The sequence below is a fragment of the Streptomyces radiopugnans genome (genome assembly GCF_900110735.1).
Lineage (GTDB): Bacteria > Actinomycetota > Actinomycetes > Streptomycetales > Streptomycetaceae > Streptomyces > Streptomyces radiopugnans.
The window spans coordinates 1-115343 of sequence record NZ_FOET01000001.1; the positions used below are offsets into that span (position 1 = coordinate 1).

Here is a 115343-nt window from a genome sequence, read left to right on the forward strand (position 1 = left end):
GGGGGACCGTGTGGGAGAGTAGGACGCCGCCGAACAATTATTCAGCCTCGGTCTTCGAGTTTCGACTCGGAGACCGAGGCTTTTTCGCGTTGTGGCGACACGTACCGTGCTGCCAGGATCAACGTATGGCGAACTACACGGTCAGAGCGGTGCGCGCTGACGATTGGCAGCGGCTGAAGGAGCTCCGGCTGAAAGCTCTTGCCGATCCTGTGGCAGCCGTGGCATTCCTGGAGCAGTACGAGGAGGCCGTCGCGTATCCGGACAGCATTTGGGAGCAGAGGGCTGCCGATGGGGAGGGATGCGGGGACAGGGTGACGCTCGTCGGGGAAACGGGCGACGGGTTGTTGTGCGGGAAGCTGACCGTCCTGGCCGAGGGCGACCGGACGCAGTTGGTCGGGGTCTACATGAGCCCTGGGCACCGGGGGACGGGGTTGGCGGCGCAGCTCCTCGAAGCGGCTGTCGAGTGGTCCTGGGCACGTCCGGCCGTCGAGAGGGTCCGGCTGTACGTGCACGAGGACAACCACCGGGCAGAGGCCTTCTACCGCCGTCAGGGCTTCCGACGCACCGGGAGGACCGACACCGACCCCCGGGCCTCGGCGTTCACCGCCTACGAGATGGAGTTGCCCAGGCCTCGTCGTTGAAGGCTCAGAGGCGGCCGGCGGCCTTGAGGGCGAGGTAGGCGTCGGCCAGGGCCGGGGCGATCTCGTCGGGGGTGGCGTCCACGACGGTGACACCGCGGCGGCGGAGCCGGGACGCGGTGTGGCGGCGTTCTGCCTGTGTCCGGGCTGCGGCCGCGGCTCCGTAGACGGCGTCGAGTGTGCCGCGTGCGGTGGCCATCTCCTCGATGCGGGGGTCGGCGACCGATGCGACCACGACGGTGTGGCGCTGGGTGAGGAGAGGGATTACGGGGAGCAGGCCCTCCTCCACGGGGGAGGGCTCGAGGCCGGTGAACAGGACGACGAGGGAGCGCTGAGGAGCGTTGCGGAGGATGGTCGAAGCCATGCCCCGGGCATCGGACTCGATCAGTGCCGGTTCGAGCGGCGCCATGGTCGTGACCAGTGCGGGCAGCAGATCGTGGGCGGTGCGGCCCTGGACCGCGGCGCGCACCTGGCGGTCGTAGGCGAGAAGGTCGAAGCGATCGCCCGCGCGGGCGGAGAGGGCGGCCAGCAGCAGGGCGGCGTCCATCGCGGCGTCGAGGCGCGGGATGTCGCCCACGCGGCCCGCCGAGGTGCGCCCGGTGTCCAGGACGGCCAGGATGCGGCGGTCGCGTTCGGGGCGCCAGGTGCGGACGGCGACGGTGCTCTGACGGGCGGTGGCACGCCAGTCGATGGACCGGGTGTCGTCGCCGGGGATGTACTCGCGAAGGCTGTCGAACTCGGTGCCCTCGCCGCGGGTGAGGACGCTGGTGCGCCCGTCGAGTTCACGGAGCCGGGAGAGCCGCGAGGGAAGGTGCTTGCGGCTGTTGAAGGCGGGCAGGACGCGCACCGTCCAGGGGACGGAGTGACTGCCCTGGCGGGCGGCGAGGCCGAGCGGGCCGTACGAGCGCACGGTGACGCGGGCGGCGTGGTGGTCGCCGCGCCGGGTCGGACGCAACTGTGTGGTGAGGCGGCGGCGTTCCCCGCCGGGTACGGTCAGCCGGTGCCGGGAGGCGGTGATCTCTGAGCCGGCCGTCCAGACACTGGGCGGCCAGGCGTCGCGTAGGTGCGCGCGGAGCGGGCGTCCGGTGGGATTGGTGACGGTGAGCCGGACTTCGGCGGGCTCACCGAGTCGAACTGATGTATCACCGGAACGGGTGAAGAGGAGCTTTCGGACTGGTGCCGCGCGTCCCAGGTCGTACAGAATTGCGAGCAGCAGGGTGAGTTCGACGGCGAGCAGGCCGGTCCAGCTCGGGAGCAGGAAGCCGACGAGAAGCGCGCCGAGGGCGGCGATGAGGGCTGTACGTCCGGTGAGAGCCATCGGTCGGTTCGCGTCGCCTCAGCGGGGCACGGGGACGTGGGCGAGCAGCGAGGAGATCACGCTGTCCGCGGTGACGCCCTCCATCTCGGCCTCGGGGCGCAGTTGGAGGCGGTGTCGCAGGGTGGGCAGGGCGAGTGCCTTCACATCGTCGGGGGTCACGTAGTCGCGTCCGGTGAGCCAGGCCCAGGCGCGTGCGGTGGACAGCAGTGCGGTGGCGCCGCGGGGTGAGGCGCCCAGGGAGAGCGAGGGGGATTCACGGGTGGCACGACAGATATCGACGACGTAGCCGGCGACTTCGGGGGAGACGGACGTCTTGGCGACCGAGGCCCGCGCCGCGTCGAGTTCTGCGGGGCCGGCCACGCGGCGTACGCCGGCGGCGGTGAGGTCGCGGGGGTCGAAGCCCTCGGCGTGCCGGGAGAGCACCTTGATCTCCTCCTCCCGGGAGGGCAGTGAGACCTGGAGCTTGAGCAGGAAGCGGTCGAGCTGGGCTTCGGGGAGGGGGTAGGTGCCCTCGTACTCGACGGGGTTCTGGGTGGCGGCCACGAGGAAGGGGTCGGGGAGCTTGCGTGCGGTGCCCTCGACGGTGACCTGCCGTTCCTCCATGGCCTCGAGCAGGGATGCCTGGGTCTTCGGCGGGGTGCGGTTGATCTCGTCCGCGAGGAGGAGGTTGGTGAACACCGGGCCGGGCTGGAAGGAGAACTCGGCCGTGCGGTTGTCGTAGATGAGCGACCCGGTGACATCGCTCGGCATCAGATCGGGGGTGAACTGGACACGCTTGGTGTCGAGTTCGAGCGTGGCGGCCAGGGCGCGGACGAGGAGGGTCTTGGCGACGCCCGGGACGCCCTCCAGCAGCACGTGTCCGCGGCAGAGCAGGGCGACGACGAGTCCGGTGACGGTGGCGTCCTGGCCGACCACGGCCTTGGAGATCTCGCTGCGCAGAGCCTCGAGGGCGGCGCGGGCGCTGTCTGCGGAGGGGGCGCTCACGGGGTGCGGTCCTTGTCTCTCGGAGATGGGGTGATGCGGCGTTCGAGGAGGTCGAGTCGGTCGGCGAGCCGGACGAGGGCTTCGTCGTCGGCGGGGGCCGGGCCGAACAGAAGGCCGTGGATCTGGATGCCGTCGTCTCCGGTGCGGGCGGCGACGGCCGGGCACAGGGCCTCGGAGCGGTGTGCCTGTGCGGTGGGTACGCCGGCGAGGGGGGCGATCCGGGCGCGGGCGGCCGAGCGCAGCGCTTCGGCGGCGCGTTCGCGCGCGTTCGCCTGGCGGTAGAGGCGGGCGCGGCCCTCGGTCGCCTCGGATGCCGGGACAGCCACGGGCAGCCGTTCGGGGACGAGAGGACCGAGGCGCCTGGCCCGCCAGAGGGCGGCGAGGACCGCGGCGATCGCGAGCTGGAGGGCGCCCCACCGCCAGCCGGAGGGGATGAGGTCGAAGAAGCTCTCGTCGCCGCCGTCGGTGGCGGTGGCGTCGTCCAGGGAGGGGAGATACCAGACCAGATGAGGACGGGAGCCGAGGAGTTGCAGGGCGAGCGAGGCGTTGCCGTGGTCGTCGAGACGGTGGTTGTACAGCAGGTCCGGAGCACCGAGCACCACGGTGTCGCCGTCGCCGGTCTCCGCGGGGAGCCTCAGCAGTGTGGGCAGGTCGCCGCTGGGGTAGCAGGCCTCGACCGAGGAGGCGGAGGTGGTGTAGGTGATGCCGCCGAGTTCGGCCGCGCCCGCGCGCCGGGCGTACGGGGCGTCGCAGCCGGGGCTGAGCACCTCGACGGAGGCGGGCTCCACGGCGCGTACGTCCGGGGCCAGGGTGTCCAGCGAGGCGGGGCCCGGGGCCAGCAGGACGGTGCGGCCTCCGCTGTCGAAGGCGGCGGCGCGCAGCGCGGACTGCTGGCGTGCGCTGAGCAGGTCGGGGTTGGCCACCAGCAGTGTGGTGTCGGGGCCCAGCGCCTGGGTGGCCTCGGCGACGGTGGTGGCGACGGTGGTGTCCACGCCGCGGTCGGCGAGGAGTTCGGCGGTGGCGCGGCTGCCGTAGCGGTCGGCGGAGCGGGGGTCGAGCAGTCCGTGCTGCTCCCCGGAGCGGAGGGCGGCGATGACCAGGCCGGCCAGCGCCAGGACGGCCGCTGCCAGCAGCAGACCGCGGGCGCGTCCCCACAGCTGGCGTGCGGTGGGCGACACCGGGGTGGCCGCGGCACCGGGCGGGGTGGGCGGTGCGGTCGTCATACGGTGCCTCCGCCGGGGGCCGCGGGGGTGGGACGGCCGCCTGTGAGCTGGGGCCTGCTGTGCCGGACGGCTTCATCGAGGTCCCGCAGCCGCAGGTACGCGGCCTGGTCGGCCGGACGTCCGGCGTATGTGACCTCGTCGAAGGCGAGGGCGGCGGCGTACAGGCCCGTGGTGTGGTCCGGGAGGACCCGGGCGGCTTCGGCGGCGGCCTCGTCGGCGGTGCGGCCGGGGCGCGGGTCGAGCAGGGCGCGTTCCTCCAGGGAGCGGACGAGGGCGCGCATCCTCTCCTGGAGGGCCTCGCTCCAGCGGGCGGCGGAGGCGTACCGCTCGGCCGCGGCGCGGTGCTCGTCGGCGCTGCGCGGGCGGTCGTCGAAGAGTTCGCCGCGTCCGGCGGATCCGGGTGTGCGGCGCAGTGCGCCCATGCGCAGTCGCAGGCCGACCAGGAGGAGTACGACGAGCAGGACGACGACCGTGAGGCCGACCCAGCCGCCGGGCGTGGCGCCGGCGGCGGCGTCGAGAAGATCGCCGATCCGCTCCCACACCCAGTCGAGGAGGCGCCGCAGCAGACTCGGGTCGTTCTCGTGGTACATGGGCTTGGACAGTTCGTCCTCGGCGGCCTCGCGCGCCGGGACGCGCGGGGTCGTCACCGGCACCCCGCCGTCGGAGTCGCCGGAGCGCACGGCGAACGGGGTCTCCCGTACCGCCGTGCGCATGCCCGCGGACCGCGTCACCACATCAGTTCCCCGGGGTGGTGCCGTCGGTGGGCCGTTCGTAGCCGGGAACTCCCGCGGCGCGGGCGAGTTCGAGGTCGAGGGCCTCGCGGCGGATGCGCTGATCCATGTAGAGGAGGGCGGTGACGCCCGCGCTGAGCGGGAGGGTGATGGTGGAGGCGAGTACCGCGCCGATGCCGACGACGATCAGGTACGTCCAGGTGATGTCGGCGACGCCGCCGGTCATGAAGCCGTCGATGCCGTCACCGCTCAGTACCGGGGCCAGCAGGGAGGCGGGAAGCTGGACGATCATGCTGATCATGAAGGCCAGCACGACCGTGAGGAGCTGGATGCCGAAGATACGCCACCAGGAGTTCCGCACAAGCTTGGCGGAGCGCCGGAGGGCGGCGAGGACGCCCTGCCGCTCCAGCATGAGGGCGGGAGCGGAGAGACAGTAGCGGACCCACAGCCAGACGGCCGCCACGGTGCCCGCGAGACCGCCGAGGAGGCCGATGCCTATGCCGGCCACTTCCGAGCCCGCCGCGCCGAGGAGGATGCCGGGCATGAGACCCAGGGTGATGGCACCGGTCACGATCAGTCCCACCAGCAGCGTCAGTCCGAGCAGGCGGGCGAGTTGCGGCCGGGAGTCGCGCCAGGCCTCTCCGGTGGACACCGGGCGTCCCAGAACGGCACGGCTGACCACCACGGTGAGCATCGCGGTGGCGATGACCGTGCCGACCAGGGAGGCCAGCAGTTCGACGCCCAGGGCGCTGAACGTACCGCTGAGGGCGTCCAGGACCTCGTCCGTGGTCGGTTCCGCCTTGGTCTCCAGCGCCTGCAGGCCGCTGTTGTCCCGCATCCAGACGCCGGTGGCCACGGTGGAGGCGAGCTGGATCATGATCGCGACCGCGAGCGAGATCCCCAGGACCGTCCGCCAGTGGGCCCGTGCGGTGGAGACCGCCCCGTCCAGGATCTCGCCCACGCCCAGGGGACGGAGCGGGATGACACCGGGTTTGGCCGCGGGCGGCTGGTTCCAGTTTCCCCAGCCGGGCCCGCCCGGCGGCGGGGGAGGAGGCGCGCCCCAGCCCTGCGGGGCGGCGGGCGGCTGCTGTGGCGACCAGTTCGTGGGCGGTTGCCCTGGTCCTGGTGGGGCCTTGTCGGTGGACACCTTGTCGGTGGGCTGCCCGGAAGCACCGCCACCGGATGCGCCCCCACCGGACGCGGGGGGAGGATCGGAAGGGGAGGATCCGGGCGAGACCCAGCCCGGAGAGTCACTCACAGCAGTTCACCTCGTGTTCTCGCGGCCTGTCCGTGGGGATGTATCGGCTGGTTGGCAGCCATCGTGCCATGGGCCGCCGCGGAACGGAGCGGACCCTGTGGCTCCCGGTTGCCTTCGACTGATGGTCGGGAGAAGGGGCAGACTGTCCGAATGGTTGACCAGACTGAGGAACGATCCACGGCTTCGGCGCCCGATGACGCATCGGTTCCCGTTCCCGCGCTGCGCTGGGAGGAACCTCCTGAGGGGCCGGTGGTGGTGCTGCTCGACCAGACCCGGCTGCCCGCCGAGGAAGTCGAACTCGTCTGCACCGATGTGCCCGCCCTGGTGGAGGCGATCCGCTCGCTCGCGGTGCGCGGGGCGCCGCTGCTGGGGCTGGTGGGTGCGTACGGCGTCGCCCTGGCCGCCGCCCGCGGCTACGACGTGACCGATGCGGCCGAGCAGCTCAGGCACGCGCGTCCGACCGCGGTCAACCTCGGGTACGGGGTGCGCCGGGCCGAGCGGGCCTTCCGGGCTGCGGCCGACAGCGGTGCGGGATACGAGCGGGCGGCCGCCGCGGCGCTCACCGAGGCCCGCGCACTGCACCGGGAGGACGCCGAGGCGAGCGGGCGGATGGCCGAGCACGGCCGGGCGCTGCTGGGCGAGCTGCTGCCGGGCGGCGGCTACCGAGTCCTCACCCACTGCAACACCGGGGCGCTGGTCTCCGGTGGTGGGGGCACCGCGTTCGGTGTGGTGCGGGCCGTGCACCGCGCCGGCGAGCTGCGCAGGCTGTGGGTGGACGAGACCAGGCCGCTGCTCCAGGGTGCGCGGCTGACGGCGTACGAGGCGGCCAGGGAGGGCATGGCCTACACGGTGCTCTCGGACAACGCGGCCGGTTCGCTGTTCGCGGCGGGCGAGGTGGACGCGGTGCTGGTCGGCGCGGACCGGATCGCGGCCGACGGCTCGGTGGCGAACAAGATCGGCAGCTATCCGCTGGCGGTGCTGGCCCGCTACCACCACGTGCCGTTCGTGGTGGTGGCGCCCGTGACCACGGTGGACCTGGAGACGGCCGACGGCGGGTCGATCGAGGTGGAGCAGCGTCCCGGCCACGAGGTGACGGAGTTCGCGCCGCCGACGGTGCCCGGGGCCGGTGCGGAGCCGGGCAGCGGCATCCCGGTGGCTCCGCTGGGCGCGCAGGCGTACAACCCGGCCTTCGACATCACTCCGGCGGAACTGGTGACGGCGATCGTCACCGAGCGGGGCGTGGTCTCACCGGTCACGGGGGACGCGCTGGCCGAGCTGTGCTCGCCCTCACCGTCACCCGGGGAAAAGTCACGATCGGGTAATGGGATGATGGACGCATGAAGGGACGCGTCCTGGTCGTCGACGACGACACCGCACTGGCAGAGATGCTCGGCATCGTGCTGCGCGGCGAAGGCTTCGAACCGTCGTTCGTGTCGGACGGAGACAAGGCCCTCGCCGCCTTCCGCGAGACCAAGCCCGATCTGGTGCTGCTCGACCTGATGCTGCCGGGCCGGGACGGCATCGAGGTGTGCCGGCTGATCCGCGCCGAGTCCGGGGTGCCGATCGTCATGCTCACGGCCAAGAGCGACACCGTCGACGTGGTGGTGGGCCTGGAGTCGGGTGCCGACGACTACATCGTCAAGCCGTTCAAGCCCAAGGAGCTGGTGGCCCGCATCCGGGCGCGGCTGCGGCGGTCGGAGGAGCCCGCGCCCGAGCAGCTCGCCATCGGAGACCTGGTCATCGACGTGGCGGGGCACTCGGTGAAGCGCGACGGGCAGTCCATCGCGCTGACCCCCCTGGAGTTCGACCTGCTGGTGGCCCTCGCCCGCAAGCCGTGGCAGGTCTTCACCCGCGAGGTGCTCCTGGAGCAGGTGTGGGGCTACCGCCACGCGGCGGACACCCGGCTGGTCAACGTCCATGTGCAGCGGCTGCGCTCCAAGGTCGAGAAGGACCCGGAGCGGCCCGAGATCGTGGTGACCGTACGCGGCGTGGGGTACAAGGCCGGACCAAGCTGACATGTGGCGTGGCGGTCGATTCCTCCCGGACGGGCTGCTGTCCGAAGGGGCGACGGGCAGCCGGGCGCATCCCCTGTTCCGGATGTTCGTCCGCTGGGTGCGGCGCCCGCTGCTGGCCGTGGCACGGCTGTGGCGGCGCAACATCCAGCTGCGGGTGGTGACCGCCACGCTGCTGATGTCCCTCGCGGTCGTCCTGCTGCTGGGCCTGGTCGTCATCGGCCAGGTCAGCAACGGGCTGCTGGACGCCAAGCAGCAGGCCGCGCGGAGCCAGGCCGCCGGTGGCTTCGCGGTGGCCGAGCAACTGGCCGACGACGCGGCCGACGACGTGGCCCAAGGCGGCACCGGCAACAGCCGCGACGGGCGCCAGGACACCGGCACCTGGCTGAACGACCTGGTGACGCAGCTCGCCAGCGGCGGCCAGGGCGTCTACTACCTGGTGGCGCTCAGCTCCGAGGAGGGGCCGGACACCTTCGGCACGGGGGAGGGCTCGGGCAGCCACGGGCCCCGCGCGTCCTTCGACCTCAAGCCCGAGGAGAGCGTGTCGCCGCAGCTCCGTGCGGCGCTGGACGACAGCCCCGACACCCACGAGCAGTACGGCACGATCGTGCTGGAGGGTGGCCGGACCGAGGCCGCGCTGGTGATAGGAAAACGCCTCAACGACCCCAACGGCGATCCGTACCAGCTGTACTACCTCTTCCCGTTCCAGCAGGAGGAGAAGTCCCTCAGCCTGGTCAAGGGCACCCTCGCCACCGCCGGGGTCTTCGTGGTGGTGCTGCTGGGAGCCATCGCCTGGCTCGTCGTGCGCCAGGTGGTCACCCCCGTCCGGATGGCCGCCAGGATCTCCGAGCGGCTCGCCGCCGGACGTCTCCAGGAGCGGATGAAGGTCAGCGGCGAGGACGACATCGCCCGGCTGGGCGAGGCCTTCAACAAGATGGCGAAGAACCTCCAGACGAAGATCCAGCAGCTGGAGGAGCTGTCCCGGATGCAGCGCCGCTTCGTCTCGGACGTCTCCCATGAGCTGCGCACCCCGCTCACCACGGTGCGGATGGCCGCCGACGTCATCCACGAGGCGCGCGACGAGTTCGACCCGGTGACGGCCCGCTCGGCCGAACTGCTGCTGGGGCAGCTGGACCGCTTCGAGTCGCTGCTGGCGGATCTGCTGGAGATCAGCCGCTTCGACGCCAAGGCGGCCGCGCTGGAGGCCGATCCGGTGGATCTGCGCGATGTGGTCAGGCGCGTTCTGGAGGGTGCGGAGCCGCTCGCCGAGCGCAAGGGCAGCCGCTTCCTGGTGTACGGCGACGAGCGGCCGGTGATGGCGGAGGCCGACGCCCGGCGTATCGAGCGCGTGCTGCGCAACCTGGTGGTCAACGCGGTCGAGCACGGTGAGGGCCGGGACATCGTGGTCCGGCTCGCCTCGGGCGACGGCGCGGTGGCCGTGGCGGTGCGCGACTACGGCGTGGGGCTCAAGCCGGGCGAGGCCAACCGGGTCTTCAACCGCTTCTGGCGTGCCGACCCGGCCCGTGCCCGAACCACCGGCGGCACAGGCCTGGGCCTGTCCATCGCGGTCGAGGACGCCAGGCTGCACGGCGGCTGGCTGCAGGCCTGGGGCGAGCCGGGGGGCGGTTCGCAGTTCCGGCTGACCATCCCGCGGACCGCGGGGCAGCCGCTGCGCGGTTCCCCCATCCCCCTGGAGCCGGCCGACTCCCGACGGCGCAGGGAGGAGGCCCGGGCCGCCTCCGGCGGGGCGCGCGCTTCCGTGCCGTCCCCGGCCCCGTCCCGGGGTCCCGCGCAGGAGCCGCACCGGTGGCCCGGCGGCGCGGTGGCGGCACCGCCGCGGGAGGCCGGTGGCGGTGGGGGCGCTGCGGGCGGCGGAGAGCCGGACATGCGGAGGCGGACGGCGCAGGGGCCTGAGGAGCCGATGGAGGAGCAGGGTGGACATGGTGAACGGCAGGGCGACTGAGCGCCCCCGGGAGGGCTTCCGCCCTTCCCGCTCCCCCCGTACGCGCCGCAGGTCCGCGGCGGCGCTCGGCGCCCTCGTCCTGCTGCTCGCCGGGTGCGCGTCCATGCCTTCCGAAGGCGAGGTCCGCAGGGTGGACCCCTCCTCCCGGGCCGACACCGACTCCCAGGCGCGGGTGTTCGGGGTGAGCCCGCGGAAGGGCGCGCAGCCCTGGCAGATCGTGCGCGGCTTCCTGGAGGCCACCACGAGCGACGAGCCGGGGTTCGCCACCGCCCGCGAGTACCTCACCGGCAGGGCCGCGCACAGCTGGGACCCCTTCGCCCGTACGACGGTGCTCGACGTCACCCCCACCGTGCTCGCCCCCGGCCGCTCCTCCACCGGCGAGGAGGAGGAGGGCACCACCCTGGAGGTGACCGGCCCCACCGTCGCGCTGGTGGACAGCGAGCACGCCCACCGGCCCAGCAACGGGACGTACCGGGAGACGTTCCACCTCGTCCGGGTCGGCGGCGAGTGGCGCATCGACCGGCTGCCGGACGGGCTGGTGGTGGCCGAGGCCGACTTCGAGCGCAACTACGAGTCGGTCAACACCTACCACTACGCCGACCTGGGCCCGGACACCGGCGCGGTGACGCGGGGCGAGGACGTCCTGGTCGCCGATCCGGTCTACGTGCGGGAGCGCATAGACCCGCTGACCGAGGCGGTCGAGGCGCTGCTGGACGGCCCGACCGGCTGGCTGGCCCCGGTGGTCGGCTCGGCCTTCCCCGAGGGCACACGGCTCGCCGGCGGCACGAAGCTCTCCCCGAACGACTCCGGCACGCTCACCGTTCCGCTGGTCGTACGCGACGGGAAGGGGCGTGAGCGTCCGCTCGGGGTGGGGAGCGCCCAGTGCGACCGGATGGCCGCCCAGGTGCTGCACACCGTGGACGGCCAGGTGTCGGCCAGGACCTCCCGGGTCCGGCTGACCCGGGGGGATGGCGGCGCGGAGCTGTGCTCCCTGACCCGTGACGAGGCCGAGGCGTACGCGCCGGGCAGGCTGGGCGGCGACGGCGGCGGCCAGTACTTCGTCGACGACCGTGACCGGCTGGCCGTGGTGCTGGGCGACGGCGACCGCACCGCGCCCGTCAGCGGCCCGTTCGGTGCGGGGCAGATCCGGATGGGCGCGGTCTCGGTGAGCCGGGACGAGAAGCGCGGTGCGGGGGTGTCGCTGGACGGCCGGTCGCTGTTCGTCGCCCCGCTCACCGCCGACACCGGGCTCGGCGCCCCCGTCGTGACCAGCGCTGCGCAGCGGGAGAGCGACGGGCTGACGACTCCGAGCTGGGACGGGCTCGGCGATCTGTGGGTGGCCGACCGCGATCCGGACAGGTCCCGGCTGCTGTGGCTGCGCGGAGGCCAGGAGGAGGCGAGGGAGGTCGAGGTGGTCGGCCTCGGCCGCGGCCGGATCGAGGCGCTGCGGGTCTCCTCGGACGGTGTGCGCATGGCACTGCTGATCAGCGAGGAGGGCCGGACGACCCTGCGGCTCGGACGCATCGAGCGGGAGGAGTCCGAGGACGGGAGCCCCGGGGCGACCGTGGAGGGCCTGCGGCCCATCGCTCCGCGGATGGAGGAGGTGCTGGACGCCTCCTGGGCGGGCGACAGCAGGCTGGTGGTCGTCGGCCGGGAGGCGAAGGGCGTGCAGCAGTTGCGCTACACGGCGACGGACGGCTCGTCGGCCGGCCCCTCCACGCTGCCCGGTCTCAACGGGGTGACCGGGGTGGCTGCCTCGGAGAACGGCGACAAGCCGCTGCTGGCCGACACCGGGGAGGGCATCGCCCGGCTCGAGCGCGCCGAGTGGGAACTTGTCACGGACAAGGGGTCGATGCCCGCCTACCCGGGGTAGTCGTCCCGGTGTGTTCGGTATGCGGGAGTGGTGGCGGGAACTGGCCGACCTGGTGCTGCCGGCCGACTGCGCCGGGTGCGGTCTGCCGCGCACCGGCCTGTGCGCGCGGTGCCGGGAACTGCTGAGCGGGTCCCGGCCGCGGCGGGTGCGGCCGGAACCACCGCCGGACGGCCTGCCGCCGGTCCACGCGTGCCTGGCGTACGCCGACGAGGTACGGGCGGTGCTCCTGGCGCACAAGGAGCGCGGCGCCCTGCGGCTGGCCGCACCGCTGGGGGCGGTACTGGCCGGTGCGGTACGGGCGGCGGCCGGGGAGGCGGGGCCGGGTGGGGCGGCACGGGGGAGTACGGGGCCGCTGCTGCTGGTGCCGGTGCCCTCCGCGCGGCGCTCGGTGGCGGCACGCGGCCACGACCCGGTGCGGAGGATGGCGCTGGCGGCGGCCGCAGAGCTCAGGCGCGGCGGGTGGAGCGCACGGGTCCTGCCCGTACTGCGGCAGCGGCGTGCCGTGGCGGATCAGGCAGGGCTGGACGCCCGGCGGCGCCTGGCCAATCTGGCCGGCGCGCTGGACACGGTGGCCGGTGCGGGGCGGCTGCTGGAGCAGGGCCCGGTGGTCGTGGTGGACGACCTGGTGACCACGGGCGCCTCGCTCGCGGAGGCGGCGCGGGCGCTGGGCCGGGCGGGCGGCAGGGTGGCCGGCGCGGCGGTGGTGGCGGCCTCGCGGCCCGGCGCCCGCTAGTGCCGCGCCCGCCGGGACGTCCGTGAGGTGTCGGTGAGGCGTCGGCGGGGCCCGCCCGCCTCTCGGCCGTCTCGCCGCTCGCCCCCGGGTCTCGCACCTGTGTGCGGACGCTCGCCCGGCAGGCGGTTCGCGGGGGCGTACCCCGGCCATGAGTGGGCAGTGTGGTCCGTACGGGTGGGGAACCGCCGGCGGGAGCGCCTCGTTCCCGGCGTGGAGGCGAAGCCGCCCGCGACCGGAGGTACGTGCCGACAGGGGGTGCCGAGTTTCCCCCGTCGGAGGTAGGTTCGGTTGTGAGGAATGGCGAGAGTCGTTCCGTACGGCGGGACATGTGCGCTGCATGGCGTTCGCCCGGCTTTGCTGTTCATTCTCCCGGAATCGGGAGGGTGGCGATCTTCCCGACTGGGGAGGAGGAGGTGAAAGTCGCAACCCGACGTAGGGCCGGACGGTGACGGGCAGGGGCCCGCATCTTCCGGACTCGGTGCACAAAGGGTGTGCTCCGCCGCTCAGGCCGCGGAGGCACCCGGGAACGGAGTTCTGCGTGGACATCGTCGTCAAGGGCCGTAAGACAGAGGTGCCGGAGCGGTTCCGCAAGCACGTGGTCGACAAGCTCAAGCTGGACAAGATCCAGAAGATCGACGCCAAGGCGATCCGCCTCGACGTCGAGGTGTCCAAGGAGCCAAACCCGCGTCAGGCCGACCGCTCCGACCGGGTTGAGATCACACTGCGCTCCCGCGGTCCGGTGATCCGCGCCGAGGCGGCGGCGGCCGACCCCTACGTGGCGCTGGACATGGCCACGGAGAAGCTGGAGTCGCGGCTGCGCAGGCAGCACGAGAAGCGGGTCTCCGCGCGGAAGGGGAACGGCCACCACCGGATTCCGGCGCGCGACGTGGCCGTGACCGTGCCGAACGCGGCGACCATCGGCGAGGACGGCCGGCTCGGACCGCAGCGCACGGCGGTCGAGGAGCAGCCCGTCACCACCAGGGTGGGACCGCTGGAGGTCCAGGGGGAGGGCCCTCTGGTCGTCCGGGAGAAGACCCACGCGGCGGCCCCGATGTCGTTGGACCAGGCCCTGTACGAGATGGAGCTGGTCGGGCATGACTTCTACCTGTTCGTCGACTCCGAGACCAAGCTGCCGAGCGTCGTCTACCGGCGGCACGGTTACGACTACGGCGTCATCCATCTGGAACCCGACCCGTTCGTGGAGGAGGCACCGCAGGGCGCCGGAGGCGCTCTGGGTGGCTGATAACAGTCGCTGACACCCCGAACCGGACCCGCCCCCGGCCGAACGAGGAATTCGGCCGGGGGCGGGGGCATGGAATCATGGCCATGTCCAACCGGTGCCCTGCATCGGCCGGTTGGCGCTGCGTAGCCTGGCTGCAGGGGGAGGAACGATGGCGGACAGCTTCGGGCCCGTGACGCCCGGCGCGCGGGACGGCGGCCGCGGTGCCGCCCCCGCGGACGCGGGCGCGGAGAGCCTGCGCAAGGAGCCCATCCGGGTCCTGGTCGTCGACGACCACGCCCTCTTCAGACGCGGGCTGGAGATCGTCCTCGCACAGGAGGAGGACATCGAGGTCGTCGGCGAGGCGGGGGACGGGGCCGAGGCCGTGGACAAGGCCGCGGACCTGCTGCCCGACATCGTGCTGATGGACGTGCGGATGCCCCGGCGCGGCGGTATCGAGGCATGCACCTCGATCAAGGAGGTGGCCCCCAGTGCGAAGATCATCATGCTGACGATCAGCGACGAGGAGGCCGACCTCTACGACGCGATCAAGGCCGGGGCCACCGGCTATCTGCTCAAGGAGATCTCCACCGACGAGGTCTCCACCGCGATCCGCGCGGTCGCCGACGGGCAGTCGCAGATCAGCCCGTCGATGGCGGCCAAGCTGCTCACCGAGTTCAAGTCGATGATCCAGCGCACCGACGAGAAGCGGCTGGTGCCCGCGCCGCGCCTGACCGACCGGGAGCTGGAGGTACTCAAGCTCGTCGCCACCGGCATGAACAACCGCGACATCGCCAAGGAACTCTTCATCAGCGAGAACACCGTCAAGAACCACGTCCGCAACATCCTGGAGAAGCTCCAGCTCCACTCCCGGATGGAGGCCGTGGTCTACGCGATGCGGGAGAAGATCCTGGAGATCAGGTGAGGCGGCCCGTCCCCGCGGCGGTGCCGGGCCGCGTCGGCGGTGCCGGGCACACCGGGCGCGGGCGCTCCGGAGGCGCCGGACGCCCCGGAGGTGGCGGGCACGTCAGCCGGGGGCCGCGGCGAGGGCGGTGGTGAGGGCCGAGGCCAGTGCCGGGTCGTCGCAGCGCTCGACACGGACAGCGTCGCAGCCCACCCAGTCCGCCGCCTCCCGCAGCGCCCGGGCCATCGGCTCCACCGCCCCGCCTCCCGCCATCGACACCTGCCGCGCCACCAGCGTCCTCCCCTCGCGGGCCGGATCGACCCGGCCCAGCAGCCGTCCCCCCGACAGCAGCGGCATCGCGAAGTAGCCGTGTATCCGCCGGGCCCTGGGCACGTACGCCTCCAGCCGGTGGGTGAAGCCGAAGATCCTCTCGGTGCGCCGGCGATCCCAGATCAGCGAGTCGAACGGCGACAGCAGCGTGGTGCGGTGCCGTCCCCGGCCCCCGGACGACTCGGCCTCCAGCGCCGCCGGGTCCGCCCAGGCGGGCTTTCCCCAGCCCGCCACCTCCACCGGGACCAGGCCCGTCTCCGCGACGACCGCGTCGACCTGCTCGCCCTTCAGCCGGTGGTAGTCGGCCAGATCCGCGCGGGTGGCCACGCCCATCGCCGCACCGGCCCGGGCGACCAGCCGGCGCAGGCACTCGTGGTCGGTCGGGTCGTCGTGGAGCAGCTCGCCGGGGACGGCGCGCTCGGCCAGGTCGTACACCCTCTTCCAGCCGCGCCGCTCGGTGCAGACCACCTCGCCGGTGTCCAGCAGCCACTCCACCGCGATCTTCGTCTCGGACCAGTCGTACCACTCGCCGCCGTTCTTCGCGCCGCCCAGCTCGGTGGCCGTCAGCGGGCCGTCGGCCTTCAGCCGGTCGCGTACGGCGGCGCAGGAGCGCTCGGAGTCCTCCATGCGGTGCCAGCGGTGCCCCCTGGCCCGGAACGCCCGGCGCCGGAAGGCGAAGTACGGCCACTCCTCGACCGGCAGGACGCAGGCGGCGTGCGACCAGTACTCGAAGGCGTGCCCTCCCGTCCAGTACGCCGCCTCCACCGTGTCGCGGCCGACCGCTCCCAGCCGTGCGTACGGCACCAGTTCGTGGGAGCGGGCCAGCACCGAGATGGTGTCCAGCTGCACGGCCCCCAGGCGGCGCAGCATTCCCCGCACGCCGGCCCGGCGGTCCGGCGCTCCCAGCAGTCCCTGCGCGCGCAGCGCGATCCGGCGGGCCTCGTCGGCGGAGAGTGAGAGTGAGACGGTGGTCATGCGCCGACGATAGAGCCTGCCACCGACAACAGGGCCCGGAAGCGGCCGGTGCCCACACGGCCTGCGGGCCCGCGCCGTAGCGTCCGCGACCCGCGGGGGCGCGGACGCTACGGCGCGGGCAGGTACGGAACGGCCGCCGTCCGCCCCCAGTCGGAGGGCAGCAGCGACGCCACCCACGCGTCCCGCCGGGTCCCGCGGAAGGTGATCCGCGCCCGCAGGGTGCCCTCCACCACGAAGCCCAGCCGCTCCGCCACGGCCCGCGACCCGGTGTTCCCGGCCTCGGCGAACCACTCCAGCCGCTCCACGCCCAGCTCGCCGAAGGCCCAGTCGGCCACCGCCCGCGCGGCCTCCACGGTGTATCCGCGCCCACGCCGCTCCCTGGCCGTCCAGTAACCCAGCTCCGCCAGGCGTCCCTCCGGGCCGGGCGGGGTGATGCGCACCAGCCCCATCGAACCGGTCAGCTCCCCGTCCCTGGTGAAGACGCCGAAGTTGTACGCGGTGTCCTCGCGCCAGCCGGCCGGGCCGATGTTGAGCACGAACTCCTGCGCGTGCCGCCGCTCGTACGGTTCGGGGAGGGTGGTCCAGCGCAGGATGTCCGGATCCTGGCAGGCGGCGTGGACGGCGGGAACGTCCTGCGGCTCGAAGGGACGCAGCACGAGGCGCTCGGTGCCGAGGGTGACGGGTCGCATGGAGAAGATTGTGCCGGTCATCCAATCGGGCGGAACCGGCACCTTCCGAGTCTCCGGCACGTTGGGGGGTACAGGGGCCGGTGCCCCTCGCATACGATGGCCGGTGCGGCTGGGCCCGACGCAAGGAAGAGGCCCGCCGTGCCAGAGCACCCAGACCGTGCCCGGCCCGACCGGCAAGGAGCCAGCCTACGTGTCCGTCTTCGGCAAGATCATGCGTGCAGGTGAAGGCAAGATCCTGCGCAAACTGCACCGCATCGCGGACCAGGTGTCGTCGATCGAAGAGGATTTCGTCAACCTCACCGACGCCGAGCTGCGGGCGCTCACGGACGAGTACAGGGAGCGCCTCGCCGACGGAGAGTCCCTCGACGACCTGCTGCCCGAGGCCTTCGCGACGGTCCGCGAGGCGGCCAAGCGCGTACTCGGCCAACGCCACTACGACGTGCAGATCATGGGCGGCGCCGCCCTGCACATGGGCTACGTCGCCGAGATGAAGACCGGTGAGGGCAAGACGCTGGTGGGCACCCTGCCCGCGTACCTCAACGGCCTGTCGGGCAAGGGCGTCCACCTCATCACGGTCAACGACTACCTGGCCCAGCGCGACTCCGAGCTGATGGGCCGGGTCCACAAGTTCCTGGGCCTGACGGTCGGATGCATCGTCGCCAACATGACCCCGTCGCAGCGCCGCGAGCAGTACGCCTGCGACATCACCTACGGCACCAACAACGAGTTCGGCTTCGACTACCTGCGCGACAACATGGCGTGGTCGAAGGACGAGCTGGTGCAGCGCGGCCACAACTTCGCGATCGTCGACGAGGTCGACTCGATCCTCGTCGACGAGGCCCGCACCCCGCTGATCATCTCGGGCCCGGCGGACCAGGCCACCAAGTGGTACGGCGACTTCGCCAAGCTGGTGAGGCGGCTGGAGCGCGGCGAGCCCGCCAACCCGATCAAGCAGCAGCCGGAGACGGGCGACTACGAGGTCGACGAGAAGAAGCGCACGGTCGCCATCCACGAGTCCGGTGTGGCCAAGGTCGAGGACTGGCTGGGGATCGACAACCTCTACGAGTCGGTCAACACCCCGCTGGTGGGCTACCTCAACAACGCGATCAAGGCCAAGGAGCTCTACAAGAAGGACAAGGACTACGTCGTCCTCGACGGCGAGGTCATGATCGTCGACGAGCACACCGGCCGCATCCTGGCCGGCCGCCGCTACAACGAGGGCATGCACCAGGCGATCGAGGCGAAGGAGGGGGTGGAGATCAAGGACGAGAACCAGACGCTCGCCACGATCACCCTCCAGAACTTCTTCCGCCTCTACGACAAGCTCTCGGGCATGACCGGTACGGCCATGACCGAGGCCGCCGAGTTCCAGCAGATCTACAAGCTCGGCGTGGTGCCGATCCCGACCCACCGGCCGATGATCCGCAAGGACCAGTCGGACCTGATCTACCGCACCGAGGTCGCCAAGTTCGACGCGGTGGTCGAGGACATCGTCGAGCGGCACGAGAAGGGCCAGCCGGTCCTGGTGGGCACCACCTCGGTGGAGAAGTCCGAGTACCTGTCGCAGCAGCTGAAGAAGCGCGGTGTGCCGCACGAGGTGCTCAACGCCAAGAACCACGAGCGTGAGGCCGCGATCGTCGCCCAGGCGGGCCGCAAGGGCGCCGTCACGGTCGCCACCAACATGGCCGGCCGCGGTACCGACATCAAGCTCGGCGGCAATCCGGACGACCTCGCCGAGACCGAGCTGCGCGCCAAGGGCCTGGACCCGCTGGAGAACGCCGAGGAGTGGGCGGCTGCCCTGCCCGGGGCCATGGAGCGCGCGGAGCAGGCCGTCGCGGCGGAGCACGAGGAGGTCACCGAGCTCGGCGGCCTGTACGTGCTGGGCACCGAGCGCCACGAGTCGCGCCGCATCGACAACCAGCTGCGCGGCCGCAGCGGCCGCCAGGGCGACCCGGGCGAGTCCCGCTTCTACCTCTCGCTCGGCGACGACCTGATGCGGCTGTTCAAGGCGCAGATGGTCGAGCGTGTGATGTCCATGGCCAACGTGCCCGACGACGTCCCGATCGAGAACAAGATGGTCACCCGCGCCATCGCCTCGGCGCAGTCGCAGGTCGAGCAGCAGAACTTCGAGATCCGCAAGAACGTCCTGAAGTACGACGAGGTCCTCAACCGGCAGCGCGAGGTCATCTACGGCGAGCGCCGCCGCGTCCTGGAGGGCGAGGACCTGCACGAGCAGATCATCCACTTCATGGACGACACCATCGACGCCTACGTCCAGGCCGAGACGGTCGAGGGCTTCGCCGAGGAGTGGGACCTGGACCGGCTGTGGGCCGCGTTCAAGCAGCTCTACCCGGTGACGGTCACCGTCGAGGACCTGGAGGAGGCCGCCGGGGGCCGCGACGGCATCACGGCCGACTTCATCGCCGACGCCATCAAGGACGACATCCACGAGCGGTACCAGGAGCGCGAGAAGCAGCTCGGCTCGGAGATCATGCGCGAGCTGGAGCGCCGCGTGGTCCTCTCCGTCCTCGACCGCAAGTGGCGCGAGCACCTGTACGAGATGGACTACCTCCAGGAGGGCATCGGCCTGCGCGCCATGGCGCAGCGCGACCCGCTGGTGGAGTACCAGCGCGAGGGCTACGACATGTTCGTCGCGATGATGGACGGCATCAAGGAGGAGTCCGTCGGTTACCTGTTCAACCTGGAGGTCCAGGTCGAGCAGCAGGTCGAGGAGGTGCCGGTCGAGGAGGCCGGGCCCACCCCCTCCCTGGAGAAGGCCCCGCAGGAGGAGGCCGTCGCGGCGGGCGGGCGCCCGGCGATCCGGGCCAAGGGCCTGGACGCCCCGCAACGTCCGGACCGGCTGCACTTCTCCGCGCCGACCGTGGACGGCGAGGGCGGTGTCGTCGAGGGCGACTTCGCCAGCGGTGAGGACGGCGGCCCGGTCCGCTCGCCCGCGGACGGCATGACCCGTGCCGAGCGCCGCAGGGCGCAGAAGGAGAAGGGCCGCCGCCGCAAGAAGTGACCCGGTGACCGCCACCGCACGGCGGCCGGCGGTCCGCTCCTGGGCCGGTTCGGGGCCGGGCGTCCGAGGAGGACGCCCGGCCCCGCGGCGTTTTCCGTACCGCACGGGCCCCCGCGTCCCGTGCGGCGTGGTCGGGGCACCGGTCGCACCGGTCGGGATGGTCTTACCGGTCCGGCCGCCCGGGACGGCCGGGGCGGTCAGGACACGGTGTCGAGTTCGACGGCGGAGCACAGCCAGCGCTGGTCGCGGGAGCGCTCCAGGCGGAAGGCCAGAGCGCGCAGCCGGTCGCCGGCGGCGATCCGGGCGAACGCCTCGACCGCGCCGGGACGGGGCTGCGACCAGCCGACCTCCCGGACCACCGGAGCCGGTCCGCCCGTCACCGCCGACCGCAGCGGGGTCAGCGGGGCGAGCCGGACCAGTTGCTCGTACGCCTCGTCGCGGGTGTGGCCGAGCAGCAGGTGGACCGGCCGCAGACCGCTGAGGACGAGCACCAGCCGGTGTGCGAACCAGTAGGGCGGCAGCCGGTCGCGTTCGCGCTGCCGGGCGGCGAGCAGGGCCGAGCGGGCCGGCCGCCGGGAGTCCCGGCGGCCGGGAGGGGCGGTACGGCTGGTGGGCGGCATGGTCTTCTCCCCGTGGTCTTGTGCGGTCTCCCGCACGCCGATCCGCTTACTGGGCGGTAACTTCCATCCCGGTTTCTACTGGGCGGCCCGCGGTGCGGCAACGACCGATGGACGGTGGCGGCGTGCTGTCTGTGTTTCACCTGTCCGGTGGAGAAGTCGCCGGGGCTTGACGGCCGAGGCCGCTGACCTGCGCCGTCCGCCCGGCACGGGCGGACGGGCCCGGGCGGGACCGGGGGCGTTCGGCGCGCGGAAGCCGCCGTATGCTGTCGGAGCACCCGGAGCGGCCTTACACGAAAGTGGTGGCGATGCGCGTCTATGTCCCCCTCACCCTGCCCGGCCTGGCGGCCGCGCACCGGGCGGGCGAGCTCGGCCCCGGCCCGCTGACCGCCTACGCGGTCACCCCCGGGCTGCGCGAGTGGTACGTCTCGGACGACATCGAGGAACTGGAGTACGCCGCGCTCGGCCGCGCCGCGCAGGCCTCGCTGCGGCTCCTGGCCGTCGCCCCGGACGTCCCGCGCCGCCGGGTCGTGGTGGCCGTCGACGTGCCCGACCGCGAGGCCGTGGCCGACCCGGACCGGGGCCTGGACCCGGCCGCGCTGGGCGAGGTGCGCATCGAGCGGGCCGTGCCGCTGGAGCGCGCCGCCGCCGTACACGTCGACGGGGACGACGCCGAGGCGGACGTCGCCGCGGCGGCGCAGGCGCTGGGCGCGGCCGACCAGGGCGACGACGACGCCCGCTTCACGGTGGACGGGGCGGACGACCACGAGCTGCTGTGGTACGCCACCCAGGAGATCGGCGACATCGTGGAGGAGCTGGGCTGAGCCCGCTCCCGGCCGGCGCCGCGGGCCCGGCCCGCCGGCCCGTCCCGCCGACCGCGTCTGTCGCTTGTCACACCCAGCCCTTACCGTCGTGGGTATGGACTCGGGCACGGGGAGAGCCCACATCGTGTGGGACTGGAACGGCACGCTGCTGCACGACATCGACGCGGTCATCGCGGCGACCAACGCCGCCTTCGCCGAGATAGGGCTGCCCGCCATCACGCTGGAGCGCTACCGGGAGCTGTACTGCGTACCGGTGCCGCGCTTCTACGAACGGCTGATGGGCCGGCTGCCCACCGACGAGGAGTGGGCCGGAATGGACGAGGTCTTCCACCGGCACTACTTCGCGCGCGTCGAGCAGGTGGGGCTCGCCGAGGGCGCGGCGGAACTGCTCGCCGCGCGGCGGGAGGCCGGGCTGACCCAGTCGCTGTGCTCCCTGGCCCCGCACGACCACCTGGTGCCGCTGGTGCGCCGGCACGGCATCGAGGAGCACTTCGTCCGGGTCGACGGGAACCTCGGCGGCGGCAGCGGGTCGAGCGTCGGCAAGGCCCGGCAGATGGCGGCGCACGTGGCGGCGCTCGACGGGTTCGATCCCCGCCGCACCGTGGTGGTCGGCGACGCGGTGGACGACGCGGTGGCGGCCGCCGCCGTGGGCGCGCGGGCCGTGCTGTACACCGGCGGCTCGCACAGCAGGAGCAGCCTGGAGGCGGCCGGGGTGCCGGTGGTGGACAGCCTCACCGAGGCGGTGGAGGTGGCCGAGCACGTGATCGCGGGGGACTGAGAGCGCCGTACGCCGTGCCGCCCGCGGCCCGGTGGATGCTGTCCACAACGTCCAACTCCGGCCCCCGGTTTTGTACACATACTGTCCATGACGGGGCCCGGTCGAGGAGGGGTAGCCTAGCCGCGTGATCAGCGAGACACCCGCGGGAGGCAGTGCCGCCTCCGATCCCGGGCACCCGTGCGACGCCGCCGGGACCGGGGATGCCGCAGGTCACATCCTCTCCGGGCATGACGCCCCGCTCCGGCGGACACTTGGTGTGCCGGCGCCAGACCCTCAGAACCCTCAACGCCTTGACGTCACGCAACGGCGCGCGACAGGAGCCAGACGACATGCAGACCAAGCTGGACGAAGCAAAGGCCGAGCTGCTCGAACGAGCCGCCCGGGTCGCCGATAGCGGTACCGCCGGCAGCCAACCCGTACCGGGGCTGGACGCCGGGGCCCTCGGCCCGTACCTCCAGCGCTACTACCTGCACACCGCTCCCGAGGACCTCGCCGACCGCGACCCGGTCGACGTCTACGGGGCCGCGGTCTCCCACTGCCGGCTGGCCCAGCAGCGCCCCCAGGGCACCGCCAACGTCCGCGTCCACACCCCGTCCGTCGAGGAGAACGGCTGGACGTGCACCCACAGCGTCGTGGAGGTCGTCACCGACGACATGCCCTTCCTGGTGGACTCGGTCACCAACGAGCTGACCAGGCAGGGACGCGGCATCCACCTGGTGGTCCACCCCCAGGTCGTCGTCCGCCGCGATGTCACCGGCAGGCTGCTCCAGGTACTGGACGCGGGCGCCCGGCCCCGGGGGGAGATGCCGGACGACGCGCTCACCGAGTCCTGGATCCACGTCGAGATCGACCGCGAGACCGACCGCGACGACCTGAAGCGGATCACCGCCGACCTGCGGCGCGTCCTGTCCGACGTGCGCGAGGCCGTCGAGGACTGGCAGAAGATGCGGAACGCCGCGCTGCGGATCGCCGACGGCCTGCCCGACGAGCCGCTCGCCGGCGACCTGCCCGAGCAGGAGGTCGAGGAGGCGCGTGAGCTGCTGCGCTGGCTCGCGGACGACCACTTCACCTTCCTGGGCTACCGCGAGTACGAGCTGACCTCCGAGGCCGCGGACGGGAACGAGGAGCTGCTGCTCACCGCCGTCCCGGGCACCGGCCTGGGCATCCTGCGCTCCGATCCGCACCACGACGACCGCGGCGACGGCGACCGGGGAGGAGACGAGGGCGGCGCACGCGGCGGTGACCACGACGGCGCGTCCCCCCGCCCCCACGCACCCGCCCACACCCACGCCCACCCGGTGTCGCCCTCCTTCAACCGCCTCCCGGCCGGTGTCCGCGCCAAGGCCCGCGAGCACAGGCTGCTGGTGCTCACCAAGGCCAACAGCCGGGCCACCGTCCACCGCCCCTCCTACCTCGACTACATCGGGGTGAAGAAGTTCGACGAGGCCGGCAACGTGGTGGGGGAGCGCCGTTTCCTCGGCCTGTTCTCGTCGGCCGCGTACACCGAGTCGGTGCGCCGGGTGCCCGTCATCCGCCGCAAGGTCGAGGAGGTGGTCGGCTCCACCGGCTTCGTCCCCGACAGCCACGACGGCCGCGACCTGCTCCAGATCCTGGAGACGTACCCGCGCGACGAGCTCTTCCAGATCCCGGCCGACGAGCTGCGCGAGATCGCCACCTCCGTGCTGTACCTCCAGGAGCGCCGCAAGCTCCGGCTCTACCTGCGGCAGGACGAGTACGGCCGCTACTACTCCGCGCTGGTCTACCTGCCGCGCGACCGCTACACCACCGCCGTGCGGCTGCGGATGACCGACATCCTCATGGAGGAGCTGGGCGGCAACAACGTCGACTTCACCGCCTGGAACACCGAGTCGGTCCTCGCCCGGCTGCACTTCGTCGTCCGCGTCCCGCAGGGCACGGAGCTGGCGGAGCTGACCCACGCCGACGCCGAGCGCATCGAGGCCCGGCTGGTGGAGGCCGCCCGGTCCTGGGCCGACGGCTTCTCCGAGGCGCTGGTCGCCGAGGTCGGCGAGGAGCGGGCGGCCCGGCTCGCCCACCGCTACGGCGGCGCCTTCCCCGAGGGCTACAAGGCCGACTTCCCGCCCCGTACCGCCGTCGCCGACCTCCAGTACATCCAGGGGCTGGAACGGGGAGAGGGCGTCAGCGACTTCGCGCTCAGCCTGTACGAGCCGGTCGGGGCCGGCCCCGGCGAGCGCCGCTTCAAGATCTACCGCACCGGCGAGCCCGTCTCGCTCTCCGCCGTGCTGCCGATCCTCCAGGCCATGGGCGTGGAGGTCGTCGACGAGCGTCCCTACGAGCTGCGCTGCGCCGACCGCTCCCCGGCGTGGATCTACGACTTCGGGCTCCGGCTGCCGGCGAACCACGCGCAGAACCTGGAGGGGGACGCCCGCGAGCGCTTCCAGGACGCCTTCGCCGCCGTCTGGAGCGGCGAGGCCGAGAGCGACGGCTTCAACGCGCTGGTGCTGTCGGCCGGACTGACCTGGCGGCAGGCGATGGTGCTGCGCGCCTACGCCAAGTACCTGCGGCAGGCCGGCTCGCCCTTCAGCCAGGACTACATGGAGGACACCCTCCGCCGCAACGTCCACACCACCCGGCTGCTGGTCAGCCTCTTCGAGGCCCGCCTCTCCCCGGACCGCGCCGCCGCCGGCCACGAACTGACCGACGGCCTGCTGGAGGAGCTGGACGGGGCGCTGGACCAGGTCGCCTCGCTGGACGAGGACCGCATCCTGCGCTCGTTCCTCACCCTCATCAAGGCCACCCTGCGCACGAACTACTTCCAGCCGCGCGACGAGGAGTCGGGCCGGCCGCACGCGTACGTGTCGATGAAGTTCGACCCGCAGGCCATCCCGGACCTGCCCGCGCCCCGCCCGGCGTACGAGATCTGGGTGTACTCCCCGCGCGTGGAGGGCGTGCACCTGCGGTTCGGCAAGGTCGCCCGCGGCGGCCTGCGCTGGTCCGACCGGCGCGAGGACTTCCGCACCGAGATCCTGGGCCTGGTCAAGGCGCAGGAGGTCAAGAACACGGTGATCGTGCCGGTGGGGGCCAAGGGCGGCTTCGTCGGCAAGCGGCTGCCCGACCCCTCGGTGGACCGCGACGCCTGGCTGGCCGAGGGCGTCGCCTGCTACAAGACCTTCATCTCCGGCATGCTCGACATCACCGACAACCTCGTGGGCGGCCAGGTCGTACCGCCCGAGCGCGTGGTGCGGCACGACGGGGACGACACCTACCTGGTCGTCGCGGCCGACAAGGGCACCGCCTCCTTCTCCGACACCGCCAACGAGGTCGCCACCGCCTACGGCTTCTGGCTCGGCGACGCCTTCGCCTCCGGCGGCTCGGCCGGCTACGACCACAAGGCCATGGGCATCACCGCCCGCGGCGCCTGGGAGTCGGTCAAGCGGCACTTCCGCGAACTCGGGCACGACACCCAGACCGAGGACTTCACGGTCGTCGGCATCGGCGACATGTCCGGGGACGTCTTCGGCAACGGCATGCTGCTCAGCGAGCACATCCGGCTGGTGGCCGCCTTCGACCACCGCCACATCTTCCTCGACCCGGACCCGGACGCGGCCACCTCCTACGCCGAACGCCGCCGGCTGTTCGAACTGCCGCGCTCCTCCTGGGCCGACTACGACACCTCGCTGCTGTCGCCCGGCGGCGGCGTCCACCCCCGCAGCGCCAAGTCCATCCCCGTCAGCGCGCAGGTGCGCCAGGCGCTGGGCATCGAGGGCGGCGTCACCAAGATGACGCCGGCCGAGCTGATGAGGGCCATCCTCAAGGCCCCGGTGGACCTGCTGTGGAACGGCGGCATCGGCACCTACGTCAAGGCGTCCACCGAGACCGACGCCGACGTCGGCGACAAGGCCAACGACGCGATCCGCGTCAACGGCCGGGACCTGCGCGTGCGGGTCGTCGGGGAGGGCGGGAACCTGGGCCTGACCCAGCTCGGCCGCATCGAGTTCGCGCACGAGGGCGGCCGGATCAACACCGACGCCATCGACAACAGCGCGGGCGTGGACTCCTCCGACCACGAGGTCAACATCAAGATCCTGCTCAACTCGGTCGTCGCCGAGGGCGACATGACCGTCAAGCAGCGCAACGCGCTGCTGGCGGAGATGACCGACGAGGTCGCCGAGCTGGTGCTGCGCAACAACTACGCGCAGAACGTGGCGCTGGCCAACGCGATGCGGCAGGCACCCGACCTGCTCCACGCCCAGCAGCGGCTCATGCGCAGCCTCTCCCGCCAGGGACGGCTGGACCGTCAGCTGGAGTTCCTGCCCGCCGACCGGCAGATCCGCGAGCGGCTGGCGCACGGCCGCGGGCTGACCCAGCCCGAGATGGCGGTGCTGCTGGCGTACGCCAAGATCACCGTCACCGAGGAACTGGCGGACACCGGTCTGGCGGACGACCCGTATCTGCAGCGGCTGGCGCACGCGTACTTCCCCAGCGCGCTGCGCGAACGCTTCCCCGAGCAGATCGAGCGCCACGCCCTGCGGCGCGAGATCGTCACGACCCTCCTGGTCAACGACACGGTCAACACCGGTGGTTCGACCCTGGTGCACCGGATGAAGGAGGAGTCGGGCGCCTCGGCGGAGGAGATCGTGCGGGCGCACACCGCCTCCCGGGAGATCTTCGGCCTGGCCCGCGTCTGGGACGAGGTCGAGGAGCTGGACAACACGGTGGCCGCCGACGTCCAGACCCGCATGCGGCTGCACGCCAGGCGGCTGGTCGAGCGGGGCACCCGCTGGCTGCTCAACAACCGGCCGCAGCCGCTGAAGCTCGCCGAGACCATCGAGGTCTTCCAGGAGCGGGTGGAGGTGGTCTGGTCCCAGCTGCCCAAGCTGCTCAGGGGCGCGGACCTGGACTGGCACCAGAGCGTCAACGACGAGCTGACCGGCGCCGGGGTCCCCGGTGACCTGGCGTTGCGGGTGGCGGGCTTCTCCTCCGTCTTCCCCGCCCTGGACGTGGTGGCCGTCGCCGACCGCACCGGCCGTGAACTGCTGGACGTCGCCGAGGTCTACTACGACCTGGCCGACCGGCTGGGCATCACCGAACTCCAGGACAGGGTGAGCGAGCTGCCGCGCTCCGACCGCTGGCAGTCGATGGCCCGCGCGGCGATCCGCGAGGACCTCTACGCCGCCCACCAGCTCCTCACGGCGGACGTGCTGGCCTCCGGGGACGGCAGTGCCACGCCCGAGCAGCGCTTCAAGGCCTGGGAGGAGAAGAGCGCCGCCGTCCTGGGGCGGGCCAGGGCCACGCTGGAGGAGATCCGCGAGTCGGACACCTTCGACCTGGCGAACCTGTCGGTGGCGATGCGCACGATGCGCACACTGCTGCGCAGCAACCGCTGACGCGCCGGAGCGCCGAGCGCCGGGGCACACCGGACCGGGGGAGCAGCGGGAGAGCACGGTGGGAGGGGGCGGCCGGACGGCCGCCCCCTCCCACCGTGTACGGCGCGGTACCGGCCCTACTTCACCGCGCCGGCCATCACGCCCGAGACGAACTGCCGCTGGAAGGCGAAGAACACCACCAGCGGGATCACCATCGACACGAACGCGCCCGAGGCCAGCACGTCGATGTTGTTGCCGAACTGGCGCACCTGCTGCTGCAGGGCGACCGTGATCGGCGGATCGCCCGCGTCGGCGAAGATCAGCGCGACCAGCATGTCGTTCCACACCCACAGGAACTGGAAGATGCCCAGCGAGGCGATCGCCGGGCCGCCCAGCGGCAGGACGACACGGGTGAACAGCCGTACCTCGCCGGCGCCGTCCAGCCGCGCCGCCTCCAGGAGTTCGCGCGGGATCTCGGCGAAGAAGTTGCGCAGCAGGAAGATCGCGAACGGCAGGCCGAAGGCCGTGTGGAAGACCACCACGCCGACGGTGGTCTCGAAGATCCCCAGGGTGTTGAAGAGCTTGGCCACCGGGATCAGCGCCACCTGCACCGGCACCACCAGCAGCCCGACGACGGCCAGGAACCACCAGTCCCGGCCGGGGAAGTCCAGCCAGGCGAAGGCGTATCCGGCCAGCGAGCCGATCACCACGACCAGCACCGTGGAGGGCACGGTGATGACCAGGGTGGTCAGCAGGGAGCCGGTGATGGCGTCGTTCTCCAGCAGGGAGCGGTAGTTGGAGGCCGTCAGCTGCGACCAGTCGCCCAGGGCCGTCCACCAGCCGGAGGAGGAGACGTCGGAACGCTCCCGGAAGGACGACAGCAGCAGCCCGGTCGTCGGCAGCAGCCACAGCAGGGCGACCACGACCAGGGTGAAGCGCACCGCCCAGTGCCCGGTGAGCGCGGCGATCCGCGCGCCGAGCGGCCGGCGCGTCCGGCCGTTCCGCCTCGGCCCCGTCGGTGCGGGCACGGGCGCGGGCGCCGGCTCGGGGCCCGGTGCCGTGTCGGAGAGAGTGCTCACCGTCGGTTCCCCCTCCTCGGCCGCCGGACGTCGCTGTGCCGGTCAGGGGGACAGCCCCCCGCCCCCCCGCCGGGGTGGTGTCGGCTGGTGCTCATCGCCTGCCCTCCCGCCTCAGCCGCCGGATGTTGAAGACCATCACCGGCACCACCAGCAGCAGCAACAGCACCGCGATGGCACTGCCCACGCCCTGGTCCGCGCCCGTGCCGAAGGACGACAGGTACAGCTGGAGCGCCAGCACGTTCGCGTCGGACTGGGTGGCGCCCGGGGCGATGATGTAGACGAGGTCGAAGATCTTCAGCACGTTGATCATCAGGGTGACGAGGACGACCGCGAGCACGGGTGCCAGCACCGGCACCGTGACCCTGCGGAAGACCTGCCACTCGTTCGCGCCGTCCACCCGTGCGGCCTCCAGCAGTTCGCGGGGCACCCCCGCCAGGCCCGCCGCGATCAGCACCATCGCGAAGCCCGCCCACATCCAGACGTAGGAGGCGATGATGGCCGGGGTGATCAGGGACGGGCCGAGCCAGTTGACCCCGTTGTAGGCCTCGGTGAAGTTGGAGGCGGGCAGCCGCAGATGGGCGCCGTCCGCCTCGGCGGGCAGGGTGAAGACGCCGTCCTCGCCGGTGGTGGCGGTGGCCACCACCCTGCCGTCCCGCACGGCCTCGACCACCACCCCGGCCAGGGCCTTCTCGCCCGGGTCGACGACGTTCGGCTCGCCTCCGCCGCCCTTGGCGAAGTCCACCCAGACTGTGCCGGTGATCCCGCCGTCGCCCGCGGGCCGCGCGGGCGACGCCTCGGCGGCGTCGGCCAGGTCCTGGGGAGGTACGCCCACCAGCGGCAGGTTCGCCGGGTCCGCGGCGTCCACCGCGGACCCGGTGGTGTACGCGCCGCCGCCGGTCTTCTCCAGGTCCCCGTTCGGCCGCGGCCGGGCGCCGGGCCAGGCGGAGGCCTCGTTGAAGGTGTCGTGGATTCCGACCCAGACGGCGTTCGCCACCCCGCGGTCCGGGTCCTGCTCGTACACCAGGCGGAAGATGATGCCCGCGGCGAGCATCGAGATGGCCATGGGCATGAAGACGATCAGCTTGAACGCGGTGCCCCAGCGAACCCGTTCGGTCAGCACCGCGAAGATCAGCCCGAGGGCGGTGCAGACGGTCGGGGCGACGATCACCCAGATCGTGTTGTTCCTGATCGCGGTCAGGGTGTCGTCGTCGGTGAACAGCTCGACGTAGTTGCCCAGGCCGACGAATCCGGTGCCGGATGCGTCGAAGAGGCTCCGGTAGACCGAGTAGACGATGGGATAGACGACCAGCGCGCCCAGCAGCACCAGGGCCGGCAGCAGGAAGCAGGCCGCCAGCCAGGGCCGGGTGCGGACGATGGAGGAGCGGCGGGTCCCGGGGGCGGGCGGACCCGGCGGGCCGGGGGCCGCCGGGCCGCCCGCTGTGGCGGTCGACATGGCAGTCGTGCCTCCGTCCCGGCCCGTCAGTCGCCGTACGCCTTGGCCGCGGCGGCCTCCAGCTCCCGCTGGGCGCCGGCCACGTCCCCGGGATCGGCCAGGAAGTCCTGGAGCGCCTTCCACTCGCCCTCGCCCTTGGTGCCGCCGAAGGCGGCCGGAGCCTGGTCGGACATGTCGAAGCGGAAGTCGTCGCCCGCGGCGATCAGCGCCTCGGCGATGTCGCGCTGCACGTCGTCGGGGTAGACGGAGGTGTCCAGCTCCTTGTTGGGCGAGACGAAGCCGCCCTGCTCCGCCCAGATCGCGGCGGCGTCGGTGGAGGCCAGGAAGGTGAGCAGGGCGTGGGCGCCCTCGCCGTCCTTCAGCGCCACCGCCGCGTCGCCCGCGCTGACCACCGGAGAGCTCTCGCCGACGGCCGGGAAGGGGAAGACCTTGGCGTCCTGGCCGATCTCCGCCTCGGTGTCGCCGATGTTGACGGCGACGAAGTCGCCCTCGTAGACCATCGCGGCCTGCGGCTCCTGGACGTCGGCGAAGACCTGGGTGACGGACTTGGGGAACTCCGTGCGCAGCGCGCCCTGGTTGCCGCCCGCCAGCAGTTCCTTCCTGCCGAACAGCTCGCCGAGGGTGGTCAGCGCCTCCTTGACGGAGGGGTCGGTCCACTTGATCTCGTGCTTGGCGAGCCGGTCGTACTTCTCGGGCCCGGCCTGGGAGAGGTAGACGTTCTCGAACCAGTCGGTGAGCGTCCAGCCGTCCGCGCCGCCGACCGAGACCGGCGGGACGCCGGAGTCGGAGATGGTCTGGGCGGTCTCCAGGAACTCGTCCCAGGTCTTCGGCTCGCTCACGCCCGCGTTCTCGAAGGCGGTGGTGTTGTACCAGACCAGGGACTTGTTGGCGGCCTTGAAGTAGACGCCGTACTGCTCGCCGTCGTGGGCGCCCAGATCCCGCCAGCCCTGGGAGAAGTTCTTCTCCAACTGCTCGCGCGCCTCGGCCTTGAGCGGCTTGATCCAGCCCTTCTCGGCGAACTGGTGGAGCACGCCGACCTGCGGCAGCATCGCCACGTCCGGCGGCGCGCCGCCCTCGATCTTGGAACCGACGAAGGTCGCCACGTTGTCGCCGGTCGGGACGAAACCGACCTCGGCGCCCGTGCGTTTCTCGAACTCGTCGAGGACCCTGCGGAAGTTCTTCTGCTCCGGGCCGGTCCACACGGCCGCCACCTGGAGCTTCTGCCCCTTCAGATCCGGTAGTTCGACGGTGGACTCCCGCTCGTCGCCCGCTCCGTTCCCGGAACCCCCGGACTTGTCGCCCCCGCCGTCACCTCCGCCGCAGGCGGCCGTCAGCGACAGTGCCAGCGCCGCGGCCAGCGCGATGCCCGCTCTGCGGGCCCGCGATCGAGTTGTACGGACAGAAGTGCGCATAGCTCACCGTCCCCACTGTGGACACGGCCGGTCGTCGAAAGGCCGCGCCGTACGTCCCGTTCGGTCAGTCCTACGCCTGAACACATTGCCCGGCAACAGTGCTTCACATGTCAACTCGCCGTTCGTGACCGGCTCGTGACCGTAAGGCCCGACCTCCCCTGCCGGACGGGCCCGCCGGTGTCACATCAGCGAGGGGGGCGCGGGGGCGCCGGCCTCGCGGGCGGCGCGCTCGACCGCGCTGGCGAGCAGCGCCAGATCGGTCGGCCCGTTGCCCAGCTCGCGTACGGGGCGGCGGGTGGGGGGATCCCCGGCGCGCGCCCAGTCCAGGGGGACCACCGTCGGCCGCAGAGTCGCCGTGCGGGGTATGCGGCCCGAGACCCGGCCCGCCTGGAAGGCGGTCACCGAGCCGTCCGGCCGGTGCAGCGACCCGCGCCCCGGCAGCGGCCCCTCCGCGGGGCCGCCCCGGCCGTCGGAAGCGCCCCGGCCGTCCGGCTCGTCGCGGGTGTCGGAGCCAAGGAAGGCCCGCAGGACCGCGCCCTGCCCGGTGGCCGTCCGCCCGGTGTGCTCCGGCCGCCCGGTGGCGGCTATCAGATGAACCCCCAGCCGCGCCCCGTCCCGTGCCACGGCCTCCAGCGCCCGGACCACCGAACCGGCCGCCGGCCGGCCGGGGTTGCCCAGGGCGGGGGCGACCAGCGTGTCGAAGTCGTCGACGAGGACCACCAGCCGGGGCAGCGTCTCCGGGGTGGCGGCCTCGGTGGGATCCGCCTCCCCGGGCGCACGGAGCTTGAGAGCGCCGGGCTCGGCGCCCGTGCCGGAGCCCGTGCCGGAGCCCGTGCCGACCCCCGTGCCGGAGCCCACGCCCGCCCGGGGAACGCCCGCGGCCCGGCGCTGGGCGACCACCCGGGCGGCCGGGCCGCCGTTGGGGCCGCCGGCGGCATGGTGCCGCGCACGCGACACCTCCGCCGCGTACGCCTCGTACGGGCGGTCGCCGAGCAGTTCCGCGCGGCGCTTCAGCTCACCGCCCAGGGCCTGGGCGAACTCCCGCATCCGCACCGGATCCCCCGCAGCCAGGTACGTCGTGGCGTGCGGCAGGTCGCCGCAGACCCGCAGCCCGTCGCCGTCCCCGTCCACCAGGACCAGGGCCAGCCTGTCCGGCCGCTCCCCGGCGGCCAGCGAGGCGGCCGCCGAGCGCAGCAGCTCGGTCTTGCCGGAACCGGCCGGACCCGAGATCAGGAAGGGGCCGTGGCCGGCCGCGAGGTCCGCGGTGACCGGGCCGTGCGGGCCCGCGCCCAGCACGGCCTCGGCCCGCGGACCGGCGGGTGCGCCGCGCTCGGCGGGGTCGTCGGCCCAGCGGGCCAGTAGCGCCGCGGGAGTGGCCCGGGCCAGGCCCAGCTCCTCCAGCAACCGGGAACTCGGCGGCAGCGGTACGGGACGGGCCGTGGACGGGCCCCTGGCCGCGTCCGCCTCGCGCAGTGGTGCCAGCGCCCGGGCGAACCGCTCGGCCCAGGCCGACGACACCCCGTCCACGGTCGCGACCGGGGCGTTCGCCGGATCCGTGCCGCGCGCCACCACCCGTATCGCCGTGGCGACGGCGCCGCTGAGCAGGCCGACCGCCCCGCAGGAGCGGAAGGCGGGGGAGACGGCGGCCGCCGCCTCCAGAGTCGCGGCGAGCGGGGAGGTGGGGGTGGCGGCCGCCGTCTCGGCCAGGCACAGCAGATGGACGCCGGCGGACGGCCCGTGCGCCGCCAGCCGGGCCACGGCGTCGCGCAGTTCGGCCGGACCCGGGTCGCCGTCGACCACGGCGACCGTCAGCGGACCGCAGCGCGCGCTCGCACCCGCGCCCGGCTCCGGCTCCTCCAGCCGCCGCAGCAGCTCCTCGGTGCGGGCGGCGGCCTGCTCGCGGTCGTACGCCAGCAGCAGGCGGCAGTCCTGGCCGTGGGCCGGGCGCAGGTGCGGCAGCCAGCCCAGCCAGGACCAGTCGGCGCCCTCCGCCGCGTCGTGCGCACCGCCGCGGGGCGCCCGGCCCGGGGCGATCAGCACGATCTCCAGGGCACCCGGCCCGTGCAGCGCGGTGAGCTGGGCGAGGACCGAGCGCACCAGCGGCAGCAGCCGGGCCCGTGGACCGGCCAGTCCCAGCGAACCCGTACGCCGCAGGTCCACCGTCACCGGCTCGACGGCACCGGCCGCGCCGCGGACGGAACCGAGCCGGACGGTCAGCGCGTCGGGGTGGCCGGCGCCGCGCTCCCACAGGCGGGGGCCGGGGCCCAGGGCGGTGAGCAGGATCTCCGACGGGTCGGGCCAGCGCTCCTCGCCCGCGGGTACGGCGGGCACTGCGCACGGGCCGGGCCGCGCCCGGCCCGTGCCGTGGGCGTCCGCGCCGTCATCCTCCGGCCGCCCTCCGGTGAGCCGCCGCGCCCAGGCGCCCAGGCCGCCGCGCCGGGGCCGCCCCGTGGCCGGGCCGCCGCCGGGAGGCGCGATCCCGGCCCCGTGGGTGCCGCCGCCGGAGGGGAAGGGGTGGTCGGCGCGGCCGTGCTCGATCTCCTCGGCCGCACCCGGACCGCCGGGGACGTACGGGGTGGCCGCCGCCCCGGGGCCGCCCGGACGGCCGTCCCCGGGTCCGTACGGAGGCAGCGCCGCCCGGCCCAGCCCGCTGACCGTCTCGGCGGTGGGGGCGGCGGTGGGTGTGGCGGTGCCCGCGGGACCGGCAGCGGGCGCGGAGCCCTGCTCCGGGAGCAGCCCGGCCGCACCGGCACCTCCCGCGGCGATCCGCAGATGCCCCTCCCCGTCCGGAAGGGCGGGAGGCCCGCCCGGCAGCTCCTCCGCCCCGGCCCGCAGCCGTACGGCGGACTCGCCCAGCCGCAGCGTCGCGCCAGGAGGCAGCGGCACCGGGCGGTCGTGGACCGCGGCGCCGTCGACCGTCGTGCCGTTGGTGGAGGCCAGGTCGGTGACCGTCACCACCCCCGACTCCGCCACGGTGACCATGCAGTGCAGCCGGGAGACGTCCGGATCGTGCAGCGGCACGTCCGCCTCGGCGGAGCGGCCGACGCGCACCTGCCCGCCCCGCAGCAGATGGACCCCGCCCGCGTCCGGTCCGGCGACCACGTGCAGCCGGGCGCGCGCACCGGCGGGAGCCGGGCCGTGGCCCCAGGGGGCCGTCGGTCCGTACAGGGACACCACCGCGCCGTCCACCAGCGGCGGCACTCCCAGCATCTGGCGCCCGGCGTCCAGCCGCTGCGCGCCGGAGAACACCGCCACCGCCTCCCCGGAGCCCGCGGCGGGCGCGGCGCCGGCGGAGGCGGCCGCCGCCGCGAGGGCGCCGGTCACCGCGGAGAGTGTCGTGCCCGCGGGGGCGGTCACCAGCACGTCGCAACCGCCGGTGCTCTGCTCCGCGTGACCGCCGCGCGGCCCGAGGACGGTCAGCCGGATCTGCATCGACATCGGCCCCTTCAGTCCCGTGATGCTGGATGCATCCTCGCACCGACCACTGTCATCGCACCCACGATCCTCCGTCGAATGATCTTGATTGGTCGGCTGTGCACGCAAATGTGGCCGGTAATTGCCCGTCCACAGCGCGTTTCGCTCCGATGCGAAAACCCGGACGACCGCCCGCCGCTCCTGGAGGGCCGTCCGCACGGGTCCGGGACCGGCCCACCGGCAACCGTCCGCCCGCGCGGCGCGTCCGACAGGGCGCGGGGACAGGGCGCGGGACGCCCGGACGGGCGCAAGCCCGACCGGGCGGAACGGCCCGGCCGGGCGCCCGCTCGCGCCTGTGCCCTGTCGCACACGGCACTACAGTGAGCCGCCGGAGCGCCGTACAGTGGCGGCTCCGGCAGTTCCGAACGAACCAGGGAGCGCATGACGTGCGGCCGGTAGGGAGCAAGTACCTGCTCGAGGAGCCGCTCGGACGCGGCGCCACGGGCACCGTCTGGCGCGCGCGCCAGAGGGAAGCGGCGGGCGCCGAGGCGGCCGTGGCCGGGCACCCCGGTGAGACCGTGGCCATCAAGGTCCTCAAGGAGGAGCTGGCGAGCGACCCGGACGTGGTGATGCGCTTCCTGCGCGAGCGCTCCGTCCTGCTCCGCCTGACCCACCCCAACATCGTCCGCACCCGCGACCTGGTGGTCGAGGGCGAACTCCTCGCCCTCGTCATGGACCTGATCGACGGCCCGGACCTGGACCGCTACCTGCGGCAGAACGGCCCCTTCTCGCCGGTCGCCGCCGCGCTGCTGACCGCGCAGATCGCCGACGCGCTGGCCGCCAGCCACGCCGACGACGTCGTCCACCGCGACCTCAAGCCCGCCAACGTGCTGCTCGCCGGTTCCGAGGACGACCCCGCGGGCCTGCGCCCGATGCTCACCGACTTCGGCATCGCGCGCCTGGCCGACTCCCCGGGACTGACCCGCACCCACGAGTTCGTCGGAACCCCGGCGTACGTCGCGCCCGAGTCCGCCGAGGGCCGGCCGCAGACCTCCGCCGTGGACGTCTACGGCGCGGGCATCCTGCTGTACGAGCTGGTCACCGGTCGTCCCCCCTTCGGCGGCGGCACCGCGCTGGAACTCCTCCAGCGCCATCTGACCGAGGAGCCGCAGCGCCCCGGCAACGTGCCCCTGCCGCTGTGGACGGTCATCGAGCGCTGTCTGCGCAAGAACCCCGGGGAGCGGCCCAGCGCCGAGAACCTGGCCCGCGCCCTGCGGACGGTCGCCGAGGGGATCGGGGTGCACGCCACGCCCGCGCAGGCCGAGGCCGCGATGGGCGTCGCCGCGCTGCTGGGTCCCGACCCCTCGCCGACCCCGGTGCCGGGGCAGGCCCCGGCCGGCGCCTCCGATCCGACCCAGGTCCTGCCGACCACGGGCCGGCCCGGCGACGGCGCGCCCGCGTACGACCCCGACGCCGCCACCAGCTTCCTGCCGCACGTCGGCGGCCCCGGTCCGGGAGGCCCCGGCCGGGGCGGTTCGGACGAGGGCGCCACCCAGGTCATGCCGTCCATGCCCCCGGGGACGCCCCCGGGCGGCGGTGACGGCCCCGGACCCGAGGAGCCGCACCCCTGGCAGACCCAGCTGCGCGCCGCCCGGGACCGCAACGAGCAGACCCAGATCCAGCCGCTGGACCCGGAGCAGGACCCGCTGCGCCGCCGCCCCCAGCGCCGCCCCGCCCCGCAGCAGCCCCCGCAGCAGCACCAGCCCCCGCCCCAGCCGCGGCAGCGCGCCCGGCAGCAGCAGCCGCAGCAGCCGTACGCCCCCGCGCCGCAGCACCGGCCGGAGCCGCAGCCGCAGCGGTACGAGCCCCCGCGCCCGCCCGCGCCCCGGCGTGAGCCCCGCCCGCCGCGGCAGCGCACCTCGAACCCCATGCGCATCCCCGGGCTCGGCTGCCTCAAGGGCTGCCTGTTCATGGTCCTCGTCTTCGTGCTGATCTGCGTCCTGGTGTGGAACTTCACCCCGCTGCCCGAGTGGTGGGACCAGGGCCGGCAGTTCTGGGAGGACACCAAGGACTGGGTGGGCGAGGCCTGGACGTGGATGACGGAGTTCGGCAACGCGGCCGAGGAACTGCCCACCGACCTCCCCTCGGAGCTCCCCGCGGGCAACTGACGGCGAGGGCGGCGGCCCCGGAGGCGGCGGACCGGTTGCTTTGTCGACTTTCGGGGCGGATTTCCGTCCCGGAGGTGTCGGTTGCCGCCATCCGGGGGGCGCGGCGCCCCCGTGGAAGCGTAGTTTTGTCGCCATGTCACGGAAGATCGGCAGTCGGTACACCGCCCATCGGATCCTGGGCCGGGGCAGCGCCGGCACGGTGTGGCTGGGCGTGGGGCCCAAGGGCAGCCCCGTCGCCGTCAAGCTGCTGCGCGAGGACCTGGCCTCGGACCAGGAACTGGTGGGCCGTTTCGTCCAGGAGCGCACCGCGCTGCTCGCCCTCGACCACCCGCGCGTCGTCAAGGTGCGCGACCTGGTGGTCGACGGCAACGACCTCGCCCTCGTCATGGACCTCGTGCGCGGCACCGACCTGCGCACCCGGCTGGAGCGCGAGCGCCGCCTCGCCCCCGAGGTGGCCGTCGCCGTCGCCGCCGACGTCGCCGACGCGCTGGCCGCCGCCCACGCGGCCGGGATCGTCCACCGCGACGTCAAGCCCGAGAACGTCCTGCTCGATGTCCACGGCCCGGCCGGGCCCGGCGGGGCCCCGCCCGCGCTGCTCACCGACTTCGGCGTCGCCAAGCTGATCGACGCGCCCAGCCGGGGCGGCGGCAGCAAGGTCGTCGGCACCCCCGACTACGTCGCCCCCGAGATCGTCGAGGGCCTGCCGCCGCGCGCCTCCGTCGACGTGTACGCCCTGGCCACGGTGCTGTACGAACTGCTGGCCGGTTTCACGCCCTTCGGCGGGGGCCACCCCGGGGCCGTGCTGCGCCGCCACGTCACCGAGCGCGTCGCCCCGCTGCCCGGCATCCCCGACGAACTGTGGCAACTGCTCAACCAGTGCCTGGCCAAGGCCCCCGCCTCCCGGCTGCGCGCCTCCGAGATGGCCGCGCGGCTGCGGGAGATGCTGCCGGCCCTGGCGGGGCTGCCGCCGCTCGACATCGACGAACCCGAGCCGGAGACCGACGCCTACGGCGGCGAGCGGCAGGGAGCGTACGGACACCACGACGGGCACCACGGCGGCTCCGCGTACGACGACGGCCGGTACGGGCCCGGTGCGGACGCCGACCCGTACGGCACACCCGCCCGCGGCGCGGTCCCGCTCGTCCACGGCGGGCCCGCCCCCGACTCCACCCGCGACACCCACACCAGCATGCGCGTCCCCGGCGCGGACGAACTGGCGGGCGGCGCCCACGGCACCGCCCGCGCGCCCCGCGCCCCGGGCAGCCCGCGCGCCGGATCCGCCCGTCACCGGGCGGCCGAGCGCCGCCGCAGGGTCAGGCAAGGCGTCACGGCCACGGCCGTCGCCGCCGCGCTCGGCATCGGCGGCTGGCTGGCCCTGTCCGGCGGCGGCGAGGAGGGCGGCGGGCCCGCGGTTCCGTCGCAGAGCGAGGAGGACCGCCCGGAGGCGCCCTGAGCGGGCGGCCTACCGGCGCACGGCGCGGCCCGGCCGCCGGGCCGCCGCCCCCCGCCCGACGGGGCGGCGGCAAAGCTCCTGGCAACCGTTAGTCTGGAGGGCGTGGCAGTCGTCGACGTATCCGAAGCACTGAAGTCCCTCACCTCGACCATGGAGTCGATCGAGGCCGTCCTGGACCTCGAGAAGCTGAGGGCCGAGATCGCCGTGCTCGAAGAGCAGGCGGCGGACCCGGCCCTGTGGAACGACACCGAGAACGCCCAGCGGGTGACCAGCAAGCTGTCCCTGCTCCAGGCGCAGGTCCGCAAGGTGGAGGAGCTGCACGGCCGGATCGACGACCTCGGGGTCCTGTTCGAGCTGGCCGAGGCCGAGGACGACGCCGACACGCGCGCCGAGGCCGAGAGCGAGCTCCAGGCCGTCCAGAAGGCCGTGGACGAGCTCGAGGTCCGCACCCTCCTGTCCGGCGAGTACGACCCCCGCGAGGCCATGGTCAGCGTCCGGGCGGAGGCCGGCGGCGTGGACGCCGCCGACTTCGCCGAGCAGCTCATGCGCATGTACCTGCGCTGGGCCGAGCGCAAGGGCTACCCGACCGAGGTCCTGGACACCTCGTACGCCGAGGAGGCGGGCATCAAGTCCGCCACCTTCTCCGTCAAGGCGCCCTACGCCTACGGCACCCTCTCCGTCGAGCAGGGCACCCACCGCATGGTGCGCATCTCGCCCTACGACAACCAGGGCCGCCGCCAGACGTCCTTCGCGGGCGTCGAGGTGATGCCGGTGGTGGAGCAGACCGACCACATTGAGATCCCCGAGAACGAGATCCGCGTCGACGTCTTCCGCTCCTCCGGCCCCGGCGGCCAGTCGGTCAACACCACCGACTCCGCGGTCCGGATGACGCACATCCCCACCGGCATCGTCGTCTCCTGCCAGAACGAGAAGTCCCAGATCCAGAACCGCGCCGCCGCCATGCGCGTCCTCCAGGCGCGACTCCTGGCGCACCGCCGGGCGGAGGAGCAGGCCAAGATGGACGCCCTCAAGGGCGACGGCGGCAACTCCTGGGGCAACCAGATGCGCTCGTACGTCCTCCAGCCGTACCAGATGGTCAAGGACCTGCGCACCGAGTACGAGGTCGGCAACCCCCAGGCCGTCCTCGACGGCGACATCGACGGCTTCCTGGAGGCCGGCATCCGCTGGCGCAAGCAGCAGGAGCAGCAGAACGCCGGCTGATCCCCCCCGGCCCGCGGCCGGCCCCGGGGCGGCCGGGGTCGGGCCGTTTTCCCGGAAGACCGCGCTCCTGTGTGTCGGTTCTGTCACAACCCGGTCCGCCGGGGCCCCAACTACCCGCCCACCGTGGACATTTCGGGTCGGTCCGGCTTGACGGCGGTGTCGGGGCTGGGAAAGCATTCTGGCCGGCACGCGCGTGTTCGGGGCGCGTAGGTACGGGGGTGGACAGAGCCCGACCGCTGATCGGTCGCCGGCTCGGCACGACGGACCCCGGCACGCAGGAAGCTCCGCACGGCTGCCCCACTGACGAAGACCACTACTGGGGGTAGTTGGCATATGACAAATTCCAGGACGCGGGTGCGCGTCGCGCGGGTCGCCGCGGGTGCGGTGTTCCTCGCAGGTGTGTCGCTGACCGCCGTCGGCACGGCGTCGGCGCTGGAGCTGACCGCCGCCGTCCAGACCAACGGCACCGACGAGGGCGGGGACAACGGAGGCGCAGCGGCTTCGATCTCCATTGGTGGCGCGTCTTCCGGTGAGACGGCCGGTCTGGACGAGGGCCAGACGACGACGGGCGGTCCGACGACCGGTGACCCGACGACGGGCGACCCGACGACGGGCGACCCGACGACGGGCGACCCGACGACGGGCGGTCCGACGACGGGCGGTCCGACGACGGGCGGTCCGACGACCGGTGACCCGACGACGGGCGACCCGACGACGGGCGACCCGACGACCGGCGACCCGACGACGGGCGACCCGACGACGGGCGACCCGACGACCGGCGGTCCGACGACGGGCGACCCGACGACCGGCGGCGACACCGAGGGCTCCACCAGCAACGGCGGCTCGACCGGCGGTTCCACCGGTGGTGACGGCGAGCAGCCGGCCAGCACCGGCGGCGGGAACGAGGACGCGAACACCTGCATCCTCGACGAGTCCACCGTGAACTGCGGCCCCGACACCGACTCCGTCGGCACCAGGCCGATCAGCCAGGAGAAGCCCAAGGAGGAGCTGGCCGAGACCGGCGCCGCCGAGACGACCTTCCTGCTGATCGGTGCGGCCACGATGATCGCCGGTGGTATCGGCTTCCGCCTGATGCCGCGCATGGTGAGCCGCAACACCGTCGCCTGAGCGATCGGCGCGGCCCCGCACACGCCTGACAGCGTGTGACGGCACACGGGAACAGCGCACACGAGGGGCCCGGGACGCATCCAGCGTCCCGGGCCCCTCGCTGTGTCCCACACGTCTCGTACGTCGCGGCACGCACACGCGCCGCACGGCGCCGCGAAGCGCGGCCTACACGGCGGCCTGGCGGGCCAGCAGGGCCACGGCGATCAGGGTCAGCAGCAGTGCCGTCAGCGCGGCGGGGGAAAGGGAGCCCAGGGAGAACGGCCCGTTCTCCTGGTGCAGCCGCTCACGGTGCGCGCGGCACACCGAGCAACGGCCCTCACTCACCGGCCCTGCGCAGTTGGCGCACACCAGTCGGTCGCACGTCATGCGATGTCCTCCTTATGCAACGCCAACGCCACCGGACGGCCTTCTGTTCCCGCTTCCGCCTCCGCAGGGTGGAAGCTCTGCTTCCACTGTGCCAGTACCGGGCCCGGAGCGCAGAAAGTCATGGCCAATGCCTGGTTTGTACCTGATGCGCCGCCGGACAAAACCCCCAACCGCGGACGCCGACTGCGGGCCCCGTGCGGATTCGCGTAGGGTCACCACACCGACGGGGATCCACTCCGCGGCTTCCGCTGCCCCTACCCAGGTCGACGTGGTGTAAATCCGTGATCCGATTCGACAACGTCTCGAAGTTCTACCCCAAGCAGAACCGCCCCGCCCTCCGCGACGTGTCGCTGGAGGTCGAGCGCGGCGAGTTCGTCTTCCTGGTGGGCTCCTCCGGCTCCGGCAAGTCCACCTTCCTGCGGCTGATCCTGAGGGAGGAGCGCGCCAGCCAGGGCCAGGTGCACGTCCTCGGCAAGGACCTCGCCCGCCTGTCCAACTGGAAGGTGCCGCACATGCGCCGCCAGATCGGCACGGTCTTCCAGGACTTCCGGCTGCTCCCCAACAAGACCGTCGGGGAGAACGTCGCCTTCGCACTGGAGGTGATCGGCCGGTCGCGCGGCGACATCCGCAAGTCCGTTCCCCAGGTGCTCGATCTGGTCGGCCTGGCGGGCAAGGAGGACCGGATGCCCGGCGAGCTGTCCGGCGGTGAGCAGCAGCGGGTGGCCATCGCCCGCGCGTTCGTCAACAAGCCGAAGCTGCTGATCGCCGACGAGCCCACCGGCAACCTCGACCCGCAGACCTCGGTCGGCATCATGAAGCTGCTGGACCGGATCAACCGCACCGGGGCGACCGTGGTCATGGCCACCCACGACCAGCAGATCGTCGACCAGATGCGCAAGCGCGTGATCGAACTAGAAAAGGGCCGTCTCGTGCGCGACCAGTCGCGCGGTGTCTACGGCTACCAGCACTGAAAGGACGCCATGCGCGCCCAGTTCGTACTGTCGGAGATCGGCGTCGGTCTCCGCCGCAACCTCACGATGACCTTCGCGGTGATCGTCTCCGTCGCCCTGTCGCTGGCTCTGCTCGGCGGTGCGCTGCTCGCCCGTGAACAGGTGAACAGCATGAAGGGGTTCTGGTACGACAAGGTCCAGGTGTCGATCTACCTCTGCAACGAGAACGACGCCGAGTCCGACCCCAACTGCGCCAGGGGAGCGGTCACCGCGCAGCAGAAGCGCCAGATCAAGGCGGACCTCGACAAGCTCGACATAGTCGAGACGGTCTACCACGAGTCCGCCGAGCAGGCGTACAAGCACTACCGGGAGCAGTTCAAGGACTCCCCGCTGGCCGACTCGCTGACCCCGGACCAGATGCAGGAGTCCTACCGGGTGAAGCTGAAGGACCCGACCAAGTTCGAGGTCATCAGCACCGCCTTCTCCGGCCGCGAGGGCGTCCAGGAGGTCCAGGACCAGCGGAACCTGCTGGAGAACCTCTTCCGGATGCTGGAGGGCATGAACTTCGCGGCGCTCGGGCTGATGGGCCTGATGCTGGTCGTCGCCCTGCTGCTGATCGTCAACACCGTGCGGGTGGCGGCGTTCAGCAGGCGCAGGGAGACCGGGATCATGCGGCTGGTGGGCGCCTCCAGCTTCTACATCCAGATGCCGTTCATCGCGGAGGCCGCGTTCGCGGGACTGCTGGGCGCGATCGGCGCCACGGTGCTGCTGGTGGTCGGCCGCTACTTCCTCATCGACGCCGGCCTGTCGCTGGCCGAGCAGATGCCGCTGATCGACTTCATCGGCTGGGACGCGCTGCTCAAGGTGCTCCCGCTGGTGTTCGTGGTCGGTGTGCTGATGCCCGCACTGGCCGCCTTCATCACGCTGCGTAAGTACCTGAAGGTGTGACGTGACCGCGATCCGGGGGCGTCCGGGGGCCGTTCGGACTCCCCCGGGCGCGCTCCGGATGTGACGAAGGACGCCGTGGCCGTCCGTGCAACCTCCCGTGCGACGCCTGCCCGTGTCCTAGACTCCGCAGCATGTCGGGTACGTCGAAGTTCGTTCCCCACGGTTCCGCCCGCGCCGAGGCCCGGGTCCTGGAAGGCGGGCGCCGGCCTCGCCGCATCCTCCGAGGGACGGGGCTGACCCTGGTCTTCGCGGTCGTACTGGCGGCCGGGGCCGTCACCGAATCGTGGGGCGACGTCACCGAGGGTGACGCGGCGCCCGTGAGCCCGAGACCGGCCGGCGCGGGAGTGCGGGAGAGCGCACCACCGCACCAGGACGCCGTGCACGACGCCGAGGAACTGGTCAGCCGCAGCGGGGACCGCTGGGCCGCCGCGTACACCGCCCGCGAGTACGCGGGGCTCCGGCAGTCCCTGGACGGCCGGTACGTCGGCGTGGGCGTCTCCGTGCGCCGTACGGGCGCCGACCGCGTCGAGATCGCCCGCGTCCAGCCCGGCAGCCCCGCCGCGAAGTCGGGCGTACGCGCCGGAGACCGGCTGGTCGCCGTCGACGGCACCGGGACCGAGGGCCGCCCCGTCACCGACGTGGTGGCCCTGCTGCGCGGCGGTGCGCCGGGGGAGGGGGCCCCGCCAGGCAGCCGGGTCGTCCTCGGACTCGCCCGTGGGAGCCTGCAGTGGGAGGAGCGGCTGGAGCGGGCCCGGCTCAGCGTCGAGACCGTCACCGTCACCCCCCTGGCCGCGGCCTCCCCCGGCGCGGCGGGACACTCCGCGGCCGGCGTCACCCGTGTCAGGGTCGACTCGTTCACCAGGGGTACGGGGGAGGAGCTGCGGCGCGCGGTGGAGGGCCTCCCCCCGGACGGGGGGATCCTGCTCGACCTGCGCGGCAACTCCGGCGGCCTGGTCGCCGAGGCCGCCGAGGCCGCCTCCGTCTTCCTCGACGGCGGTCTGGTGGCCACGTACGGGGACGGCGACACCGAGCGCGCGCTGTACGCCCGGCCCGGCGGGAACACCGCCTCCCCCCTGGTGGTGCTGGTCGACGGCGGCACGATGAGCGCCGCCGAACTCCTGGCCGGTGCCCTCCAGGACCGCGGCCGGGCGGTCGTCGTCGGCACCCGCACCTTCGGCAAGGGATCGGTCCAGGAGCCGAGGGAGCAGCCGGACGGCTCGGTCGCCGAGCTGACCGTCGGCCACTACACCACCCCCGGCGGGCGGACCTTCGAGGAAGGGGGGCTGCTCCCGGACCTGGAGGTGCGGCCGGGGCAGGACGCGCAGGAGGAGGCCCGCACGGTATTGAGTGGCCTCGCCACCCGGTCGTAGTGGAACAATGGCGGGGTTATGGCTAAAGAGACGGGGCGCAAACTCATCGCGCAGAACAAGAAGGCGCGGCACGACTACCTCATCCTCGACACCTACGAGTGCGGGCTGGTGCTGACCGGTACCGAGGTGAAGTCGCTGCGGCAGGGGCGGGCCTCGCTGGTGGACGGCTTCGCCCAGCTCGACGGCGGTGAGGCGTGGCTGCACAACGTGCACATCCCCGAGTACAGCCAGGGGACGTGGACCAACCACAGCGCGCGGCGCAAGCGGAAGCTGCTGATGCACCGCGCCGAGATCGACAAGCTGATCGGCAAGCTCCAGGAGTCGGGCCTGACGCTGGTCCCGCTCCAGCTGTACTTCAAGGACGGCCGCGCCAAGGTCGAGATCGCGCTGGCGCGCGGCAAGAAGGAGTACGACAAGCGGCACGCGCTGCGGGAGAAGCAGGACCGCCGCGAGGCCGAGCGCGCGGTCTCGGCGGCCCGCCGGCGGCAGCGCGCCTGACGGCCGGGCACGCCGCGGCGGACACCGCCCTCCGCCCCCCGCGCGTCCGAGGGCGGTGCGGTGCGCCCCGGCCGCGTACCGGCGGCCGTCCGCGCGCCCCGCGTCTTGCCGGAGCCGGTCGTTCGGCCCCGCCGGTTCCGGCCGCAGGGAGAGCGCCGGGTGCTCCGGGGGCCGGAGGCGGCCCGGGGAACAATCCCGGGCCGGGCGCTGTTGGACCGTGCGTACGAGGCCCGCGCGGGCCGGTCCGGCGTCTCCCCGCAGGAGGGGGAATACGTTGGCGGCCTCCCGCGTTGACCCGTACAATGGCACCAGCGCCGTCCGGCTCCGGCCGGGCGAGCTTGTCAAATCAACATGGGGATGATCGGTTTCGACAGCGGCTGTTGAAGCAGGGGAAGCGAGCCGAGGAACGCGGCAATGATCTCGTTAACCATCTGCCGCAAAAAAATAATCGCCAACACCAAGCGCGATTCCTTCGCCCTCGCTGCCTGAGCAGCGACCTGCGAAGTGTCAGCCCAGGGGCGTTCCCGCCCTGGATCCTGGCATCAGCTAGGGAACTTCACCGTTAACCCCGGTCACGGGGGCTGACGGGACATCAAACAGTGACTGGGCCTGTCGGCGGCTTGTCCGCGTGACCGCCGGGGCCGAGAAAATCACAGCGGACTGCGCTCGGAGAAGCCCTGGTTCTGCACCGTTGGACGCGGGTTCGATTCCCGCCATCTCCACTCATCCCATGTGGGCCGAAGGCCCCGCCGTCCACGGACGGCGGGGCCTTCGGCATGTTCCGGGCCGGCCCGGGATCCACCCCCCGGGCCGTGGCTCAGCGGACCGTGGCCCGGCGCCGCCTTCCGGACGTCCGGGCCCGCGGCCCCGGAGCCCCGGTCGCGGCCGCCGTGGTCAGAGCGACGGCGGCCGCGACGGCGGCCGCGAGGGCGGCCGCCACCGGCGGTACCGCGTACCCCCACGAGCCGCCCAGGTGCTCGGCCGCCCAGCCGCCCGCCGCCGAACCGGCGGCTATGCCGCCCAGCAGCGCCGTGACGGCCAGGGTCATGCCCTCGTTCAGCCGGCCGGGCGGGGTCAGCCGCTGGACCAGTGTCATACCGGTGACCATGGCGGGGGCCGTCGCCATCCCGGCGACCAGCAGCGCGGGGGCCAGCACCAGCAGGCTTCCGGCGGTCGAGGCGAGCAGCGGCAGCGTCATCAGGGCGGCCATCGCGCCCACGCAGACCGCGAAGCGCCGTCCCGCCGATCCCCCCGGGCGCAGGGCGCCGAAGGCGAGTCCGGCCGCGCCCGAGCCCAGGGCCTGGAGGGCGAGGACGGCGCCCGCCGCGCCCTTGTGGCCCAGCCCGTCGGCGTACGCCACGGTCACCACCTCCAGGGCGCCGAAGACGGCTCCGGTGGCGAGGAAGGCGGCCAGCAGCCGCGGCAGGCCCGGGGTGCGCAGCAGCGCGGTCGCGCGGGCGGGGCCGTCGTGCGGTGCGACGGGCGGCTCGGTGCGGCGCTGGGCGGCGAACAGCAGGGTGCCGCCCAGCAGCAGGACGGTGGCGGTCAGGGTGCCCGCCTCGGGGAAGAGCGAGACGCACAGGAAGGTGGCCAGCACCGGGCCGAGCATGAAGCACAGCTCGTCGAGGGCCTGTTCGAAGGAGTTGGCGGTGTGCCGCGCGGCCTCGGCCTCAGGCGAGGAGCCCCGGTACAGGTGCGCCCAGCGGGCCCGTGCCATGCCGCCGGTGTTGGGGGCGGTGGAGCCGGCCGCGTAGGCGGCGAACAGCGTCCAGTCGGGGGCGTCGTGACGCACGCACAGCAGCAGCGTCAGCGAGGCGGCCGCGGACAGGCACACCGCGGGGACGGCGATCCGGGCCTGCCCGTGGCGGTCCACCAGCCGTGCGACCAGCGGCGCCAGGAGGGCGGTGGCGACCAGCCCGGTGGCGGTGACGGCGCCGGCCAGGGCGTACGAGCCGCGGGTGGTGGCGATCATGATGACCGCGCTGATGCTCAGCATCCCCATCGGCAGCCGGGCGAGGAGGCCCGCGAGGGCGAACGCCCGCGTACCGGGCGGCGCGAACAGCCGCACGTAGGGCGTGAACCAGCGCGTGCGCGCGGCGCGGTCGCCCTGGTCGGCGGGCCGGCCGCGCGGCGCGGCGGCCGGCCCGCCGTACCCGGCCGCGGGTGGCGGGACAGGGGCGGGTCCGGTGGACGAGTTCGGCATGTACACACCCTGAGCCGGGCCTCTGTGAGGTGTCCAACACTTTGTGGCTGGCCATTGACGCGCTTCCGTTGTCACCATGGGGCGTGCCCCGAGACACCGACCCCCGGCTGCTGCGCGCCTTCGTCGCCGTCGCCGACGAACTGAACTTCACCCGTGCCGCCGCCAGGGTGTTCGTCGCCCAGCAGTCGCTGAGCCGCGACATAAGGCGGCTGGAGGAGCAACTCGGCACCGTGCTGTTCGTCCGTACGACCCGGCGCGTGTCCCTGACCCCCGAGGGGGAGCGGCTGCTGCCGTACGCCCAGCGCGTGCTGGCGGCGCACGACGAGCTGAACGCAGCGGCCGTACGCGAGGAGCGCCCCCTGATCGTCGATGTCGGCGCCCCGGCCGCCACCGGGCAGCGGGTGCTGGACGAGGCCCGGCTGCTGGCGCCCGACCTGGAGTTCGTCGCCCGCTACCACAGCGGCCTGATCGGCGCCGCCGCGGAGATCCGCGACGGGGTGCTGGACGTCTCCTTCGGCCGGGTCGCCGGACTGGAACCGGCCCTGCTGGGCGTGCTCGACCACCGTCTGATCCGCTACGAGAAGGTGGCCGTGCTGCTGCCGGAGGGGCACCGGCTGGCCCGGCTGCCGAGGGTGCCGCTGGACGCGCTGGCGGGGGAGACCCTGTACGCCGGGGCAGGCAACCCCGAGACCGCGGAGTGGACCGACTACGCCCGCCGCCTCTTCGCGGGCCGCGGGATAGGGCTCGCCGCGCCCTTCCCCAAGATCGAGGGGGAGGCGGAGTTCACCCGGGTCGTCCGCAGGCGCGGCTGGTCGGTGCTGGCCAGCGAGGCCTTCGCCGCGCTGCCGGGCATGGTGCTGCGCCCGCTGGTGGACCCCGTGCCGCTCTCGCCGGTCTCGATGGTCTGGCGGCGCGGCCTGCGCCACCCCGGGCTGGAGGTGCTCCGGGCGGCGGTGCGGCGGCTGGGGGAGGCGGGACGCTGGCGGGAGCGGCCCCACGGCTCGTGGCTGCCGGAGCCGGACGCGCGGGTGCTGGGGGTGGCCGCGCCGCCCGTGCGCTGACCCCCTCGCGCCCCGGCCGCGGTCCGGCGGCCGGGCCCGCACCCCCCTCCGGAGCCGGGCTCACACCCCCTCCGGACTCCGGGTGAGAGCAAGGTTGCGCGGAGGTCACCTGGCGGCACCGGGGTGAAACGCACCCTCCATAGCGTCGGGAGCCGACACCCGACGCTATGGAGGCGCCATGACCGCTCCGACGACCGCACCCGGCAGGGGCCGCTGGATCGAGCACTGGGATCCGGAGGACGAGGGCTTCTGGGAGAGGAAGGGCCGCCGCATCGCCCGCCGCAACCTCGCGCTGTCGGTGGTCTCCGAACACATCGGCTTCTCGGTGTGGAGCATGTTCTCGGTCCTCGCCCTGTTCATGGGCCCCGAGTACGGCATCGACCCGGCGGGGAAGTTCTTCCTGGTCGCCGTCGCCTCCCTGGTGGGCGCCGCGCTGCGGGTGCCCTACGGCTTCGCGGTCGCCCGCTTCGGCGGCCGCAACTGGACGGTGATCAGCGCCGCGATGCTGCTGGCGCCCACCACGGCCCTGCTGGTGGTCATGGAACCGGGCACCTCGTACACCACCTTCATGCTGGTGGCGGTCCTCACCGGTGTCGGCGGCGCCAACTTCGCCTCCTCCATGACCAACATCAACAGCTTCTACCCGCTGCGCCTGAAGGGCTGGGCCCTGGGGGTGAACGCGGGCGGGGGCAACATCGGCGTCGCCGTCGTCCAGCTCGCCGGCCTGCTGACCATCGCCGTCGCCGGGGCCGCGCAGCCCAGGCTGCTGCTCGCCGCCTACCTGCCGCTGATCGTGGCCGCCACGGTGCTCAGCGCGCGCCACATGGACAACCTCGGCCCCGTGCGCAACGACACGGGCGCGGCGAGGGAGGCGGCGCGCGACCGCCACACCTGGATCATGTCGTTCCTCTACATCGGCACCTTCGGCTCCTTCATCGGCTACAGCTTCGCCTTCGGCCTGGTGCTCCAGAACCAGTTCGGCCGCACTCCCCTGCAGGCCGCCTCGCTCACCTTCATCGGCCCGCTGCTGGGCTCGCTGATCCGCCCCGTCGGCGGCCGGCTCGCCGACCGGCTCGGCGGTGCCCGGGTCACCCTGTGGAACTTCGGGGCCATGACGGGGGCGGCCGGCATCGTCGTGGCCGCGTCGGTGCGGGAGTCTCTGGCGCTGTTCATCGCCGGCTTCATCGTCCTGTTCGTCCTCACCGGCCTGGGCAACGGCTCGACGTTCAAGATGATCCCGGGCATCTTCCAGGCCAAGGCCCATGCGATGGGCCTGACCGGGGAGGCGGCCGCCGTCCGCGCCCGGCGGCTGTCGGGCGCCTCCATGGCACTGATCGGGGCGGTCGGCGGCTTCGGCGGGGTGGGCATCAACATGGCCCTGCGCCAGTCCTTCCTCACCTCCGGCACCGGCACCGGGGCCTTCGCGGTCTTCCTCGGCTACTACGTGGTGTGCGCGGCGGTCACCTGGGCCGTATACCTGCGGCGCGGGGTGGGACGTGCCGGGGGCGGGGGCGGGGGCGCCGGCGGCGTCGGGGACGGTGGCGGGCGTGTCCGTGCCGCGGCGGCCGGGGAGGAGGAGTCGCGGGCCGCTTACGCGAGGGTGTGAGGGGCGGGTGCGCCTGTGGTGGGTGCGGGCCCGTGGTGACGTGGTCCGGGCGCGGGGCGGCGCGCGTAACACTGGGGAAACCACGGCGAACCGGGGGCGTCACGCGCGCTTGTCAGGCTCGGTTGCCCACGGCTGTGCGGGCGAGACCCGTACGAACGACTGCGGACGAGGACCCAATGCACCAGGTCGGACCACTGGAAGGCTTCACCGTCGGCGTCACCGCGGCCCGGCGCGCCGACGAACTGGGCGCCCTGCTGGAGCGGCGCGGCGCGGCGGTGGTGCACGCCCCGGCCCTGCGCATCGTGCCGCTGGCCGACGACGGCGAGCTGCTCGGCGCCACCAAGGCGCTGCTCGGCCACGCCCCCGACACGGTGGTGGCCACCACCGCCATCGGCTTCCGCGGCTGGGTGGAGGCCGCCGAGGGCTGGGGGCTGGGCGAGGAGCTGCGGGGTGTGCTGGACGGTGTGGAACTGCTCGCCCGCGGCCCCAAGGTGCGCGGCGCGGTACGGGCCGCCGGGCTGACCGAGGCCTGGTCGCCGCCGTCGGAGTCGCTGGCCGAGGTCCTGGACCGGCTGCTGGCCGAGGGCGTCGCCGGACGCCGGATCGCCGTCCAGCTCCACGGCGAGCCGCTGCCCGGTTTCGTCGAGGCGCTGCGCGAGGCGGGAGCGGAGGTCGTCGGCGTCCCCGTCTACCGCTGGCTGCCGCCGGAGGACGTCGCCCCGCTGGACCGGCTGATCGACGCCGTGCGGGCCCGCTCGGTGGACGCGGTCACCTTCACGTCCGCCCCCGCCGCCGCCTCGCTGCTGGAGCGTGCGGAGCGGCTCGGCGTGCGGGAGGGCTTGCTGGAGGCGCTGCGTGGGGACGTGCTGGCCGCGTGCGTGGGGCCGGTCACCGCGCTGCCGCTGGTCGCGCACGACGTGCCGGTGGTGCGGCCCGAGCGCTTCCGGATCGGGCCGCTGGTCCAGCTGCTGTGCCGGGAGCTGCCCGCCCGTGCGCCGGCCCTGCCCGTCGCCGGGCGGCGGCTGGAGATCCGCGGCCGTGCGGTGGTCGTGGACGGCGAGCTGCGGCCCGTACCGCCCGCCGGGATGGCGCTGCTGCGGGCCCTGGCCCGGCGGCCCGGCTGGGTGGTCCCCCGCGCCGACCTGCTGCGCGCCCTGCCCGGCGCGGGGCGCGACGAGCACGCCGTGGAGACCGCGGTGGCGCGGCTGCGTTCGGCGCTGGGCGGGCCCCGGATGATCCAGACGGTGGTCAAGCGCGGCTACCGGCTCGCCTTCGATCCGTCGGACGCGGGCTCCGGCCCGGGGTGACCTGGGCGCGGGGCGGCGTGCGCGCCGCGATCCCCTGGCGTACGGTGGACGGCTGCCCTGAGTACAGCAGAAGGGGGCCGTGCGTTGGGAGCGCAGGAGACAGTGCCGTCGGTGCCGAGGCCCGCCGCCGCCGTCGGCGACGGCGGCGGGCACGAGGTGCACGACGGCGTACGGGAACGGGAGATCCGCGGGGAGCAGGAGCACCTCGACCGGGTCTACCGGCGTCTTGAGGAGAAGATCCACGAGGCGGAGTTCCTCATGGCGGACGCCGCCAAGCGCGCCCAGGTCGGCACGCCGGGGGCGCTCGCCGAGCGGGACGCGCAGGTCTTCCGCGCCGGTGTGCACCTCAACCGGCTCAACAGCGAGTTCGAGGACTTCCTCTTCGGGCGGATCGACCTGCTGCGGGGCAAGGACGGCGAGCGCGGGCCCGACGGCGCGTACACCTCCGTCGAGCCCGCCGACGACGCCGTGCGCGCCGGCGGCGCCGGCACCGCCGCCGCGGACATCTCCGAGACCCTGCACATCGGCCGGCTCGGCGTGCTCGACGCCGACTACACCCCGCTGGTCATCGACTGGCGCGCCCCGGCCGCCGCGCCCTTCTACCGGGCCACCCCGGTGGCGCCGGGCCGGGTGGTGCGGCGGCGGGTGATCCGCAGCCGGGGCCGCCGCGTACTGGGCGTGGAGGACGACCTGCTGCGCCCGGAGCTGACGGCGTACCTGGACGGCGAGGAACTGGCCGTGGTCGGCGACGGCGCCCTGATGGCGGCGCTGGGCCGGTCCCGCGGCCACACCATGCGCGACATCGTCGCCTCCATCCAGGCCGAGCAGGACGAGGTGATCCGGGCCCCCGCCGTCTCCGTCACCGAGGTCGAGGGCGGTCCCGGCACGGGCAAAACGGCCGTCGCGCTGCACCGCGCCGCGTACCTGCTCTACCAGGACCGGAGGCGCTACGCGGGCGGCATCCTCATCGTGAGCCCCACCCCGCTGCTGGTGTCGTACACCGAGGGCGTGCTGCCGTCCCTGGGCGAGGAGGGCCAGGTCGCGATCCGCGCGCTGGGCTCGCTGGTGGAGGGGGCGGAGGCCGACGCCTACGACGAGCAGGCCGTCGCCCGCGTCAAGGGCTCCTCCCGCATGGTGCGGGTGCTGCGCAGGGCGGCGCGCGGCACGCTTGAACTCGGCGCGCCGCGGGCCGGCGGTGTGCCCGGCCGGCTGCGGGTGGTCGCCCTGGGCACGCGCCTGGAGCTGGACGCCGACGACCTGCGCCGGATCCGCGAGCAGGCGCTCGGCGGCACCGCGCCCGTCAACCTGCTTCGCCCGCGCGCCCGGCGGCTGCTGCTGGACGCGCTGTGGGAGCGCTCGGGGGCCGGCCGGCGGTACACCGACCCGGAGCTGGCGGCCGAGGCGCGCCGGGGGTTCGACGAGGACGTCTCCACCGAGACCGACTTCACCGGCTTCCTGGACGCCTGGTGGCCCGAGCTGACCCCGCGCCGCGTGCTGGCGGCCATGGCGGACGAGAAGAGGCTGTCGCGCTGGGCGCGCCGGGTGCTCCAGCCGCGCGAGGTGCGGCGGCTGGCGCGTTCGCTGGCCCGGCTGGACGCCGGCGGCTCCGGTCCGCTGTCCGTCCACGACGTCGCGCTCCTGGACGAGCTGCGGGTCCTGCTCGGCACTCCCGCCCGTCCCCGCAGGAGGGAGGTGGACCCGCTGGACCAGCTCACCGGCCTGGAGGAACTGAGCACCTACGCGGACCGCCTCGCCGCCCGTACCGCCCGCGCCGAGCGCCGGGAGGAGGAAGAGCGCACCGACTACGCGCACGTCATCGTCGACGAGGCGCAGGACCTCACGCCGATGCAGTGGCGGATGGTGGGCCGGCGCGGCCGCCAGGCGACGTGGACGGTGGTCGGGGACCCGGCGCAGAGTTCCTGGTCGGATCCGGAGGAGGCCGCCGCCGCCCGCGACGAGGCGCTGGGCGCCCGTCCGCGCCGCCGCTTCGAGCTGACGGTCAACTACCGCAACCCGGCCGAGATCGCCGAGCTGTCCGCCCGGGTGCTGGCCCTGGCCATGCCGGGGGTGCGTCCGCCCCGCGCGGTGCGCGCCACGGGTCTGGTGCCGCGCTTCGCCACGGTGGCGGACGGCTCGGACGGCTCGGACGGCTCGGTCGGTGCGGTCGGTGCGGTCGGCCGGGCGGTGCGCGCGGAGGCCGAGCGGCTGCTGGCGGAGGTGGAGGGCACCGTCGGCGTCGTGGTGGCGATGGGCCGCCGCGAGCAGGCCCGCACCTGGCTCGCCGGGCTCGGCGACCGGGTGGTGCCGCTGGGCAGCCTGGAGGCCAAGGGCCTGGAGTACGACGCGACGCTCGTGGTCTCTCCCGCGGAGATCGCCGACGAGTCCCCGGCGGGCCTGCGGGTGCTGTACGTGGCGCTGACCCGGGCCACGCAGCGGCTGACGGTCCTGTCGCGGGAGAAGGACCTGCCGGACGCCGAGGGGGTTCCCGACCTGCTGCGGGAGTGAGGCCCACGGGATTTTCCGATTGCCGGGGCCGAACGGAATCACCGTCGCCGATCGTTTGTTAGCCTGAACGTGGCACCGGCCCGATCCAAGCCCCCGGGCCCAACCTTCGTCGCTTCGAGCGACCACTTGCCGCGAGGCGAGCATGGCGGGTCGGTGTCGCAGACGTGGATCCGAGGGGTCCGCACCGCCCTCGGGCGGTGCGGACCCCTCGTCCGTGTGTCCCGGGCCCGGCGCCCGTGTGTGCCGGGCCCGGGACACGGCGGACCGCACCGCGCGTGCCATGGCGGAAAACACTTTCCGTCCCCCGGAACCGGTTACCTGCTACCGGCCGGTAGGTGCGACGATCGGGTGACGCGATCCGGCGAGGTGGCCGGATGCGCGGCACAGCACCACGGAAAGCAGAGGAACCCGGCCATGGCAACGGCGCCCAGCGTCTCGTACTCGATGACCATCCGCCTGGAGGTGCCCGCCGGAGGAGCGGCGGTCAGCCAGCTCACCACGGCCGTGGAGTCCTCCGGCGGCTCGGTCATCGGTCTCGACGTCACAGCCTCCGGCCACGAGCGGCTGCGCATCGACGTCACGATCGCCGCCTCATCCACCGCGCACGCCGACGAGATCGTCGCCAAGCTGCGCGAGGTCGAGGGCATCGCCATCGGCAAGGTCTCCGACCGGACCTTCCTGATGCACCTGGGCGGCAAGATCGAGATGGCGTCCAAGCACCCCATTCGCAACCGCGACGACCTGTCCATGATCTACACCCCGGGCGTGGCCCGGGTCTGCACCCAGATCGCGGCCAACCCCGAGGACGCCCGCCGGCTGACCATCAAGCGCAACTCCGTCGCCGTCGTCACCGACGGCTCGGCCGTGCTGGGTCTGGGCAACATCGGGCCGAAGGCCGCGCTGCCGGTCATGGAGGGCAAGGCGGCCCTCTTCAAGCGCTTCGCCGGCATCGACGCCTGGCCGCTGTGCCTGGACACCCAGGACACCGACGCCATCGTCGAGGTCGTCAAGGCCGTCGCCCCCGGCTTCGCGGGCATCAACCTGGAGGACATCTCCGCCCCCCGCTGCTTCGAGATCGAGGCGCGGCTGCGCGAGGCCCTGGACATCCCCGTCTTCCACGACGACCAGCACGGCACCGCCATCGTGGTGCTGGCCGCGCTGACCAACGCGCTGCGAGTGGTCGGCAAGGACATCGAGGACGTGCGGGTCGTGATGTCCGGCGCCGGGGCCGCCGGCACGGCCATCCTCAAACTGCTGCTGGCCGCCGGCGTCAAGCACGCGGTGGTCGCCGACATCCACGGAGTGGTGCACGCCGGGCGCGCGGACCTGGTGGGCGCCGCGCCCGACTCGCCGCTGTGCTGGATCGCCGACAACACCAACCCCGAGGGCGTCACCGGCACGCTGAAGGAGGCCGTCGTCGGCGCCGACGTCTTCATCGGCGTCTCCGCCCCGGACGTGCTCGGCGCCGAGGACGTGGCCGCGATGGCCGACGGCGCGATCGTGTTCGCGCTCGCCAACCCCGACCCGGAGGTGGACCCGGCGGTCGCCCGCCGGACCGCGGCGGTGGTGGCCACCGGCCGTTCGGACTTCCCCAACCAGATCAACAACGTGCTGGTCTTCCCCGGCGTCTTCCGGGGCCTGCTCGACGCCCACTCGCGCACGGTCAACGAGGAGATGATGCTGGCCGCGGCGCGGGCGCTGGCCGACGTGGTGCACGAGGACGAGCTGAACGCGAACTACATCATCCCGAGCGTCTTCAACGACAGGGTCGCGGGCGCGGTCGCCGGAGCGGTGCGGGAGGCCGCCATCGCGGCCGGGGAGTCTGTGACGACCGCCACGGCGCCCTGACCGCATGGGACCGGCGCGTCGGGGGCATCCCACCCGGATGGCCCCTTAGGGTGGCGAAAGCCGCACCGAGGGTGGCTACGGAGTGTCATCATCGCGTGTCACAGGCGTCCTCCGGGTGACGTCGCAGGGCCCCGGATTGGCATTACCACCGCAGGTGGGGGCAGGATGCTTTCCCGAGGGCCGCGTCCTGGGAGCGCCCCTGCGGACGCGGAAGGTCTGGCAGCAGACCCGGGTCCGGGGACTGTCCGAGGGCCCTGGCAGCATCGGCTTCGATCTCATGCCTCACAGGCAAGAAAAACCACGGGAGTACGAATTATGAACCGCAGTGAGCTGGTGGCAGCGCTGTCCGAGCGCGCCCAGGTGACCCGCAAGGACGCCGACGCTGTGCTGGCCGCGTTCGCCGAGACCGTCGGCGAGGTCGTCGCCAAGGGCGACGAGAAGGTCACCATCCCCGGCTTCCTGACCTTCGAGCGCACCCACCGTGCCGCTCGCACCGCTCGCAACCCGCAGACCGGCGACCCGATCGAGATCCCCGCCGGCTACAGCGTGAAGGTCTCCGCGGGCTCCAAGCTGAAGGAGGCCGCCAAGGGCAAGTGAGCCCTGGCGCGGCACCACAGGCGTACGCATGAGGGCGGTCACCCCGCAAGGGGGTGACCGCCCTCCGCGTCGCGTACGGCGGCCCGGCCGGGTCCGGTGGGGTCAGGCGGGCAGTTCCACCCGCGCCCCCAGCGCGGGCAGCTTCTCCATGAAGTTCTCGTAGCCCCGGTTGATCAGATCGATCCCGTGGACCCTGGAGGTCCCCTGGGCCGCCAGGGCGGCGATCAGGTACGAGAAGCCGCCGCGGAGGTCCGGGATGACCAGATCGGCCCCCTGGAGCTTCGTGGGGCCGGACACGACCGCCGAGTGGAGGAAGTTGCGCTGGCCGAAGCGGCACGGCATGCCGCCCAGGCACTCGCGGTAGAGCTGGATGTGCGCGCCCATCTGGTTGAGGGCGGAGGTGAAGCCCAGCCGCGACTCGTACACCGTCTCGTGGACGATCGACAGGCCCGACGCCTGGGTCAGGGCCACCACCAGCGGCTGCTGCCAGTCGGTCTGGAAGCCGGGGTGGACGTCCGTCTCCAGGGCGATGGCCTTGAGCGCGCCGCCCGGGTGCCAGAAGCGGATGCCGTCGTCGTCCACCTCGAACTCGCCGCCCACCTTGCGGTAGGTGTTGAGGAACGTCATCATCTCGCGCTGGCTGGCGCCGCGCACGTACACGCTGCCCTCGGTCGCCAGCGCCGCGCTCGCCCAGGAGGCGGCCTCCAGGCGGTCGGGCAGGGCGCGGTGGTTGTAGCCGCCGAGCTTGTCCACACCGGTGATGCGGATCGTCCGGTCGGTGTCCATGGAGATGATCGCGCCCATCTTCTGCAGTACGCAGATGAGGTCCTCGATCTCCGGCTCCACGGCGGCGTTGGAGAGTTCGGTCACGCCCTCGGCCAGCACGGCCGTCAGCAGGACCTGCTCGGTGGAGCCGACCGACGGGTACGGCAGCTTGATCTTGCAGCCGCGCAGCCGCTGCGGGGCCTCCAGGTACTGGCCGTCGGCGCGCTTCTCGATCACCGCGCCGAACTCGCGCAGCACGTCGAAGTGGAAGTTCACCGGGCGCCCGCCGATGTCGCAGCCGCCCAGGCCGGGTATGAAGGCGTGGCCCAGGCGGTGCAGCAGCGGGCCGCAGAAGAGGATCGGGATGCGGGAGGAGCCCGCGTGGGCGTCGATGTCGGCGACGTTGGCGCTCTCCACGTGGGAGGGGTCGAGCACCAGCTCGCCCGATTCCTCGCCCTTGCTCACGGTGACGCCGTGCAGTTCGAGCAGGCCGCGGACGACCCGCACGTCGCGGATCTCGGGGACGTTGCGCAGCCGGCTCGGTTCGCTGCCGAGCAGTGCGGCGACCATGGCCTTGGGCACGAGGTTCTTCGCGCCCCGGACTCTGATCTCGCCCTCCAGCGGTGTGCCGCCGTGGACAAGGAGTACGTCGTCAGTGCCGGTCATGGGCCTCGCGTTCCAGGATGAAGAAGAGCAGGGGCACAGGGAATGGTAATGGCCGTGCACCCGGGCCGTATCCGTTCGTCCGGGGCACGGACGGGTCCGGGGGACGGACGGGCGCGGCCCGCACCGGCGCCGGGCTGCGCCCGGTCGCGCAGCGTGTCCGGGCCGCTCCGCGGTGTCGTGCGCAATTCGGGCCCCCGCCCGGGCCCGGAGTGCGGGATCATTGGGGCATGACCGAGGTGACCTCGCTCACCGGGCGGCTGCTCGTCGCGACGCCGGCGCTGACCGACCCGAACTTCGACCGTGCGGTGGTGCTGCTCCTCGACCACGACGAGGAGGGCTCGCTCGGCATCGTCCTCAACCGGCCGACGCCCGTGGACGTCGGCGACGTACTGGAGCCCTGGGCCGCGCTGGCGGGGGAGCCGGGCGTGGTCTTCCAGGGCGGGCCCGTCTCGCTGGACGCGGCGCTCGGCGTGGCCGTCATCCCGGGGGGCGAGGGCCCGCTGGGGTGGCGGCGGGTGCACGGGGCCATCGGCCTGGTGGACCTGGAGGCGCCGCCCGAACTGCTGGCCGCGGAACTGGGCTCGCTGCGGATCTTCGCCGGGTACGCCGGGTGGGGGCCGGGCCAGTTGGAGAACGAACTGGAGGAGGGCGCCTGGTACGTGGTGGAGTCCGAGCCCGGCGACGTCTTCGCGCCCGACCCGGAGCGGCTGTGGCGGTCCGTGCTGCGCCGCCAGCGCAGCGAGCTGGCGATGGTGGCCACGTATCCCGACGACCCCTCGCTGAACTAGCGCCGTGACCGGCGGGGTTCGCCCGGCGACGGGGCGCCCCGCCCCGCCCCGGCGGGTGCCGGGTGCCGGGTGCCGCGACGGTGCGTCCCGCTCCGGCGGACCGCAGGCGCGGCCCGCCGCTTCGGGCGCGGCGGGTTCGGGTGTCCCCGGGGGCGGCCGCAGTACCCTTGGGGCCCATGAGCACTCCTGAGCCCGAGCGCGGGACGGGCACCGGCACCCTCGTCGAGCCCACCCCGCAGGTGTCCCACGGCGATGGCGACCACGAGCGCTTCGCCCACTACGTCCAGAAGGACAAGATCATGGCCAGCGCGCTCGACGGGACCCCCGTCGTCGCGCTCTGCGGCAAGGTCTGGGTCCCGGGGCGCGACCCCAAGAAGTACCCGGTCTGCCCCATGTGCAAGGAGATCTACGAGTCCATGGGAGCCGGCGGCGACAAGGGCAAGGACGGCGGCGGCAAGAAGTGACGCCGCCCCCCGGCGGCCCTTCCTCCCCCGTCTCGCCCTGACCCGCCCCGCACAGGGACCGTCACTCCTCCGGCGGCCCCCGGAACGCACCCCGGTGCGTTCCGGGGGCCGCCGTGCGTACGGGCGCGTGTCCGGGGCCGGCCGGGATGTCTTGTCGGCGGCGGCCGGTTCCCCTACCCTCCTGCGCAGTTGTGCAGAACGAAACGGGCGTTGCGCATGATGCAACGCTTCTTCTCCAGGGTCGCCCGGGAGCGGGACGCCGAGGACGAGGGCGCGCGCGCCGACGGTGTGCGCCGCCCGCGAAGCATGCGAGGAGAACCGGGCATGTACGAGCCCGATCTGGTCCCCCTGCCCCGCTCCGCCGAGGACGGCGGCGGACGGCTGGCGCTCGGCGCCCGGACGGTGCTCGACGCCGGCCCCGGCACCGAGCGGGCCGCCCACTGGCTGCGCACCGCCCTCGCCGCGGCCACCGGCCTGCCCCTGCCGCCCGCCGGCGCGTACGGCGAAGGCGGCCGGGGGAGTGACGCGGGCGGCGGCCGCGGCGCCGCCGTACGGCTGCGCGTGGACGAGGCGGTCGCCGCCGAACTCGGCCCCGAGGGCTACCGGTTGGACGTGACCGGCGACGGTGCCGAGATCCGCGGCGGTGCGGCCCCCGGCGTCTTCTGGGGCGCCCAGACGCTGCGGCAGCTCCTCGGCCCCGCCGCGTACCGCCGCGCGCCGCTGCCCGGCCGCGCCTGGTCGCTGCCGTACGTCCGCGTGGCCGACGCGCCCCGCTTCGCCTGGCGCGGCTTCATGCTGGACACGGCACGGCACTTCACGCCCAAGGACGGCGTGCTGCGCTGGATCGACCTGCTCGCCGCGCACAAACTCAACGTGCTGCACCTGCATCTGACCGACGACCAGGGATGGCGCCTGGAGATCGCGCGCTTCCCCCGGCTCACCGAGGTCGGCGCCTGGCGCCGGCGCACCAGGCTGGGGCACCGGGCCTCCCCGCTGTGGGACGTGCGTCCGCACGGCGGTTTCTACACCCACGACGACGTCCGCGAGATCGTCGCGTACGCCGCCGAGCGCCACGTCACCGTCGTCCCCGAGATCGACCTGCCCGGCCACTCGCAGGCCGCGATCGCCGCCCACCCGGAACTGGGCAACGCCGACGCGCGCGAGGGCGCCCCGGAGGTGTGGGACGACTGGGGCGTCAGCACCGACGTCCTGGCCCCCACCGAGGCCGTACTCCGCTTCTACGAGGGGGTGTTCGAGGAGGTGCTGGAGCTGTTCCCGGGCGAGTTCGTGCACATCGGCGGCGACGAGTGCCCCGGGGACCAGTGGCGGCGCTCCCCGGCCGCGCGGGCGCGGGCCGCGGAGCTCGGCCTGGACGGCGTGGACGCCCTCCACGGCTGGTTCGTACGGCACTTCGACCGCTGGCTGGCTGAACGCGGGCGCCGCCTCGTGGGATGGGACGAGATCCTGGGGGACGGTGCGGGAGGAACGGACGGAGCAGCCGGAACGGGCGCGGGCGTCGCGGGCGCCGGACTCGGCTCCGGCGCGGTGGTCTCCTCCTGGCGGGGCCGCGCGGGCGCGGTCGCCGCCGCACGGGCCGGGCACGACGTGGTGATGTGCCCCGAGCAGGAGGTCTACCTCGACCACCGGCAGGACGGCGGCGAGGACGAACCGGTGCCCATCGGGTACGTGCGCACCCTGCGCGACGTGTACGGCTTCGACCCCGTGCCGCCCGAACTCGCGGGCACCGCCGCGGCGGAGCGCGTCGTCGGCGCGCAGGCCAACCTGTGGACGGAGGTCGTGGAGGACCAGCGGCGCGCCGACTACCAGGCCTTCCCGCGGCTGGCCGCCTTCGCCGAGGTGGTGTGGTCGGGGCCGGGCGCCCGGGACGGCGAGGACGGCTTCGAGGGGCGGTTCCGGGACTTCGAGCGGCGGATGACCGCCGCGCACTACGCCCGCCTCGACGCGCTGGGCGTGGCCTACCGGCCGCCGTCGGGGCCGTACCCCTGGCAGCGCCGCCCCGGTATCGCGGGGCGCCCGTTCGAGGAGCCGCCGAAGGATTCCTGAGGCCGGTCCCGGACCCCTCCACCGGGAGGTGCCGGGAGCCTCGGGCCCGATGCCCCGGCGCACTCCGCGCGGTTTCCGCGCCGAGTCCCGAACCGCGCCGGAACGGCACCCGAAACGGCCTGTATAAAGTAGTACAAGGTCTCCCAGGAGTGGCAAGGCACCTGTGTCGGTGACAACCGCCGAAAGCGGGCCATCGGCCAGGTCAGGGACGGATGCTCCCTTCGCGGACCCCGGCTCCGGCGGCCCCCCGGAATGTGCCAGAGTTGCCACGTCCGGGTTCCCAGCACGTACGGTACGGCTGGGCAGCCGGGACGACCGGGGAAGGGGCGCTGGATTGAGCACGCACGCACCGCACGCACCACGGGCGGCGCAGCCGGTCATGCTGCCGGCCACGCTCGACGAGGCCGTGGCCGCTCTCGCCGCCACGCCTGCCGCCGTGCCCGTGGCGGGCGGCACCGACCTGATGTCCGGAGTGAACTCCGGACTGCTGCGGCCCGCCGCGCTGGTCGGCCTGGGCCGGATCAGCGAGATCCGCGGCTGGGAGTACCAGGACGGCCACGCGCTGCTCGGCGCCGGCCTCACCCACGCCCGTATGGGACGCCCCGACTTCGCGGCCCTCATCCCCGCCCTGGCCGCCGCCGCCCGCGCCGCCGGGCCGCCGCAGATCCGCAACGCCGGGACGCTCGGCGGCAACATCGTCACCGCCGCGCCCACCGGCGACTCCCTGCCCGTCCTCGCCGCGCTGGAGGCCACCGTGCTGGTCGCGGGGCCGGGCGGTGCGCTGCGCGAGGTCCCCGTCAGCCATCTGCTGGCCGGCATGGAGATGCTGCGGCCCGGCGAGATCGTCGGCTATGTGCGCGTGCCGCTGCTGCACGCCCCCCAGGCATTCCTCAAGGCCACCGGCCGCACCGGCCCCGGACGCGCGCTGGCCTCGGTCGCCGTCGTGCTCGACCCCGTCCGCCGCGGGGTGCGCTGCGCGGTCGGCGCCGTCGCGCCGATGCCGCTGCGCCCGGTGGAGGCCGAGCAGTGGGTGGCGTCGCTCATCGACTGGGACGGACGACGGGCTCTGGCCCCCGAGGTGCTGGCCGCGTTCGGCGACTACGTCGCCATGGCCTGCATCCCCGATCCCCCCGCCCCGGAGGGCGGGGGGGAGGCTCCCGTACTTCCGCCCGCGGCACTGCACGTACGGCGTACGGTGGCGACACTGGCCCGACGGGGGCTCGGGAGGGCACTCGCATGAGCAACGACCAGCAGGGGCCGTTCCGGCAGGACGGCCGGCCCGTGCCTCCCCCGGCGCCCGAGGGCGGCTGGGGAGGCGAGTACGACGGCGACTCCACCGCCTTCATACAGCTTCCCGAGAACCTGCCGGGCCCGTACCAGTACGGGTCCGCCGACGGGGCCGGCGGCATGCCCGATCCGCTCGCCGCGCCGGGCACCGGACACGGCTGGGAGCCGCCCGCCATCGACCCCGGCGCCCACCCGGCGCCGGGGACCCAGGCACCGGTGACCCCGGAGGCCACCACCGACCCGGCGGCCCCGGTGCAGTGGACCATGCCGTTCGCCGGAGGCCAGGCGGAGCCCGCGTCCGCCTCCACCGAACCCCAGCGGCCCGGGCAGGAGCAGGCCCCGCCGCCCGGCGCGGCCGCCGCCATGGGGCAGGGCGCCGCGGCGGCCCTGGCCGGCTCGCACGAGGCGCGCGTACGGCAGCAGCGCCGTCCGCAGGGCGACGGCGGCCAGGAGGCCCAGGAGCCGGCGGGCGGCTCCGGCGGCGACTGGAGCGCGGTGCCCGCGCCCGGCGCGACCGGACAGTGGTCGATCCCGTTCGCGGCGGCGGGCAGCCCCGACGACTCCGGCGAGTACCTGGCCGCCGCGGCGGCCGGGAGGGCCCCCGAGCCGCCGCCGGCCCGCGGACCGCGGGAGGCGCACGGCCCTGAGGAGCACGACCGGGAGACGGAGGCGGCCGGGCCGGCGGAGCCCGGCACGGAGACCGCACCGGACGCGGACGCCGGGGACGCGCCGGAGGAGCCGGGCGCACCGGACGCCGGGGAGACCGGGGGCACCCCGGAGCCGCCGCCCGCCGGGGAGGCGCCCGCCGATCCGTCCGCCGATCCGTCCGCGCCGCGGGCGGCCGAGGTCGACAGCGAGCACCCGCACGTCTCCTACGTCCTGCGCGTCAACGGGGCCGAGCGGCCCGTGACCGACGCCTGGATCGGCGAGTCCCTCCTCTATGTGCTGCGCGAGCGCCTCGGCCTGGCCGGAGCCAAGGACGGCTGCTCGCAGGGGGAGTGCGGAGCCTGCTCCGTCCAGGTCGACGGACGCCTGGTCGCCTCCTGCCTGGTGCCCGCCGCCACCACCGCCGGGTCCGAGATCCGCACCGTCGAGGGACTGGCCCAGGGCGGCATGCCCTGCGACGTGCAGCGGGCGCTCGCCGCCTGCGGCGCCGTGCAGTGCGGCTTCTGCGTGCCCGGCATGGCGATGACCCTGCACGACCTGCTCGAGGGCAACCACGACCCGACGGAGCTGGAGACCCGCCAGGCCGTCAGCGGCAACCTCTGCCGCTGCTCCGGCTACCGGGGTGTGCTCGACGCCGTCCGCACGGTCGTCGCCGAGCGCGAGGCCGCGGCCGCCACCCTCGCCGAGGCCCGGGAGGCCGAAGCCCGGGACGCCGAAGCCGGAGGCCGCCGCACCGGCGACGGCGGGGAGCGGGGCGACGGCTCCCGCATCCACATCCCGCACCAGGCCGGACCGGCCTCGGGCCGCACCCACCACGAACCGCCGCAGGACGGAGGCGCGCAGTGAGCAGTGACGCGGTGACCGCCACCCCGGCCGGAGGAGTGCCCCTCACCGGCGCCGCCGCGGGAGCGGAGGCCGAGCAGGCGCGGTACGGACTCGGCGCCTCGCTCCAGCCCGCCGACGCCCTCGCCAAGGTCCAGGGGACCTTCCCCTACGCCGCCGACCTGTGGGCCGAGGGGCTGCTGTGGGCCGCCGTGCTGCGCTCCCCGCACCCGCACGCCCGCATCGTCTCCATCGACACCGCGCCGGCCGCCGAGATGCCCGGGGTGCGGGCCGTCGTCACCCACGAGGACGTGCCCGGCGACGCCACCCACGGCCGACGTGTCGCGGACCGGCCCGCCTTCGCCCGCGACACGGTCCGCCACTACGGCGAGCCCATCGCCGCCGTCGCCGCCGACCACCCCGACACCGCACGGCTGGCCGCCGCCGCCATCGCGGTCGAGTACGAGGTCCTGGAGCCGGTCACCGACCCGGAGAAGGCGTTCGAGGCCGAGCCGATCCATCCCGACGGCAACCTGATCCGGCACATCCCCCTGCGCTACGGCGACGAGTCCGTCACCGGAGAGGTGGTCGTCGAGGGCCTGTACCGCATCGGCCGCCAGGACCCCGCCCCCATCGGCGCCGAGGCCGGACTCGCCGTGCCGCGCACCGACGGCGGAGTGGAGATCTACACCGCCTCCACCGACCCGCACACCGACCGCGATCTGGCCGCCGCCTGCTTCGGGCTCCGCCCCGAGCAGGTCAAGGTCGTCGTCACCGGTGTCCCCGGGGCCATGGCCGACCGCGAGGACCTGAGCGTGCAGCTCCCGCTCGGCCTGCTGGCGATGCGGACCGGCTGCCCGGTCAAGCTCGCCGCCACCCGCGAGGAGTCCTTCCTCGGCCACGCCCACCGCCACCCCACCCTGCTGCGCTACCGCCACCACGCCGACTCCGAGGGCCGGCTGGTCAAGGTCGAGGCGCAGATACTGCTGGACGCCGGCGCCTACGCCGACGACTCCGCCGACGCGCTGGCCGCCGCCGTCTCCTTCGCCGCCGGCCCGTACGTGGTGCCGCACGCCGCGATCGACGGCTGGGCCGTGCGCACCAACAACCCCCCGTCGGGCCACGTGCGCGGCGAGGGCGCGATGCAGGTGTGCGCCGCGTACGAGGGCCAGATGGACAAGCTCGCCGCCAGGCTGGGCATGGACCCGGTCGAGCTGCGGATGCGCAACGTCATGGCCACCGGCGACCTGCTGCCCACCGGCCAGACCGTCACCTGCCCCGCGCCCGTGGCCGAGCTGCTGCGCGCGGTGCGCGAGGCGCCGCTGCCGCCGCTGCCCGCCGACGGCGCGTCGGGCCCGGAGGAGTGGCTGCTGCCCGGCGGCCCCGAGGGCGCCGGCGACCCGGGCGCGGTGCGGCGCGGGATCGGCTTCGCGCTGGGCATGGTCCACATGCTGGGGGCGGAGGGCACCGACGAGGTGTCCACGGCCACGGTGAAGGTCGACGGGCCCGTCGCCACGGTGATGTGCGCGGCCGTGGAGACCGGCCAGGGCTTCTCCACCCTCGCCCGGCAGATCGTCCAGGAGGTCCTCGGCGTCGAGGAGGTGCACGTCGTCGCCGTCGACACCGACCAGCCCCCGGCCGGACCGGGCGCGCGCGGGCGCCACACCTGGGTCTCGGGCGGCGCGGTGGAACGGGCCGCCAAGATGGTCCGCACCCAGCTCCTCCAGCCGCTGGCCGCGAAGTTCGGGATGTCCACCGAACTGCTGACCATCGCCGACGGCAAGATCACCTCCTACGACGGGGTGCTCAGCACCACCGTCGCCGAGGCACTGGAGGGCAAGGAGCTGTGGGCCACCGCCCAGTGCCGCCCCCACCCGACCGAGCCGCTGGACGACACCGGCCAGGGCGACGCCTTCGTCAGCCTGGCCTTCGCCGCGATCCGGGCCGTGGTGGACGTGGACGTGGAACTGGGCACGGTCCGGGTGGTGGAGATGGCCGTGGCCCAGGACGTGGGCCGCGTACTCAACCCCCAGCAACTGCGCGCCCGGATCGAGGCGGGCGTCACCCAGGGCGTCGGCGCGGCCCTCACCGAGCACCTGCGGGTCTCGCGCGGCGTGGTGCGCCACCCCGATCTGACGGCCTATCCGCTGCCGACCGCGCTGGACGCCCCGGACATCCGGATCGTGAGGCTGGTCGAGGAGCGGGACGTGGTCGCTCCCTTCGGCGCGAAGTCGGTCAGCGCGGTACCGGTGGTGGTCTCCCCGGCGGCGGTGGCGGCGGCGGTGCGCGCCGCGACCGGGCGCCCGGTCAACCGGCTGCCGATCCGCCCGCAGGCCGCGGTGGCCAACCCCTGACCCTCCGCCGGTCTCCCGTCCGGGCGGGACGCCCGGTTCGGGTCCGGTCCAGGCCGGGCGTCACCCCTCGCCGTCCCGTGCCGCGCTCCCTGACGAGGCCTGTGAAGCGCCGCCCCGTGCCGAGGCCCGTGCCGTGCCCCGTGCCGAGGCCCGTGCCGTGCCCCGTGCCGTGCCCCGTGCCGAGGCCCGTGCCGTGCCCCGTGCCGAGGCCCGGGGACGCGGCGCGTGGGCGGCGACGGCGAGACCGGCCGCCACCAGCACCACGTTCTTGAGCACGTACTGCCCGGCCATGGTGGGGAAGGCGAGGCTCCCGTCCCACATCTCGGCGGGCAGGACGGCCAGGGCCGTGAACGTCCCGGCCATGTGGACGAAGAAGGCCAGCAGCGTCAGCCGCAGCAGCAGCCCGGTGACCAGGCCGGCCCCGATCAGCATCTCCGCCGTCGCCAGCAGCGGCCGGGACAGGTCCACCGGTAAGCGGCCGGAGGTCAGCTCGCTCATCACCCGGGTGGCCATGTCCTCGGCGGGGCTGGCGCCCGGCATGAGTTTGAGCGTCCCGAACCACAGGAACAGCAGCCCGACGGAGACCCTCAGCACCGTGAAGCTGTGCCGCTGGTAGAGAGCGGCCAGGGCGGCCGGGGAGACCAGGGCCCGCGGGCCGCGCGGGAGGCGGACGTCCGGGCGGCCGGGCCCGCCCACGGCAGCCGCCGGCGCCGCCCTCCCCGGTCCGGCGGGCCGGGGACTCTCGCGGTGGGTCTCCTCGTGCGCGGGGGGACGCAGGTCGGAACTCATGTGTGCCTCCGTGGGGGGAAGGGCGGCGACCGATTGTGGGAGCGCTCCCACGCACCGTTGCGCGGACTGTACGGTCGTGCTCGGACACCTGGCAAGACGCCCCGCGCGGCGGTTTTCGGCCTTTCGGCGGTGTTCTCCGCCCATCCACGGGGGCCGCCATCCACGGGGCCGCCGATCCACGGGCCCCGCCGGACCCGGGTTCCACCGGGACCGGGCCCCGGCGGCGCTCAGCCCCGGGGGCGGGGGAACAGGGCGGGGGAGGCCTGGGTGAGGCTGGCGCCGGTGTGCGCGTCCCGGCGCACCGGCTCGGGGCCGTACCAGTCCAGGCACATCACGGTCGCGTCGTCCTTCAGCTCGCCCCTGTTGGCGTCGAGAACCGCCATGGTCAGGATCTGGGTGGCCTCGCGCGGATGGAGCTCCTGGGTGTCCTTGAGCAGCGCGGACAGATCGACGAGCCGGGAGCGGCGGTCCAGCATCCCGTCGGTGAGGATGACCAGCCGGTCGCCCGGCCTGAGCTCCATCTCCTGCACCTCGTACAGGCGCTGCGGCTGGACCCCGAAGGGCAGGTTGACCCTCAGCCCGACCTCCTCCACCCTGCCGTCCCGCAGCCGCAGGGGCCAGGGGTGGCCCGCGTTGACGAGCGCGACCCGGCCGTCGCGCAGGCACACCCGCAGCAGCAGCCCCGTCGCCATGGCGCCGCCGCTGTGGTCGACCATGGCCTGATGGGCACGCCTCGCCTGCTCGGCCAGGTCGCAGCCCGCCCGGCGCGCGCCCCGCAGGGCGCCCACCAGCAGGGTGGCGAGCATGGCGGCGTTCACCTCGTGGCCCATGGCGTCGGTGACGGACAGGTGCAGGGTGTCGCGGTCCAGGGCGTAGTCGAAGGTGTCGCCGCCGACATTGCCCGCCGGCTCCAGGGCCCCGGCCACCGCGAACTGCGCGGCCTCGCACGACAGCGACGAGGGCAGCAGATTGTGCTGGATCTCGGCGGCCAGACTGAGCGGGGCCGTCCGCTGCCCCCACTGGTAGAGGTCGGTGAAGCGCTGGTTGGCGATGACGATGTAGGCCAGCGTGTGGGCGGCCCGGCTGATCTCCCGCAGTGTTCTGCGGTCCGGATCCGCCGGAACGCGCACCTCCAGCAGGCCGATGGAGTCCCCGCGGTTGGTGACCGGGGCGATCACCCGCTGCCCGCCGTCGCCGTCGACGGCCTCCGCCAGTCGCAGCCGCTGGGTGCGGATCACGTCGCCGTAGACGGTCCCGAACAGCGGGATGGTCTCCATGCTCTCGCCCGTCCCCACCTCGCCCGCCGTGCTCATCCGCACCACCGACTGCCGTGCCAGGTCGGTGATGAGGAACGACACCGAGGTCGCGCCGAAGCGCCGCTTGAGTTCCCGGGCCACCACGTCGACGGACTCCACCGGCGACGCGGCCTCCGCCGCCGCGAGGATCCCCGTGTGGGTGCCCCGCTCGGTGTCGTACTCGACCGTCATCGTCAACTCCCCTCGCCGGAACACGCTCGTTCCGGGCCGTCGTCGGCACGCTCCGGACCTCCACCCCGGATGCCGCGCCCCTCATGGTCCGCTGCCGTACCTCCTGTGGTCCGTATGCCCCGGCTTTCCGTTTCAGTGCGCGCGGCCGTGCCGGGCGGCGGTGCGGTGGCGCCGTACGAGCGCCGTACGGGCGCCGCCGGAGCGGCCGGAACCGCCCGGAAACGCGTTCCTCCGACCGGGGCGGGACCCCTCCTTCGGACCTGGTCCGGGAGAACGAGCCGATCACCGCCCTATGACAGGTGCCAGTGTCGGAGACGGGCCTTACTCTGAGGCGCATGACCGCACTCGACGACGAGCTCGACGGTTCCCTGGACGGGGACCTCGGCACAGTGGCCCCCATCACCCCCGTTCTCACCCCGGTGCCCACGCCGGAGGCGGACGGCGGAGTGCTCGGCCGCACCTACCGGGCGCTGACCCTGGGCATCGTCTCCGTCGTCCTCCTCATCGCCTTCGAGGCGACGGCCGTCGGCACGGCCATGCCCGTCGCCGCCGACCGGCTCGACGGGGTGTCGCTGTACGCCTTCGCCTTCTCCGCGTACTTCACCACCAGCCTGCTGGGCATGGTCGCCGCCGGCCAGTGGTGCGACCGCAGCGGGCCGCTGGCGTCGCTGGCCGCCGGCATCGGGGCCTTCGCCGTCGGGCTGCTGCTGTCGGGCACGGCGGTGCAGATGTGGGTCTTCGTCCTCGGCCGGGCGGTGCAGGGCATCGGCGGCGGGCTGGTGATCGTCGCGCTGTACGTCACCGTCAGCCGCGCCTACCCCGAGCGGCTGCGGCCCACGGTGATGGCCGCCTTCGCGGCCTCCTGGGTGATCCCGGCCGTCGTCGGGCCGCTGATCGCCGGCACGGTCACCGAGCAGCTCGGCTGGCGCTGGGTGTTCCTGGGCATTCCCGCCCTGGTCGTCCTGCCCATCGCGGTCATGCTCCCGCCCCTGCGGCGGGCCGCCTCCGGGCCGCCGCCCGGCGGGGCCAGGCCGCTGGACCGCCGGCTGATGCGGCTGGCGGTGGCGGTGTCGCTGGGGGCCGGGCTGCTCCAGTACGCCGGCCAGGACCTGCGCTGGGTCTCCCTGGTCCCGGCCGCGGCCGGCGCGGCCCTGATGGTCCCGGCCGCGCTCGGACTGCTGCCGCGCGGCACGTTCCGCGCCGCGCGCGGGCTGCCGACGGTGGTGCTGATGCGCGGCATCGCGGCGGGGTCGTTCATCGTCGCGGAGAGCTTCGTGCCGCTGATGCTGGTGAGCCAGCGCGGGCTGTCGGTGACGATGGCCGGCCTCTCCCTCGCGGCGGGCGGCGCGACCTGGGCGCTGGGGTCGTTCCTCCAGTCCCGGCCCTTCGCCGAGGCGCACCGGGAGCGGCTGGTGCGGTACTGCATGGTGCTGGTGACGGCGGGGATCGCGGCCACGCCGCTGGTGCTTCTGGAGTCCGTGCCGGTGTGGACGGCGGCGGTCGCGCAGGCGGTGGGCTGCTTCGGGATGGGCGTGGTGATCTCGTCCACGAGCGTGCTGCTGCTGAAGCTGTCCAAGCCGGAGGAGGCGGGCGCCAACTCCGCGGCCCTCCAGCTGAGCGACGGGCTGTCCAACATCGTGCTCCTCGCCGCCTGCGGCGCGCTCTTCGCGGGTCTGGGCGGCGGCGCGGTGTCGGTGGGGCACGGCGCGGGCGAGGCGGCGAGCGCCGCCTCGGCCTCCCACCCGCTGGCGTTCGTGGCGGTCTACCTCCCGGCGGCGGCGGTCGCCCTGGCGGGCGCCCTGGTGGCGGGGCGGATGCGGGTGGAGAAGTGAAACCGCGTGCGCACGGAGCCGGTCCGCCCATAGCGTTGGGCCATGGAGACGAACCGCGACACGGCAGGACGCCCCCGGCCCTCCGCCGGGCCTGACGAGCGCGCCTCCCGCGAGAAGGCGGTGCGCACTCCGGCATGTGACGTGGATCGCACCCCGTCCCGCCATCCGGGATGTCACCCGGATGGCGGGACGGGTGCCCCGGTAGTCTGACGCGGTTGCCGATCGCCGACCCAGTTCAGCGGAGACCGTGACTACCACGACCACGTCCCACCACCTCTCGCCCGCGTTCCCCGGCCGCGCCCCCTGGGGCACGGCGGGCAAGCTGCGAGCCTGGCAGCAGGCCGCGATGGACCTGTACATCGAGAAGCAGCCGCGGGACTTCCTCGCCGTCGCGACACCGGGCGCGGGAAAGACGACCTTCGCCCTCACCCTGGCCTCCTGGCTGCTGCACCACCACGTCGTGCAGCAGGTGACCGTCGTCGCGCCGACCGAGCACCTGAAGAAGCAGTGGGCCGAGGCGGCGGCGAGAGTGGGCATCAAGCTGGACCCGGAGTACAGCGCGGGTCCGCTGGGCCGCGAGTACCACGGTGTGGCGGTGACGTACGCCGGTGTCGGTGTGCGCCCGATGCTGCACCGCAACCGCTGCGAGCAGCGCAAGACGCTGGTCATCCTGGACGAGATCCACCACGCCGGCGACACCCGGTCCTGGGGCGAGGCGTGCTTCGAGGCGTTCGAGCCCGCCACCCGCCGCCTGGCCCTGACCGGTACGCCCTTCCGCTCGGACACCAACCCCATCCCGTTCGTCACCTACGCCGAGGACGGTGAGGGGATCCGCCGCTCGGTGGCCGACTACACCTACGGCTACGGCAAGGCGCTGGCCGACGGCGTCGTGCGCCCGGTGATCTTCTTGTCCTACAGCGGCAACATGCGCTGGCGCAGCAAGGCGGGCGACGAGCTGGAGGCCAGACTCGGCGAGCCGATGACCAAGGACGCCATCTCCCAGGCGTGGCGCACCGCGCTCGACCCGCGCGGCGACTGGATGCCCAGCGTGCTGCGCGCGGCAGACACCCGGCTGACGGAGGTCCGCAAGGCGATCCCGGACGCGGGCGGGCTGGTGATTGCCGCCGACCAGGACTCGGCGCGCGCCTACGCCAAGCTGATCCGCGAGATCACCGGCGGCGCCGCGACCGTCGTGCTCTCCGACGACGCCGGGGCGTCCAAGCGGATCGAGGAGTTCAGCCAGAGCGACGACCGCTGGATGGTGGCGGTGCGCATGGTGTCCGAAGGCGTGGACGTGCCGCGCCTGGCGGTCGGGGTGTACGCCACGACCATCTCCACGCCGCTGTTCTTCGCCCAGGCCGTCGGCCGTTTCGTGCGCTCCCGGCGGAGGGGCGAGACCGCCTCCGTCTTCCTGCCCACCATCCCCATGCTGCTGGGCTTCGCGCACGAGATGGAGGTCGAGCGCGACCACGTGCTGGACAAGCCCAAGAAGGGCGGGGAGGACGCAGACCCGTACGCGGAGGAGGCCGACCTCCTCAAGGAGGCCGAGAGGCAGCAGGACGAGGACACCGGCGAGCAGGACCAACTGCCCTTCGAGGCACTGGAGTCGGACGCGGTCTTCGACCGGGTGATGTACGACGGCGCAGAGTTCGGCATGCAGGCCCACCCCGGCAGCGAGGAGGAGCAGGACTACCTGGGCATCCCCGGGCTGCTGGAGCCGGACCAGGTGCAGCTGCTGCTCCAGAAGCGGCAGGCGCGGCAGATCGCGCACAGCCGCCGCAAGCCGGACGCCGAGGCCGATCTGCTGGAGACGCCCGCCGAGAGGCGTCCGGTGGTCACGCACAAGGAGATGCTGGAGATGCGCCGGCAGCTCAACTCGCTGGTCGGCGCGTACTCGCACCAGAGCGGCAAGCCGCACGGCGTGATCCACACCGAGCTGCGCCGGGTCTGCGGCGGTCCGCCCACCGCCGAGGCGACGGCCGGGCAGCTTCGGCAGCGGATCGCCAAGGTGCGCGAATGGGCCACCCGGATGCGGTGACGCGGGCGGAACACGCACGGAGACGGGGGCGGGGACAGGAGCGCGGAGGGCGCGGACCCGGCAGGGCCCGCGCCCTCCGCGCGCCCTCTACCGTCCGGTAGGCGCGATGAGCGCCATTGTGTGCATCTGTGCGCTCTGCGTACGGGTATGGGAGCGTATCCATGGCCCGAGCCGGACCGCTGTGACCTGCTGCTGTACGCAATGCGGATAAACCATGCCAGCGGCGCCCGGATTCTGGACAGAGTCTTCCGGACGGCGGGCGGGATCGCTAGGTTTCGCGTCACGCACACGCCCCGTGGCAGCGTCGCCTCGGAGCGCAGCCGGTGCGGCCCGCCAAGCGACCGGCGGCTCGCCGGGAACAGCACGCGCGTCCGCCGACGGGACCGGCGGCGCACCTCCCGGAGCGGAGTCGCCGGCACACAACGGAGGAGGGGGCGTCGTGACCGCGGAGACATCTCAGACGCTCGACCGGGGACTGCGCGTCCTCAAACTGCTCGCCGACACCGACCACGGCCTGACCGTCACCGAGCTGTCCAGCAAGCTCGGGGTCAACCGGACGGTCGTCTACCGACTGCTGGCCACGCTGGAGCAGCACTCCCTGGTGCGCCGGGACCTGGGCGGCCGGGCCCGTGTCGGGCTCGGGGTGCTGCGGCTGGGGCGGCAGGTCCATCCGCTGGTGCGCGAGGCGGCCCTTCCGGCGCTGCGGGCACTGGCCGAGGACGTGGGCGCCACCGCGCACCTGACGCTGGTCGACGGCAACGAGGCCCTGGCCGTCGCGGTCGTCGAGCCGACCTGGACGGACTACCACGTCGCGTACCGCACCGGCTTCCGCCACCCGCTCGACAAGGGCGCGGCGGGGCGCGCGATCCTCGCCGGGCGCCGCCCGGACCGGGACCTGGAGGACGGCTACGTCCTCACCCACGGCGAGCTGGAGGCCGGCGCCTGCGGCGCCGCCGCCCCGCTGCTGGGCGTCAACGGCATCGAGGGCAGCGTCGGCGTGGTGATGCTGTCGGAGTCGGTGCCGCAGAAGGTGGGCCCCCGTGTGGTGCAGGCGGCGCAGGAGGTCGCCGACTTCCTCCGCTAACGGAAGGACCGGGCGGGACCGGATCACCGGACCGGTCCCGGGGCGCCCGGCCCGGTCCGCCTCGGCCCCCCGGCCCGGACCCGCCCCGGTCCGACCCTGCCCGACCCGGTCCGGCTCCGCGCGCGGGGCGGCGGTGAACTAGATTCACCCCCATGCCGGCTCTGTCCTCCCGTACCCAGGCCCTCGCGATCTGCGGGACGCTCGTCGCGGCGCTGCTCGCGGTCGCCGCGCTCGCCCCGCTGCCGTTCTCGGTCGCCCAGCCCGGGGTCACCGCGGACGTCCTGGGCGAGTACCGGGGCAGGCAGGTCATCACCGTCGACGGGGCCGGCGACCCCGGTGGCGGCGACCCCGGGGCGGAGCCGTCGCGGGGGCGGCTGCTGGCGACCACCATCGCGGCGACGACGCCGGACACGACCGTCCGGCTGGTTGATGTGGTGGACGCCTGGTTCGACACCGAGCGCGCGGTGATGCCGCGCGACTCGGTCTACCCGGTCGGCGACGACCCCGAGGAGATCGAGGAGCACACCACCGCCCAGATGGAGGAGTCGCAGACGGAGGCGGTGACGGCCGCACTGCGCCGGCTGGGCATGTCCGGGGACGAGGTGGAGGTGGAGCTGCGGCTCGCGGACGTCGGCGGCCCCAGCGCCGGGCTGGTGTTCGCCCTCGGAATCGTCGACGAGATCGACGACGGGGACCTCACCGGCGGCCGTACGATCGCCGGCACCGGCACCATCACCGCACGCGGCGAGGTCGGGCCGGTCGGCGGCGTCCCGCTCAAGACACAGGCGGCGGCGCGCGACGGCGCCACCGTCTTCCTGGTGCCCGAGGCGGAGTGCGACGACGCGCGGGCCGAACTCCCCGAGGACCTGCGCCTGGTGCCCGTCACCACCCTGGAGGGCGCGCTGGCCGCGCTCAGGGCGCTGCGGGACGGCGGCCGCGTACCGAGCTGCTGAACCCGGGGCAGGCGGGCGGGACCCTTGCGCCCCGGCGGTGCGGAACCCCGCATTGGGCAGTGCTGACCTGCGGCGATACCGCCCGAACCGGGACGGGCGGCCCCGTGTGTGGGGGGCCGCGGTGACGGTGTGCGGAGCCGGCGTGGAGATTCCCCCGGCAATCTTGTCTTGTACTCGTCAGTAAGTGACCCTCCTCACGGCGGGAGCGCGGAGTACGACCCGCCGGTCTGCGGGTCCGCGCAGGCCTTTCCCGACGACGAGGAGGATCCGCGTGAAGGCAGCGAAGAGAACGGCCCGGAGCCGTACCGGGGTGGGCCTGGCCGCGGCCGTGGTCGCCGCGGCGCTCGGGCTCGGCTCCGCGGCGCCGGCGGGCGCGGCGCAGCCGTCCCAGCGGGAGGCCGGCTACATCGTCATACTCAAGGGCGCGCCGGGCGCCCTGACCACGACATCCGCGAAGGAGCGGAACGAGGACCTGACCGAGCGCTACGGAGCCGCGCTCGGCCGCACCTTCACCGCCGTGCTCAACGGGTTCTCGGCCCGTATGACCCCCGCCGAGGCCGCGCGCCTGGCGGACGATCCCTCCGTCGCCTCCGTGGCCCCGGACCGCAAGGTGACCATCTCCTCCACCCAGCCCGCCCCGCCCTCCTGGGGGCTGGACCGCATCGACCAGCCCGACCTGCCGCTGGACGACGTCTACGACCACCCGGACGCGGCCGGCCGCGGGGTGACCGCGTACGTCATCGACACCGGCGTCCGCATCAGCCACCAGGACTTCGGCGGGCGCGCCTCCCACGGCTACGACGCCGTCGACGGCGACACGACCGCGGACGACGGCCACGGACACGGCACCCATGTGGCGGGCACCCTCGCCGGATCCTCCTACGGTGTGGCCAAGGAGGCCGACATCGTCGCCGTCCGCGTCCTGGACGACAGCGGCGCCGGCACCACCTCCCAGGTCGTCGCGGGCATCGAGTGGGTGACGAAGAACGCGCGCAAGCCGGCGGTGGCGAACATGAGCCTCGGCGGTCTGATCGACCCCGCCATCGACACCGCCGTGCGCAACTCCATCGCGTCCGGCGTCACCTACGCCGTCGCGGCGGGCAACTCCAGCGCGCCGGTGTTCCTGCACTCGCCCGCCCGGGTCTCCGAGGCCATCACCGTCGGCGCCACCGACAGCGGCGACGCGATGGCGACCTACTCCAACTTCGGCCTGGGCGTGGACATCCTGGCCCCCGGCTCGTCGATCACCTCCGCCTGGAACACCGGCGACTCGGCGGCCAACACCATCTCCGGCACCTCGATGGCCACCCCGCACGTGGCCGGCGCCGCCGCCATCCACCTCGCCGGGAACCCCTCGGCCACCCCGGCCCAGGTCTCGGAAGCGCTGACCTCGGCCGCGGCCCGCGACAAGATCAGCGGCAACCTGCTCTCCCCCGACCGGCTCCTGCAGGTCACGGACTGACGGCGCGTCCGCCCCGCGGGGCCGGCCCGCACCCCTGGCGGGGGTGCGGGCCGGCCCCGCGGGGCGGGGGGCGGTTTGGCGGCCGGGGCGGGCGCTGCTTGGATACCGGCCTTGGCTTCCTTCCCCTCCCGGGCGGAGGGGACCCTTCGAAAGGACACCGATGAGCCACCCGGCGCCTCCGCCGCCCCACATACCGCAGCCCTCCGTACCGCCGCCCCACATGCCCCCGCCCGGGCCGCCCGGCCCCTCCGGGCCGTACGCCTACGCGCCCCCGCCGTACGCCTACGCGCCGCCCCCGCTGCCGGGCCCGCCGCCGGAACTGGTGGCCCCGCTGGGCAGGCGCTTCCTGGCGAAGCTGGTGGACGGGCTGGTGATGGCGGCGATCGTGGCCGGGATCACCGTGCCGTGCTCCATCCACCTGGACACCGACCCCGAGGGCGTGACGGAGGGACTGGCGATCACCGGCATCGTCTTCTCGCTCCTCTTCGCCTTCCTCCTCTACGACCCCGTCCTCACGTCCACCGGCGGCACCGTGGGGAAGCGGCTGTGCGGGCTGAAGGTGGCGCGCATCGAGACCGGCGGGCAGGTGGGCTTCGGGGCCGCGCTGGGGCGCCACCTGATGGCGGGACTCATCAACAACGCGATGTGCGTGCCGCTCGCCTATCTGTGGTGCACCTGGGACAAGCCCTTCCACCAGGGGCTGCACGACAAGATCGTGCGCACCGTGGTCGTCCGCACCAGGTGACGGCCCTCCCGGGACGGGCCTCCCGGCGGCGCGCCGCGCCGCGCCCGGAAACGGGCCGCGGCCCCGCCGTCAGGGAGGCGGGGCCGCGGGACGCGCGCTGCGCGCCGTGCACCGCGCGCGGGGAGCGGGAGCGGAGGCTCAGAGGTTGCCGCGCCGCTCCTGCTCGCGCTCGATGGCCTCGAACAGGGCCTTGAAGTTGCCCTTTCCGAAGCCCATGGAGCCGTGGCGCTCGATCATCTCGAAGAACACCGTCGGACGGTCCTGGACCGGCTTGGTGAAGATCTGCAGCAGGTAGCCGTCCTCGTCGCGGTCGGCGAGGATCTTCAGCTCGCGCAGCTCCTCGATCGGCACGCGGGTCTCGCCGACCCACTCGCCCAGGGTGTCGTAGTAGGAGTCGGGGGTGTCCAGGAACTCCACACCGGCGGCGCGCATGGCCCGCACGGTGGCGACGATGTCGTTGGTGGCGAGCGCGATGTGCTGCACGCCCGGGCCGCCGTAGAACTCCAGGTACTCGTCGATCTGCGACTTCTTCTTGGCGATCGCCGGCTCGTTGAGCGGGAACTTCACCTTGCGCCTGCCGTCGGCGACGACCTTCGACATCAGCGCGGAGTACTCGGTGGCGATGTCGTCGCCCACGAACTCCTTCATGTTGGTGAAGCCCATGACCTTGTTGTAGAAGGCCACCCACTCGTCCATCTTCCCGAGTTCGACGTTGCCGACGCAGTGGTCGATGGCCTGGAAGAACCGCTTCTCCTGCGGCGCGACGATCGGCTTGGCCGCGGTGAAGCCGGGCAGGTAGGGGCCGTCGTAGCCGGAGCGGTCCACCAGGGTGTGGCGGGTCTCGCCGTAGGTGGCGATGGCGGCCAGCACGACGGTGCCGTGCTCGTCCTTGATCTCGTAGGGCTCCTCCAGGCCGGTGGCGCCGTGCTCGATCGCGTAGGCGTACGCGGCCCGCGCGTCCGGCACCTCGATGGCCAGGTCCACCACGCCGTCGCCGTGCGCGGCGACGTGCTCGGCGAGGAAGCGGCCGCGCTCGGTGACCGGCTTGATGACTGACGTCAGGACGAAGCGGGCGGAGCCCGACTCCAGGACGTAGGAGGCGGTCTCGCGGCTGCCGTTCTCGGGGCCGGAGTAGGCCACGAGCTTCATGCCGAAGGCCGTGGAGTAGTAGTGCGCGGCCTGCTTGGCGTTGCCCACGGCGAAGACGACCGCGTCCATCCCCTTCACCGGGAAGGGATCGGCCTGCCGGGCGGTGCTGGGGGTGTTGTGCATGGTCTCAGTCATGGCCGCAGGCTCCCGCTGTTCCACAAGATGCGCAATAGTTCGTGTGAAGGCTGAGCAATCTGTACAGTGATAGGGCCAACGGTCCGGTCGATCTGTACAGGATGACCATCGGGAGGCGGGCCATGGGCATCGACGAACTGGACGGCCGGCTGCTGGAGCTGCTCGCCGCAGAGCCGCGCATCGGCGTACTGGAGGCGTCCCGCCGCCTGGGCGTGGCCCGGGGCACCGTGCAGGCGCGGCTGGACCGGCTGCAGGGCAGCGGGGTCATCCGCGGATTCGGCCCCGACGTCGATCCCGCGGCCATCGGCTACCCGGTCACCGCCTTCGCCACGCTGGAGATCCGGCAGGGACAGGGCCGCGACGTACGGGCGCACCTGGCGACCGTCCCGGAGGTGCTGGAGCTGCACACCATCACCGGCCGCGGCGACATGCTCTGCCGACTGGTGGCCCGCTCCAACGCCGACCTCCAGCGGGTGATCGACAAGGTGGTGGGGTTCGAGGGCATCGTGCGGGCCTCCACGGCCATCGTCATGGAGAACCCGGTGCCGCTGCGGATCGTCCCGCTGGTGCGCCAGGCGGCCCGGGACGCCGGCGGGCCCGCCTCCTGACACCCGGTCACGGGCCCGGACCGCGCGGGGAGGAGGGGCGGGACGCCGGCCGTGCGGCGTGAGGCGTTCCCCGCGCCGCGGCGACGGGCTCCGGTGTCGCTGGATGGGGGTGGGGTCGCCGATGGCCGGGGCGAGAGGCCTCCCGTCTCTGGTAGATGTGGAGCCAGCGCTCCCCGGTTGCGCCGCCGGACGGGGAGCGGCACACGCCACAGCGACGGCCGAGCAGATACGGGACCGGACACATGAGCGCCCCTCCGTCAGCATCCGCCAACGGCAGCCCGGGCCCGGGCTACTACCCCGACCCGTCCATTCCGGGATACATCCGCTACTGGAACGGCGCCGCGTGGGTGCCGGGAACGAGCCGCCCCGAACCGCGCGAGGGCGAGCCGATGCCCGCGGCGCCCCCCGGGGTGGTGGTGCAGGCCCCTCGTCCGCCCTCGCCCGCCCCTTCGCCCGCCGCCTCCCCGGTACCGCCCACGCCCTCCGTGCCGGGTGAGTCCCCGCAGGAGGAGACGGGCCCGGTCTTCCTTGACGAGGAGGGGACCGCCGGGGACCGGACCGCGGCCCCGGCGCCCGCTCCGGGCGACCTCCTGCCCCAGCCGCGCGGGCGCGGCGAGGTGGAGATCCGCCCGGGGGACCGGGTGACCACATGGGACGACCCCTCCCGGCTGCACGGTGTCCGGCCCGAACCCGCGTCCGCCTGGCAGGCCGACGCCGCCCGGCAGACGGGCTTCGACGGAGAGCGGGACGGCCGCGTCTCCTGGGGCGCGGGCGGTGCGGCCGGTGCGGGCGGTGCCGGTGAGGGGGCGGCCCCGGCCTCGCCACCGGCGCTGGGCGCGGGCCGTGCCCCGCAGGCGCTGGGACCGGGCCCGGACCCGCGCGGCGGCTCCGGCCGCGCCGAGGGCGCCGGGCCGGTGGACGGCGAGAGAACCGGGAACACGCAGCCGCGCGACGAGGGCACCGTGCGGATGCGGCCCGTACGTCCCGAGGGCACCGCTCCGGCGGCGGGCGGACGGCCCGTCAGGCGCGAGGACACCGTGGGGCTGCGCCGTACGGAGGCGCCCGCTGCGGGCGTCCCGGCCGCACCGGTGCCGGGCGCGCCCGCGGCGCCCGCGGCAGTGCCCGCGCCCGCCGAGCCGGCGGGCCCCGCCGCACCCGCCGCATCTGCCGCCCCCGCCCCCGCCGCACCCGCAGGTCCCGCCTCCGAGCAGCCCTCCTGGACGCGGCAGGTGCACGAACTGGCCCAGCGCGCCCCCGCGTCCGCCGCTCCGGTCTCCGCGCCCCACGCCCCCCTGCCGCACGCGTCCGCCCCCGCCGTACCGCAGCAGCAGTCGCCGGCCGGGCGGCCCGGCGGTCCCGAGCAGGTCGTGCCCTGGCGTCCTCCGGTCGACGACCCCTTCCTGCGGGCCGCCCAGCGGCAGGCCCGCCCCGCCGGGCTCGGACGCCGGCTGGGCGCCCGCCTGGTGGACGGCGTCCTCACCGCGGCGGTGGCCGCGGCGGTGGCCCTCCCGTTCGCCGGCCCCAGCGCCGAGCACTTCCGCGAGCAGGTGGAGGCGGCCGAACAGGCCGGTGAGACACGGCAGATCTGGCTGGTCGACGGCACCACCGGCGTCTACCTGGCGATCGTGCTCGGCGCCCTGTTCCTGTTCGGCCTCCTCTACGAGGTGCTGCCAACCGCCCGTTGGGGCCGCACGCTCGGCAAGAAGCTGTTCGGCGTCCAAGTGCTGGACATCGAGGAGCAGGACACCCCCTCCTTCGGTGCCGCGCTGCGCCGCTGGCTGGTGTACGGACTGCTGGCGCCGGTGGGCATCGGCGTGGTGAACGTCCTGTGGTGCCTGTTCGACCGGCCGTGGCGGCAGTGCTGGCACGACAAGGCGGCGCGCACCTTCGTGGCGCGCGGTACCGAGGAATCCGCTCCGGCCGGATGACGCTCCGGGGAGTCCCCCGGACGGCCCACTCCTGATGCGCGGTGCGCCGCGGCGCGGTCGACTCTGAGCATGAGAACGCGAAGGCCGTGCCGGATACGGAGGCCGCGCCGCCCCGAGGAGGGCGGCGCGGGCGGAGCGCCCGGCGCGGGAGAAGGCCGTACGGCCGGTGCGCGCGGCCCACCGGCCCGCGACCCGGCCGGGTCAGCGGCGCGAGGAGGTCTCCGCCAGACGCCGGCCGTCGTCGGCGCTCTGCGCGCGGCGCTGCGCGGGCACCGCGCCGGCCGCCGTACGCGAGGTCCCTGAGGAGCGCCGGAGGGGCACCCTGGCCGCGACGAGCAGTCCGAGCGCGAGCGCCGCACTCGCGATGACCGCGATCCCGGCTCCCGAACGCGCCTGCGACACCAGCAGCATCGCGAGAGCCGAGAGGATGACGGTGGCCGAGCCGTAGGCGAGCTGTGCGGGATTCGGACGCGGCATGACGGAATCCGTCCTCCGGGATCGGTGGTTGACCGGGGGCGAGGTCGCCGGACGGCGAACGTGGTCCGTCGAACGACTCTACGATGCCGGATGCCCGTACGCAGCCGCGGGTAAGCGCGACCTGACTCGCCGCCACCGACGCGCCGATGCACAGGGGGCGCACGGAGTCACGCCCCGGCCGCACCGTCGTCGGCCGTTACCGTCCGGTCTCCGGACTCCGCAACTGGGTAGCCGGACAACGTACTTGCGTGGCGTGTTCAAATCAAGGGCTGTTTTTTCGGCCGCCGCTCATGTCGAATGCCTCCACACGTGTGCACACACGTGCCATGGCCATGCATGGGGAGGGCAATACCTAGTGAAGAGCCAACGGAGGACGATCAGATCCGCCGCCCTGGCCACGACGGTCGCCGTCATAGGGGCGACCTTTCTGACCGCCGGCACCGCCTACGCCCACGAGGGCACCGCATCCGACGGCCGTGACCCGGCCGCCGCGGAACACGGCGACCACGCGAAGGGCGGGCACAAGCACGGCAAGGACAAGGACGGCAAGCACGTCGACCACGACCTGCCCGGCCCGCTCACCAAGAAGCAGCGCTCCCAGCGCCTCGCGGCCCTTGAGCGGCTCGCCTCCGGCCAGAAGCCCGTGACCAAGAACGGCTCCAAGGTCATGAAGCTCGGCGACGACAAGTACGTCGAGATGGAGCAGACCAAGACCGACAAGATCTTCACCATTCTCCTCGAGTTCGGTGACAAGATCGACCCCAGGTTCGGCGGCACCCCCGGTCCGCTGCACAACCAGATCGCCGAGCCCGACCGCGAGCAGGACAACACCACCCTGTGGAAGGAGGACTTCAGCCAGGAGCACTTCGAGGAGATCTACTTCGGGGAGGGCAAGGGCTCGCTCAAGACGTACTACGAGACCCAGTCCTCCGGTAAGTACTCCGTCGACGGCATGGTCTCCGACTGGGTCAAGGTCGACTACAACGAGGCTCGTTACGGCAACAACGCCTGTGGTCAGAGCACCTGCAACACCGTCTGGGACGCCGTCCGCGACGGTGTGAACCAGTGGGTCGCCGACCAGAAGGCCGCCGGCAGCACCACCGAGGAGATCAAGGCCCAGCTGGCCGAGTACGACCAGTGGGACCGCTACGACTTCGACGGTGACGGCGACTTCAACGAGTCCGACGGCTACCTCGACCACTTCCAGTTCGTCCACGCCGGCGAGGACGAGTCGGCCGGCGGCGGCGCGCAGGGCGAGGACGCCATCTGGGCCCACCGCTGGTACGCCTACGGCACCGACTACGGCAAGACCGGCCCCGAGTTCAACAAGGCCGGCGGCACCGAGATCGGCGACACCGGCATCTGGGTCGGCGACTACACCGTGCAGCCCGAGAACGGCGGCCTGGGCGTCTTCGCCCACGAGTACGGCCACGACCTCGGCCTGCCGGACCTGTACGACACCAACGGCGGCGAGAACTCCACCGCCTTCTGGACTCTGATGTCGTCCGGTTCCTGGCTGAACAACGGCAAGGACGCCATCGGCGACTGGGCCGGCGAGATGACGGCCTGGGACAAGCTGTCCCTGGGCTGGCTGGACTACGAGACGGCCAAGGCCGCCACCAAGTCGCGCCACAAGCTGGGTGTTTCGGCCCACCAGGGCAAGAACCCGCAGGCGCTGATCGTGGAACTCCCCGAGAAGGAGGTCACGACCACCGTCGTCGAGCCCGCGGCGGGCGAGAAGCAGTGGTGGAGCGGCAGCGGTGACGACCTGCGCAACTCCCTGACCCGTACCGTCGATCTGACCGGGGCCTCCTCCGCGTCGCTCGACCTCAAGGGCTGGTGGGAGATCGAGGCCGGTTACGACTACCTCTACACCCAGGTCTCCACCGACGGCGGCGCCACCTGGACCGCCCTGGACGGCACCCGCAACGGCGAGCCGCTCGGCAAGGACGCCTCCGGCGCCCCCGCCCTCGACGGCTTCTCCGGCGGCTGGGAGGACCTCTCCTTCCCGCTGGACGCCTACGCCGGCAAGAAGATCGACCTCCGCTTCCACTACCGCACCGACGGCGGTGTGGCGGAGAAGGGCTTCACCGCCGACGAGATCACCATCACCGCCGACGGCCAGGCGATCGTCACCGACGGCGCCGAGGGCGACGACAACGGGTGGACGGCGAGCGGCTTCTCCCGCATCGGGGGCTCGTTCTCCAACTCCTACCCGCAGTTCTACATCGCCGAGAACCGCCAGTACGTCTCGTACGACAAGACGCTGAAGACCGGCCCGTACAACTTCGGCTGGGCGAACACCCGTCCCGACTGGGTCGAGCGCTACGCCTACCAGAACGGTCTGCTGATCTGGCTGTGGGACACCTCGCAGCTCGACAACAACACCAGCGTCCACCCGGGTGAGGGCCTGGTCCTCCCGATCGACGCGCACCCCAAGGCCGAGAAGTGGGCCGACGGGACGACGATGCGCAACCGCATCCAGTCGTACGACTCCACCTTCAGCTGGTACCCGACGCGCGGCATGACCCTGCACAAGAACGGCGAGGCCGCCAAGATCGGTTGGAAGATGGGCAAGCCCTACTTCGACGACCGCAAGGGTACGTACTGGGACGAGTCCAACCCGACCGCGAGTGTGAAGGTGCCCGACACCAACACCCGCATCACGATCGTCAACCAGCCGCTCGACGGCAGGACGATGACCGTCCAGGTCGGACCCTCCACCAGGTGACACCCGAGTGAAACCCCGGTGACGCTGCGTTTTGGCAGGTCAGCTCGGTAAGGCAGTGAACGGTCGGCCGTCGCCCCCTAGCGGGCGGCGGCCGATCGTGCTGAGAATGCGCGTACCGCCCGAGGGCGGGTGGCCTTTGTTGACGTGGTGTATAACGGGGGAGTGGTGAAGATGGCAGGCGGTGGCTGGACCAGGCTGCCGGACGGCAGCGTGGTCGTGGCGCTCTCCGTGCCCCGGCCGGGGCACGGCGGGCAGCGTGCCCGCTTCCTGGTCCACGCGGCCAACCGCGCCCGCGCCCTGACCCGGCTGAGAAACCTCGGCCTGCGCGCGGTCTACCTGCGCGGCAACACCGACCCGCCCACCCCCGACGAGATCAGCGCGGTACTGCACCACCCCGACGGCCTGGTCTGGCGCCCGGCCCCGCAGCACGGCGCCGCCGGCGCACCGGCCGACGAGGGGACGCACGCGGAGGGCGGCTTCTGGCGGCCCATAGGCGCCCTGCGCCGCGCCGCGGCCGGCTAGGACCGCAGGGCCGGCGCCGCCGCGTTCAGGCGGCGCGGACCACCGGTTCGCCCGACAGCTCCACGCCCGCCCCGCGCATCTCCTCCAGCGCCAGCTCGGTGGTCCGCGCCGCCACCCCGGCCGTCATGCCGAGCAGCACCCGGGTGCGGAAGCCCTCGCGGGCCGCGTCCAGCGCGGTGGCGCGCACGCAGTGGTCGGTGGCGATGCCCACCACGTCCACCTCCGCCACATCACGGGAGCGCAGCCAGTCGGCGAGCGGGGTGCCGTTCTCGTCCTTCCCCTCGAAGCCGCTGTAGGCGGCGGCGTACGCGCCCTTGTCGAAGACCGCGTCGATCGAACCGGAGGCGACGGCCGGGGCGAAGTTCGGGTGGAAGCCCACGCCCTCGGTCCCTGCCACGCAGTGCGCGGGCCAGGAGTGGCGGAAGTCGGGGTGGTCGGAGAAGTGGTCGCCCGGGGAGACGTGGTGGTCGCGGGTGGCCACCACGTGGCGGTATCCGGGGGTGCTCTGCCCGACGAGGTCGGTGATGGCCGCGGCCACGTCGGCACCCCCCGCCACCGCGAGGCTGCCGCCCTCACAGAAGTCGTTCTGGACGTCTACGACGATCAGGGCCCGGTGCATGGTGCACACCTTTCGGCTGGAGTGGCTGTGGCTGGCTGTTGCCGCGGACGACTGTTGTGGCCGGCCGCCGCGGCCGCGGCCCGCGGCCGGTGCGGTCCGCGGGGGGACGGGGACGGGACGTGTCCGACCTTAGACACTCGGCGTCCGCCGCGGGAGTGCGAGGACACGCTGCGCTCACCCCCCGGTGTACTCGGTGGGCAGGACCGGTTCGCCGCGCGAGAGCTGCGTCGCCGACAGCGGCAGCCCGTCGCGGGCCCGCAGGTGCCGCTCGCGGGCAGCCTCCAGCCGCTCGCGCGCCACGATCTCGCCGCCGCGCACCAGGTCCACCGTCAGCAGGTGGTCCGCCAGCTCCGCGGGCACCTCGCCGGTGCCGACGACCTCGGCCTCGGCCACGCCGTCCGCGTCCGGCCGCCGGGCGGCCCACTTCACGCCCCCGACCGACAGCTTCCCGCCCATGGACTTCTTCGCCACCGGGCGCAGCGGCGCGCCGGGGTCGGAGGAGTCGGCGCGGGCCACGAGCTTGTAGACCATCGAGGCCGTGGGGTGCCCGCTGCCGGTGACCAGCTGGGTGCCCACGCCGTAGGCGTCCACCGGGGCGGCGGCCAGGGAGGCGATGGCGTACTCGTCCAGGTCGCTGGTCACGATGATCCTGGTGTCCCGCGCCCCCAGCTCGTCGAGCTGCTGCCGCACCCGGTGGGCGAGCAGCAGCAGGTCGCCGGAGTCGATGCGCACCGCGCCCAGGCCGGGGCCCGCAACCTCCACGGCGGTGCGGACGGCCTCGGCCACGTCGTAGGTGTCCACCAGGAGCGTGGTGCCGCTGCCCATGGACCCCACCTGCGCGGTGAAGGCGTCCCGTTCGGTGTCGTGCAGCAGGGTGAAGGCGTGGGCGCTGGTGCCGACGGTGGGGATGCCGTAGCGGAAGCCCGCGGCCAGGTCGGAGGTGGTGGAGAAGCCGCCCACGTACGCGGCCCGCGCCGCGGCCACCGCCGACAGCTCGTGGGTGCGGCGCGCGCCCATCTCGATCAGCGGGCGCCCCCGGGCCGCGACGGCCATCCGGGACGCGGCGGCGGCGACGGCCGAGTCGTGGTTGAGGATCGACAGGATCACCGTCTCCAGCAGCACGCACTCGGCGAAGGTGCCCTCCACCCGCATGACCGGCGAGCCGGGGAAGTAGACCTCGCCCTCCGGGTAGCCGCTGATGTCGCCGCGGAAGCGGTAGTCGGCCAGCCACTTCAGGGTCGGCTCGTCCACCACCTCCCGCTCGCGCAGGAACTCCAGGATCTCCGGCTCGAAGCGGAAGTTCGCCACCGCGTCCAGGACCCTTCCGGTGCCCGCCACCACGCCGTAGCGGCGGCCCTCGGGCAGACGGCGCGTGAAGACCTCGAAGACGGAGCGCCGGTCGGCGGTCCCGCCGCGCAACGCCGCCTGGACCATGGTGAGTTCGTAGTGGTCGGTGAAGAGGGCGGTGGACGGCACGGCGACCGGCAGGCCCAGGTCTGCGGTGTTCATGGGACGGATGCTACCCCCAATGTCGTCACTTTGACGATATCCGGTTCAGGGGAACCGCGCCACCGCCCGCCGGAACCCCGTTTGCACCACCGCCCGGTCAGGGTGGCAGCATGGGGACCGTGAGCGACGACACACACCGGACGACACCCCCGGCCGTCGCGGTCGCGCGGCCGCCCGCCGCGGACCGCGTACCCGGTCCGCACGGCGCCCATGTGGCGCGGCTGTCGGTCGCCCCCACCGAGATCACCCGCCCCGAGTCGGGCGAGGCCCCCCGGGTGGTGTCCGAGCCGGACGTCCCGTGGGTGACGGTCGTCCACAACGACCCGGTGAACCTGATGAGTTACGTGACCTACGTGTTCCAGACCTACTTCGGTTACCCGAAGGAGAAGGCCAGGAAGCTGATGATGGACGTCCACCACAAGGGCCGCGCGGTCGTCTCCAGCGGCACCCGCGAGGAGATGGAGCGCGACGTACAGGCCATGCACGGCTACGGCCTGTGGGCGACCCTCCAGCAGGACCGCTGATGGCCGGGCTCTTCCAGCCCGCGGCCGGCGTGCCCGGAGGCGCCGCCGTCGCGCTCGACGAGGTGGAGATCTCCATCCTGCGCAGCCTCGCCGTCCAGCTCCTGGAACTCATCGGGCCCGGCCCGGGCGCCGACGAGGCCGGCGGCGAGCAGGACCCGCTCGCCGCGCTGATGACCGACGGCCCCACCGAGCCGCCCTCCGACCCGGCGCTGGCCAGGCTCTTCCCCGACGCCTACGGCGGCCCCGGCGCCGGAGGGGACGAGAAGACGCGCGAGGCCGCCGCGGAGTTCCGGCGCTACACCGAGAACGACCTGCGCGCCCGCAAACGGGAGGACGGCCTCGCCGTCGTGCGCACCCTGGACTCCCTCGCCCCCGCCGGCGAGGGGGGAGCGGTGCTCACCCTGACCCCCGAGCAGTCGCGCCGGTGGCTCGGCGCGCTCAACGACCTGAGGCTGGCGATCGGCGCGCGCCTGGAGATCGCCGACGACGAGGACGGCGACGAGCTGTACGCGCTGCCGGACGGCGACCCGCGCAAGCCGATGGTGATGGCGTACCTGTGGCTGGGGGCGCTCCAGGAGTCGCTGGTGGAGACCCTCGCGCCCTGACGCGCCGGGCGGCCCGCGGCGCGGGCCGCGACGGTCCGGCCGCTGTTCCCGGTGGCGCCGGCGGGCCGCGCCGCATTCCGGCATCTGTTTGTGCCATACATTAAAAAGTCCCTGTGAGCCCGCCGCGTCGCGCAGAGTGATCGAAACTCTCCGTTAATCGGATACGACGCCTCTTTGGGCGGGATAGCTGCCCGATTTATCCCTCGATTCCCCTGTGTGACCCGACCGTAATATGAGCATGTGATCCAGGTCACACCGGTGCGGTAGCGCAGCGTGATAGGAACTCCCAACCCGATTTTTATCCGTGTCTTACAACTCGGAGAACTTCGGAGGAAACTGCGCTCGAAACCGGACGCCGAGGTCGGTCCTTCCGCCGCACCACAGGCAACCACCGTTGCACCCGCCCCCACACGTCCTCGCAGCCGCTACAGCCAGAGGGAACCCATGGCAAACGAATCCTGGACGACGCGGATCGACGAATCCATCACCGAATTCGTCGATCCGATCGCCTCGAAAATCAGCGACATCGTCTTCTACACCATCCCCCTCGGGGACACCGAGTTCCCCTGGATCGTCGGCTGGCTGGTGGTCGCGGGACTGGTGTTCACCGGATACTTCGGGTTCGCCCAGGTCCGCCACCTGCCCAAGGCCCTCAAGCTGGTCCGCGGCAAGTACGACCAGAAGGACGCCCCCGGTGAGGTGAACCACTTCCAGGCCCTCACCTCCGCCGTCTCCGGCACCGTCGGCCTCGGCAACATCGCCGGTGTGGCCATCGCGGTCACCATCGGCGGCCCCGGCGCCACCTTCTGGATGATCGTCTGCGGCCTCCTCGGCATGGCGACCAAGTTCGTCGAGTGCACCCTCGGTGTGAAGTACCGCGAGGTCCACGCCGACGGCACCGTCTCCGGCGGCCCGATGCACTACCTGCGCAAGGGCATGGCCGAGCGCGGCCTGGGCGGCCTGGGCAAGGTGCTCGCCATCGGCTCCGCCATCGCCCTGCTGTTCTTCACCTTCTTCGGCGGCAACCTCTTCCAGGTCAACCAGAGCCTGGAGCAGCTCCAGTCCGTCACCGGCGGCGAGGACAGCCTCTTCAGCAGCTCCGGCGGCGCCCTCTTCTTCGGCATCCTGATCGCCGCCCTGGTCGCCCTGGTCCTCATCGGCGGCATGCGCTCCATCGGTGCCGTCACCAGCCGGCTGGTCCCCGCGATGGCGATCATCTACGTCGTCGCCTGCCTCTTCGTCATCCTGACCAACGTCACCGCCGTGCCCGAAGCCATCTCGGACATCGTCGTGGGAGCCTTCGCCCCCGAGGGTGTGGCCGGCGGCCTCATCGGCGCCCTGATCGTCGGCTTCCAGCGCGCCGCCTTCTCCAACGAGGCGGGCATCGGCTCGGCCCCCATCGCCCACTCCGCGGTGAAGACCAAGCGCCCCGCCACCGAGGGCCTGGTCGCGATGATCGAGCCGTTCATCGACACCGTCGTCATCTGCACCATGACCGCGCTGACCATCGTCATCGCCCGCACCCCGAGCTGGGAGGCGGCCCGCGAGGCCAGCGCCAACGGCGACCCGATCGCCTCCGGCGTCTCGCTCACCTCGGACGCCTTCGAGACCGCGATCTCCTGGTTCCCGTACATCCTGGCCGTCGCGGTCCTGCTCTTCGCCTTCTCCACGATCATCACCTGGAGCTACTACGGCCTGAAGGCGTGGACCTACCTCTTCGGCCGCAGCAGGACCAGCGAGAACGTCTACAAGGTGCTCTTCAGCCTCATCGTCATCACCGGTGCGCTGATGTCGCTGTCCTCCCTGGTCTCCCTGGCCGACTCCTTCCTCTTCCTCGCGGCGGTGTTCAACATCATCGGCCTCTACCTGCTGGCGCCCGTCGTCAGGAGGGAGCTCAACCGCGTCCTCGACTACGTCCGCCGCCGCGACGCGGGCGAGACCGACGAGCAGATCGAGGCCGCCGAGGCCGCCGAGGCCGCCGGTCCCGGCGAGGCCACCACGCTCGCCAAGTGACACCCGCCCCCCGGGGGCACGGCACCGCGCGGGGCCCCGCCCGTACCGCACACCGGTACGGGCGGGGCCCCGCCCGCGCGCCCTGCCTATGCTGTCGCCCATGCTGACCATCACCCAGGAGCTGCACGACAAGATCGTGGCCCACGCCCGCCAGGACCACCCCGACGAGGCGTGCGGCATCATCGCGGGCCCGGCCGGCAGCGGACGCCCCGAGCGCTTCATCCCCATGCTCAACGCCGCCCGCTCGCCCACGTTCTACGAGTTCGACTCCGCGGACCTGCTGAAGCTCTACCGCGAGATGGACGACCGCGACGAGGAGCCGGTGGTCGTCTACCACTCCCACACCGCCACCGAGGCCTACCCCTCGCGCACCGACGTCGCCTACGCGGGCGAGCCCGGCGCCCACTACGTGCTGGTCTCCACCGCGGAGTGCGGCAACGACGAGGGGCCCTTCTCCTTCCGCTCCTTCCGCATCGTCGACGGCGAGATCACGGAGGAGGAGGTCAGGATCGTCCCCGCCTACGAGGACTGATCCACAAGCCTCCGACAACAGGTGAGACGGCAGGGTCCGCATCATGGAACAGGTATCCGGTTCCGGAGGCGGGAATCGTTACGATGAGCCCATGGTTAACCACGACGTGAGCGATACCCGCCGGGGTAAGTCCCCGGGCACGCTGCTCGTGGCGCGCCTGCACGTCGATCTGTGCCGCATCGCCAGCGCCATGGGGTCCCCCCGGTGCCGCGGTGCGGCATGCCGGTGCCGCGCGGCCGACCGCGTCTGACCCGGACGGCCATCCCCGCGCGGCCCGCCCGGCCGCACCCCGCGCACGCGCACGCGCCAGGCCCACACGCTTCCCGCCCTCTCCCACAGGAGTACACCCATGGCCATCGAGGTCCGCATCCCGACCATCCTCCGCACCTACACCGACGGGCAGAAGGCCGTCGAGGGCGACGGCGGCACCCTCGCCGAGCTCATCGAGGACCTGGAGACCCGCCACAGCGGCATCCGGGAGCGGCTGGTCGAGGGCGGCGAGCTGCGCCGCTTCGTCAACGTCTACCTCAACGACGAGGACGTCCGCTTCCTGGACGGGATCTCCACCAAGCTCAGCGACGGCGACAACGTGACGATCCTCCCCGCCGTGGCCGGGGGCATGCGCTGATGCGCTACGACTCGCCGACCGCCGCGGTGGGCAACACCCCTCTGGTGCGCCTGCCGCGGCTCTCGCCGTCCGAGGACGTCCGCATCTGGGCCAAGCTGGAGGACCGCAACCCCACCGGCTCGATCAAGGACCGCCCGGCCCTGTACATGATCGAGCAGGCCGAGAAGGACGGCCGGCTCACCCCCGGCTGCACCATCCTGGAACCCACCTCCGGCAACACCGGCATCTCGCTGGCCATGGCGGCCAGGCTCAAGGGCTACCGCATGGTCTGCGTCATGCCGGAGAACACCAGCGCCGAGCGCCGCCAGCTGCTGGCCATGTGGGGCGCCGAGATCATCTCCTCCCCGGCCGCCGGCGGCTCCAACACCGCCGTACGCGTCGCCAAGGAGATCGCCGCCGAGCACCCCGACTGGGTCATGCTCTACCAGTACGGCAACGCCGACAACGCCGGCGCCCACTACGCCGGCACCGGCCCCGAGATCTACGCCGACCTGCCCTCGATCACCCACTTCGTCGCGGGGCTCGGCACCACCGGCACCCTGATGGGCGCCGGCCGCTACCTGCGCGAGAAGGTCCCCGGCATCCAGATCGTCGCCGCCGAACCGCGCTACGACGACCTCGTCTACGGCCTGCGCAACCTCGACGAGGGCTTCGTCCCCGAGCTGTACGACGAGACCGTCCTCACCACCCGCTACTCGGTCGGCTCCGAGGACGCCGTCACCCGCACCCGCGAACTCCTCGCGCAGGAAGGCATCTTCGCCGGAGTCTCCACCGGCGCCGCCCTCCACGCCGCCATCGGGGTCGGCCGCAAGGCCGTACGCGCGGGCCAGAGCGCCGACATCGTCTTCGTCGTCGCCGACGGCGGCTGGAAGTACCTGTCCACCGGCATCTACACCGCGCCCACCACCGAGGCCGCGGTCGAGGCCCTCCAGGGACAGCTCTGGGCCTGAGCCCGGCCCGCACATCCGCGACGCCCGCCCGCCGCGCCCGCCGTACCCCGCCCCTTCGGCAGCCGGGAACGGCGGTGCGGCGGCCGCCGCCCGGGCCGCGCGCCCCCCGAGGCCGCGCGCCGCGCGATCCGCGCCCCGCACCACCCCCGCCCTGGTGATTCCGCCCACAACGGGGCACTGCGGAGGAGCCACCGGCCCCTGTGCGCCTTACGCTCAGGTAACCCCTCTTCCCGGGCCACGGAGGTTCCTTCCCCTATGAAGCTCACCGTCGTCGGCTGCTCGGGATCGTTCCCGTCCGCGGAATCGGCCTGCTCCAGCTACCTCGTCGAGGCCGACGGCTACCGGCTCCTGCTCGACATGGGCAACGGCGCCCTGGGCGAGCTGCAACGCCACTGCGGCCTCTACGACCTCGACGCCATCGTCCTCAGCCACCTCCACGCGGACCACTGCATCGACATGTGCGCGTACTTCGTGGCCCGGTACTACCGGCACGAGGGAGGACGCTGCGAGGCCATCCCGGTGTACGGCCCCAAGGGCACCGAGCAGCGGCTGACCACGGCCTACGCCGACACCCCGTCCGAGAGGTCCATGAGCGAGGTCTTCGACTTCCACGACCTCGCCCCCCGGAGCGCCTTCCGGCTCGGACCGCTGACCGTCACCGCCGACCGGGTGCGGCACCCGGTGGAGACCTACGGCTTCCGCGTCGAGCACGACGGCAGGGCCCTCGTCTACTCCGGCGACACCGGCCCCTGCGACGCCCTGTGCGACCTGGCCCGAGGCGCCGACCTCTTCCTGTGCGAGGCCTCCTTCACCGACGGCAAGGAGGACATCCCCGAACTCCACCTCAACGGGCGGCAGGCCGGGGAGTGCGCCCGGGACGCGGGCGCCGGACGACTGGTCCTCACCCACATCCCGCCGTGGACGGACCCCCAGCACAACCTGCGCGACGCACGGGCCGCCTTCGGCGGCCCCGTGGAGATGGCCCGCCCCGGCGCCGTCTACGAGATCTGACCGGCCGCCGGCCGGTCCGGCGGTCACGGGCCCGGCCGGCGCGGCACGGGCCGTACGGCGCCCCGGACACCGGGACCGGCACGAGGGCCCGGCACAGGATCCGGTACAGGGCCCGGCACAGGGCTATGCCCGGTACTGCGCCTTCTCCAGTTCGGCGATCTCCTCGTCCGACTCCCGGCCCGGCGTCGGCAGGTCGAACCGCGTGATCGCGAACCGGAAGACCGCGTAGTACACCACCGCGAAGCACAGCCCCAGCACCACCAGCAGCCACGGCCTGGTCGCGATCCCCAGGTTCAGCAGGAAGTCGATCGCCCCGGCGGAGAAACCGAAGCCGTCCCGCGCCCCCAGCGCCCAGCTCAGCGCCATCGACACCCCCGTCAGCACCGCGTGGACGGCGTACAGCGCCGGCGCGATGAAGATGAACGTGAACTCGATCGGCTCGGTGACCCCGGTGACGAAGGCGGTCAGCGCGATGGAGAACATCATCCCGCCCACCACCTTGCGGCGTTCGGGCCGCGCGCAGTGGTACATCGCCAGGCAGGCCGCGGGCAGGGCGAACATCATGATCGGGAAGAAGCCGGTCATGAACTGACCCGCCGTCGGATCCCCGTGCAGGAAGCGCGCGATGTCCCCCTCGTACCGCACCCCGCCGTCCTCGTAGGAACCCGCCTGGAACCACGGGAACGAGTTCAGCAGATGATGCATGCCCACCGGGATCAGCGCCCGGTTGGCCACCCCGAACACTCCCGCCCCCAGCGCCCCCGAACCCACCAGCCACTCGCCGAAACCGTGGATCCCGGCCCCCAGTACCGGCCAGGCGTATCCGAAGACCACCCCCAGGAACAGGCCCGCGAACGACGCCAGGATCGGCACCAGCCGGCGGCCGCCGAAGAAGCCCAGCCAGTCCGGCAGCTTCCTGCGGTGGTAGCGCTGGTAGAGCACGGCGGTGACCAGCCCCATCACCACACCGCCCAGCACACCGGCGTCCGCGGGCCGGGCGACGCCCTCCTCGGGAGGCAGGTTGGGATCGCTGAAGGTGGCCATCACCTGCTGGAAGACCAGATAGCCCACGACGGCCGCCAGCCCCGTCGAGCCGTCCGCCCGCCTGGCGAAGCCGATCGCGATGCCCACGGCGAACAGCAGTGGCAGATTGTCCAGCAGCGCCCCGCCGCCCGCCGCCAGGAACTCGGCGATCCGGTTGACGAAGTCCGGGAAGCCCTCCCGGCCCAGCATGTCCTCGTAGCCCAGCCGGACCATCAGGGCCGCCGCGGGCAGCACCGCGATCGGCAGCATCAGACTGCGGCCGACGCGCTGGGCCACCGCCATCGCGCCCGCGCCGCGCCTCTTTCCGCCTCCGTCCCTGCCGCCTCCGCCCTCGCCGCCTCCGCCCCCGTCGCCTCCGTCGTCGGATGTCCTGGCAGTGGCCGTGGTCATCGGCTTCCTCCCGTGGGGCCGTGCGGTCCGCGCCGCACACCGCATCGCAAGCATCACAAGGGCAACAGAGTGCTTAAGTCACCTTGTAACACGAACAAAGGCATCGAAAGCACCCAAGCGGGCAACGAGGCCGACGGAACGGGGACAGTGCCGGAATGCAGTACCCGGACCGCCCGCGGGTCCGCGCCCCCTTCCCCGCGGGGCCGGGAAGCGGTATGGAGCCGATGAGGCCCCTCTCGCGAAGTGTGCATAACGTGGGTTAATGTGCCAATCCAGTCCAGACGGGGCACGGACACAGGACGGGCCGAGACGGCCGGCGACAGCCGGCGGGAAGGCGGAGGACATGCCCGGCAAAGCGGAGAACATCGTCGCCGGACTCGGCGGCATCGACAACATCGTCGAGATCGAGGGCTGCATCACCCGCCTGCGCACCGAGGTCGAGGACCCCGCCCTCATCGACGAGGCCGCGCTCAAGGCCGCCGGCGCACACGGCGTAGTGAAGATGGGCTCCGCCATCCAGGTCGTCATCGGCACCGACGCCGACCCCATCGCCGCCGAGATCGAGGACATGATGTGACAGGCCCGCCCCGTCCCGCCCCCGGGCGGCCCCCGCGCACCGGGCCACCAGGCCGTTCACCCCAACGGCCGCCCCACCCGTGGCACTAGGCTCGCACCCATGTCACGCATCGACGGCCGCACAGCCGAACAACTCCGACCCGTCACCATCGAACGCGGCTGGAGCAAGCACGCCGAAGGGTCCGTCCTCATCTCCTTCGGCGACACCCGCGTCCTCTGCACCGCCAGCGTCACCGAAGGCGTACCCCGCTGGCGCAAGGGCAGCGGCGAGGGCTGGATCACCGCCGAGTACGCCATGCTCCCCCGATCCACCAACACCCGCGGCGACCGCGAGTCCGTCCGCGGCAAGATCGGCGGACGCACCCACGAGATCTCGCGCCTCATCGGTCGCTCCCTGCGCGCCGTGGTGGACCTCAAGGCCCTCGGCGAGAACACCGTCGTCCTCGACTGCGACGTCCTCCAGGCCGACGGCGGCACCCGCACCGCCGCCGTCACCGGCGCCTACGTCGCCCTCGCCGACGCCCTCACCTGGGCCCGCGGCAGGAAACTCCTCCGCGCCAAGGCCCAGCCGCTGACCGGCACCGTCTCCGCCGTCAGCGTCGGCATCGTCGACGGCACCCCCCTCCTCGACCTCTGCTACGAGGAGGACGTCCGAGCCGAGACCGACATGAACGTCGTCTGCACCGGCGACGGCCGCTTCGTCGAAGTCCAGGGCACCGCCGAGGGAGTCCCCTTCGCGCGCACCGAACTCGACGCCCTCCTCGACCTCGCCGTCGCGGGCTGCGCCCAACTCGACGGCGCCCAGCGGCACGCACTGGACACGGACGCACTGCCTCGGGCCTGACCTCCGGTCCGCCCCCGAACTCCGGCCCCGGCCCGGTCCCGGCCTCGTCCCCCGTCCCCGGCTACGGCCCCGGCCCCGCCGCGGCGCCGTCCGGGCCGCCTGGGCCGACCGGGTGACGCCCGGTGAGAACACGGACGTGGCGCGGAACTTTGCGAGTGCTTTACGCGTCCTACAGGACACGGGCCGTACGGGTCGAGCCGTGCGGCCCGTCCAGACATCAGGAGGACCACGACCCCATGCGCAGACGGACCACCCTCGCCGCCGCCCTCGCCCCCGTCGTCCTCGCCCTCCCCCTGGTGGGCTGCAGCACCGTCCAGAACGCACTGGACTGCGCCAACACCGCCGTCGTCGTCGTGGACAGCGCCAACGCCCTCCAGCAGGCCGTCGCCGACGGCGTCGAGAACCCCGCCGAGGTGGACCGGTCCCTGGACCGCATCAACGAGAACCTCGACAAGATCATCGAGAACACGGACAACGCCGACATCACCCGGGTCGCCGAGGACATGCAGAAGGCCGCCGACAACGTCCGCGAATCCGTCGAACAGGGCAGGACCCCGGACGTCGGCCCCCTCGCCGACGCGGCCGACGAACTGACCCAGGTCTGCACCCCCGGCTGACGGACACCGGGCCGGCGGAGCCCGGGTTCCGGTCCCCGACCCCGGGCGCCGGCACCGGCGTCCGGCCCGCCCGGTGATTCCGGCCGCCGCAACGGGATAATCGGTCCCCATGAGCCAGCGCCTGATCCTCGCCACCCGCAACGCCCACAAGGTCCGAGAACTCGAGGCCATCCTCTCCGCCGCCGGACTGGACCTCACCCTGGTCGGCGCCGACGCCTACCCCGAGGTCCCGGACGTCAAGGAGACCGGCCTCACCTTCGCCGAGAACGCACTCCTCAAGGCCCGCACCCTGGCCAAGGCCACCGGAGTGCCCGCCGTCGCCGACGACTCCGGCCTGTGCGTCGACGTCATGGGAGGAGCCCCCGGCATCTTCTCCGCACGCTGGGCCGGACGCCACGGCGACGACAGGGCCAACCTGGACCTGCTCCTCGCCCAGCTCTCCGACATCGACGACCCCCACCGCACCGCGTACTTCGCCTGCGCGGCGGCCCTGGCCCTGCCCGACGGCACCGAGCGCGTCGTCGAGGGCCGCCTGGCTGGCACCCTCCGCCGCGAACCCGCCGGCGCCGGCGGGTTCGGCTACGACCCGATCCTCCAGCCCGAGGGCGAGACCCGTACCTGCGCGGAGCTGAGCCCGGAGGAGAAGAACGCCATCAGCCACCGCGGCCAGGCGTTCCGCGCCCTGGCCCCCGTGGTCCGGGAACTGCTGGGCTGAGACCGCAGGACAACGGCCCGCGGGGCCGGTCCGCAGAGAACACCGAAGGCCCGGCTCAACGAGCCGGGCCTTCGAATCCAAGGTGCGTGCGGCCGGTGGGACTCGAACCCACACGGGGGAAACCCCCACTGGGACCTAAACCCAGCATGACTGCCAGTTCCATCACGGCCGCCGGTCGCCGCCCATCGTACCGGTTCGGTCGCTCTCGGAGCGTCGTCGGCTACGGTGCTCCTCGCCGGTTCCGGCCACACCATGTGTCTGTGATCGCGTGGCAGTTCGGGCACAGATAGCGCAGATTCCCGCGACGGTTGTCGTGCCAGTCCCCGTTGACGTGGTCGATGTGTAGGGTCATCACCGCCTCACGCCACTCGCCGGGGTTGCCGCAGCCGACGCATCGGTACGGGACGCCGATCTCGTCCAGAGCCCGGCGCAACCGCGCGTGGTTCACACGGGGTGCGCCTCTGGGAAGCACGCGCAGGACTTCGCCGGCGATCCGCTTCGGCGTCCTCGGGCGGGGTTCGCGTCTGCTTCGCCGCTTGAAGTGAGAGGTGTCCAAGCCCAGCCGTATCACCTGCCGGTGCACCCGCCGGTGGTTCGCGTCGTTGACCGGAAGCCCCAGGCGGCGCATCACATCGGCATAACTCGTGCTGCTCGGGACGGCGGCGCGGAGTGCCGTCTCGGGGACGGTGATGCGCGCGTGGGAGAAGTGCGAGACATCGACGCTCAGTTCGGCGAGCATGCGGCGCAGCGCGGCACGCGACCCGCTGTCGTCGGCGAGGCTCAGGGAACGCGCCAGGGAGCGGACGCTGGTGGCGGTGGCCGCTGCTTCCCTCACCTCTTCGGGCGCGACCGGGAGGTCGACCCGGGGGCGATTCAGCGCGGGGAGGTGGCCGGTGTCGATTCCGGCGGCGGCGATACGGCGCCGGATGTGGGAGAGCGTCCCCGTCGCGGGTGTCGCGCCGAGCTTGGTGACGACCTCGCGCAGCGTGCTCGAACCCGCGACGGCCTCGGCGATCGCCGTGTCGGTGTACTTCCGCCATGGACTCCGCCGCCTGAAGTGGCCCGTGTCGATGCCGTATTCGGCGACGAGCCGCTGGAGCGTACGGCGCTTCCCCCCACTGACCTCCGCACCCAGCTCGCGCATGAGGTGCGCCCATGTCGAGGAACGGGCGACGGCTTCGGAGAGCTCCTCCCGTGTGTACGCACGACCGGCGGCCATGGCCCCTCCCCCTGTGAACCGTCCGCGCGTGGTCGTTCGGTCTTCCGTCGCGGACTCGTACTGGTCAACGAACGGCGCGCGGGGTGGTTACGCCGGTCGGGGGAGGAGCCGGGGCGGGTCCCCGGAGGCCCGGCGGGCTCAGAGGGAGAGGTCCCGGATGAGCTTGGCGACATGGCCGGTGGCCTTGACGTTGTACAGCGCCCGCTCGACCTTCCCCTCCTCGTCGACGATCACCGTGGAGCGGATGACGCCGGTGACGGTCCTGCCGTAGAGCTTCTTCTCCCCGAAGGCGCCGTAGGCCTCGAGGACCTTCTTCTCCGGATCGCCGACGAGGGTGACCCGGAGGTTCTCCTTCTCGCGGAACTTCGCGAGCTTCTCCGGCTTGTCGGGGGAGACGCCGATCACCTCGTAGCCCGCGTCGGCGAGGAGGTCGAGGTTGTCGGTGAAGTCGCAGGCCTGCTTGGTGCAGCCGGGGGTGAGGGCGGCGGGGTAGAAGTAGACGATCACCTTGCGTCCGGCGCGGTCGGCGAGCGAGACGGGGTTGCCGTCGGCGTCGGGCAGGGTGAAGGCCGGGGCGGTGTCGCCGGGTTGCAGTCGCTCGCTCATCGGTACTCCTCTGGCGGGGCTCGCGGTCCCGTGGTCGGGGCCGTTATCGGTTCGAAAGCCTAGCCACGGGGTGTGACGGGGGTGGCGGGGGGCATCGGAGGTGAGGGAACTGCCAGACTGTCCGGTAGCCGGGATCCCGGTACACGGCGGCCCGGGTGGGGCGGATGAGACGGATGAGACGACGGAGGCAGTGCGGTGTCGGAAGCCAGGACCCCCGCGGAGATCGAGGCGGAGATCGTCCGCAGGCGGCAGGAGCTCGCCGAGACGCTGGACGAGCTGGCGGTGCGGGTGCACCCGAAGACGATCGCCGACGGTGTGAAGGCGCGGGCGGCGTCGGCCGTGGACCGCACCGCGGGCCGGGCGTACGTCGCGGTGAACCACGCGCTGTCGGATGTGCGGGACCGCTTCACGGACGAGGAGGGCCGCCCGAGGGCGGCGCGGATCGTGCCGGTGGCCCTGGTGGCGGTGGGGGTGGCCGGGCTGCTGGTGGTGTCGTCCCGGCGCCGCCGCCGCTGAGCGGCGTGGACGCGGGCTGAGATACGGTTCTGCCGTGAGCTCCAAGACGTCCCACCACGACAAGCTGCCCATCCGGATGCTGCACGACCGGGTGCTGGTGCGTACCGACATTCCCGAGGGCGAGCGCCGTTCCTCCGGTGGCATCGTCATCCCCGCGACGGCCGCGGTCGGCCGCAGGCTGAACTGGGCCGAGGTGGTCGCCGTCGGGCAGAACGTGCGCACGGTGGAGCCGGGCGACCGCGTGCTGTTCGACCCGGCCGACCGGGCCGAGGTGGAGGTGCGCGGGGTCGCGTACGTGCTGATGCGCGAGCGTGACCTGCACGCGGTGGCGGCCGAGCGGCTGCAGGGTTCGGAGGACTCCACCGGGCTGTATCTGTAGAGCCATCTGTAAGCCGCGCCCGGGGCCGGGCGACGGTCGTACGGGCGGGCCCCGCGGAAGCGCCGCGGGGCCCGTCGCGCTGTCCGCTCCGGCCGTCCGTCGCGGACGCCCGGTCCGCGGCCGGTTCTACGGCCGGGGGGCGGCGGTGGCGTCGGGGGACTTCTCCGGCAGGGTGCCGGGGGAGGCGCCGGCCGCCGGGGCCGGTGAGGTCCTGGCGGGGTTCTTGCCGTCCTGTGCTCCCGGGGAGGGCTTCGCCGGTTTCCTCGCCGGCTCGTCCGCCTTCTTCTCACGGGCTTCCCCGGGCTTTTCGTCCCTGCCGGGTTTCTCGGCGTTCTTCCCGGGGGCGGGTTCGCCGCCCGCGCCGTCGTCCCCGGTGTCCCGGCCGTCCCCGGTGTTCTCGGCGTCCTCCCGGCCGGAGTCGGTGCCGGAGGCGTCCGGGGTCTCCTCGGAGTCGCCGACCGGGGTGGGTTCCTCGCCGGGGGAGCCGGAGGGGTCAGGGCTGCCGGAGGGGTCGGGGGAGGCCTTGGGGAGGCGGTTCTTGCCGGGCTTGAGCTTGAAGTCCTCGACGGGGGTGCCGCGCAGCGCCTCGGCGGTGTAGGCGGTCCAGATGCGGGTGGGGAAGTCGGAGCCGTTGAGGCGGGGCATTCCGGCGGCGCCGTACAGCGACTTGTGGACGCCGGTCTCGGGGTGCTGGCCCATGAGGGCGACGACGGTGGCCAGGCCGGGGGTGTAGCCGGCGAACCAGGCGGCCTCGTTCTCCTCCGCCGTGCCGGTCTTGCCGGCGGCGGGGCGGCCCAGGGCCCTGGCGCGACTGCCCGTGCCGGTCTTGACGACCTCGCGCAGTACCGCGGTGGTGGAGTCGGCGGCCTGGCGGGAGACGGCCTGTTCGGTGTCCGGTTCGGGGACGGTGATGTCCTCGCCGTTGCGGGTGATCTTCTTGACGAGGGTGTGGTCGACGCGTTTGCCGTGGTTGGCGAGGGTCGCGTAGGCCTGGGCCATGTCGAGGGTGCTGGGGGTGGCGGTGCCCAGGGAGATGGAGGCGTTGGATTCGGCCATGTTGGGGGTTTCGGGGGAGAGGCCGAGGGCGACGGCGGTCTCCTTGATCCTCTCGGGGCCGACGTCGGCGCCCATCTGCGCGAAGACGGCGTTGACGGACTTGTTCATGGCGGTGGTGACGGGGATCGAGCCGTAGCTGACGTTGTCCTGGTTGTGCGGGGCCCACTTGGTGGGGCCGCCGGCGCCGATGACCGTGCGTCCGCTGGAGCCGTCGTAGGTGGTGTTGGGCCCGATGAGTTCTCCGCCGCGGGTCCTGGCGCGGTGGTGGACGGCGGAGGCGTAGACGATGGGCTTGAAGGTGGAGCCGGCCTGGTAGTCGCGGCGGGTGGCGTTGTTGACGTACTGCTGGATGTAGTCGACGCCGCCGTACATCGCGACGACCTCGCCGGTGCGGGGTTCGATGGAGGTGGCGCCCGCGCGGACGTAGGAGTCCTCTTCGCGTTCGTCGCCGAGTTTGGAGAGGAGTTCCTTCTCGACGGCCTTGACCAGGGCGTCCTGTTTCCTGCGGTCGATGGTGGTGGTGATCCGCAGGCCGCCCTTGGCCAGTTCCTGCTCGTCGAGGACACCGCTCTCGGTGAGGTAGGTGTTGACGGCTTCGACGAGGTAGCCGCGCTGGCCGGCCAGGGCCGAGGGACGCTTGGGATCGCGGGGTTCGGGGAAGGCCATGGCGTCGCGTTCTCGGGGCTTGAGCCAGCCTTCCTCGACCATGCCGTTCAGGACGTACTTCCAGCGGGCGACGGCGCGTTCCCTGTTCTCGGGGTGGGCGGCGACGTCGTAGAGGTTGGGGGAGTTGAGGAGGGCCGCGAGGTAGGCGCCTTCGGCGGTGGTGAGGTCGGAGGCGTGCTTGTCGTAGTAGGCCTGGGCGGCGGCCTGGATGCCGTAGGAGTTGCGGCCGAAGTAGCTGGTGTTGAGGTAGCCGGTCAGGATCTCGTCCTTGCTCACCCGGTTGTCGAGTTTGAGGGCGATGAAGAGTTCCTTGGCCTTGCGGGTGAGGGTCTGTTCCTGGTCGAGGTAGTAGTTCTTGACGTACTGCTGGGTGATGGTGGATCCGGACTGCTTGCCCTCGCCCCGGAGCATGTTCCAGCCCGCGCGGATCATGGCGGTGACGTCGATGGCCGACTGGTGGTAGAAGTCCCGGTCCTCGGCGGCGAGTACGGCGTGCCGGGTGGATTCGGGGACGTCGCCGAGCCGGATGTTCTGGCGGTTGACGTCGCCGTCGCGGGCGAACTGGGTGCCGTCGGAGTAGAGGTAGACGTTGTTCTGGGCGGCCGCCGCGGAGTTGGGGGTGGGGATGTCCACGAGCAGGTAGCCGGTGATCAGTCCGCCTGACGCCACCACGGCGACCAGGGCACCGGCGCCCAGGATCCTCCGCTTGGCGGGCGACAGGCGCGAGTCGGCGGCCGACTGCTGCTCCCCGTTGCTGTTGGGCTCCTCGGGTTCCTCGCTCATGACCGCAGTCTCCTTGTCGGTATGGCTTGCCCGTTCCGTTTTACGGCGAAATGACCCGTGGAACACTCTGGCACCGTCCGCTCCGGTGAGCGAGGGCAGATCACACCCGCGGCGGTGCGCGGAGTACCGGCGGGGTGCCTACGGGCGTGCCCGGTGGGCCTTGGGCCCGGGCTCTAGGGGGCGCATGGTGTGCACCCCCTCACGCTCCGCCATCACCCGGGAGGGTGCCGGACGTCCGCCGCCCGGAGGCAGGGCCGGGGAGCCGGGATCTTGACTCGGGCCGGGGGCCGGGGTCAGAGCCTGGCGGGCGAGGCGCCCTTGAGGAGGTTCAGGTCCAGGGCCCCGGCCATCGCGCGGAAGCCGCTGTCGCTGGGGTGCAGACGGTCGCCCGAGTCGTAGACGGGGAGCAGCCGCTGCGGGTTGGCCGGGTCGCGCAGGGCCGCGTCGAAGTCGACGACCGCGTCGAACACGCCGCCGCGGCGGATCTGCTCGTTGACCTGCTGCCGTACGGCCTCCAGGCGCGCGTTGTGCTTGCGGTGCCCGCCGAACGGCGTCAGCGTCGCCCCGACCACCCGCAGTCCGTGCCGGTGGGCGCGCTGGGTGATCCGCTCCAGGCCGTCCACGATCCTGCGGGGGTCGGTCTGGTGGGGCGTCTTGAGGATGTCGTTGATGCCGAGCTGGACGACCAGGACCTTGGCGCCGGTGCCGGAGAGCACGTCCCGCTCCAGCCGGTTCAGGGCGCTGGGCCCGTTCCTGGGGTCGGCCGGGGAGGCGTCGAGGAGGATCCGGTTTCCGCTGATGCCCTGGTTGAGGACGCTGTAGCGGGGGGCTCCGCGCTCGGTGCGCAGCCGGTCGGCGAGGAAGTCGGTCCAGCGGTGGTTGGCGCCGATGCTGGAGGTGACGCCGTCGGTGATGGAGTCGCCGAAGGCCACGACGGCGGCCTCGGTCTCGTTCGTCCACACGTCCACGGCCGTCACGTGCCGCCAGTAGGTGGTCTGCTCGGTGTAGGGGGCGCCGGTGGTGTCGGCGGCCCGGTCGCCGCGGGCCAGGTAGCTGGTCTGGCGCGCGTGGGGGTGGTGGGTGACGGCGCCGGAGCCGGTGGGGGAGTAGAGGGTGACGAGCAGGTCGGCGGCGGCGGGCACGTTCAGCCGCACCGCGTCGCTGGTGACGGCGGAACCGACCGGGATGGTCACCTCGTTCCGGTCGCCGAAGGTCAGCCTGCGCATGCTGCCGGGCGTGGCGGCGGGGCTGCTGGGCTCGGCGGCCAGGGCGAGGGTGGCGTGGGTGATGGTCAGCGGGCGGGTGCCGAAGAGGTTGGAGAACCGGACGCGGGCGGCGCTGCCGCCGACCGAGGTGTGCACCACGTTCCGCAGGGAGGCGTCCGGGTGGCCGTCCGGGGCGTTCGGCTCCGCGGAGGCGGGGGAGGCGGACCAGGTGCCCACCCAGGTCCCGGAGGAGGCCGGCGCGGCGTTCTCCCCGCCCCGCGGGACGGTGGTGTCCGGGGCCGCGCCCCTGAAGCCGGCGCCGACGAACACGGCGCTGGAGACCAGGACCACGACGGCCGCGAGCCCTGCCAGCAGGGCGTATCCCATGTTCTTGCTCACGGGCGGCAGCCTCGCTCGTACACGGAAGAGTCCCCCCTCGGGCGGTGCGGGCCCAGGTGTGCGAAGTGATCGGCGGTTTCCCCATGATCCCACGGCGGTCGGCGTGGCCCCGCCGGGTGGCCCCGCCTGTTACGTGATCGATGAAAGGACGTGAGGCGGCCGGTTGCCGCCGGCCGCCTTGTTCGCGGTGCGGGACGCGGGCGGCGCGTTCGGCGTCCACCGCCGGCCCCTTGCGACAATTGCGGTCGGGGACGGCGCGGACGGGTGGAGACGATGGAGCGGACGACGACGGACGGGAAGAACGCCGAGGGCTCCGGCAACGCCGGGAGCGCAGGCGGCAGCGGCGGAGAAGGGCGGCCGGCGGGCTCCGGGGCGCCGGCCGGGGCGGTGTTCGACCCGGTGGCCTTCACCGCGGCCGACGAGGAGAAGCGGCGCGGGGTGCGCCGGATGAAGGCCATCGCGACGGGTGCGCTGCTGCTGGCGGCACTGGTGTTCGCGCTGGCCACCTGGGCGGAGCGGTCGGGCGCGGGCGCCTGGGCCGGTTATGTGGCCGCGGCGGCGGAGGCCGGCATGGTGGGCGCGCTGGCCGACTGGTTCGCGGTGACCGCGCTGTTCAAGCGGCCGATGGGGCTGCCGATCCCGCACACCGCGATCATCCCGAACAAGAAGGACCAACTGGGGCGCAGCCTCGGCGACTTCGTCGGCGACAACTTCCTGGCCGAGGAGGTGGTGCGGCGGAGGCTGCGCTCGGTGGGCATCGGCGGCAGGCTGGGCGCCTGGCTGGCCCGGCCGGCCAATGCCGACCGGGTGACGGCGGAGCTGTCCGCCGCGCTGCGCGGGGCGCTGGCCGTGCTGCGGGACAACGACGTGCAGGCGGTGGTGGGCGAGGCGATCACCCGGCGCGCCCACGCCCAGGAGATCGCGCCGGGCCTGGGCCGGATGCTGGCCCGGATCGTCGCCGACGGCGGCCACGCCCGGGTCGTGGACCTGGTGGTCTCACGGGCCCACGACTGGCTGGTGTGGCACAGCGACTCGGTGATGGACGCGGTGGCCGGCGGGGCGCCGGGGTGGACGCCGCGCTTCGTGGACCGCAAGGTCGGCGAGCGCGTCTACCGGGAACTGCTGCGCTTCGTCTCGGAGATGCGGGACATGCCCGACCACCCGGCGCGCGAGGCGCTGGACCGCTTCCTGCGCGACTTCGCCGCCGACCTGCAGTCCGACGAGGAGACCCGGGCGCGGGTGGAGCGGCTGAAGTCGGAGATCCTGGACCGCGACGAGGTGCAGGAGCTGATCGCCTCGGCCTGGTCGGCGGTGCGGGCCATGGTCGTGGCGGCGGCCGAGGACGAGCGCAGCCAGCTGCGGCTGCGGGCGCGCGCCTCGCTGCTGTCGCTGGGCGCGCGGCTGTCGGAGGACGGCGGGCTGCGGGGCAAGGTCGACGGCTGGATCGAGGGGGCGGCGGGGCACGTCGTCACCACCTACCGGCACGAGATCACGTCCCTGATCACCGAGACGGTCGAGAGCTGGGACGCCGAGCACACCTCCCGCAAGATCGAGGCGCACATCGGCCGCGATCTGCAGTTCATCCGGATCAACGGCACGGTGGTGGGCGCGCTGGCGGGTCTGGCGATCCACACCGTCGCCCACGCGCTGGGCGGCTGAGACCGGGCCCGCCACCGTGCCGTGCCCCGCGTCCCGTCAGCGGCCGATCCCGTCCAGTTCGGCGACATCCCCGGTCTTCCGCTCGCCCGCTGGGCCCGCCGCGGCACCTACCCGCCCGGCCCGGGCCCCGAGATCCACGACCAGACGCAGCTGGCCCAGCTGATCGCCCTCGGACGCACCGTGGCCGTCTTCCCCGAATCGGCCCGTGCCTGGCTGTGGGCGGAGCACGCCGCCGTCCCCCTGGCCGACGCGCCCCCCGTCGTCACCCACATCGCCTGGCCCGCGCACAGCCGCTCCCTCGCCCTCGCCGGGCTGGTCCGCACGGCCACCGGGCTGTGACCCGGCGGCCGCGGGTCCCGCCGCGCGGACCCGGGCCGGAGCGCTCCCGGGCACGCGGGAGGCGCGGCGCCGGTCGCCGTCCCGGTGCTCCTCAGTCCCCGAGCCGCACGGTGCGGCCCTCGGCCGCCGAGGCGCGGGCCGCCTCCAGCACCCGCAGCGCCTCGGCCGCCTCCCGCGCGGTGACCGGGGGCTCGCCGCCCTCGCGCAGGGCCGCGGCGACGGCGGCGTAGTAGGCGGGGTAGTCGCCGGCGCGGGACGGCACGGGCCGTACGTCGTCCGCCGCGCCCAGGGTGCCCCAGGCGGACTCCGGCTCCGCCCCCCAGGGCTCGCCCGGCGCGGGGCGGGCGCCGGCGCGCAGGGCGTCCTCCTGCGGGTCGAGGCCGTACTTGACGTAGGCGGCCCGGCTGCCCAGCACCCGGAAGCGGGGGCCGAGGGCGGCGGCGGTGGAGCTGACCCACAGGTGGGAGCGGGTGCCCGAGGCGTGGTGGAGGGCGATGAAGGTGTCGTCGTCGGCCTCGGCGCCGGGGCGGCGCACATCGGACTCGGCGTAGACGGAGGTCACCGGACCGAAGAGGGTGAGCGCCTGGTCCACCACATGGCTGCCCAGGTCGTACAGCAGGCCGCCGAGTTCGGCGGGGTCGCCGGACTCGCGCCAGCCGCCCTTGAGGTTCGGGCGCCACCGCTCGAAGCGGGACTCGAAGCGCCACACCTCGCCCAGCGCGCCCTCGGCCAGCAGGTCGCGCAGGGTGAGGAAGTCGCCGTCCCAGCGGCGGTTCTGGAACACCGACAGCAGCAGTCCGCGGCGTTCGGCGAGGTCGGCCAGCGTCTCGGCCTCGGCGGCGCCGGCCGCCAGCGGTTTGTCGACGACGACGGCCAGTCCGGCCTCGAGGGCCCGGGTGGCCAGCTCGACGTGGGTGCGGTTGGGGGAGGCGACGACCACGAGGTCGAGCTCGTCGGCGCGCGCGAACAGCTCGTCGGCGCCGGCGGCGGTGCGCAGCTCCTCGCCGTGCTCGGCACGGGCCTGCCGCTGCCGTTCGGGGGAGGAGGTGACGACGGTGTCCAGTACGAGGCCGTCGGTGGCGGCGATCATCGGTGCGTGGAAGACGGAGCCGGCCAGGCCGTAGCCGATCAGTCCGACGCGCAGAGGGTGGGGGACCGGGGAGGCGGGGGAGGCGGCGTTCATGGCGCCCACTTTGGCAACAGCGTTGCGGAAGTGCAAGCGGGCGCGAGAATGGAACCGTGACCCCTGTCTCCCCCGGCTCGGTCCCCGCCGTCCCCGCCGCCCCCGCGGTCGCCGTCTCTCCGGCCGCCGCGAACCTGCCGACCCTGCGCGGCCACAACGCCGCGCTCGTCCTGGACCTGCTGCGCGCGGCGGGCGAGGCGGGCGCGAGCAGGTCCGAACTGGCCGAGGGCACGGGGCTGACGCCGCAGGCCGTCAGCAAGATCACCGCCCGGCTGCGGGACGCGGGCCTGGTGGCGCAGGCGGGGCACCGCCCCTCCACCGGAGGCAAACCGCGCACCCTGTGGCGCCTGGTGCGCGACGCGCGCCACGCGGTGGGCCTGCACCTGGACCGCGACGAGGTCACCGCCGTCCTGGTGGATCTGCTGGGCGGTGTGGTCGCGGCCCACCGGGCCCCCTTCGATCTGGGCGCGCCCTGCCGGGCGGTTGTGGACGCGGCGGCCGGCGCGGTGCGCGCACTGCCGGCCGGTCCCGGCCGCGGCGGCCGTCCGCTGGGCGTCGGGGTGGCGTGCCCGGGCCCGCTGGACCACCGCACGGGAGTGCTGCGGCGGGTGACCGGCTTCCCCCACTGGGACGGCCATCCGCTGCGGGACTCGCTGTCCCGGCGGCTGGGGCTGCCCGTCGTGCTGGACAAGGACACCAACGCGGCGGCCCTCGGCCTCGCCCTGCGCGGCGGGGAGGGGGGCGGGGACGCGTCGTTCGCGTATCTGCACCTGGGTACCGGGCTGGGCGCCGGGCTCGTGCTGGACGGGGTGCTGTACCGGGGCAGGCGCACCGGGGCCGGGGAGTTCGGCCACCAGGTGGTGCAACTCGACGGACCGGAGTGCGGCTGCGGCGACCGCGGCTGCCTGGAGGCGCTGTGCCTGGCGGCCGTCGCCCGGGGCGACGCCGCCGGGGCCGCCCGCGTCCTGGGCACCGGGGCGGCGGGGCTGGCCGGGCTGCTGGACGTCGACCGCGTGGTGCTCGGCGGCCGGACGGTGCTGGCCGACCCGGAGCCGTACCGCGCGGGCGTGGAGCGGGAGCTGGCGGCCCGGGCCGCGCGCACCGACGGCCGGGCCGTACCGGTGTCCGTCGCCCCCGGCGGCACGCGGCTGGTCGCCCGCGGCGCGGCGCATCTGGTCCTCGCTCCGCTCTTCGGCCGGCTCGAACCGGGAACGAGACCGGAGGACCTCGGTTGAGACCGGGGACCGGAACGGTGCCGGACCGCGCAGGGCGGTGCCGGGGAGTGCGGGGCGGTGCCGGACCCGACCCCGGAAAGACGGGGCCGGGTCCGGCGGACAGTGACTACCCTGAGGGCGTCGGCGCAGCACAGCGCGGTGCCGCCGCCACGCCCCGATGTGCGTACGACAGGCAGGAGTGACGAATGGCGGAGCGCAAGCCGATCGAGTCATGGCTGACGGACATGGACGGCGTCCTCGTCCACGAGGGCGTGCCGATCCCGGGGGCCGACGCCTTCCTCAAGCGGCTGAGGGAGTCGGGCAAGCCGTTCCTGGTGCTGACCAACAACTCGATCTACACGCCCCGCGACCTGCACGCCCGGCTGAAGCGGATGGGCCTGGACGTCCCGGTGGAGAACATCTGGACCTCCGCCCTGGCCACCGCCAAGTTCCTGGAGGACCAGCGGCCGGAGGGCACCGCGTACGTCATCGGCGAGGCGGGGCTGACCACCGCCCTGCACGACATCGGCTACATCCTCACCGACACCGACCCCGACTACGTGGTGCTCGGCGAGACGCGCACCTACAGCTTCGAGGCGCTCACCAAGGCGATCCGGCTGATCAACGACGGTGCGCGGTTCATCGCCACCAACCCCGACGAGACCGGCCCCTCCGCCGAGGGCGCGCTGCCGGCCACCGGGTCGGTCGCGGCGCTGATCACCAAGGCGACCGGGCGCGAGCCGTACTTCGTCGGCAAGCCCAACCCCCTGATGATGCGGGCCGGGCTCAACGTCATAGGCGCCCACTCCGAGTCCAGCGCGATGATCGGCGACCGGATGGACACCGATGTGCTGGCCGGACTGGAGGCCGGGATGGAGACCTTCCTCGTCCTCACCGGGCTGACGCGGCCGGCCGACGTGGACCGCTTCCCCTTCCGGCCCTCGACGGTCGCCGACTCGATCGCGGATCTCGTCGAACGGATCTGAGTCCAGCCGCGTCCGCACCGGTCCCGCCCCGCGTCCGCATCGCATCCCGGCACCGCCCCGCCCGCGCTCGAACGGAGCAGCGCGGGGCGGCGCCGGGATGCGGGGCGGCGCGGGGCGGCGGATCTTCGGGAGTACCGACCCGGAGGTTCGACATGGGCATCTTCCGCACCGTACGACCCGCTCCGAGCGTCCTCGCCGCGGCGCTCGCCGTCTGCGCCGCGGCGGCCCCTCCCGCCGGTCTCGCCGCTCTCACGGCCCTCGCCGTCCCCGCGGCTGCCGCCGAGAGCCCCGGCGCCGAATCCTCCCTCCCGCCCAGCGCCGAATCCTCCCTCCCGCCCAGCCCTGCGACCTCCCGTCCGCCCGGCCCGGGCACGGCGGAGTCCGGCTCGCCGCAGGTGTCGGTGCGGGTGACGCCCGCGAAGGTCCGGCCCGGCACCGAGATCGAACTGTGGGCCGTGTCCTGCGAGGGCACCGTCGCCACCGCCCGCTCCGAGGCGTTCGTCGCCGACGCGCTGCTGGCCCCCGGCGCCGACCGCGGCGGGCTGCGCGGCGAGGCGGTCATCCGCTCGGACGCCGAGCCCCGGGATTACCGGATCACGGTGGAGTGCATGGGCGTGAAGGTCGCCGGCCGGGTGACCGTGCACGACCCCGGGACCGGAACCGCCTCGGGAGGCCCCTCGCACCACGCCACCGACCCGGCCGTGAGCCCGGTCGCCCCCGTGCCGGCCGGAGGCGGCGGCACCGCGAAGGCGGCCGGCGACGAGGGCGGGGAAGCCGGACCGAGCGCCCTCCACACCGCCCTGGGCGCCGGGCTGGCGGGCACCGCCACCCTGGTCGTCCTCTGGCGGGCCGCGGCGCTGCGCCGCCGGTCCCGCTCCGAATCCGACCGCTGAGCCGGCCGGCGGCGACGGCCGTGTACGACGACATCCCGGGCGGGGAGCCGCGCACGGGCTGCGCCTCCCGGCTGGCGGCGGGAGCGGTGTGGGCGGTGCTGCTGCTCGGACTGTGGCTGTGGGGGAGGGAGCTGACCGACCTCGCCGCCCCGCCGCCGGATCCGGCGCGGGCGGGGGCCCCGGCGTCCGACCGGGCGCGGGGCGGCGGATCCGGCCACGCGCCGCTGCCCGGCGCCGAACCCCGGCGCATCGACATCGACACCGCCGGCGTCCACGCGCGGATCATCGAGCGGGGGCTCGACCGCGAGGGTGCCGTGGAGCCTCCGCCGATGGACGCCCCCGACACCGTCGGCTGGTACGCCGACGGCCCGGCGCCCGGCGCGGAGGGGGTGGCGCTGCTGGTGGGCCATCTGGACACCGACACCGGCCGGGCGGTCTTCCACCGCCTGCCCTCGGTGCGCCCCGGGGACCGGATACGCGTCGCGCGCGCCGACGGCAGGACCGCGGAGTTCACCGTCGAGGACGTCGCGACCGCCGAGCGGGCCGACTTCGACCCGCACGAGGTCTACGGCGCCCGCCGCCCCGGACGCGCCGAACTCCGGCTGATCACCTGCACCGGCGCCTTCGACCGGGCCAGCGGCTCCTACACGGCCAACCTGGTGGTCTCGGCGTACCTGACCGGTGTCCGCACCGGAACCGGGACGGACACCGGCCGGGCGGAGGGCGCGGGCCGGGCGGGCTGAGCGGGCCGGTCCGGACGGCGGTCCCGTGCGCAACCGCCGTCCGGCCCGGTCGTTGTCGTCACCGGGGTGAACCTCCGGCCGAAACCGGTTGTGTTCACCGTCCGCCCGGGATTGAGGAGAGAGGAGACGCGGTACTCGGGCACCGAGATCCCCCAGGAAACGGAAGGCTGCCGCCCCGCCATGTATGACACAGCTGAACCGGAAGCCGACGACCCGCCCGCCGCGACGCGGGCCCTCGACGAGCTGACGATCTCACCGCCCCCGCTGCTGCGCCTCGCCGGGGACGGCGACGACGACGAGTGCGAGCCGCACATCTGCCGGGGCATCGACTGAGGAGCGGGTGCGGAAGGGGCCGGGCGGACGGGCGCGGCTCCCCGGGAACGCGCCGGGAAAAGCGTCCGGGCCCCACCGCGGAGAGCGGTGGGGCCCGGATCGAGGGGTGCGCCGCCAGGGACTCGAACCCCGGACCCGCTGATTAAGAGTCAGCTGCTCTAACCAACTGAGCTAGCGGCGCCCGCAGGGGCGGTGGTCCGCACGGAGTGCGCCGACCGGTGCCGAACTGCGGAAACCAGCATACCCGACACCGCGGGGTGCTCCGTCCAGGCCGTCGCCGGGCCCTGCCGTGCCGCCTGCCGTGCCCGGGCGGCGCGGCAGGCGGCACGGCAGGGCCCCGCGACGGGTGCGGTCTCCCGCGCGGGGGCGCGGGGCGGCTAGGTTCCCGGTCATGCGAACCGGTGAGCTGATGGACCTGGCATGGCGGCTGACGGCCCGCGCGGAGGGGAGGCGGGCCGTGCTCGGCCTGGCGGGGTCGCCCGGCGCGGGCAAGTCCACCCTGGCCGAGGCCCTGGTGGAGGGGTTGCGGGAGCGGTACGGGGCGGACGCGGCGGCGTACGTCCCGCTGGACGGCTTCCACCTCTCCAACGCCCAGCTGGACCGGCTGGGCCTGGCCGCCCGCAAGGGCTCGCCCCCCACCTTCGACGTCCACGGGTACGCCGCCCTGCTGCGGCGCCTGGTCCTCGAGCCGGACCACGACGTCTACGTGCCCGACTTCGACCGGACCCTGGACGAGCCGGTCGCGGCCCGCCATGTGGTGCGCCCCGGGGTCCGGCTGGTGGTGACGGAGGGGAACTACCTGGCCTGCGACCTGCCCGGCTGGCCGGACGCGCGGGAGTCGATCGACGAGCTGTGGTACGTGGAGGCCGACCGGGAGGAGCGCCGCCGCAGGCTGGTGGAGCGCCGGCTGGCGGGAGGCCGCACCGCCGGGGAGGCCCGGGAGTGGGTCCGCTCCAACGACATGCCCAACGCGGAGATCGTGGAGGCGTCGAGGGCGTCGGAGTGCGTGAAGCTGTCGTTCCACTGGTCGGGACGCGAATGACGCGGGGCCCCTCGCATCGCGCGAGGGGCCCCGCGTCTTCGGTACGCCGCCAGGGACTCGAACCCCGGACCCGCTGATTAAGAGTCAGCTGCTCTAACCAACTGAGCTAGCGGCGCCTGCGGGCAGCGACTCCGGAGAACTCATGGAGGGGGCCTCGTGGAGCGCGCTGTCGTGGACAATACTACCCGCTCCCCGAGGTGCTCCCGACCACGCGCCCGACGTGGCCGGCCGGGTGCCCGGTGACCTGCCCGCCGGCCTGTCCCTCGACCTGCCCCTCGGCCTGCCCGGGGCGGGCTCACAGGGACAGCGGGAGCAGCACCCCGGCGGCCTGCTCGCTCAGCGCCTCGGCGGCCCTCCGCAGCCGGTGGGTCTCCTCGACCGGCAGGCACACCCCCAGGGAGCCGACGGCCGATCCCGCGGTCACCGGCACGGCCGCGCAGACCGAGCCGACCTCGTACTCCTGCAGGTCCAGGACCGGTACGGTCGGCGGCTGCCGTTCCAGGAGGCTCAGCAGCACCCGCTCGTCGGTGATCGTGCGCGGAGTCAGCCGGACGGCCCGGTGCCGGGAGAGGTGGTCCCGGCGCGCGTCGTGGTCGAGCTGGCCGAGCAGGCACTTGCCCAGCGCGGTGGCGTGCCCGGCGGAGCGGAAGTCCGGACGCTCGGGCGGAGCGGGGTGGCGCGGGCCGTCCGCGTATCCGACGATCTCCACCTCGCCGTCGCGGTAGCGGCCGAGGTAGACCGCCGCGCCGATGGAGTCCCGCAGCCGGGCCAGCGTCCGCCACAGCCGCTCGCGCAGGGCCCGCTCCCGGCCGCCCGCGCCCGTGCCGCCGAGCAGGACCATTGCCTCGCCCGCCACGTACGAGCCGTCGCCCAGCCGCTCGACGTACCCCTCGCGCAGCAGTGTCCGCAGCAGACCGGCCAGCCGCGCGGGCGGCAGCCCCGTCCGGGCGGCCAGCCGCACCTCGTCCACGCCGTCGTGGTCTCCCGCGACCGCCTCCAGGACGCGCAGGGCGTGCCGCACCGAGGGAGGGCGTACGGAGCCGGGCGCGGACCGTACGGGCTGTGCGGGCGGGTGGTGCTCCGGGGCCGGGAGACGCTTCGGGAACGGCTCGGGGCAGGGATCCCCGGGTGAGTGCAGCAGTGTCACGGTGCCCCCTCGGGCGGGTGACCGCTCGCGGTGCGACACCCGCCCGAGGGTCACCGGGTCTTCGGGTGCGGGGCGGCCGGCGGCCGTACGCCGTCCCCGCACAGAACACTGGCCCTCCGCCCGCTTCCCGAAACATGTTCGAAGGCGGACGGGCGGGAGGGCCGGGCGCGGTGCCGCGCCGTCAGAGGATCGCGCTCAGGAACTCCCTGGTGCGCTCGTGGTCGGGGTCGTTGAAGATCTTCTCCGGCGGGCCGGACTCGATCACCTTGCCCTCGTTGAACATCAGCACATCGTCGGAGATGTCGCGGGCGAAGTTCATCTCGTGGGTGACCACCAGCATGGTGATGTCGGTGGTGTGCGCGATGTCCCGCAGGACGTCCAGCACCCCGGCGACCAGCTCCGGGTCGAGCGCGGAGGTGACCTCGTCCAGCAGCAGCACCTTGGGCCGCATGGCCAGCGCGCGGGCGATGGCCACGCGCTGCTGCTGGCCGCCGGAGAGCTGGGTGGGGTACTTGTCGACGTGCTCGGTCAGCCCCACCATCTCCAGCAGCTCGCGCGCCCGCTGCTCGGCCTCGTCCTTGCCCATGCCCAGTACGTGGACGGGCGCCTCGGTGACGTTGCGCAGCACCTTCATGTTGGGGAAGAGGTTGAACTGCTGGAAGACCATGCCGATCTTCTTGCGCACCTCGCGGACGTGCTTCTCCCCGGCGGGGACGAGCCTGCCGCCCTTCTCCTGGTGGGTGAGGTAGTCGCCGTCGACGGTGATGGTGCCCTCGTCGGGCCTGAGCAGGGTCATCAGCAGCCGCAGGATCGTGGTCTTGCCCGATCCGGAGGGGCCGATGAGGGTGACGTGCTTTCCGGCGGAGACGCTGAACTCCAGCTGGTCCAGGACGACGTGGTCGCCGAAGCGCTTGGTCACCTTGTCGAAGCGGATCAGTTCGCGGCCGTCCGCGGCAGTGCTCGTGGTGGCGTTCTCACGCGGGGTGTCAGCGGACAAGACGACGCTCCAGGGCTCGGATGAGGAGGGAAGCCGGGTAGGCGATGACGATGAAGGCGATGCCGACGACGGTGATCGGCTCCAGGAACCGGAAGGTCTCGGAACCGTAGGCGCGCGCCTCGCCGAGCATCTCGAAGGCCCCGATGATCGCGATCAGCGGCGAGTCCTTCAGCATGGCGATGACGTAGTTGCCCAGCGCGGGCACCACGCGGCGGATCGCCTGCGGCAGGATCACGGCCGTCCAGGTGCGCACCGGCGGCAGGCTGAGCGCGGTGGCCGCCTCCCACTGCCCCTTGGGCACACCGTCGATGCCGGCCCGGTAGACCTCGGCGGTGTAGGTCGAGTAGTGCAGGCCGAGGCCGATCACGCCCGTCATCAGCGGGGACATGGCCGGCCCCCACTCGGGCACCACGTAGAAGAGGAAGAACAGCTGTACCAGCAGCGGGGTGTTGCGGATGAACTCGGTGACCGCGGTCACCGGCGTCCGGATCCACGCCCTGGGGGAGCGCTGTGCGACGGCCCACACCAGACCGAGGGTGAAGGCCAGCAGGGACCCCAGCACCAGCGCCTGGAGGGTGACGAGCACCCCGTCCCAGAAGCGCGGCATGAAGTCCGCGACGATGTCCCAGTTCCAGTTCACTGCTTACCCCCCGGGGTGCCCGCGGTGGCCGTCCCGGTGACGGGGTCGGCGGTCTTCGTCCGGCGGCGCAGACCGCCCAGCAGCCCGGTGCCCGGCGGCGGCGCCTGCCCGATGCCCGCCTTGGCCTTCCGCTCCACCAGCCGCATGGCGCGGGTGATGAGGAAGGCGAGCACGAAGTACATCACCAGCAGGAGCGTGTAGATCGGCGCGCTCTCGTTGGTGGTGAAGCGGATCAGGTTCGCCGCGAAGGTCATGTCGGCCACGCTGATGACCGAGACCAGCGCGGTGCCCTTCAGCAGCTCGATGGCGAGGTTGTTGAAGGGCGGGACCATCTCCGGCCACGCCTGGGGCAGTTCGATGCGCCGCAGCCGCTGCATACGGGTGAAGCTCAGCGCGATGCCCGCCTCGCGCTGGGCCGGGGAGACCGCGGCCAGCGCGCCGCGTACGACCTCCGAGCCGTACGCGCCGTAGGTCAGGCCCAGCGCCAGCACGCCCGCCCACATCGGGACGAGCTGCCAGCCGAAGGCGATCGGCAGCGCGAAGAACAGCCAGAACATGAACACCAGCGCCGAGGCTCCGCGGAAGATCTCGAAGTAGGCGCCGGACAGGAAGCGGACGATCCACAGCGGGGAGGTCCGCAGGACTCCGATGACGAAGGAGACGGCCGCGGCCAGCGCGGCGCTGTACACCGTCACCTGGATGGTGATCCAGATGCCGGGCAGCATGTAGGACTCCCACAGGCCCCAGGTCATGACGCGCACAGCTCCTTCGCGGTCAGGTCGGTCATCTCGTCCTCGGTGAAACCGAAGGGCCGCATGATCTCCAGCAGCTCACCGCTCTCCTTGAGCCGGCGCAGCTCCCGGTTGAACGCGTCCCGCAGCACCGTGGAACTCGGCCTGAAGGCGAAGCCGCCCGCGCCGAT

Annotated in this window: 95 protein-coding genes, 3 tRNA genes, 1 other RNA gene and 1 pseudogene (1 of these 100 running past the window's edge); 65 read left to right on the plus strand and 35 right to left on the minus strand. The window is 73.4% G+C overall.

Going from position 1 to position 115343, the window contains the following annotated elements:
• Positions 1–125: 125 nt before the first annotated feature.
• Entirely contained in the window at positions 126–641 is a 516-nt protein-coding gene (locus BMY40_RS00005) for a GNAT family N-acetyltransferase (RefSeq protein ID WP_093654044.1), read from the plus strand.
• Between the two features lie 4 nt (positions 642–645).
• Here BMY40_RS00005 and BMY40_RS00010 read toward each other — a convergent pair whose 3' ends face one another.
• Genes BMY40_RS00010 through BMY40_RS00030 form a run of 5 tightly spaced genes read right to left on the minus strand, consistent with a single transcriptional unit; the run spans position 646 to position 5855 of the window.
• A complete protein-coding gene (locus BMY40_RS00010) occupies positions 646–1956 on the minus strand; it encodes a DUF58 domain-containing protein (RefSeq protein ID WP_093654046.1) in 1311 nt (436 codons plus the stop codon).
• Positions 1957–1974: 18 nt separating this feature from the next.
• Positions 1975–2940, minus strand: coding sequence for an AAA family ATPase (locus BMY40_RS00015; protein WP_245769761.1), 966 nt, complete (start codon positions 2938–2940; stop codon positions 1975–1977).
• Positions 2937–4163 (minus strand): DUF4350 domain-containing protein, encoded by a 1227-nt coding sequence (locus tag BMY40_RS00020; RefSeq protein WP_093654048.1) that lies wholly within the window; start codon positions 4161–4163, stop codon positions 2937–2939. Before BMY40_RS00020 ends, BMY40_RS00015 begins: the two co-directional genes overlap by 4 nt.
• Positions 4160–4876, minus strand: a complete 717-nt coding sequence (locus BMY40_RS00025) for a DUF4129 domain-containing protein (protein WP_093655586.1) — start codon at positions 4874–4876, stop codon at positions 4160–4162. The genes BMY40_RS00020 and BMY40_RS00025 overlap by 4 nt, the downstream gene beginning before the upstream one ends.
• A 22-nt stretch (positions 4877–4898) precedes the next feature.
• Positions 4899–5855 (minus strand): DUF7847 domain-containing protein, encoded by a 957-nt coding sequence (locus BMY40_RS00030; protein WP_342745049.1) that lies wholly within the window; start codon positions 5853–5855, stop codon positions 4899–4901.
• Positions 5856–6302: 447 nt separating this feature from the next.
• Here BMY40_RS00030 and mtnA point away from each other — a divergent pair, with 447 nt between their 5' ends.
• The 7 genes from mtnA (at position 6303) to BMY40_RS00065 (ending at position 14877) form a co-directional block, all read left to right on the plus strand.
• Positions 6303–7493, plus strand: coding sequence for an S-methyl-5-thioribose-1-phosphate isomerase (gene mtnA, locus BMY40_RS00035; protein WP_093654052.1), 1191 nt, complete (start codon positions 6303–6305; stop codon positions 7491–7493).
• The gene (gene mtrA / locus BMY40_RS00040; protein ID WP_014061181.1) at positions 7490–8167 is read left to right on the plus strand and encodes a two-component system response regulator MtrA; all 678 of its coding nucleotides are present in this window, start codon (positions 7490–7492) and stop codon (positions 8165–8167) included. The genes mtnA and mtrA overlap by 4 nt, the downstream gene beginning before the upstream one ends.
• Before the next feature lies 1 nt (position 8168).
• Positions 8169–10127 carry an MtrAB system histidine kinase MtrB gene (gene mtrB, locus BMY40_RS00045; protein ID WP_093654054.1) on the plus strand — a complete coding sequence of 653 codons (1959 nt, stop codon included), beginning with the start codon at positions 8169–8171 and terminating at the stop codon, positions 10125–10127.
• The gene (locus tag BMY40_RS00050; RefSeq protein ID WP_093654056.1) at positions 10105–12000 is read left to right on the plus strand and encodes an LpqB family beta-propeller domain-containing protein; all 1896 of its coding nucleotides are present in this window, start codon (positions 10105–10107) and stop codon (positions 11998–12000) included. Before mtrB ends, BMY40_RS00050 begins: the two co-directional genes overlap by 23 nt.
• A 19-nt stretch (positions 12001–12019) precedes the next feature.
• Positions 12020–12733 (plus strand): ComF family protein, encoded by a 714-nt coding sequence (locus tag BMY40_RS00055; protein WP_093654058.1) that lies wholly within the window; start codon positions 12020–12022, stop codon positions 12731–12733.
• A 538-nt stretch (positions 12734–13271) separates the two neighbouring features.
• Entirely contained in the window at positions 13272–13976 is a 705-nt protein-coding gene (gene hpf, locus BMY40_RS00060; RefSeq protein ID WP_093654060.1) for a ribosome hibernation-promoting factor, HPF/YfiA family, read from the plus strand.
• A gap of 148 nt (positions 13977–14124) precedes the next feature.
• Complete coding sequence (locus BMY40_RS00065) at positions 14125–14877, plus strand: response regulator (protein WP_093654062.1); 753 nt, start codon at positions 14125–14127, stop codon at positions 14875–14877.
• A gap of 102 nt (positions 14878–14979) precedes the next feature.
• Here the strand turns inward: BMY40_RS00065 and BMY40_RS00070 are convergent, their stop codons facing one another.
• Both BMY40_RS00070 and BMY40_RS00075 read right to left on the minus strand, forming a co-directional pair.
• Positions 14980–16161 carry a winged helix-turn-helix domain-containing protein gene (locus BMY40_RS00070; RefSeq protein ID WP_093654064.1) on the minus strand — a complete coding sequence of 394 codons (1182 nt, stop codon included), beginning with the start codon at positions 16159–16161 and terminating at the stop codon, positions 14980–14982.
• Between the two features lie 107 nt (positions 16162–16268).
• Positions 16269–16850, minus strand: coding sequence for a GNAT family N-acetyltransferase (locus tag BMY40_RS00075; protein ID WP_093655588.1), 582 nt, complete (start codon positions 16848–16850; stop codon positions 16269–16271).
• Positions 16851–17040: 190 nt separating this feature from the next.
• Between BMY40_RS00075 and secA the strand changes: the two genes are divergently transcribed.
• A complete protein-coding gene (gene secA, locus BMY40_RS00080) occupies positions 17041–19872 on the plus strand; it encodes a preprotein translocase subunit SecA (protein WP_093655590.1) in 2832 nt (943 codons plus the stop codon).
• Positions 19873–20069: 197 nt separating this feature from the next.
• Here the strand turns inward: secA and BMY40_RS00085 are convergent, their stop codons facing one another.
• Complete coding sequence (locus tag BMY40_RS00085) at positions 20070–20528, minus strand: Rv3235 family protein (RefSeq protein WP_245769762.1); 459 nt, start codon at positions 20526–20528, stop codon at positions 20070–20072.
• Between the two features lie 269 nt (positions 20529–20797).
• On the opposite strand from BMY40_RS00085, the gene BMY40_RS00090 reads away from it, so the two are divergent.
• The 3 genes from BMY40_RS00090 (at position 20798) to BMY40_RS00100 (ending at position 27457) form a co-directional block, all read left to right on the plus strand.
• Positions 20798–21313: a DUF6912 family protein gene (locus BMY40_RS00090; RefSeq protein ID WP_093655592.1), complete on the plus strand. Its 516-nt coding sequence runs from the start codon at positions 20798–20800 to the stop codon at positions 21311–21313.
• A 94-nt stretch (positions 21314–21407) separates the two neighbouring features.
• Positions 21408–22091, plus strand: a complete 684-nt coding sequence (locus tag BMY40_RS00095; RefSeq protein ID WP_093654068.1) for an HAD family hydrolase — start codon at positions 21408–21410, stop codon at positions 22089–22091.
• A gap of 329 nt (positions 22092–22420) precedes the next feature.
• Positions 22421–27457, plus strand: coding sequence for an NAD-glutamate dehydrogenase (locus BMY40_RS00100; protein WP_093654070.1), 5037 nt, complete (start codon positions 22421–22423; stop codon positions 27455–27457).
• A gap of 116 nt (positions 27458–27573) precedes the next feature.
• On the opposite strand, the gene BMY40_RS00105 is transcribed toward BMY40_RS00100, so the two are convergent.
• The 4 genes from BMY40_RS00105 to BMY40_RS00120 all read right to left on the minus strand — a co-directional run bounded on the left by BMY40_RS00105 (position 27574) and on the right by BMY40_RS00120 (position 34812).
• The gene (locus BMY40_RS00105; protein WP_093655594.1) at positions 27574–28464 is read right to left on the minus strand and encodes a carbohydrate ABC transporter permease; all 891 of its coding nucleotides are present in this window, start codon (positions 28462–28464) and stop codon (positions 27574–27576) included.
• A gap of 142 nt (positions 28465–28606) precedes the next feature.
• On the minus strand, positions 28607–29968 hold the full coding sequence (locus BMY40_RS00110; protein WP_093654072.1) for a carbohydrate ABC transporter permease: 1362 nt from the start codon (positions 29966–29968) through the stop codon (positions 28607–28609).
• Positions 29969–29994: 26 nt separating this feature from the next.
• Complete coding sequence (locus BMY40_RS00115) at positions 29995–31380, minus strand: ABC transporter substrate-binding protein (RefSeq protein WP_093654074.1); 1386 nt, start codon at positions 31378–31380, stop codon at positions 29995–29997.
• A gap of 180 nt (positions 31381–31560) precedes the next feature.
• Positions 31561–34812: an FHA domain-containing protein gene (locus tag BMY40_RS00120; RefSeq protein WP_093655596.1), complete on the minus strand. Its 3252-nt coding sequence runs from the start codon at positions 34810–34812 to the stop codon at positions 31561–31563.
• A 428-nt stretch (positions 34813–35240) separates the two neighbouring features.
• On the opposite strand from BMY40_RS00120, the gene BMY40_RS00125 reads away from it, so the two are divergent.
• The 4 genes from BMY40_RS00125 to BMY40_RS27815 all read left to right on the plus strand — a co-directional run bounded on the left by BMY40_RS00125 (position 35241) and on the right by BMY40_RS27815 (position 40764).
• Positions 35241–36962, plus strand: a complete 1722-nt coding sequence (locus tag BMY40_RS00125) for a serine/threonine-protein kinase (protein ID WP_093654076.1) — start codon at positions 35241–35243, stop codon at positions 36960–36962.
• Between the two features lie 133 nt (positions 36963–37095).
• The gene (locus tag BMY40_RS00130) at positions 37096–38415 is read left to right on the plus strand and encodes a serine/threonine-protein kinase (protein ID WP_093654078.1); all 1320 of its coding nucleotides are present in this window, start codon (positions 37096–37098) and stop codon (positions 38413–38415) included.
• A 102-nt stretch (positions 38416–38517) separates the two neighbouring features.
• Positions 38518–39636: a peptide chain release factor 2 gene (gene prfB / locus BMY40_RS00135; protein ID WP_093654080.1), complete on the plus strand. Its 1119-nt coding sequence runs from the start codon at positions 38518–38520 to the stop codon at positions 39634–39636.
• A gap of 333 nt (positions 39637–39969) precedes the next feature.
• Positions 39970–40764, plus strand: a complete 795-nt coding sequence (locus BMY40_RS27815; RefSeq protein ID WP_177213810.1) for a hypothetical protein — start codon at positions 39970–39972, stop codon at positions 40762–40764.
• Positions 40765–40929: 165 nt separating this feature from the next.
• On the opposite strand, the gene BMY40_RS00145 is transcribed toward BMY40_RS27815, so the two are convergent.
• Positions 40930–41130, minus strand: a complete 201-nt coding sequence (locus BMY40_RS00145; protein ID WP_093654084.1) for a hypothetical protein — start codon at positions 41128–41130, stop codon at positions 40930–40932.
• Positions 41131–41411: 281 nt separating this feature from the next.
• Here BMY40_RS00145 and ftsE point away from each other — a divergent pair, with 281 nt between their 5' ends.
• The 5 genes from ftsE (at position 41412) to ssrA (ending at position 45621) form a co-directional block, all read left to right on the plus strand.
• Positions 41412–42101, plus strand: coding sequence for a cell division ATP-binding protein FtsE (gene ftsE, locus BMY40_RS00150; RefSeq protein WP_093654086.1), 690 nt, complete (start codon positions 41412–41414; stop codon positions 42099–42101).
• A gap of 9 nt (positions 42102–42110) precedes the next feature.
• The gene (gene ftsX, locus BMY40_RS00155) at positions 42111–43028 is read left to right on the plus strand and encodes a permease-like cell division protein FtsX (protein WP_093654088.1); all 918 of its coding nucleotides are present in this window, start codon (positions 42111–42113) and stop codon (positions 43026–43028) included.
• A 131-nt stretch (positions 43029–43159) separates the two neighbouring features.
• Positions 43160–44398, plus strand: coding sequence for a S41 family peptidase (locus BMY40_RS00160; RefSeq protein ID WP_093654090.1), 1239 nt, complete (start codon positions 43160–43162; stop codon positions 44396–44398).
• A gap of 18 nt (positions 44399–44416) precedes the next feature.
• Entirely contained in the window at positions 44417–44896 is a 480-nt protein-coding gene (gene smpB, locus BMY40_RS00165; protein ID WP_093654092.1) for an SsrA-binding protein SmpB, read from the plus strand.
• A gap of 353 nt (positions 44897–45249) precedes the next feature.
• Positions 45250–45621: a transfer-messenger RNA gene (ssrA, locus tag BMY40_RS00170) on the plus strand.
• 92 nt (positions 45622–45713) lie between these two features.
• Here the strand turns inward: ssrA and BMY40_RS00175 are convergent.
• On the minus strand, positions 45714–47099 hold the full coding sequence (locus tag BMY40_RS00175) for an MFS transporter (RefSeq protein WP_093654094.1): 1386 nt from the start codon (positions 47097–47099) through the stop codon (positions 45714–45716).
• Positions 47100–47182: 83 nt separating this feature from the next.
• Here BMY40_RS00175 and BMY40_RS00180 point away from each other — a divergent pair, with 83 nt between their 5' ends.
• The 6 genes from BMY40_RS00180 to BMY40_RS00210 all read left to right on the plus strand — a co-directional run bounded on the left by BMY40_RS00180 (position 47183) and on the right by BMY40_RS00210 (position 56023).
• Positions 47183–48160, plus strand: a complete 978-nt coding sequence (locus BMY40_RS00180) for a LysR family transcriptional regulator (protein ID WP_093654096.1) — start codon at positions 47183–47185, stop codon at positions 48158–48160.
• 178 nt (positions 48161–48338) lie between these two features.
• On the plus strand, positions 48339–49766 hold the full coding sequence (locus BMY40_RS00185; protein WP_093654098.1) for an MFS transporter: 1428 nt from the start codon (positions 48339–48341) through the stop codon (positions 49764–49766).
• 176 nt (positions 49767–49942) lie between these two features.
• Positions 49943–51073 (plus strand): uroporphyrinogen-III synthase, encoded by a 1131-nt coding sequence (locus tag BMY40_RS00190; RefSeq protein WP_093654100.1) that lies wholly within the window; start codon positions 49943–49945, stop codon positions 51071–51073.
• 111 nt (positions 51074–51184) lie between these two features.
• Positions 51185–53578 carry a HelD family protein gene (locus tag BMY40_RS00195; RefSeq protein WP_177213811.1) on the plus strand — a complete coding sequence of 798 codons (2394 nt, stop codon included), beginning with the start codon at positions 51185–51187 and terminating at the stop codon, positions 53576–53578.
• A 414-nt stretch (positions 53579–53992) separates the two neighbouring features.
• On the plus strand, positions 53993–55426 hold the full coding sequence (locus BMY40_RS00200; RefSeq protein ID WP_093654104.1) for an NAD-dependent malic enzyme: 1434 nt from the start codon (positions 53993–53995) through the stop codon (positions 55424–55426).
• 315 nt (positions 55427–55741) lie between these two features.
• On the plus strand, positions 55742–56023 hold the full coding sequence (locus BMY40_RS00210) for an HU family DNA-binding protein (RefSeq protein WP_093654109.1): 282 nt from the start codon (positions 55742–55744) through the stop codon (positions 56021–56023).
• A gap of 102 nt (positions 56024–56125) precedes the next feature.
• Here the strand turns inward: BMY40_RS00210 and murA are convergent, their stop codons facing one another.
• Entirely contained in the window at positions 56126–57454 is a 1329-nt protein-coding gene (murA, locus tag BMY40_RS00215) for a UDP-N-acetylglucosamine 1-carboxyvinyltransferase (protein ID WP_093654111.1), read from the minus strand.
• A gap of 227 nt (positions 57455–57681) precedes the next feature.
• Here murA and BMY40_RS00220 point away from each other — a divergent pair, with 227 nt between their 5' ends.
• The 6 genes from BMY40_RS00220 (at position 57682) to BMY40_RS00245 (ending at position 65899) form a co-directional block, all read left to right on the plus strand.
• Complete coding sequence (locus tag BMY40_RS00220) at positions 57682–58242, plus strand: YqgE/AlgH family protein (protein WP_093654113.1); 561 nt, start codon at positions 57682–57684, stop codon at positions 58240–58242.
• Between the two features lie 176 nt (positions 58243–58418).
• Positions 58419–58706 carry a DUF3039 domain-containing protein gene (locus tag BMY40_RS00225; RefSeq protein WP_093654114.1) on the plus strand — a complete coding sequence of 96 codons (288 nt, stop codon included), beginning with the start codon at positions 58419–58421 and terminating at the stop codon, positions 58704–58706.
• 324 nt (positions 58707–59030) lie between these two features.
• On the plus strand, positions 59031–60770 hold the full coding sequence (locus BMY40_RS00230; RefSeq protein WP_093655598.1) for a beta-N-acetylhexosaminidase: 1740 nt from the start codon (positions 59031–59033) through the stop codon (positions 60768–60770).
• Between the two features lie 379 nt (positions 60771–61149).
• Positions 61150–62010, plus strand: coding sequence for an FAD binding domain-containing protein (locus BMY40_RS00235; protein WP_093654116.1), 861 nt, complete (start codon positions 61150–61152; stop codon positions 62008–62010).
• Positions 62007–63569: a 2Fe-2S iron-sulfur cluster-binding protein gene (locus BMY40_RS00240; protein ID WP_093654118.1), complete on the plus strand. Its 1563-nt coding sequence runs from the start codon at positions 62007–62009 to the stop codon at positions 63567–63569. Before BMY40_RS00235 ends, BMY40_RS00240 begins: the two co-directional genes overlap by 4 nt.
• Positions 63566–65899 carry a xanthine dehydrogenase family protein molybdopterin-binding subunit gene (locus tag BMY40_RS00245; RefSeq protein WP_177213812.1) on the plus strand — a complete coding sequence of 778 codons (2334 nt, stop codon included), beginning with the start codon at positions 63566–63568 and terminating at the stop codon, positions 65897–65899. The genes BMY40_RS00240 and BMY40_RS00245 overlap by 4 nt, the downstream gene beginning before the upstream one ends.
• Positions 65900–65959: 60 nt before the next feature.
• On the opposite strand, the gene BMY40_RS27820 is transcribed toward BMY40_RS00245, so the two are convergent.
• Entirely contained in the window at positions 65960–66688 is a 729-nt protein-coding gene (locus tag BMY40_RS27820; RefSeq protein WP_177213813.1) for a DoxX family protein, read from the minus strand.
• A 227-nt stretch (positions 66689–66915) separates the two neighbouring features.
• Positions 66916–68175, minus strand: a complete 1260-nt coding sequence (locus BMY40_RS00255) for a PP2C family protein-serine/threonine phosphatase (RefSeq protein ID WP_093654120.1) — start codon at positions 68173–68175, stop codon at positions 66916–66918.
• A 335-nt stretch (positions 68176–68510) separates the two neighbouring features.
• Between BMY40_RS00255 and BMY40_RS00260 the strand changes: the two genes are divergently transcribed.
• From BMY40_RS00260 to BMY40_RS28885, 6 genes are all read left to right on the plus strand, one after another.
• Complete coding sequence (locus BMY40_RS00260) at positions 68511–70007, plus strand: MFS transporter (RefSeq protein WP_093654122.1); 1497 nt, start codon at positions 68511–68513, stop codon at positions 70005–70007.
• A 247-nt stretch (positions 70008–70254) separates the two neighbouring features.
• Positions 70255–72045, plus strand: a complete 1791-nt coding sequence (locus BMY40_RS00265; RefSeq protein ID WP_093654124.1) for a DEAD/DEAH box helicase — start codon at positions 70255–70257, stop codon at positions 72043–72045.
• Positions 72046–72484: 439 nt separating this feature from the next.
• Positions 72485–73129 (plus strand): IclR family transcriptional regulator, encoded by a 645-nt coding sequence (locus BMY40_RS00270; RefSeq protein WP_093654126.1) that lies wholly within the window; start codon positions 72485–72487, stop codon positions 73127–73129.
• Between the two features lie 152 nt (positions 73130–73281).
• Positions 73282–74082: a S16 family serine protease gene (locus BMY40_RS00275; protein WP_093654127.1), complete on the plus strand. Its 801-nt coding sequence runs from the start codon at positions 73282–73284 to the stop codon at positions 74080–74082.
• 271 nt (positions 74083–74353) lie between these two features.
• On the plus strand, positions 74354–75544 hold the full coding sequence (locus BMY40_RS00280) for a S8 family peptidase (protein ID WP_093654129.1): 1191 nt from the start codon (positions 74354–74356) through the stop codon (positions 75542–75544).
• A gap of 160 nt (positions 75545–75704) precedes the next feature.
• Entirely contained in the window at positions 75705–76289 is a 585-nt protein-coding gene (locus BMY40_RS28885) for an RDD family protein (RefSeq protein WP_093654131.1), read from the plus strand.
• 138 nt (positions 76290–76427) lie between these two features.
• Here BMY40_RS28885 and hppD read toward each other — a convergent pair whose 3' ends face one another.
• A complete protein-coding gene (gene hppD / locus BMY40_RS00290; protein WP_093654133.1) occupies positions 76428–77573 on the minus strand; it encodes a 4-hydroxyphenylpyruvate dioxygenase in 1146 nt (381 codons plus the stop codon).
• A 122-nt stretch (positions 77574–77695) separates the two neighbouring features.
• Between hppD and BMY40_RS00295 the strand changes: the two genes are divergently transcribed.
• The gene (locus BMY40_RS00295; protein ID WP_093654135.1) at positions 77696–78181 is read left to right on the plus strand and encodes an Lrp/AsnC family transcriptional regulator; all 486 of its coding nucleotides are present in this window, start codon (positions 77696–77698) and stop codon (positions 78179–78181) included.
• Between the two features lie 242 nt (positions 78182–78423).
• Positions 78424–80109, plus strand: a complete 1686-nt coding sequence (locus tag BMY40_RS00300) for an RDD family protein (RefSeq protein ID WP_093654137.1) — start codon at positions 78424–78426, stop codon at positions 80107–80109.
• A 201-nt stretch (positions 80110–80310) separates the two neighbouring features.
• On the opposite strand, the gene BMY40_RS00305 is transcribed toward BMY40_RS00300, so the two are convergent.
• Entirely contained in the window at positions 80311–80586 is a 276-nt protein-coding gene (locus BMY40_RS00305) for a hypothetical protein (RefSeq protein WP_093654138.1), read from the minus strand.
• Positions 80587–80941: 355 nt separating this feature from the next.
• On the opposite strand from BMY40_RS00305, the gene BMY40_RS00310 reads away from it, so the two are divergent.
• Together BMY40_RS00310 and BMY40_RS00315 are read left to right on the plus strand one after the other, a co-directional pair.
• The gene (locus tag BMY40_RS00310) at positions 80942–83317 is read left to right on the plus strand and encodes an immune inhibitor A domain-containing protein (RefSeq protein WP_177213814.1); all 2376 of its coding nucleotides are present in this window, start codon (positions 80942–80944) and stop codon (positions 83315–83317) included.
• Positions 83318–83488: 171 nt separating this feature from the next.
• Positions 83489–83839: a hypothetical protein gene (locus tag BMY40_RS00315; protein ID WP_093655602.1), complete on the plus strand. Its 351-nt coding sequence runs from the start codon at positions 83489–83491 to the stop codon at positions 83837–83839.
• Between the two features lie 25 nt (positions 83840–83864).
• Here the strand turns inward: BMY40_RS00315 and BMY40_RS00320 are convergent, their stop codons facing one another.
• The gene (locus BMY40_RS00320) at positions 83865–84458 is read right to left on the minus strand and encodes an isochorismatase family protein (protein ID WP_093654142.1); all 594 of its coding nucleotides are present in this window, start codon (positions 84456–84458) and stop codon (positions 83865–83867) included.
• 174 nt (positions 84459–84632) lie between these two features.
• Complete coding sequence (locus BMY40_RS00325) at positions 84633–85967, minus strand: nicotinate phosphoribosyltransferase (protein ID WP_093654144.1); 1335 nt, start codon at positions 85965–85967, stop codon at positions 84633–84635.
• A 212-nt stretch (positions 85968–86179) separates the two neighbouring features.
• Here BMY40_RS00325 and clpS point away from each other — a divergent pair, with 212 nt between their 5' ends.
• The 8 genes from clpS to BMY40_RS00365 all read left to right on the plus strand — a co-directional run bounded on the left by clpS (position 86180) and on the right by BMY40_RS00365 (position 92230).
• Positions 86180–86491, plus strand: a complete 312-nt coding sequence (clpS, locus tag BMY40_RS00330) for an ATP-dependent Clp protease adapter ClpS (protein ID WP_245769831.1) — start codon at positions 86180–86182, stop codon at positions 86489–86491.
• The gene (locus BMY40_RS00335; RefSeq protein WP_093654146.1) at positions 86491–87096 is read left to right on the plus strand and encodes a DUF2017 domain-containing protein; all 606 of its coding nucleotides are present in this window, start codon (positions 86491–86493) and stop codon (positions 87094–87096) included. Before clpS ends, BMY40_RS00335 begins: the two co-directional genes overlap by 1 nt.
• Positions 87097–87540: 444 nt before the next feature.
• A complete protein-coding gene (locus BMY40_RS00340) occupies positions 87541–89109 on the plus strand; it encodes an alanine/glycine:cation symporter family protein (protein WP_093654148.1) in 1569 nt (522 codons plus the stop codon).
• 100 nt (positions 89110–89209) lie between these two features.
• Positions 89210–89641, plus strand: a complete 432-nt coding sequence (locus BMY40_RS00345) for a M67 family metallopeptidase (RefSeq protein ID WP_093655606.1) — start codon at positions 89210–89212, stop codon at positions 89639–89641.
• 91 nt (positions 89642–89732) lie between these two features.
• On the plus strand, positions 89733–89891 hold the full coding sequence (locus BMY40_RS28355; RefSeq protein ID WP_342745050.1) for a putative leader peptide: 159 nt from the start codon (positions 89733–89735) through the stop codon (positions 89889–89891).
• Between the two features lie 99 nt (positions 89892–89990).
• Positions 89991–90269 (plus strand): MoaD/ThiS family protein, encoded by a 279-nt coding sequence (locus BMY40_RS00355; RefSeq protein WP_093654152.1) that lies wholly within the window; start codon positions 89991–89993, stop codon positions 90267–90269.
• Positions 90269–91219, plus strand: coding sequence for a PLP-dependent cysteine synthase family protein (locus BMY40_RS00360; RefSeq protein WP_093654154.1), 951 nt, complete (start codon positions 90269–90271; stop codon positions 91217–91219). Before BMY40_RS00355 ends, BMY40_RS00360 begins: the two co-directional genes overlap by 1 nt.
• A 255-nt stretch (positions 91220–91474) precedes the next feature.
• Positions 91475–92230 (plus strand): MBL fold metallo-hydrolase, encoded by a 756-nt coding sequence (locus BMY40_RS00365; protein WP_093654156.1) that lies wholly within the window; start codon positions 91475–91477, stop codon positions 92228–92230.
• A gap of 123 nt (positions 92231–92353) precedes the next feature.
• On the opposite strand, the gene BMY40_RS00370 is transcribed toward BMY40_RS00365, so the two are convergent.
• On the minus strand, positions 92354–93556 hold the full coding sequence (locus BMY40_RS00370) for a PTS transporter subunit EIIC (RefSeq protein WP_245769832.1): 1203 nt from the start codon (positions 93554–93556) through the stop codon (positions 92354–92356).
• 370 nt (positions 93557–93926) lie between these two features.
• Between BMY40_RS00370 and BMY40_RS00375 the strand changes: the two genes are divergently transcribed.
• From BMY40_RS00375 to rdgB, 4 genes are all read left to right on the plus strand, one after another.
• On the plus strand, positions 93927–94241 hold the full coding sequence (locus BMY40_RS00375) for a PTS sugar transporter subunit IIB (protein WP_425443043.1): 315 nt from the start codon (positions 93927–93929) through the stop codon (positions 94239–94241).
• Between the two features lie 99 nt (positions 94242–94340).
• Positions 94341–95084 (plus strand): ribonuclease PH, encoded by a 744-nt coding sequence (gene rph, locus BMY40_RS00380; protein WP_093654162.1) that lies wholly within the window; start codon positions 94341–94343, stop codon positions 95082–95084.
• A 236-nt stretch (positions 95085–95320) separates the two neighbouring features.
• A complete protein-coding gene (locus tag BMY40_RS00385; protein WP_093654164.1) occupies positions 95321–95701 on the plus strand; it encodes a hypothetical protein in 381 nt (126 codons plus the stop codon).
• A gap of 109 nt (positions 95702–95810) precedes the next feature.
• Positions 95811–96416 (plus strand): RdgB/HAM1 family non-canonical purine NTP pyrophosphatase, encoded by a 606-nt coding sequence (gene rdgB, locus BMY40_RS00390; RefSeq protein WP_093654166.1) that lies wholly within the window; start codon positions 95811–95813, stop codon positions 96414–96416.
• 87 nt (positions 96417–96503) lie between these two features.
• Here rdgB and BMY40_RS00395 read toward each other — a convergent pair.
• From BMY40_RS00395 to bcp, 3 genes are all read right to left on the minus strand, one after another.
• Positions 96504–96588 (minus strand) — tRNA-Leu (locus BMY40_RS00395).
• A gap of 48 nt (positions 96589–96636) precedes the next feature.
• The gene (locus BMY40_RS00400) at positions 96637–97635 is read right to left on the minus strand and encodes an HNH endonuclease signature motif containing protein (protein WP_093654168.1); all 999 of its coding nucleotides are present in this window, start codon (positions 97633–97635) and stop codon (positions 96637–96639) included.
• A 138-nt stretch (positions 97636–97773) separates the two neighbouring features.
• Complete coding sequence (gene bcp / locus BMY40_RS00405; RefSeq protein ID WP_093654169.1) at positions 97774–98241, minus strand: thioredoxin-dependent thiol peroxidase; 468 nt, start codon at positions 98239–98241, stop codon at positions 97774–97776.
• 195 nt (positions 98242–98436) lie between these two features.
• On the opposite strand from bcp, the gene BMY40_RS00410 reads away from it, so the two are divergent.
• Together BMY40_RS00410 and BMY40_RS00415 are read left to right on the plus strand one after the other, a co-directional pair.
• Entirely contained in the window at positions 98437–98757 is a 321-nt protein-coding gene (locus BMY40_RS00410; RefSeq protein WP_093654171.1) for a DUF3618 domain-containing protein, read from the plus strand.
• Positions 98758–98833: 76 nt separating this feature from the next.
• Positions 98834–99136 (plus strand): GroES family chaperonin, encoded by a 303-nt coding sequence (locus tag BMY40_RS00415; protein ID WP_093655608.1) that lies wholly within the window; start codon positions 98834–98836, stop codon positions 99134–99136.
• 126 nt (positions 99137–99262) lie between these two features.
• Here the strand turns inward: BMY40_RS00415 and BMY40_RS00420 are convergent, their stop codons facing one another.
• Together BMY40_RS00420 and BMY40_RS00425 are read right to left on the minus strand one after the other, a co-directional pair.
• Entirely contained in the window at positions 99263–101641 is a 2379-nt protein-coding gene (locus BMY40_RS00420; RefSeq protein WP_093654173.1) for a transglycosylase domain-containing protein, read from the minus strand.
• A gap of 293 nt (positions 101642–101934) precedes the next feature.
• Positions 101935–103233 carry an SGNH/GDSL hydrolase family protein gene (locus BMY40_RS00425; RefSeq protein WP_093655610.1) on the minus strand — a complete coding sequence of 433 codons (1299 nt, stop codon included), beginning with the start codon at positions 103231–103233 and terminating at the stop codon, positions 101935–101937.
• Positions 103234–103518: 285 nt separating this feature from the next.
• Here BMY40_RS00425 and BMY40_RS00430 point away from each other — a divergent pair, with 285 nt between their 5' ends.
• A complete protein-coding gene (locus BMY40_RS00430; protein ID WP_107436738.1) occupies positions 103519–104904 on the plus strand; it encodes a DUF445 domain-containing protein in 1386 nt (461 codons plus the stop codon).
• Positions 104905–104967: 63 nt separating this feature from the next.
• Positions 104968–105243: pseudogene (locus BMY40_RS00435) on the plus strand (type 2 periplasmic-binding domain-containing protein); the annotation flags it as partial.
• A 91-nt stretch (positions 105244–105334) separates the two neighbouring features.
• Here the strand turns inward: BMY40_RS00435 and BMY40_RS00440 are convergent.
• Entirely contained in the window at positions 105335–106426 is a 1092-nt protein-coding gene (locus BMY40_RS00440; protein ID WP_093655612.1) for a Gfo/Idh/MocA family oxidoreductase, read from the minus strand.
• A gap of 56 nt (positions 106427–106482) precedes the next feature.
• Here BMY40_RS00440 and BMY40_RS00445 point away from each other — a divergent pair, with 56 nt between their 5' ends.
• The 5 genes from BMY40_RS00445 to BMY40_RS27825 all read left to right on the plus strand — a co-directional run bounded on the left by BMY40_RS00445 (position 106483) and on the right by BMY40_RS27825 (position 110595).
• Positions 106483–107661: an ROK family protein gene (locus BMY40_RS00445; protein WP_093654175.1), complete on the plus strand. Its 1179-nt coding sequence runs from the start codon at positions 106483–106485 to the stop codon at positions 107659–107661.
• 185 nt (positions 107662–107846) lie between these two features.
• Positions 107847–108626 (plus strand): HAD-IIA family hydrolase, encoded by a 780-nt coding sequence (locus BMY40_RS00450; protein ID WP_093654177.1) that lies wholly within the window; start codon positions 107847–107849, stop codon positions 108624–108626.
• A 152-nt stretch (positions 108627–108778) separates the two neighbouring features.
• Positions 108779–109519 (plus strand): hypothetical protein, encoded by a 741-nt coding sequence (locus BMY40_RS28360; RefSeq protein WP_093654179.1) that lies wholly within the window; start codon positions 108779–108781, stop codon positions 109517–109519.
• Between the two features lie 20 nt (positions 109520–109539).
• Entirely contained in the window at positions 109540–110262 is a 723-nt protein-coding gene (locus BMY40_RS28365) for a class F sortase (RefSeq protein ID WP_245769763.1), read from the plus strand.
• 180 nt (positions 110263–110442) lie between these two features.
• Complete coding sequence (locus tag BMY40_RS27825; protein WP_177213816.1) at positions 110443–110595, plus strand: hypothetical protein; 153 nt, start codon at positions 110443–110445, stop codon at positions 110593–110595.
• Positions 110596–110702: 107 nt separating this feature from the next.
• On the opposite strand, the gene BMY40_RS00470 is transcribed toward BMY40_RS27825, so the two are convergent.
• A tRNA-Lys gene (locus tag BMY40_RS00470) sits at positions 110703–110776 on the minus strand.
• 210 nt (positions 110777–110986) lie between these two features.
• On the opposite strand from BMY40_RS00470, the gene BMY40_RS00475 reads away from it, so the two are divergent.
• A complete protein-coding gene (locus tag BMY40_RS00475; protein WP_093654183.1) occupies positions 110987–111637 on the plus strand; it encodes a nucleoside/nucleotide kinase family protein in 651 nt (216 codons plus the stop codon).
• A 42-nt stretch (positions 111638–111679) separates the two neighbouring features.
• Here BMY40_RS00475 and BMY40_RS00480 read toward each other — a convergent pair.
• From BMY40_RS00480 to ehuB, 6 genes are all read right to left on the minus strand, one after another.
• A tRNA-Lys gene (locus BMY40_RS00480) sits at positions 111680–111753 on the minus strand.
• A 179-nt stretch (positions 111754–111932) separates the two neighbouring features.
• Positions 111933–112658: an IclR family transcriptional regulator gene (locus BMY40_RS00485; RefSeq protein ID WP_093654185.1), complete on the minus strand. Its 726-nt coding sequence runs from the start codon at positions 112656–112658 to the stop codon at positions 111933–111935.
• 307 nt (positions 112659–112965) lie between these two features.
• Entirely contained in the window at positions 112966–113781 is an 816-nt protein-coding gene (gene ehuA / locus BMY40_RS00490) for an ectoine/hydroxyectoine ABC transporter ATP-binding protein EhuA (protein WP_093654187.1), read from the minus strand.
• A complete protein-coding gene (ehuD, locus tag BMY40_RS00495; RefSeq protein ID WP_093654189.1) occupies positions 113771–114421 on the minus strand; it encodes an ectoine/hydroxyectoine ABC transporter permease subunit EhuD in 651 nt (216 codons plus the stop codon). Before ehuD ends, ehuA begins: the two co-directional genes overlap by 11 nt.
• The gene (ehuC, locus tag BMY40_RS00500) at positions 114418–115173 is read right to left on the minus strand and encodes an ectoine/hydroxyectoine ABC transporter permease subunit EhuC (RefSeq protein WP_093654191.1); all 756 of its coding nucleotides are present in this window, start codon (positions 115171–115173) and stop codon (positions 114418–114420) included. The genes ehuD and ehuC overlap by 4 nt, the downstream gene beginning before the upstream one ends.
• On the minus strand, positions 115170–115343 hold the end of the coding sequence (gene ehuB, locus BMY40_RS00505; protein WP_093654193.1) for an ectoine/hydroxyectoine ABC transporter substrate-binding protein EhuB. It continues 783 nt past the right edge of the window; the window shows 174 of its 957 coding nt (coding positions 784–957); its start codon lies off the right edge, out of view; its stop codon occupies positions 115170–115172. Before ehuB ends, ehuC begins: the two co-directional genes overlap by 4 nt.

Excerpts from the sequence above, each read along its gene's own strand:
- BMY40_RS00005 (WP_093654044.1), top strand. The coding sequence starts at position 126 with ATGGCGAACTACACGGTCAGAGCGGTGCGCGCTGACGATTGGCAGCGG.
- BMY40_RS00010 (WP_093654046.1), bottom strand. The coding sequence starts at position 1,956 with ATGGCTCTCACCGGACGTACAGCCCTCATCGCCGCCCTCGGCGCGCTT.
- BMY40_RS00020 (WP_093654048.1), bottom strand. The coding sequence starts at position 4,163 with ATGACGACCGCACCGCCCACCCCGCCCGGTGCCGCGGCCACCCCGGTG.
- BMY40_RS00025 (WP_093655586.1), bottom strand. The coding sequence starts at position 4,876 with ATGCGCACGGCGGTACGGGAGACCCCGTTCGCCGTGCGCTCCGGCGAC.
- mtnA (WP_093654052.1), top strand. The coding sequence starts at position 6,303 with ATGGTTGACCAGACTGAGGAACGATCCACGGCTTCGGCGCCCGATGAC.
- mtrA (WP_014061181.1), top strand. The coding sequence starts at position 7,490 with ATGAAGGGACGCGTCCTGGTCGTCGACGACGACACCGCACTGGCAGAG.
- mtrB (WP_093654054.1), top strand. The coding sequence starts at position 8,169 with ATGTGGCGTGGCGGTCGATTCCTCCCGGACGGGCTGCTGTCCGAAGGG.
- BMY40_RS00050 (WP_093654056.1), top strand. The coding sequence starts at position 10,105 with ATGGTGAACGGCAGGGCGACTGAGCGCCCCCGGGAGGGCTTCCGCCCT.
- BMY40_RS00055 (WP_093654058.1), top strand. The coding sequence starts at position 12,020 with ATGCGGGAGTGGTGGCGGGAACTGGCCGACCTGGTGCTGCCGGCCGAC.
- BMY40_RS00065 (WP_093654062.1), top strand. The coding sequence starts at position 14,125 with ATGGCGGACAGCTTCGGGCCCGTGACGCCCGGCGCGCGGGACGGCGGC.
- BMY40_RS00070 (WP_093654064.1), bottom strand. The coding sequence starts at position 16,161 with ATGACCACCGTCTCACTCTCACTCTCCGCCGACGAGGCCCGCCGGATC.
- BMY40_RS00075 (WP_093655588.1), bottom strand. The coding sequence starts at position 16,850 with ATGCGACCCGTCACCCTCGGCACCGAGCGCCTCGTGCTGCGTCCCTTC.
- BMY40_RS00090 (WP_093655592.1), top strand. The coding sequence starts at position 20,798 with ATGCGCGTCTATGTCCCCCTCACCCTGCCCGGCCTGGCGGCCGCGCAC.
- BMY40_RS00095 (WP_093654068.1), top strand. The coding sequence starts at position 21,408 with ATGGACTCGGGCACGGGGAGAGCCCACATCGTGTGGGACTGGAACGGC.
- BMY40_RS00100 (WP_093654070.1), top strand. The coding sequence starts at position 22,421 with ATGCAGACCAAGCTGGACGAAGCAAAGGCCGAGCTGCTCGAACGAGCC.
- BMY40_RS00110 (WP_093654072.1), bottom strand. The coding sequence starts at position 29,968 with ATGTCGACCGCCACAGCGGGCGGCCCGGCGGCCCCCGGCCCGCCGGGT.
- BMY40_RS00115 (WP_093654074.1), bottom strand. The coding sequence starts at position 31,380 with ATGCGCACTTCTGTCCGTACAACTCGATCGCGGGCCCGCAGAGCGGGC.
- BMY40_RS00120 (WP_093655596.1), bottom strand. The coding sequence starts at position 34,812 with ATGCAGATCCGGCTGACCGTCCTCGGGCCGCGCGGCGGTCACGCGGAG.
- BMY40_RS00130 (WP_093654078.1), top strand. The coding sequence starts at position 37,096 with ATGTCACGGAAGATCGGCAGTCGGTACACCGCCCATCGGATCCTGGGC.
- BMY40_RS27815 (WP_177213810.1), top strand. The coding sequence starts at position 39,970 with ATGACAAATTCCAGGACGCGGGTGCGCGTCGCGCGGGTCGCCGCGGGT.
- BMY40_RS00145 (WP_093654084.1), bottom strand. The coding sequence starts at position 41,130 with ATGACGTGCGACCGACTGGTGTGCGCCAACTGCGCAGGGCCGGTGAGT.
- ftsX (WP_093654088.1), top strand. The coding sequence starts at position 42,111 with ATGCGCGCCCAGTTCGTACTGTCGGAGATCGGCGTCGGTCTCCGCCGC.
- BMY40_RS00160 (WP_093654090.1), top strand. The coding sequence starts at position 43,160 with ATGTCGGGTACGTCGAAGTTCGTTCCCCACGGTTCCGCCCGCGCCGAG.
- smpB (WP_093654092.1), top strand. The coding sequence starts at position 44,417 with ATGGCTAAAGAGACGGGGCGCAAACTCATCGCGCAGAACAAGAAGGCG.
- BMY40_RS00175 (WP_093654094.1), bottom strand. The coding sequence starts at position 47,099 with ATGCCGAACTCGTCCACCGGACCCGCCCCTGTCCCGCCACCCGCGGCC.
- BMY40_RS00185 (WP_093654098.1), top strand. The coding sequence starts at position 48,339 with ATGACCGCTCCGACGACCGCACCCGGCAGGGGCCGCTGGATCGAGCAC.
- BMY40_RS00190 (WP_093654100.1), top strand. The coding sequence starts at position 49,943 with ATGCACCAGGTCGGACCACTGGAAGGCTTCACCGTCGGCGTCACCGCG.
- BMY40_RS00200 (WP_093654104.1), top strand. The coding sequence starts at position 53,993 with ATGGCAACGGCGCCCAGCGTCTCGTACTCGATGACCATCCGCCTGGAG.
- BMY40_RS00210 (WP_093654109.1), top strand. The coding sequence starts at position 55,742 with ATGAACCGCAGTGAGCTGGTGGCAGCGCTGTCCGAGCGCGCCCAGGTG.
- murA (WP_093654111.1), bottom strand. The coding sequence starts at position 57,454 with ATGACCGGCACTGACGACGTACTCCTTGTCCACGGCGGCACACCGCTG.
- BMY40_RS00220 (WP_093654113.1), top strand. The coding sequence starts at position 57,682 with ATGACCGAGGTGACCTCGCTCACCGGGCGGCTGCTCGTCGCGACGCCG.
- BMY40_RS00225 (WP_093654114.1), top strand. The coding sequence starts at position 58,419 with ATGAGCACTCCTGAGCCCGAGCGCGGGACGGGCACCGGCACCCTCGTC.
- BMY40_RS00230 (WP_093655598.1), top strand. The coding sequence starts at position 59,031 with ATGTACGAGCCCGATCTGGTCCCCCTGCCCCGCTCCGCCGAGGACGGC.
- BMY40_RS00235 (WP_093654116.1), top strand. The coding sequence starts at position 61,150 with ATGCTGCCGGCCACGCTCGACGAGGCCGTGGCCGCTCTCGCCGCCACG.
- BMY40_RS00240 (WP_093654118.1), top strand. The coding sequence starts at position 62,007 with ATGAGCAACGACCAGCAGGGGCCGTTCCGGCAGGACGGCCGGCCCGTG.
- BMY40_RS27820 (WP_177213813.1), bottom strand. The coding sequence starts at position 66,688 with ATGAGTTCCGACCTGCGTCCCCCCGCGCACGAGGAGACCCACCGCGAG.
- BMY40_RS00255 (WP_093654120.1), bottom strand. The coding sequence starts at position 68,175 with ATGACGGTCGAGTACGACACCGAGCGGGGCACCCACACGGGGATCCTC.
- BMY40_RS00260 (WP_093654122.1), top strand. The coding sequence starts at position 68,511 with ATGACCGCACTCGACGACGAGCTCGACGGTTCCCTGGACGGGGACCTC.
- BMY40_RS00275 (WP_093654127.1), top strand. The coding sequence starts at position 73,282 with ATGCCGGCTCTGTCCTCCCGTACCCAGGCCCTCGCGATCTGCGGGACG.
- BMY40_RS28885 (WP_093654131.1), top strand. The coding sequence starts at position 75,705 with ATGAGCCACCCGGCGCCTCCGCCGCCCCACATACCGCAGCCCTCCGTA.
- hppD (WP_093654133.1), bottom strand. The coding sequence starts at position 77,573 with ATGACTGAGACCATGCACAACACCCCCAGCACCGCCCGGCAGGCCGAT.
- BMY40_RS00295 (WP_093654135.1), top strand. The coding sequence starts at position 77,696 with ATGGGCATCGACGAACTGGACGGCCGGCTGCTGGAGCTGCTCGCCGCA.
- BMY40_RS00300 (WP_093654137.1), top strand. The coding sequence starts at position 78,424 with ATGAGCGCCCCTCCGTCAGCATCCGCCAACGGCAGCCCGGGCCCGGGC.
- BMY40_RS00305 (WP_093654138.1), bottom strand. The coding sequence starts at position 80,586 with ATGCCGCGTCCGAATCCCGCACAGCTCGCCTACGGCTCGGCCACCGTC.
- BMY40_RS00315 (WP_093655602.1), top strand. The coding sequence starts at position 83,489 with ATGGCAGGCGGTGGCTGGACCAGGCTGCCGGACGGCAGCGTGGTCGTG.
- BMY40_RS00320 (WP_093654142.1), bottom strand. The coding sequence starts at position 84,458 with ATGCACCGGGCCCTGATCGTCGTAGACGTCCAGAACGACTTCTGTGAG.
- BMY40_RS00325 (WP_093654144.1), bottom strand. The coding sequence starts at position 85,967 with ATGAACACCGCAGACCTGGGCCTGCCGGTCGCCGTGCCGTCCACCGCC.
- BMY40_RS00335 (WP_093654146.1), top strand. The coding sequence starts at position 86,491 with ATGGCCGGGCTCTTCCAGCCCGCGGCCGGCGTGCCCGGAGGCGCCGCC.
- BMY40_RS00340 (WP_093654148.1), top strand. The coding sequence starts at position 87,541 with ATGGCAAACGAATCCTGGACGACGCGGATCGACGAATCCATCACCGAA.
- BMY40_RS00345 (WP_093655606.1), top strand. The coding sequence starts at position 89,210 with ATGCTGACCATCACCCAGGAGCTGCACGACAAGATCGTGGCCCACGCC.
- BMY40_RS28355 (WP_342745050.1), top strand. The coding sequence starts at position 89,733 with ATGGTTAACCACGACGTGAGCGATACCCGCCGGGGTAAGTCCCCGGGC.
- BMY40_RS00355 (WP_093654152.1), top strand. The coding sequence starts at position 89,991 with ATGGCCATCGAGGTCCGCATCCCGACCATCCTCCGCACCTACACCGAC.
- BMY40_RS00360 (WP_093654154.1), top strand. The coding sequence starts at position 90,269 with ATGCGCTACGACTCGCCGACCGCCGCGGTGGGCAACACCCCTCTGGTG.
- BMY40_RS00365 (WP_093654156.1), top strand. The coding sequence starts at position 91,475 with ATGAAGCTCACCGTCGTCGGCTGCTCGGGATCGTTCCCGTCCGCGGAA.
- BMY40_RS00370 (WP_245769832.1), bottom strand. The coding sequence starts at position 93,556 with ATGGCGGTGGCCCAGCGCGTCGGCCGCAGTCTGATGCTGCCGATCGCG.
- BMY40_RS00375 (WP_425443043.1), top strand. The coding sequence starts at position 93,927 with ATGTGCCAATCCAGTCCAGACGGGGCACGGACACAGGACGGGCCGAGA.
- rph (WP_093654162.1), top strand. The coding sequence starts at position 94,341 with ATGTCACGCATCGACGGCCGCACAGCCGAACAACTCCGACCCGTCACC.
- BMY40_RS00385 (WP_093654164.1), top strand. The coding sequence starts at position 95,321 with ATGCGCAGACGGACCACCCTCGCCGCCGCCCTCGCCCCCGTCGTCCTC.
- rdgB (WP_093654166.1), top strand. The coding sequence starts at position 95,811 with ATGAGCCAGCGCCTGATCCTCGCCACCCGCAACGCCCACAAGGTCCGA.
- BMY40_RS00400 (WP_093654168.1), bottom strand. The coding sequence starts at position 97,635 with ATGGCCGCCGGTCGTGCGTACACACGGGAGGAGCTCTCCGAAGCCGTC.
- bcp (WP_093654169.1), bottom strand. The coding sequence starts at position 98,241 with ATGAGCGAGCGACTGCAACCCGGCGACACCGCCCCGGCCTTCACCCTG.
- BMY40_RS00415 (WP_093655608.1), top strand. The coding sequence starts at position 98,834 with ATGCTGCACGACCGGGTGCTGGTGCGTACCGACATTCCCGAGGGCGAG.
- BMY40_RS00420 (WP_093654173.1), bottom strand. The coding sequence starts at position 101,641 with ATGAGCGAGGAACCCGAGGAGCCCAACAGCAACGGGGAGCAGCAGTCG.
- BMY40_RS00425 (WP_093655610.1), bottom strand. The coding sequence starts at position 103,233 with ATGGGATACGCCCTGCTGGCAGGGCTCGCGGCCGTCGTGGTCCTGGTC.
- BMY40_RS00430 (WP_107436738.1), top strand. The coding sequence starts at position 103,519 with ATGGAGCGGACGACGACGGACGGGAAGAACGCCGAGGGCTCCGGCAAC.
- BMY40_RS00440 (WP_093655612.1), bottom strand. The coding sequence starts at position 106,426 with ATGAACGCCGCCTCCCCCGCCTCCCCGGTCCCCCACCCTCTGCGCGTC.
- BMY40_RS00450 (WP_093654177.1), top strand. The coding sequence starts at position 107,847 with ATGGCGGAGCGCAAGCCGATCGAGTCATGGCTGACGGACATGGACGGC.
- BMY40_RS28360 (WP_093654179.1), top strand. The coding sequence starts at position 108,779 with ATGGGCATCTTCCGCACCGTACGACCCGCTCCGAGCGTCCTCGCCGCG.
- BMY40_RS27825 (WP_177213816.1), top strand. The coding sequence starts at position 110,443 with ATGTATGACACAGCTGAACCGGAAGCCGACGACCCGCCCGCCGCGACG.
- BMY40_RS00475 (WP_093654183.1), top strand. The coding sequence starts at position 110,987 with ATGCGAACCGGTGAGCTGATGGACCTGGCATGGCGGCTGACGGCCCGC.
- ehuC (WP_093654191.1), bottom strand. The coding sequence starts at position 115,173 with ATGACCTGGGGCCTGTGGGAGTCCTACATGCTGCCCGGCATCTGGATC.